A 112,528-nucleotide genomic window follows, 5' to 3' on the forward strand; every position below is an offset into this window, starting at 1 on the left:
CTCCATCGCGGGGTCCGTGCTGGCGGGGTATGCGTCGCTGGGGGTGCCGATGGAGAACCTGCTGGCGGCGTCCTTCATGGCGATTCCGGGCGGGTTGCTGTTTTCGCGCATCCTGTTTCCGGGGCCACGCCGGTCTGATGCGCAGATTGCAGGCGCAGATCACGGGCATCACAGCATGTTCGAGGCCATTGCCGATGGTGCGATGAATGGTGCCAAGATCGCTGTGGCGGTGGGGTCCGTGCTGATTGCGTTTGTGGGGCTGATTGCGCTGGCGAACGGGCTTCTTGGTGCGGTCGGGCTGTCGCTGTCCTGGATGCTGGGGATGGTGTTTGCGCCGTTTGCCTGGCTTCTGGGCGTACCCTGGAATGAATGCATCGTGGCCGGTGGACTGCTCGGGCAGAAGATCGCGTTCAATGAGTTCGTGGCCTATGTGAACCTGTCCCCATTGATCCACGCCCATGCGCTGTCCCAGCGGACAATCACGATCCTGTCTTTTGCGCTGTGCGGCTTTGCGAATATCTCGACGATCGGGATTTTGATCGGCGCATTCGGAAGTGCGGAGCCGCGCCGGCGGACCGATGTGGCCTCCCTTGCGGTCCGGGCTGTAGTAGCCGGAACGTTGTCCAATGCGATGAGTGCGGTGATTGCGGGGCTGTTCGTCTGATTTTTGGCGGATCACGAATCTCTGATCGCGGGATAGGCTGGTTTCGGGTAAGATGCGAATAATTATCATCTGATTTTTTAAAAGACTGTGAGCTCACCATGTGTCGTTCCGGATTTCTGACCCTTCTCCTGGCCTCTGTGATGGCCATTCCTGCGCTGGCCAGCGCTGCGGACAGTGTTTCGGGAGAACTGAAAGGGACGGATGGCACGTCTCATGGGATCGTGACGGTAACCGGGGCACCGAAGGGGGTTTTGTTGCGCCTTCAGGTGCAGGGGCTGACGCCCGGCTGGCATGGGATTCATTTCCATGAAAAGGGAAGCTGTACGGCCCCGAAATTTACCAGTGCAGGCGCGCACGTCCATACGGTGACGCCGGTTGTGCATGGTCTTCTGAAAGCGGATGCGAATGATGCCGGCGACCTTCCTAACCTGTATGTAGGAGCCGACGGGACAGCGACGGTGGAGCTTTATTCCACCTTGGTATCACTGAAAGGCGACCACGGTTTGCCCGCGCTGATGGACGCGGATGGAGCGTCTGTGGTGGTTCATGCCAAGCCGGATGACTATCAGACCCAGCCGATCGGTGGTTCGGGCGACCGGGTGGCCTGCGCTGTTCTGCACTGAGGCGTCGTCGTTATTCCCGGGTTGGGGGGCGGTCCAGCAAAAGGTGGCGCGCTTCCTCGATCGAGACACCCTCGTTGAGAAGTCGGGTCACGGTCTCGATGATCGGCACCCGCACGTTGTGTCTGCGGGCGAGGGCGAGCATGGCGGGGGCCGTCAGAACGCCTTCCGCCACAGTTGTGCGTGAGGCGAGAATGTCCGCGAGCGGGCGGCCTTCGCCGAGTTCCAGCCCCACACTGTAGTTGCGCGAGCCGCGTCCCGTGCAGGTCAGGATGAGGTCGCCCATGCCTGCGAGGCCCGCAAGCGTGCTGGCACGGCCGCCTGTAGCTTCGGCGAGGCGGCCGATTTCGGCAACGGCGCGGGTGATGAGAGCGGCGCGGGCGTTTTCGCCCAGGCCGGCACCGATCGTGATCCCTGCGCCGATGGCAATGACGTTCTTTGCAGCCCCTGCAAGCTGGACGCCCGCGGCGTCATCGCTGGCGTAGAGTCGGAACGTTGAGGTGTTGAGCAGGGCTGTGAGAGACTGCGCGAGCACGAGGTCCGCGCAGGCAAGCGTTGCGGCGGCGGGAAGTCCTTTGGCGATTTCAATGGCAAAATTCGGTCCGGAGAGGACGCCAGTCGGACGGTTCGGCATGGTTTCAGCCAGAACGTCGAGCGGCAGAAGGGACGTGGTCTGTTCCAGTCCCTTGCAGCAGGTCACGACTGGAACTGCGGGATCGAGGATGGTTTGAAGGCACGTGGAGACGTCGCGGGCGGTCTGGACGGGGGTGACGAGCAGGGCGACGTCAGCGCTACGGGGAAAGTCGCCGGTTATGGTGACGTTTTCGGGCAGGATGATGTCTGGCAGGCGCGGGAGAATGCGGGTTTCGGGCGCGACGGGATTGCGCATCCAGAGTGTCACGTCCGCGCCGGTCGCTGCGGTGGCGCAGGCCAGCGCTGTGCCCCAGGCTCCGGCGCCGATGACGGCGATATGCGGACGTGTGGTCATGATTATTCTTCCGCCAGTCGTTCGATGTTGATCTGGATGCCTTCGGCGTCAGGGGACCGCAGGCCGGTGGCGAGAGCTTGCAGGATATTGCTGGCCTCGTCCTCAAAACCGAACGGGGCGTTAACGACCAACAGGCCGCAGCCGTTCAGACGGGACGGATCAACGGGCGGCCGCAGCAGGAATTCGCAGGCGAGCATGTCCTGAATGCCTGCGTCCTGAAGCGCCGTGTAGAAGGTACGGACGGGGGTGCGGTGCTTGATCGGGTACCAGACAGCAACGATCCCGGCGCGGAAACGGTTGCGGATCAGGGCAATGGCATCGGCGCAGCGGGCGAAATCGTCCGTTTTTTCAAATGGCGGGTCGATGAGGACGAGGCCGCGCTTGAAGTCCTTGGGCGGCAGGAGCGCGCGGAGAGCTTCGTAGCCGTCACGGTGATGAACAGCAGCCTGCGGGTCGGCGTGAAAGAGGCGACGCAGGGGGCGGACGTCTTCGGGGTGCAGTTCGCAGGCGATGAGCTGGTCCTGCGGGCGGAGTTCGGCGCGGGCGAAAGCGGGGGAGCCGGGGTAGCGGTGTCGCTCCTGCACGTTGGGTCGCACGGCGTCGAGATAATCCGCAAGGGCGGCCGCAGGCGGGCTGTTGAGGAGTTGACCGATGCCTGCACGCCATTCGCCGGTTTTTTCGGCTTCTTCAGAGGACAGGTCGTAGCGACCGCATCCGGCATGAGTGTCGAGGACGACGAAACCTGCGGGTTTGCGCTTGAGCGCCTTGATGAGTGCGAGAAGCAAAGCGTGCTTCATGCAGTCGGCGAAGTTTCCGGCGTGGTAGATGTGGCGGTAGTTCAAGAGGCGTGTTCCGGGATGGCGGGAGTGCGTTCTGAGAGGGGCCAGCGGGGGCGGGCGGCGGTGTCGATTTCGTTAGGGGTCTCGCCCGCATGGAGGCGTTCGAGGGCAGCCCAGGCCACCATCACCGCATTATCCGTGCACAGGCGCAACGGGGGCGCGAAGAAGGGGATGCCATGGGCGACCGCGACCTTTTCGAGGGCGTGACGCAGGGTTTTGTTGGCGGCGACACCGCCTGCGACGACGAGGGCAGTGGCGTTCGGGCTGCGGGTCAGGGCATGTTCGGCGCGGTCGGCCATGACGTCTGCGACGGCGCGCTGAAAGGAGGCAGCGACGTCTGCTGCGAACTGACGCGGAAGGGCGTCGCGGCTGCCGGTCGGATCCTGTGTGTCGATCAGGCGGCTGACGGCCGTTTTGAGGCCCGAGAACGAGAAATCGCAGCCTTCACGGCCCTTGAGGGGGCGGGGGAGCGCATACGCGTCGTCACGGCCTTCCGTGGCGAGTTTTTCCAGCGCGGGGCCGCCGGGCCAGCCGAGACCGAGCATTTTGGCGACCTTGTCGAAGGCTTCCCCCGCCGCGTCGTCGATTGTGCCGCCGAGGCGGACATAGCGGCCGGTTTCCTCGAGCAAAACGCACTGGCAGTGACCGCCCGAGACCAGCATCGTCAGGTAGGGAAAGTGAAGCCCGGCTCCGAGGCTGGGGAGCCGGGGCGTGAGAATATGGGCTTCGATATGGTTTATGGCCATGAAAGGACGGTTCAACGCCATGGCCAGTCCTTTGGCGTAAGAACTGCCAACAATCAGGCCGCCGATCAGGCCGGGGCCGGTTGTCCCGGCGAAAACGTCGATGTCGGCCAGCGTCAGGGAGGCTTTTTTCAGGACTTCCGCCACGAGTGTCGGTAGCGCATCCAGATGCGCGCGGGCCGCGATTTCCGGAACGACGCCGCCGAGAATGGCATGGTCGGTCTGGGACAGCACGCCTTCAGCCAGGATCGTGCCGTCATAAGCGAGGATGGCGCAGGCCGTGTCGTCGCAGGAGGTTTCGATTGCGAGAAGGGGGCGCACGGATGTGGAGGGACGTATGGCGGAGGCTGGCATGGCTCTTATTGCTGGCATGGCTCTTATTATGGCCGAGTCTGTCATATCATGACAGTCCCGTGTGAATGGGCTAAAGCTGCCGTTCATGAATGCTCCCGTCCTGCCTTCCGATGCGCTCCAGCGAGTTGCCGCGGAAGCCGTCCGCCGATCCCATGCCGCTGCGCCGCCGACTGGCCGCAAGCTTCCTCTTCGTGTCGGGTCGCGGGCGTCTCCGCTGGCGCTGGTCCAGACGCGCAATTTCCTGACGCGTCTGACGCGGTTCTGTCCGGTCCTGCGCGACATGGGCGCATTTCAGGAATACCAGATCAGCACCGAGGGCGACCGTAATCAGGCGCAGCGTCTTGCGGAAATCGGCGGTAAGGGTCTCTTTGCCAAGGAAATCCACGAGGCGCTGGTGGCCGGGCGGATTGATTTCGCGGTGCATAGCCTCAAGGATCTGGAAACCAATCTGCCGCCGGGTCTCGTGCTGGCGTGTACGCTCAAGCGCGAGGATGCGCGCGATGCGCTGATCCTGCGGGACCGGACCGTAACCATTGATCCGGAGCGCCCCTATGACTGTCTGCCTGAAGGGGCGCTGATCGGATGTGCGTCCGTGCGGCGTCAGGCGCAGATGCTGCATGTGCGACCGGATCTGCGGTTTGGTCTGCTGCGCGGGAACGTGCAGACGCGTCTGGACAAGTTGCGGGCCGGAGCGTGCGACGCGACGCTGCTGGCGCTGGCCGGGCTGCGCCGTCTGGGCATGGAGGACCGTGTGGATGTGGTTTTCGAGCCGCATCAGATGCTGCCGGCTTCGGGGCAGGGCATTGTGGGCGTAACGGTTCGTGAGAGTGATCTGGAACTGCGCGAACTGCTGTCTGCGATCGAAGATCCGGAAGCACGGGCAGTTTCGACGGCTGAGCGCGCACTTCTGGCGGAGCTTGACGGCTCCTGCCGGACGCCGATCGGAGGCTATGCCCGGATCGAGAAGGGCGTGCTGAAGCTGACGGGCATGATTGCGAGCGAGGACGGGACGTTCCTGTTGCAGCGTGACATCGAAGGGGCACCGCTTGAAGCTGCCCGTTTGGGCACGGAGCTTGCGGATGAGCTGCGTCGCGATACGCCTGCTAATATTTTTGAAGACATGAGGCGTCCCTGACGCTTCGTCCTCCTGAGCCGCGACGCCCTGAAACGGGGCGCGTGGTTCTGGTGACCCGGCCGGAGCCCGGACTGTCCGCCGCCATGGAGCAGGTCCGGGCGCTGGGCTGGCAGGCGATGGCGTGTCCGATGCTGGACATTACGCCATTTGCGCCGGTTGCCCCTGAAAAATTCTGGGCCGTACTGGTGACCAGTGCGAATGCGTTGCCTGCGCTGCGGGACTGGCCGAGAGACCGGCTTGTGGTTGCAGTGGGTGCGCAGACGGCTGCGCGGGCCCGTCAGGCCGGGTTCGTGAATGTCGAGGCGGCTGAAGGAGACGCGCGGGCGCTGGCCGTATTCTGTCGGGCGCGCGGCATTACAGGCGTAGATGTGCTTCTGGCCAGTGGCGAAGGCTATGGCGTGGAGCTGGCGCGGGATCTGGGCGTGCAACGCGTCGAAGTCTACGCGGCCTGCAAGCGCGAGGCTCTGGCTACAGAAGCAGCTCAGGCGCTACAGGGCGGGCGAGTCGAGGCTGTTCTGCTGTATTCGGGGAAGACGGCAGAAGCGTTTCGGGAAGCGCTTGGAGCCGAAGACGTGACGGCGCTGTCGGCCGTGCGGGCGCTCTGTCTGTCAGAGGCCATTGCCGCGCGCCTGAACCACGGGGAATGGCGCGCGGTAACGTGGCCCGATCCGCTGGAGCAGCTCGGGCCGGCAGTGTGATCAGGCTTCGCCGGCGGGTTCCGGGAACTGCTGGGCGCGCTTGGCCTGCCACAGGGCGACGAAGTCGATCGGCTGGAGCACGACGGGCGGGAAGCCACCGTCACGCGTGACATCGCTGACGATGGCGCGGACATACGGGAAGATCAGGCGCGGGACTTCGACCAGCAGGATCGGCTCGACCAGTTCCTGCGGCGGGTTGGTCAGCGTCACGACAGCGGCATACGTCAGTTCGGCGATGAACACCGTGCGACCGGCCTGTCCACCTTCCTGTGCGGGTGGCTCGGCGGCTTCGGCGCGGACGGCCAGAGCGACTTCATAGACAGCCTGGTCTTCTTCCAGACGATTGGCCTGGACGTCGATGTTCACGGAAATCTGCGGGGCAGAGCGCAGCGTTGCAAAAATGGACGCGCCAGCCGGAACTTCGAAGGAAAGGTCCTTCGTGTACTGCAGGTTGATGGCGAGCGGCATTGCCGGCACGTTTTCCTGACCCATCACGGTATTGTCGGCGGTGTTCTCTGACATGCGGTCTCCGGTTCCGCAGGGGCAAACCCCATTGCGGACATCGAGTAAAACGATTGCGATCCCTCGGCGGTAGCATGATGTCTGCTGAACGCCAAGATACGCTTCCGGAGGACGGATGGTTGAGATCGGAGGAATTGCACCCTATCTGTAGGGCAACGGATCTTTAACCGGACACTGTGAACTCCGGACTTTGAGAAACAGGGCTTCATGTCTTCTGATGACATTCACCTCCCCGCAGGCCTCATGGCGCATGCGGGTCATTATTTCCCCTGGGACCTCGTGGTCCTGTTCGTGCTCGCCGTCGTGCTGGGCGTGAGGCTGTACCGTGTGCTCGGCCGTCGCGTCGGAATGCAGGGCGTGCGACAGGAACGTCCGGGCGGTGGCCGTTTCGGGTTTGGCCCGCAGAAGGGCGGGGCTCCTGATACGGCACGTCCGGGTGCGCCGCCGCCACTGCCGGGGCAGACTTCGGCCACAGGGGGCAACGGTGTGTTCGCTCCTGCCGCCGCGCCGGAAGTCGAGTATGAAATTCCTGCGCCCGTGACCCGCGTCGGGGGTGTTCTGGCCGATATTGCGGGGGCATTTCCCGGTTTTTCGCCTTCAGGTTTCCTGAAAGATGCGGAAGATACGTTCCGGCAGGTGGTTCCGGCCTTTGCAGCCGGTGATCGGTCTGCGCTGGAAAAACTGCTGACGCCAGCCGCTCTGGACGGTTTTTCGGCGGCCATCGATGCGCGGACGCAGGCTGGGGAAACGCAGCGGAGCGATCTCCGTGGCGTTGAGAGCCTGTCCATTCTGGATGCGATGCTGGTGTCTGCGGAAGATGGCGTGCGGACGGGCCGAATCGAAGTCCGGGTCGTGTCGCGTCAGGTAAATATCCTGACCGATCGTCAGGGAGAGCCTGTGGTCGGGACCGAAGCCGTTACCGAATTCCATGATCTGTGGCTGTTCGAGCGCGTGGTCGGCCAGTCCGATACGCGGTGGCGCCTTGCGGCATCCTGCCCCGCCTGATCGTTTTTCGAGTTCTTTTCTGTTCGAGTTTTCTGCCTGTCCGATGAAAAAACTGCTGACCCTGATGACGCTCGGCGTGCTGTGTGGCTGTACGCAGCCGGAGGCGCCATCATCATTTTCGCTTTCTCCCGTGGGATATGATTCGCTTGCCGGATGGGGGCAGGAGGATTTTGCATCGCTGATGCCGCTGCTTCGGGAGGAGTGCCACCGGCTGACGCAGTTGCCGCCCGAAACGCTGCTCGGTGGAAGTGATGCCATCACTTATGGCCGTCATCCCGCTGACTGGGGCAATGCCTGTACGGCGCTGGCTACGGCAACGGATGCAAAGACGTATCTGGAGACGTGGTTCCAGCCATACGAGACCGGCACTCAGGCCTTCTATACCGGTTATTTCGAGCCGCAGATTTCTGCCTCCCTGACACGCGGTGGTGAGTATCAGACGCCGGTCTATGGCCGTCCGCATGATCTCGTCCGGGCGAAGGCGACCAATGGCCAGATGGTCAGCGGTCGGTGGGTGAACGGACAGTTTGAGCCCTATTACGATCGTGCTGCGATTGATGGCGGCGCGCTGGAAGGGCAGGGGCTCGAGATCGCCTGGCTGAAAAATCCGATAGATCTGTCGTTTTTGCAGATCCAGGGCTCGGGGCGGCTGATTCTGCCGGATGGCGGGCAGGTGCGTGTGAGCTATGACGGACGCAACGGACAGGCCTATGTGCCGCTGGGGCGTGTGCTTGTACAGCAGGGCGAACTGCCTGCGGATGGTGTCAGCATGGACAGCATCCGAAACTGGCTGGAGACACATCCGGACCAGATGATGTCCGTGCTTGAGCGTAATCCGAATTATGTTTTTTTCCGTCGCGACGACGGCAATCTGGCGCAGGGGCCGAAGGGGGCGTTCGGAATGCCGCTGACGGCCGGGCGCTCGGTGGCGGTTGACCGGTCTCTGGTGCCGTTTGCGATGCCGCTCTGGGTTGAGACGAAGCTGCCTTATGGCGCGGGGCAGCCCGCGACCTGGGATCATCTGGTGTTCGCACAGGATATCGGAACGGATATCAAGGGTGCAGGACGTGCCGATCTGTTCACCGGGTGGGGCGCGAGTGCACAGTCCATCGCCGGGAACCTGCATGCGCATGGCCGAATGGTGCTGTTTCTGCCGCGACCGCCTGCGGAATCTGCCGCGCAATGATCCGCAGTCGCCGGGAAAAACTCGGTGTTCACACGCTGATCCGGGGGGACTGTACGACGGTCCTCAAACGGATGCCGTCGCAGAGCGTGGATGTAGTGGTAACGTCGCCGCCCTATAATCTGGGGGTGTCATACCGGACGTATCAGGACCGCCTGCCCGAAGATGCGTATCTGGACTGGCTGGAGGATGTCTGCACCAGTCTGTGTCGGGTGATGAAGGATGACGGGTCGTTTTTCCTGAACATTGCGGGATCGTCGTCCCAACCCTGGCTGCCGTTCGAGCTGATGACGCGGCTGCGCAAGCTGTTCGTGCTTCAGAACCACATCACCTGGATCAAGTCGATTTCGGTTGGCGAGATTACGTACGGGCATTTCAAACCGCTGAATTCGGCGCGCTTCGTCAACCGCAATCATGAGCATGTGTTCCATCTGACCAAGACGGGAAACGTGCCGGTGCAGCGGCTGGATGCAGGTGTGCCGTTTACGGACAAGAGCAACATCGTCCGGCGTCAGCACATTACGGACCGGCGGTGTCGCGGCGATACGTGGTTCATTCCTTACGAGACCGTGCGCAGCCGCAAGGAGAAGTTCAGCCACCCGGGCACATTCCCGGTGGCGTTGCCCGAAGCCTGCATCCGGCTGCACGGGCTGCGGCCGGGCGGCGTGCTGCTGGACCCGTTCATGGGGTCGGGAACGACGCTGGTGGCGGCGGAGCGGATGGGCTGTGTGGGGATCGGGATTGATACCGACACGTCTTATGTGAACGTCGCGCGCAAGCGGGTGCGGGCTGCGATTGATCATGAGGACGAAGATTAATCGACAACACCTGTTTTTCTGACAGGTTCAATCACTTTGACTTTGCGTGTCACTTTTCGACATTATCACGGCACCGTGATCATGAGGAGAAAAGTGGTGCGTTCCAGCACGATTACAAAGGGAATTGCCGGTCTGGTGGCGCTGGGCGTTGTCGCCTGGGGCGGGACTGTCACATATCTCGAGCATTTCGATCATGCTGGAGCACCGCAGCTTCCTGCGAGCAGCCCGACGCGACAGGACCCGACGGCCATGGCGGCGTTCGCGGCTCTGCGCGAAGTGCGATGCGATTACTGCCACACGCAGAATGCGAACCTGCCGTTCTATTTCAGCCTGCCGCTGGCCAACCAGATCATGAAGCGCGATCTGGTGCAGGGGCAGCGTCATTTTGAATATGCACCGGTTCTGGCCGCGTTGCAGGACGGCAAGCCGCCTTCGGTCGAGCAGCTTTCGCGTATCGAGGAAGTCATCACGCAGAACCGCATGCCGCCGGCTGCCTATCTGCTGATGCACCCGCATGCGCATCTGAACGAGAAACAGCGTGTGGACATCCTGAAATGGGTGCGTGAGCAGCGTGAGCGTTATTATGCGACGCCGGGTGTGGCGGCGCAGTTCCGTGGCGAGCCGATCCAGCCAATTCCCGAGAGTGTGGGCGTGGACTGGAAAAAGGCCGAACTCGGCCGGGCGCTGTTCTTCGACAAGGGATTGTCGGGCGACGGAGCGCTCAACTGCGCAAGCTGTCATGGTCTGAACAAGGGGGGCGTAGACAACCTGACGACTGCGACGGGTATTGGTGGACAGAAGGGGCCGATCAATGTTCCGACCGTCTATAATTCCGTGTTCAGCATGGCGCAGTTCTGGAACGGCCGCGCGAAGGATCTGGCGGAACAGGCGGCTGGTCCGGTTATGAACCCGCTCGAAATGGGCTCGCATGACTGGGCGACGGTGGCCGAGCATGTTCGGAGCACGCCGGGCTATGCCGGGCAGTTCGAGGCGGCTTTTGGCTCCGACCAGATCGACAAAGACACGATCACGGGCGCGATTGCAGAATATGAAAAGACGCTGATCACGCCGGACAGCCGCTTCGACCTGTATCTGAAGGGCGATCAGAAGGCGATTACGGCGCAGGAAAAGCGCGGTTACGAGCGCTTCAAGGAAATCGGCTGCTCAGGCTGCCATAGCGGTATTGCCGTGGGTGGGGACGCTTACGAAATTCTTGGTCTGGAAGGACCGTATTTCGAGAACCGTCACACGAAGCTGACGGCTGCGGACGAAGGACGTCTGGCTGTGACGCATGCGGAAGGCGATCGGGCGCGGTTCAAGGTTCCGAACCTGCGCAATGTCGAACTGACAGGTCCGTGGCTGCATGATGGCTCGGCCACCACGCTGGAGCAGGTTGTGCGTGAGATGGCCCGTTACGAGACGCCGGATACGGATATTGCCGATCAGGATGTCGCGGATATCGTGGCGTTCCTCAAGACCCTGACAGGCAAGTACGAAGGCATTCCGTTGAAGGATGTGCCAGCCGACCAGCCCTTACAGGCTCCGGCACCAGCTTCGAACTGAAGCTCTCGGAAAGTTCAGAAATGAAAACGGCCCCGGATCATCCGGGGCCGTTTTTTTGAGCGGTATTTGGGAGGCCTTATTGCGGAACGGGGTTGCACTGCGGCGGGACAGGCTGACCGGTCATGACTTCGGTGGTGAAGATTGCGGAGTCTGCCAGAGAGCCGTTGACCGTCTCACTGTGGTTCAGACCCTTGTAAAGATGCGCCTGAACGAGCGATCCTGCGGCGCAGGCAGCTTTAACCAGCCCGAGCTGGAGTGCAGGCGGGACGTCACGGTCTTCTGTGCCCGTCCCGGTGAAGAGAGGCTGGGCCAGTTTGAGGGTCGGGAATTCCATGCCCTTCAGTGCCGGGCTGATGGCCTTGAGAAAGGTCGGCTGGAGCGTGTTGTGCAGTGTCAGGCCAGCGGCCTGCGTCTGCTGCGACAGGGAGGTCAGGCATTCATGCGCGGCTTTGCGGTAGAGAGGCAGCGCTTTGGGGGTGAAAGCCTCTTCGGGGCGGAAGTGTGGGTCGTGTCCTGACAGTCCGGTGGCAAGGTAGAGGACGTAATCGACGAGCGGGCTGTAGCCTGCGTCGGGATGGGCGGCATTTTTGAGCAGATCCCCAAGGAGTTCGGGGGTGACGTAAGGGGCTCCCGTGGCCACGGTGCCGCGAATGTCTAGTTCGGGAGCATAGGTGGGGGCATAGGCCGCGGTGGCCACGGCGGCGCCTCCGCCCTGTGACTGACCGACGATCATGATCTTGTTTTGCAGGCCCTGCACGTTGGTCAGTGCAGCGCGGACACTGTCGAGGACGCTGTAGGCTTCGACGCGGGTGTCCAGATAGGCATGGGTGCCGGGACCACCCAGGCCCTGATAATCCGTGGCGACGATGGCGAAACCGCGCTTCATCCATGTTGTGAGATAGGTGCTATTGCGATCGCTATAGGGATTAAGGGACGGTGCGCAGCTGTCGTCCACGCCAACAGTGCCGTGTGCCCAGGCGACGATCGGCCAACCGTCCTTGGGAGCAGGGCCGGGGGGAAGGATGATTTCGGCGGTGACGGGAACGAGGCCCTTGCCGGTAATGCCGTTCGTTGAGAGATAGGTGATGCGCAGGGCGCGTCCGGCGTCCGGAAGGCCGAGGGCTGCAGCGAGCGGCGCCGAAGCGGTGATTGTTCCGGGCTTCTGGACGCCTGAGGGTGCTGCGGCATGGGCTGCACTGGCGAGAGTGCCGATGCAGAGTGCCGTGCTGGCGAGAAGAGGGGCGAATTTACGTAAAAGAGGCAGGGGCATGAAAAATCCTAGGTCGGTCCTGGGCCGGTCTGGCGTTGCAGCCGAGACTGACGGCATGGTCCTTAACGTCAAGTGAATTTAAAATGGCGCGTTCTGGCACGAATGCGTCTGAAATGCTTCGGACAGGCTAATCATCCTGTGCAAGGCGGCGGTCGGCAGCCTTGTCGATCTGTTCACGCTCTTCCGCTGTGAGCAGGCCGCGTTCGTATTCCTGTGTGGCGCGGGCCTTGGCGTTACTGGCACGGGCACGGGTGTCGATGGGGTAGGCCCGTTTTTCAGGCAGGGCGAAGGCGCTGTCAGGAAGGCTGCCGCGCTCTTGCGGTGTCAGATGGCTCATGGGCCTGTTCTTTCCATAAATGGAACCTTGCCTGTGAACGCATCAGCGGGGGTAAAGTCCCGAAAGAACATTGTTCAATGGTGGTGGAAGCCGTTACATGCTCGGGGCCTGAATTGCCTGATGGACATGGGCGGCCGGACAGGAAGTGAGGGCAGTGTGGCGAAGCGGGATCTGAGGGAGGAAGAGGCGACGCTGTGGCGGATGGTTGTCCGTGATATCAGGCCGTTGCGCTCTCCGCGTTCTCCGCGTCGCGTGGGTCTTGTGACGAAAGTCGAACCTCCTGCACCCGCTGCGGAGCTGCCGCGCTCCCTGCCTGTGGTGACGGGGCGCTCTTTCGTGCCGGTGCAATCCGCGAAGCCGAAGTCCCGTCCTGCGGAGTTGTCGGTCGGCGTACGGGCGCCGGGGCTGGATGATACGAGCTGGAAGCGTCTGTCACGCGGGCAGATGAAGGTTGATGCGCGGCTCGATCTGCATGGATACGTCGTGCAGGAGGCGTTTGAGCGGCTGTATGATTTCATGCAGCGCGCACGGGTGCGGAACTGGCGCTGTGTGGAGGTTGTGACGGGGCTCGGAAGCGGGGAGACGAGCGGCCTGATCCGCCGTGAACTTCCGTTGTGGCTCCAGCGTGGGGATCTGCGGTCCATGGTTCTGGCCGTCGTGCACCCCCATGCGGCCAATCATGGGTCGGTTCGCATCCTGCTGAAAACGCGCCGCCGCTGAGACTGTCAGAGGTGACGGGTTTCCTGTCCTTCGCGCCAGCGCGGCGTATTGACGGCGAGCCAGCGGCGCAGGGCCAGCGTGGCTCCCAGATCGGGGACGGCGCGTGAGAGGAACGGAGCGGCGTTGTCGCCAGTGACCAGCTTGAAATGATGCGTTTCGGCCCAGCGTCTGACGCCGGCATCCGCAGTGGCAGCCGTACAGGCATGGTTCCACTGTGTGACGATTTCCGGAGGCGTCAGCATGGGCAATGCGATGGCCATGGCAGTGTCGGCTGCTGCGGAGACGGCCTGCCAGGCGTGATAGAACGGGCCTTCGGGGGGGCGGTGACGGGCCTGCTGATAGGCTTCCATGAAAATGGGGATAGTCGTCGAATGCGTGTCGGTCAGGTCGCCGGTGGAATAGATCGCGCTCGTCCCTTCGGGCAGGTTGGCGAGCACATCATCCAGCGGTCGGTCGAGCGTGTATGGAGAAATCTGCACAGCATCGACGGTGCCTTCGTGCAGGGCGGTCAGGGCCTTTGACGAATCGACATAGCCGGGCACGGGAATGGGGCGCAGGCCCAGAAGAGAAAGGCCCATCAGCGCGTTGAGTTCCGGGCCCCCGATGCGGGAGACGGCGAGGCGGACAGGATGGTCGTGGAAGAACCCCGTCAGGCGGCTGCGCAGGGTTTTGTGCAGTTCGGCGCGGGCGATGACGACGGTCGTGGTGGATGCCACGAGGACCGGAGTCCAGCGTCCGAAGTCGTAGTGAACACGGGAATCGCCCGTCAGGGAGGCCAGAAGGGTAGCGCCCGGAAACGCCAGGGCAGTGTTGCCGTCGGGCGCACTGTTGGCGTCGAACAGGTTTGCGGCGCGAACGCCATCCTGCCCGATATCGGGGGTCAGTTCGAGAGGCGTCGCCAGATCCAGCGCGTGGGAGATGGCACCACTTGCAAGTTCTGCGAACTGACCGGGGATGGAGGCGAGCGTGCCGCCCAGAAGGAGCTGAACATCCGTCAGAGTCCCGGCGCGGGCCGGAAGGGTCAGGAAGGGAGCGGCTCCACCAAGGGCCGCCAGCCCCTTCAGCGCTGCACGTCGGGTCAGTCTCACGGCCAGCGCACTTCCGGCGGCATGCTCATGAGAATGGACTCGGTATTGCCGCCCGTCTTGAGGCCGAACAGTGTGCCGCGGTCGTGAAGAAGGTTGAACTCCACATAGCGGCCGCGCCGGATGAGCTGGGCGTCACGGTCGGCTTCGGTCCAGGGAGTGAACATGCGGCGGCGTACGACAGCGGGGTACGCGTCGTGAAACGCCATGCCGACGTCCTTCGTGAAGGCGAAGTCGAGAGTTTCATCGCCAGTGAAGAACTGGTCGTAGAAGATTCCGCCCAGACCGCGTGGTTCGTTGCGGTGGTGCAGGTGGAAGTAGCGGTCACACCACTCTTTGAAGCGGGGATAGTGCTCCGGATCGTGGCGGTTGCAAGCGTCTTCGAAGGATTTGTGAAAATAATCCGCGTCAGACCGGGCTTCCGCACTGTCGGGGAACATGGGCGTGATGTCGCCACCACCGCCGAACCAGCCCTTCGTCGTGATGATCATGCGCGTGTTGAAATGCGCGGCGCTCACATGCGGGTTGCAGGGATGGGCGACGAGGGAGACGCCGGTTGCGAAAAAACGCGGGTCTTCATCGGCGCCAGGAATGTTCTTGCGGAACTCGGGGGAGAATTCGCCCCAGACGGTTGAAACGTTGACGCCGACTTTCTCGAACACGCGACCACGCATGACGGACATGACGCCGCCGCCGCCTTCGGGGCGGTTCCAGACGGTGCGTTCAAAGCGGCCGGGGGCGGTGCGGTCGCGCAGGACCTGCGAACCGCCTTCGGCTGCTTCGTCTTCGAGTTTTTCGTATGACGCGCAGATGCGGTCACGGAGGGTTTCGAACCAGGCTTTGGCGTCCTGCTTGAGGGCGTCGTGAGGTACGTCTGGACGAACGGTTTCGGCGAAACCGGGGCTGATCTGGTCCATTTTTTCTTCCCCCGTCTATACAGGACAAAACTTCGTTACGCGCAGTGTCCTAGCAAATCGCGCCGTCGCCGAACAGTTGGCTGTTGCATGACGGACGCTCATTGGTGGCGGCCATCCGTGGCGGGACGATGGCGCAAAGACATTTTCATTTCGTAAAAACGTCGGGTTTTTATGAAAATGTTTCTCCGGAGGCAGGAGGGGACGTGCGTTGCGGGCAAGGCTTGCGCGCGGGGCGTTCTCGTGGTCCAGAACGGGCAGAGCGGATTAACCAACAGTCAGGAACAGACATGTCTTCGGAACAGGAAATCCAGCCCGTCATCGGTGTGATCGGTGGTTCGGGGCTGTATGATATCGACGGACTCGAAAACAAGGAATGGCGCCGGGTTGAAACGCCCTGGGGCGAGCCGTCCGACGAACTGCTGTTCGGGACGTTCGAGGGCGTGCAGTGCGTATTCCTGCCGCGTCACGGGCGGGGTCATCCCATTCCGCCGTCACGCCTGAATTTCCGCGCCAATATCGATGCGCTCAAGCGCGCTGGCGTGACGGATATTCTGTCACTTTCGGCCGTGGGTTCGCTCAAGGAAGAGCTGCCGCCGGGGCATTTCGTGCTGGTGGACCAGTTCATTGACCGCAGCTTCGCACGTGAGAAGAGCTTCTTCGACACGGGCTGCGTGGCGCATGTCGGCATGGCGGACCCGGTTTCGGCGCGAGTGCTGGATGTGGTGCAGGGCGAAGCAGCTACGCTTGGTATTCCGTTTACACGGGGCGGGACGTATCTGGTGATGGAGGGGCCGCAGTTCTCCACGCGTGCCGAGAGCGAGCTGTACCGGTCCTGGGGCTGTTCGGTTGTGGGCATGACGAACATGCCGGAAGCCAAGCTCGCACGCGAAGCGGAGATGAATTACGCAACCGTTGCGATGGTCACGGATTTCGACTGCTGGCACACCGAGCATGACAGCGTGACGGTTGAGGCTGTCGTGAAGGTCATGACGGGGAATGCAGAGAATGCACGCCGTCTTGTGAAGGCGGTCATTCCGGTGCTGGGCAAGAAGCGCGCTGCAGATCTGACGGCCGAGCGGGCGCTGGATCATGCGATCATCACGGCCCCGGCCGCACGCGATCCGAAGCTGGTGGCCAAGCTCGATGCCGTGGCCGGGCGTGTTCTGAAGCAGGGCTGAGGCTCTGCTGAACGCCGCGCCAGCATGAAGCGGGCGCGGCGGATGTCATGGATCAGTCGAAATTATGGTTCGGGTCTGCGTTCAGGTCGATGCCTGCACGGGCATCGTCGATTTCAACGCCGTCCAGTTCTACCGGCGGCAGATCCTTGACCGGAGTGCCCTGCGGCACGCCTTTGATGGCGATCAGGTCGGCGGCTTTTTCGAGATAGCCTTCGGGGCCGCAGGCCGGTTTGCCATCGGCTTCCCACAGAAGGCGCGCTTCGTGACGGATCGCGGCATCGTGCTTGGGGTCGTCTTTGAGCGGGTTGGTGCTCATCTTGAAACTCCTGTCTGATCCGGTGCGGTATTCGCCGGGCCTGTCGTCATTATAGACCCCTTCCACGGTTTTGCGACAGTCTGTGTCATCGTGTCGGGGGTGCGCTTCAGGCGAGATGTGTTTTCAGAAATTCGACGCTGCGGGACCAGGCGAGATCACGGGCTTCGCGGTTGAAGCTTGGCCGTTCGGGGCAGCCGAAACCGTGACCGGCGTCGTCGTAGACATATTCCTCGATCTCGGGACGGGCGTCGCGGATCTTCTGGATTTCGGTATGGGGGATGGAGGAATCCTCGCCGCCGAAATGCAGTTCGACCGGACAGTGCGGTGCGGTTTCGACATGATTGCCGATGCTGCCGCCATACCAGCTTACAGCGGCGTTCACGTCATGGGTTTGGGTCGCCGTCAGCCAGGCGAGCAGGCCACCCCAGCAGAAGCCGATGATGCCGACTTTTTCGTGCCCTGCGTCGTGCAGGGCTTTCGCGCAGGTGGCGATGTCGGCGAGCGTCTTTTCGGACGGGATCTGGCTGCGGAGTTCAAGACCTTCCGTCACGCCGGCCTGTGAGTAAGGCAGAACGACGTTGGGTTTTGCCCGATCGAAAACCGCCGGAGCGATGACGTGGAAACCCTCGGTCGCGAAGTCGTTGCAGACATTGCGGATATGGTCGGTGAGGCCGAAAATCTCCTGTAAGACAATAAGGGCGAGCGGCGACTCCGCCGAGCCGGATTCCCAGGCACCGAAGCTGTGGCCGTCCGTAGCCGTCAGCTTGACCATCTGGCCTGTCACGGGGGTTTTCTTGTCCGTTGGGCTGTGTTTCATGTCTGTATATCCAGTCCTGTCATGCCCGAAAGGCCATGAGCCATGAGCGACGTCATCAATCTCCGCCGGGAACGCAAACGCCGCAAGGGTGCCGAGGATGCAAAGGCCGCGGATGCGAACCGCCGTCTGCATGGGCGGACCAAGGGACAGAAAATGTCGGAAAACATGGAAAAACAACGGCTGAAAAGCCTGCTTGACGGACGGAAACTTTCTTCCGAGCCAGCCGGAGATGGCAGCGGGAAACCTTGACGGAAACGGGTTGGGCGCCTATATCTTTGGCACTCTCCATGTGAGAGTGCCAAATGCACTGCAGTCATTGAGTGCAGCAACCCGGTCATGCTGCTTTTTACAAGGGTGTGACCAATAATGGAGCGATCCATGACGAAGTTTCGTCCCCTTCACGACCGCGTGGTGGTCCGTCGCCTGACGGGCGAAGAGAAGACCGCCGGCGGCATCATCATTCCTGACACCGCCAAGGACAAGCCGACCGAAGGCGAAGTCGTTTCCGTCGGCCCGGGTGCCCGCAACGAGCAGGGCCAGATCGTGGCTCTGGACGTCAAGGCTGGTGATAAGGTGCTGTTCGGCAAGTGGTCCGGCACCGAGGTCAAGATCGACGGCGAAGAGCTGCTGATCATGAAAGAGAGCGACATCATGGGTGTGATCGGCTGATCAGCCGTCCCCGTTTCCTCTCGTAAAAACCTCATTCAGGAGTAAGAATTATGGCTGCCAAGGACGTAAAGTTCGGCGCTGATGCCCGCGAGCGTATGCTGCGCGGCGTTGATATCCTCGCAAATGCCGTCAAGGTGACGCTCGGCCCGAAGGGTCGTAACGTTGTTCTCGACAAGAGCTTTGGCGCACCGCGCATCACCAAGGACGGTGTGTCGGTTGCCAAGGAAATCGAACTGGCTGACAAGTTCGAGAACATGGGCGCCCAGATGGTCCGTGAAGTCGCGTCCAAGACGAACGACATCGCAGGCGACGGCACCACGACCGCAACCGTGCTGGCCCAGTCCATCATCCGTGAGGGCGCCAAGGCTGTTGCCGCTGGCATGAACCCGATGGATCTCAAGCGCGGCATCGACAAGGCTGTTGGCGTTGTTGTTGAAGAGCTGAAGAACAACACGAAGAAGATCACGTCTCCGGAAGAGATCGCCCAGGTCGGAACGATTTCCGCCAACGGTGAGACCGAAATCGGCGAAATGATTGCTTCTGCCATGCAGAAGGTTGGCTCCGAAGGCGTCATCACGGTTGAAGAAGCCAAGGGTCTGCACACAGAGCTCGACGTTGTCGAGGGCATGCAGTTCGACCGTGGCTACATCTCCCCGTACTTCGTGACGAACCCGGAAAAGATGACGGCTGATCTCGACAGCCCGTACATCCTGATCCACGAAAAGAAGCTCTCTTCGCTTCAGCCGATGCTGCCGCTTCTCGAGAGCGTTGTGCAGTCCGGCCGTCCGCTGGTGATCATCGCCGAAGACGTCGATGGTGAAGCCCTTGCCACGCTGGTCGTGAACAAGCTGCGTGGTGGCCTGAAGATCGCTGCCGTCAAGGCTCCGGGCTTCGGTGACCGTCGCAAGGCCATGCTGGAAGACATCGCCATCCTGACGGGCGGCCAGGTAATTTCCGAAGACATCGGAATCAAGCTGGAATCCGTCACGCTCGAAATGCTGGGTCGCGCCAAGAAGATCCACATCGAGAAGGAAAACACCACGATCGTCGAGGGTGCTGGCAACAGCGACGACATCAAGGGCCGTTGCAACCAGATCCGTGCGCAGGTCGAGGAAACGACGTCTGACTACGATCGCGAAAAGCTCCAGGAGCGTCTGGCAAAGCTGGCTGGTGGCGTTGCTGTCATCCGCGTCGGTGGCAGCACCGAGGTCGAGGTGAAGGAGCGCAAGGATCGCGTTGACGATGCCCTGCACGCAACCCGTGCTGCCGTTGAAGAAGGCATCGTTCCGGGTGGTGGCACGGCTCTGGCCCGCGCATCGTCCGCTCTGAAGGGTCTGACCTTCGACAACGATGACCAGCGCGTCGGTGGCGAGATCGTTCGCAAGGCTCTGCAGTCTCCGCTGCGCCAGATCGCTTTCAACGCCGGTGAAGACGGCGCTGTCATCGCTGGCAAGGTGCTCGAGAACGACAGCTATGTCTTTGGTTTCGATGCCCAGAAGGGTGAGTACAAGGACCTGGTTGCAGCCGGCATCATCGACCCGACGAAGGTTGTGCGTACGGCCCTGCAGGATGCCGCTTCGGTTGGTGGTCTGCTGATCACGACGGAAGCCATGGTTGCTGAACGCCCTGAGAAGAAGGCTCCGGCCGGCGCTCCGGGTGGCATGGGCGGCATGGGCGACATGGACTTCTGATCGAAGTCCGGTCCGTCTCCTGTCTCTTCCACGGAAGAGGCGGGAGTGTCCTGACATGTTGCAAAAAAGCCTCTGGCCTGCGGGTCAGGGGCTTTTTAAATAACTATTTAGTTGCTGAATCCAAACGAAAAACCCGGGCTGGGTATAACTGTTGCATTTATCACACGTGTTGCATTCAAGTGCCCTCTGAAAGCATGGCAGGTATGTATTTTTCGTGACAGTAACGCTCCGAGATCTTTAGAGAGGGGACAACATTCTTTTGAAGGATCTTGTTCTTTGATGAGCACATCTCGTCGCCACCTGTTGCTGTGTGCATCAATTCTCGGAGTTGGGACCCTGTCCGGGACGGCTTTCGCCGCTTCCACGACACAGCCGGAGCACCGTTCCCACAAGGCTGTGCATCACAAGGCCACCACTTCGACGGCTGCGGCCAAGACTGCAAAGCCTGCTGTTGCCGCTCCGGTTGCTGCCTCGTCCGTCGCCGTGCCGGTTGCCACGACGGCCCCGGCTTTCTCCAGCCGTCGTCGCGCTGAAGTTCTTGAAGCGCAGGGTGTCTCGGGTGGCAGCGAGCGTATGGTTGTTACGGGATCGGCTCTGGCCTCTTCCAACAACCAGAACGCCAACCCTGTCCAGATCGTGACTGCAAAGCAGATCCAGCAGACTGGTGCGACGACGCTTAGCGACTTCTTCGCGCGTATTCCGTCCATCGGTGGAACGGGTACGAACAACTCTGAAACCAACGGTACGGGCGGCGCCTCCTGCACCGATATCCGTAACCTTGGTTCGAACCGCGTACTTGTCCTGATCGACGGCAAGCGTGCGACGCTGAACGGTCAGACGAACTGTATCGATCTGAACGCCCTGCCGGTCCAGCAGATCGCCAGTGTCGAAATCCTGAAAGATGGTGGTTCCGAGCTTTACGGCGCCGATGCCGTCTCGGGCGTCATCAACATCAAGATGCGTCATGACTTGTCGGACGGTAACATCACCATCCGCGGTGGCATCACTGGTCATGGTGATAACGACACGGGTATGATCTCGGCCTATAAGGGCTGGAACTTCGATCATGACAAGGGTAACCTGACGCTGTTCGGTCAGTATATGACGCAGGGTGGCGTCATGCAGCGTAATCGCGGTTGGGCCAACCCCGTGCAGCTGACGGATAATCCGGTAGGTTCAGGTGGTGAAACCTTCGGGTCCGGCTACTCCAATTATACGCATGTCCAGAGCAGCACAACGAACCTGAATGCTGCTGTGGCACCGGATGGCAAGACAGTGAGCACTTGGGGTGCGAGCAATCGTTACCCGTATGGTGAGCACCAGAGCCTGATCAACCAGCTCCAGAACTCCAGCCTTTCGGGTGATTTCCACTACCAGTTCAACCGTCATGCCAATCTATATTCCAATGTGATGTATTCACATCGGACCAGCTCCAGCTACATGGCAGCCGAGCCGTTTGACGGTTCTGTTCCTCCCAGCACGTTGCCGTCCGTGCTCACGGTGCCGGCGAATGATCCAAACAATCCGTTTGGTCAGGATGTCGATATCACGAAGCGTCTGACGGAGCTCGGTGACCGCCGTGACGAGAACGCCACCGATACGGTTACCGCCAAGGTGGGCGTGAACGGTGCGATCGCTTATGGCTGGGATTACGACGTGTCGTATACCTACGGTTCCAATATGTCGACGGACCATCTGGAGAATGTTGGGTCGTACACGAACCTGCTGAACGCCTATGGTCTGCAGCAGGTTGATCCGTCCAACTCGGCCAGTGCCCTGGTCTATAATCCGTCGGTCTGCCCGTCCTTCGGGTGCAGCAATCCGTTCGGAACGATGGGCAAGCAGGCAGCTTCCTACGTTAACTACAACACGAATACTCATTCGCATTACCAGCTTCGTGACTGGAACCTGCGCATCAACAACAACCATGTAACGACGATGCCCTGGAAGGGCGGCGGCGATCTGGGAATGGCGTTTGGTTTCGAACATCGTGGCGAACAGCTGACCAACACGCCTGACGAGCTGATCAGCAGCGGGCAGAGCCTGACCAACACGGTTCTTCCGACCAGCGGCGGCTTTGACGTGACGGAAGGTTATGCGGAAGCCAAGGCAACACTGCTGAAGAACGTTTTCCTTGCCAAGGATCTGACGATCGACGCGCAGGGTCGTGCGTCGGGCTACAGCACGACGTCTGATACGGCGAAGAACTGGAAGGCGTCCATCAACTGGGCTCCGACGCAGGACATCCGTTTCCGTGGTACGATCGGCACGTCCTATCGCCAGCCGAACGTCTATGAGCTGTATGGCGGTCAGTCGCTTAGCTACAACCTTGCCAACGATCCCTGTGACTCGGCTCAGGTTGGAACTTATGGAGCGGCTTCGGCAACGGTTGCAGCAACCTGCGCCAAGCAGGGGATCAACACCTCCACGTTCCATCAGTCTGGTACAGGTCAGGTTCCGACGCTGGGTGGTGGTAATGCGCATCTGGCACCTGAGATCGGGCGGACCTACACGTTCGGTACGATCATCACGCCGCGCTGGATCCCGAATCTCTCCATTTCCGGTGAGTTCTGGCACTACTCGGTCAACCACACGATCAGCGCGCTTCCGACGCAGTACATTCTGGACGGTTGCTACACGGGGACCAACTCCTCGCTTTGCAATACTGTGAACCGCCTGGCAAATGGTCAGATCAACACGGTTTCTGCGACGAACCAGAACACTGGCGCGCTGCATGAGAGCGGCGTCGATTTCGACTTCGACTATCATATCCGTGTTGCGCGTCACGACATCCTGTCAGTATCCAACAACTTCCAGTACCTGCTGAACTACACGCAGCAGCTGGTTCCGGGTGGGGCATTCACAAACTACACCGGCGCCCTGCTGTATGCTGGTGGTCCGAACAATGCCAATGCGTCCTATGGCATTCCGCGCGTTCGTGATTATGCGACGTTCGGCTGGACCCATGGTGCATTTACGGCGACTTACATGATGCAGTTCATCGGTGGGATGCGTTGGAACGACCAGTCCGAGTTCCTGACCTCCGCCACAGCGGGTCGTTACAAGACGCCGATGATGATCGAACAGGATCTGACGCTCGCATACCGCTGGAAGAAGTGGAACTTCGAGAGCGGCATCAACAATATCACCAACAAGAAGCCCCCTTTCGTAGCCAGCGGTGTGGATAACAGCGCCGGTGCGACCTATGGCAGCTTCTATCAGGGACGTTATTTCTTCCTGCAGGCAGGCATGAACTTCTGATCCTGTCAGTCTAAGTGACGCCCAGGACCTCTGGTCCTAAAAGGCCCCCGGTCATTGCGACCGGGGGCTTTTTTTATGTGAACTTTTCGAAAGCGGAATTTCCTGATTGACGCGGCATGAAACCTGTCGAAGTGTAACAGGGATGTCGAAGAGGGGCTCATGACCGGGACGATCGATGACCTTGCGGCACTGATCCGGGAAGCGGAAGGCGGCCGGGAGCGGTTTTTGGAGAAGTTCGCCGCGTTTTGTGAGCAGGCCTTTCCACGGCAGGCAACCGTGACGCGCAGGGCACGAGGATGGCTGAAGCGAACGGTCGAGATCGAGGATCTTTCCCTCAGGTTTGAAACGCGGGTTTTCGTGCTCCGGCGAGACGGGGCCGGGGTCGTGGCCGAAATTGCCCACGAGGTGCGGGGCGTGATCATCAGCCGCAAGGCGGTTCCGGTCCGGGACTGGATTACGCAGTTGCGTCAGAAAATCCATGAGGCCGGGCTGGCCGTTTCCGGCGAAGGGCATGCGGCTGCGGAGTTGACGGATTTCCGGCCATGATGCGCCTGTTTCCGTGGTCTTCCAGTTCAAAGAAAGAGACTGAGGCACGGGCGTTTCACGAACTTGATGGCCGGGTGCGCCCTCTGGTGCGTCTGGGATCGGTGCGGCAGGCACTTCTGACGCCGTCCATGGCCATTGCGCCGCTGGGGAATGTTCATGCCGAAACCTGGTGGAAGTCCGGGATGGGCTGGCAGGGCGTGCATGAAGCCGGGTGGCGGACGGCGGCGGACAGGATTCGCGAACAGGCGCGGGCGCTTGGTGCGGATGCGGTTCTAAACCTGCGGTACCGGCTTGAGCATCATGGCGGCGCGCTGGGGTTCATGCTGCATGGCGAGGCCGTACGGGTGCCACAGCTTGAACGCCTGGGTGTGCTGCTCTGTATGCCGTGGAATGCGGCGACGCTGGATGTGGCGCTCTCGGCGGGGATCGTGCCGGTGAGCTATGGCGTCGGGACGTGGGAAGAGGTCCGGTATACGGGGCTTCTGGAAGGTTTTTTCGATGCGATGAGCATTGGGGAGAGCACGCTTCTGACGCAGGCGAAGCGGGACGCGCGGGATGCGGCGACACAGAGCCTGCGGAACGATCCGATGTGTCAGAACTGGGATGGCGCACTGGGGCATGATGAGACGGTTGGACTGGTTGTTCGGTCGGAGAGGGGTGTTGTGCGGTCGATCCAGATCCGGGCGGCTGTGAGTATCCTCGGGTATCGGCGGATTGGTGGGCACGGTGCGGTTTCGCCCGCCATGGTCTGCGGGCTGGAGGATATTGTGCGGACCGGCATGCAGCACCGCCCCCTGTTCGCTGGAGTCTCCAACCGGATTGAAGTTGAGGACGAGGCGGGGGAAGGGCGCGTTGAAGCGGCCGTTCTCGGGCTTGAGGTCGGCGGTGAAGTCGTCAGCGAAGTAGCCGAGGGGCTTGGTGGCCTGTTTGACGGATTAAATGATCTTTTCTGAGGCGCTTTTTTAGCGGTCTCGTGTTCTTTTGGATTTTGCAGCGGGATTCCCATGGGCATCTTTGATCAGGTTCCGGGTTTTGACAGTCTTCCTCCGGGTTGGGGTGGGAGCGGTGCTTCAGAACCCGTGCAGGGTGGTGCGATGCCGCCTGTGAGGGCTGCTGGCGGGCGGGTTGCGACGTCGGATTTCAGCGTGCGCGAACTGCTGGTTGTTGAGCAGGCCGGGTTCCGGGCGCTGGGATTGTGTCTGGGGAACAGCATCTGGAAGGTGCAGGCCAATACGCAGTTCCGCAACACGTCCTATGAACTGACGGATCTGACGGGGGCGATGTATGGCGCGCGTGAGAAAGCGGTCGAAATCATGCGCGAAGAGGCCGAGCAGCTTGGCGCGGACGGGATCGTGGGAACGCGGCTGGAGATTTCGCAGCTTGCGGATAGCGGGATGCTGGAGTTCCGGGCGTTCGGAACAGCCATCGTGCATGCCGAGGGACATCCGGGATATCGGCGTCCGGACGGACGACCGTTCACGTCTGATCTGTCAGGGCAGGATTTTGCGTTGGCGCTGCGGTCCGGGCGGCGGCCGCTGGATCTGGTTCTGGGCTGTTGCGTGCAGCATATTCCGCGCCGGAGCCTGATGACGACGCTCAAGCAGGCTATGCAGTGCGTGGAGCTCGATCTGTTTACGCAGGCCTATTACACGGCTCGCGAGCACGCGATGGAGCGGATGTCGGCCCATGCAGCGGAAGTCGGGGCCAATGAGATCATCGGGACGACGTTGCGTGAGGAATCGCATGTCTGGGGCGACCATATCGTGGAGTTTCTGGCCATCGGAACGGCCATGTATGACACTGGAAAGCCGGACCCGAATTTCCGTATCGACCCCACCTTCACCCTGACGCTGGATGACTGACATGAGTGCTGACGAGACCAGACCTCTGGATCTGAGCAACCTCTATGCCGACGAGCCTGCGCCCGCTCCTGTGAAGGTTGAGGCTCCGGCTACCACTGGGGCTGTGCCTGCGGTGCTGGAGCCGATGCCAGCTTTTCCGCGGCTGGTGGAGATCAGCCGTCTGCCGGCGGATATGGTTGAAGAGGCGCATCGACGAGCCAGGACGATTGATTTTGCGGATCTGAATACGCTTCTGTCGCATGGCATGGGTGCGCTGGGGGAGCTTGCGAAGGTTTCAGACCGGATGCTTGCGGGGCGGACGCTGGGTGAAAGCGATGCGGTCGGAGAAATTGCGGCAGGCGTTCTGGATGGTGTGAAAATCCTGCGGATCGGCGATCTGCAGAAGCTGGCACGGGGCGAAGGTGGGGCTCCGGGTGGGTTTCTGGCGAAAATGGGTGGACTGCTGGGTGGCGCAAAAGATGCGCTCGGCGGGTTTGCCGAGAACCGCAAGAAGTTCAATGCTCTGATGGATCAGCAGGAAGCCAAGGCGCGGGTCACGATTGCGGATCTCAAACGGAACATCACGTCGTTCGAGGATATGTATCAGGCGCTCCGGCATGGCGTGCGGGAGCTGAATATCGACATCGCGGCCGGCCAGCTTGCGCTGGAAGAAGGCGAGCGGAAAGTCGAGGCATTGCGGCAGCACGCAATGGAAACGCAGGACCCTGTGGATGCTGCCGAGGTCATGGAACTGCGCGGGCGTCTGGCGAATTTTTCAGGGCATCTGAGCGAGCAGCGTGAAGGGCTGATGCGGGCTGCCCTGACCATTCCGATGATCAAGAGCACGCGTGAGGCCGCGGAAGCACGGATCATGGCGCTGCATTCGGCGCTGACGAAGACCATTCCCAATCTGAAGGCAGCCTGTGCGGTGGCGGTGGGGCAGGTGGATAACCGTAATGCCGCCACGGCGCGCGATGCACTGAACGAGGCGGATCGCAAAATCCTTGGGCTTGTGGCGGATGGCGCGCTGGATGCGGCGCGGACGACGGCCTCCAGTCGGGGTGTAGGCCCGCGGCAGATGGAGGCGCTGGCGCAGGCGGCGGATAAGGTGACGCAGGCTCTGGGCGAAATGGCGCAGAACGACAGACTCGCGGCCGAGCGGGCGCAGGAGCAGGAAAAGGAACTGCACCAGCTTCGGGACCGCTTGGCAACCAGCATGCGCAGCCTGGCGCAGCATTCCGTGCAGCCCCTGGGTCAGCCCTGAAGGAGGGGCGGTTCGTTTTCCTGCTCCTCGGGGTGCAGGAAGCGGGTGATGTCTTCCAGAGCATCGGCCAGGGACATGCGGCGGACGTCCACGCCGTCGGGAAAAGCCGAGAGGAGACGTGAGGGCATCCGGCGGTCCAGCATCACGAACACGCCGCGATCATTCCCCTGCCGGATCAGGCGGCCAAATGCCTGTCGCAGGCGCATCCGGGTGATGCGGTCGTCGTAATCGCCCGGGCGACCTTCAGAGAGCAGACGGCGGCGTTCACGGTGCAGGATGTCGGGTCGGGGCCAGGGCGTCTTTTCGAACACGACCATGCGCAGCGCTTCGCCGGGGACATCCACGCCGTCGCGCATGGCGTCTGTTCCCAGCAGGCAGCTATGGGTTTCGGTGCGGAAGACATCTACGAGGGTGGCGTTGTCCATCGCATCGACATGCTGGGCGTAGAGCGGAAAGCCCTGCGTTTCCAGCGGTTCGTGAATGCGGCGATGGACTTCACGCAGGCGGCGGATGGCCGTGAAGAGGCCGAGCGCACCGCCGCCTGCGGTTTCGAACAGGGCGCGGAAGGCATGGGCGAGTGACGGGATTTCGACCGAAACATCCGTGATGACATAGGCGCGCGTCTGCGTGGCGTAGTCGAACGGACTCATGACCGAGGCACGGATAGGCGGCTTGAGGAAATGCGTGGCGCCCAGATGCAGTTCGGCCGCGTGCCAGCTTGCTTCGTTCTGTGCATCTCCATGGCCGGTCTGGTCGCGCAGGGTGGCGGACGTCATGAGCAGGCCGTGGGCGGGTGTCTGGATCGTTGAGACGAAGGGAATGGTCGGGTCCAGCCAGTGCCGGTACAGGCCGATGTCATGATCGCCCTGTGTCGCGCGGGTGCGAGGAAGGCGTTCGGTGCGGATGAAGTCCACGAAGGTGGGGGTGGCGTCCGGTTCGGGGGGCGTCTGAAGCGCGTCCAGCATGCCGATCCAGCCGGACAGGCGGCTGATGGCGCGGCGGTGCAGAGTGCGGATCATGGCCTCGATGCGCTGGCGGGTCGGGGCGTCCATTTCCGCGTCGTCCTCGGCCTGTGCGGCGAGGCGGTCGGTCAGCAGTTTCAGCGGATCACGCAGGCGCGTCAGGGCGCGGCTGAGGGTTTCGGAGGCTGCGGCGACCTCATTATTGACGGGATGCAGATCGCATTCCGCCGAAATATAGCCGTCTCGGCTATCCTTGGTCTGGCGTGCACGGAGCTGGTGGTCCAGCGCACGGAGAAAGGCTTCGGACGGATTTTCCGGCGCGGGTTCCTCGGGGATCAGCAGGGCAGGTGCGCTGGGCGGCGGAATAAAATCCGGATCTTCTTCAGGCGGCGCTTCGGGGCGCAGGCGCGTGCTCCAGCCAGGAGCGGGCAGGCTTCTTGCGGCCTGAAGCGCTGCGTGAAGCGGGGTGTCGATCATGGGGAGGCGTTCGACCAGATCATCGAGCCGCCGTTGCAGGCCACGGGCGCGGGAGCGGCTGCCCTCGGCACCGAGCAGCCAGCGCCGGAGTTCGGCGGCTTCGAGGCCCGAGAGGGCCGTGGCGAAGGCGCTGTCTGCTGCGTCGGGGATGTGGTGACCTTCATCGAAGACGTAGCGCGTGGGCGTCGTGTCCTCGTCAGGCAGGCCGGGCGGGGCGAGTGCGGCCCAGGCGGCCTGTGAAAGGACGAGGGCGTGGTTGGCGACGACCAGATCGGCCTGACGGGCGCGGCGGATTCCGTGTTCAACGAAGCAGGTCTGATAATGCGGGCAGGCGGCGTGGATGCATTCGCCGCGTCGATCGGCGATGCCAAAAAGCGTGCCATGCCCGAAGAGTTCGCCGAACCAGCCGGGAAGGTCTCCGCCCATGAGATCCCCGTCGCGGCTCGCTTCGGCCCAGCGGGCGAGCAGGGCCATCGGAAGGAGCGCGGCGTAACCGTCAGGGCCACGGGAACTGGCGACGTTGAGCAGGTCTTCCATGTTCAGCAGGCACAGATAGTTTTCCCGGCCTTTGCGGACGACGACTTTCTCCCGAAGAATCTTTTCACCCGGATAGAGACGGCGGAGTTCCTGTTCGATCTGGCGCTGGAGATGGCGGGTATAGGTGCTGATCCAGACGGCGCCGTCATTCTGTTCGGCCCAGAGGCTGGCGGGCGCGATATAGCCGAGTGTCTTGCCCGTGCCGGTTCCGGCTTCGGCGAGGACGACATTGGGGGAGCCGATGCTTTCGCGCGGCTCGAAAGCGGCCGTGGCGACAGAGGCGAAATCGGCCTGACCGGGGCGGATTTCGGCGTTTTCTCCAAGGATCTCACGCAGGCGCTGGCGGGCGGCGTTGGGTGAGACGGGCTGGCTTCCGGGCGCGGGACGCGGGGCGGTTTCTTCCCAGCGCGGCAGGCGCTTCCAGATGCGGATGGCTTCGTAAGGGTGGGCGCCCGTGGTGTCCCGCGGTGTTCCGAGAATGTCCGTGACCTCGCCGCTCCAGGCCCATCCGGCGCGGGTGAGAGGGACCATCAGGGCGCGCAGACGGGTGCCTTCGGGCGTTTCGGACTTGTGGCGCAGTTCGTCGAGCAGGGTTTCGCACAGGATGGGGAGGAGGTCCGCGCCGATGGTTTCGGGCGGTTCAATTCCGAGAGCAAGGGCCAGTCCGCGCGGGGTAGGGGCGACGGTCGTGGCAGGGCGGACGAACAGGAACAGGTCCAGCAGGTCGAACCACGGTACGGGCTGGGACAGCGGGGAGAGGTCCAGCGCGCGAAGTGCAGCGGGGCCGTGAACAAGAAGAGGCGGGGGAAGCTGTGTGAGGCGCTCGCGCGTTTCTTCTGCCGTCAGGTCCAGCAACTCGCCATCCGGCGTCAGAAGGGACGACAGGCCACGACGGGCGATGAGGGCCGGAGCGTCGAATGGCGACAGGAAGGTGGGGGCGCGGGGCATTGGGGCTAGTGTAGCGGGTAGGGAAAAATCCGGCGAGGATGTTTTGCGGGTTTTGCGAACGGAACGTGAAAGCTGGCTGTCTGCAAGGGGTTAGAAAGCGCGGAAAAGTCATTGAAATATTTCGTAATACAATGGACGCCTCTGAGTGAAACCGCAATGTGTCGTATTGCTTGACCGGGAAGAGGTGTCTCCCTACCTTTTCCTGTAATCATGCAGAAATCCAAGACACCTATCGCCCCGTCCCTCTCTCCTGACGCGCCGCTTCCGAAAGCATGGCCGTTCGAAGAGGCGCGAAAAATCACCGCGCGCCTGGATGCGCGCGCGTCTGACGCTGCCGGAGAGGCTTCAGAACAGGCTCCGGCCCTTCTGGAAACGGGCTATGGCCCGTCGGGCCTGCCGCATATCGGCACGTTCGGCGAAGTGGCCCGTACGACCTGGGTCCGTCAGGCCTATGAGGCACTGACAGGCCGTCCGACGCGTCTGCTGGCATTTTCTGACGACATGGATGCTCTGCGCAAGGTGCCGACCAATGTGCCGCAGCAGGAGCTTCTGACGAAGCATATTGGCCTGCCGCTGACACGGGTTCCCGATCCGTTTGGCGAATATGACAGCTTTGCCGCGCATAATAACGCGCGTCTTCGCCAGTTCCTCGACAGTTTCGGTTTTGAATACGAGTTCGCGTCCGCCACGCAGTATTACACCAACGGCACGTTCGATGCGGCCCTGCGCCGGATGCTTGAAGTCCATGACGAAGTCGTGGCGACCATTATTCCGACGCTTGGTCCGGAGCGCCGCGCGACCTATTCGCCGGTTCTGCCGATCCATCCCGAAACCGGTCAGGTCATGCAGGTGCCGATCATCAAGGTTGATCCGGATGCCGGCACGGTTGTCTGGAAAGACGAGACCGGCAAGACGTTCGAGACGTCCGTTCTGGGCGGTCATGCCAAGATGCAGTGGAAGGCCGACTGGGCCATGCGCTGGTATGCTCTGGGCGTGGATTATGAAATGTCCGGCAAGGATCTGATCGACAGTGTGAAGCTGTCCTCGAAGATCTGCCGTATTTTGGGCAAGGAACCGCCTGCGGGTCTGACCTATGAGCTGTTCCTCGATGCGCAGGGACAGAAGATCAGCAAGTCCAAGGGCAATGGCCTGTCGGTTGAGGAATGGCTGCGTTACGGCACGCCGGAAAGTCTGGGGCAGTACATGTTCCAACAGCCGACGCGGGCCAAGCGCCTGTTCTTCGATGTCATTCCGCGCGCGACGGATGATTACCTGACGCTCGTGCAGAAAGCCGAGACGCAGGAAGGGCCGGATCTGCTGGCCAATCCTGTCTGGTTCATTCACGGCGGGACGATCCGTCCGCAGGACACCAGCCCGGTCTCGTATACGGCGCTGCTGAACCTTGCGAACGTGGCCAATGCCGACAAGCCCGAGACGCTGTGGAAGTTCCTGCGCCGCTATGATCCGACGCTGTCGCCCGAGACGCATCCGTATGTGGATCGGCTGGTGCGCTGTGCGCTGACGTATTTCCAGGAGCAGGTTTACCCGAACAAGACCTATCGCGCGCCGACCGAGACCGAGCGCAAGGGGCTCGTGGATCTTGCGGACGAACTGGCAAAGCTCGCGCCGGAAACGCCGCCGGGCGACGTGCAGGATGTCGTGTTTGAAGTCGGAAAGCGCTATTTCGAGAAGTCCGAGCTGCGGTCGTGGTTCGGGTGCCTGTATGAGGTTCTGCTCGGGCAGACCGAAGGGCCGCGTTTCGGGATTTTCGCCTCCCTGTTCGGGCTGCCGGAAACGGTGGGCCTGATTAGGGAAGCTCTCGTGCGGCCTGTTGAAGAGCCTGTACAGGGCTGAGCCGTGGGCGCGCCCAAAGATAAAAGACCGGGGGACAAGAGGCTGGAACTCCGGTCGCCGGACGCTCAGCCCCCGTCCGTGAAAGACGCGGTATGCGCAGCGGTAGAGACAGATCCCGTAGACTGCGGGTGTGAGGACGCCAGCCTGTCGAAACGACGCTGGCAGGTTCTCCTGTCGCGCGCGCCGGCTCTTGTGGGGCTGGTTCTGCTGATGGCGGCTGTGGTCGTCATCTGGCGGGAACTGCGACATCTTTCGCTGCATGACATCACCACGAGCCTGAGCGCCATTCCGGATTCCGCGCTGCTGGCCGGTGGGGCCGCGACGGTTCTGTCGTATTTCATTCTATCCTTCTATGACCGGCTGGCGTGTCTGCATGTCCGGGCGGACGTGTCGTATCAGCGCTCCGCGTTTGCGGCGTTCTGTTCTTATGTGCTGTCCCACAATCTGGGTTGTGCAGCGATTTCAGGGGCGGCGGTGCGCTTCCGGCTCTACCGGAGCTGGGGTGTGGCGCCGGGTGCAATCGCGCAGATCATTGCTTTCTGCTCCGCGACCTATCTGCTCGGCACGATGGCGTTAATTGGGGGAATCCTGATTATCGAGCCACACGCGGTGCCAGTTCTGATGCATCTGCCGACGTTTCTGCTGAGATTTGTCGGGCTCGGGCTGTGGGGCGTACTTCTGGCCTATGTGCTGGTGTCACGCGTTCGGCGGCATGTCCGTGTCTGGAAATACGAGATCGAGCTTCCGGGACCAGGGATTGCAATTGCTCAGATCGCGGTCAGTGCAGCGGACATGGCGGCAACGGCGCTCATTGCGTATTGCGTGCTGCCGCCTCTGCCGCCGGAAGCTCATTTTGGGTTCGGGACCTTTCTGGCGATCTATCTTGCGTCTTACACGGCCGGCCTGATGGCGAGCGTTCCGGGGGGACTGGGCGTTTTTGATGGGGCCATGTTGCTGGCGTTGCAGGCTTATCTGCCAACGTCGCAGATCATGGGCGCGATCCTCGTGTTCCGGCTTTTCTATTACATCATCCCCCTTCTGATTGCGGGGTTGATGTTCGCGGGGCATGAACTGTTCCTGCGGGGAGAGCAGGCTCTGGTCTCGGCCGGACAGACGCCGCGCAGGGTCAGGCCCAGTCAGGTCATTCGGGAATCGGAAGCGGATTTTTCGGTGGCGGTGGCGACAAGCGTGCAGGCTGTCGTCGGACTCCTGCTGCTGCTGTATGCGCTGGTGGCGGACCTGCCGCCTCTGCAGACGTCCTTCTGGGCAGCGGTGTCACAGATTGCAGATCTTCTGCTGACGGTGGTTGGCGTTGGGCTTGCGGCGCTCTCCTGGGGGCTGTCACAGCGTGTGGCATTGGCCTGGAAATTTTCCCTCGGGATGCTGGGGGCGGCGGTTCTGCTGCTGATCCTGCGTCATGCACCGTGGGAAGGACCGGTTGTCATAGCGCTCGTGATGCTGCTGCTGTTGCCGTTCCGGAACTGCTATTATCGCCGGGCACATCTTCTGACTGCCCCGCTGACGCCAGCTACGCTAGCGCCACTCTCGCTGTGGGGACTGGGGCTCATGGGGGTGGGCTGGGTTGCGGTGCAGCGGCATCTGGGGCCGATCTGGTGGCGCTCCATGATCTATGATGCCCATACGGCTGTCGGGCGCTGGTTTCTGGGTTTTTCGGCCTTGTGCGGATTCTACGTTCTGTGGCGCGGAATGCGCCGGACGCGGATCCGCTTCGAAGCCTGGACGGCCGAAAACGCCTGCCGCTACCATAGCCTGGCCCATGCGCTCCCTCAACTGGGCGCACGCCGTCCGACGGGGTTGCTGTTGGATGAAGCTGGGCGTGCGGCCATCCCGTTCCTGCGGACGGGGCAGTTCATTATCGGGTTGGGCGATCCCGCGGGCTCCGAACGGAACTGTGTGGCTGCCATCTGGCGACTGCGGGATCTGGCGTTGCAGGAAGGCTGCAAGCTCGCTTTCATACAGGTTGGCCAGTCTTTGATGGCCGTTTATAACGATCTGGGACTGACGGTCTGTCCAGACAGGACAGCCGGGACGGTATGCTGTTTTTCCGAGGATTATCGGATGCTGCGGGCTTTTCTGAAGGGTGAGGAACGGCTGGCACGCAAGCGCCAGCCTCAGGCTGTATCGGGGCTGACAGGCTCATGAGCATGGCGCCCGGGCTGGGAAATACGCTCAGCAGCTGGCTGATTGCCTTTCCGGCGCTGTTCTCGATCATCAATCCGCTTGGAGCCTCGCTGATTTTCGCGCAGGCCACGGAAGGGCGTGAGCGCCGCGAAGTCGTTGAACTCGCGCGTCAGGTGGCGCTGAATTCTCTGGGCATCATGCTGGTGTCCATCTGGTTCGGAAGCTGGATTCTCGGGTTTTTCGGCATTTCGATCAATGCCCTGCGAATCACCGGCGGCCTTGTGGTGGCGTCCCGTGCCTGGGTGATGCTGTTGCAGCCCGAAACGTCCGAAGCCCGCAAGGAGAAACAGGCGCTTCAGGGCGGCCGGACCGTAACGACGCCGGATCTGCGGGAGCGGGCGTTTTTTCCGCTGGCAATGCCGTTTACGGTGGGGCCGGGCAGCATTTCCGTCGCCATTGCCCTGAGTTCGTCAACGCCGCCCCATATGCCGACGGCGGACTATTATCTCGGTGTGTCCGCTGCGGCCACGACCATGGCTGTCGTGGTGGCCATCGTTTATGCCTATGCCGAACGTGTTGTGGCGATGCTGGGTGTGACGGGCGCGCGGATTGTCAGCCGTCTCGCTGCCCTGATCCTGCTCGCAATCGGGGTGCAGATCCTCGCATCCGGCGTCGAAGGTTTTCTGATCGAGGCGCTGAAGCAGGCGAAAGCGGCCTGAGGGTCAGCGCTCCGCAAGGACGGCATGGACTCGTTCTCGCAGGGCGGGGATGACCTCCTCCTGAAACCACGGCGCTTTCTTTTCCCACACGCCGGTTCGCCATGACGGATGGGGCAGGGGAAAATATTCGGGCAGATAATTCCTGAAATTCCTGACACGTTCCGTGACCGAACCACGTCCCAGAACATGGTTCTGGGAATAGCTGCCCACAAGAAGGGTCAGGCGAACATCAGGCAGGAGCGACAGAATACGCTGGCGCCACAGGGGAGCACATTCGGGGCGCGGCGGTTTGTCGCCGCCCTGAGGCAGGCGCCCGGGATAGCAGAGGCCCATTGGCAAAATCGCGACGTGCCGGGTGTCGTAAAAAATGTCTTCCGGGATATCGAGCCAGCTTCTGAGGCGATTTCCGGACGGGTCGAAAAACGATTTGCCGGCGATATGGGCCTTGGTGCCCGGTGCCTGACTTGCGATCAGGATTCTGGACGTTGCGGAGGCGTGGATCAGAGGGCGTGCGCCCAGAGGGAGGTGAGCCTCACAGACACGGCAGGCACGGACTTCCCCAAGAAGCGCGTCAAGGCGCTCCTCTGGGGAGGGAGCGGGTCGGGTCATTCTTCCTCGGGGATCAGGGGCATTTCCGGCTGCCAGGCATATTCAGCTCTCGGAATATAGACATGCTCTCCAAGGCTACGTAGGCTTTCAAAAAGCGTAACGTGCTCTACGGACATCGGTTTGCTGCGGAAGAGATTGTGTCGCTGCACCCACTGGATGGCGTCCGACCGCTGGCTGGATGAGAAATGCCCCAGCGTGACGGCTGGCTGGAAGCGCCGTTTCGCAGGAGGGCATCCGGCCCGGCGAAGGACGCTTTCGACCTGGGACTGGAGCGTCTCAAGTTGTGGAGTGCGTTCGACCCCGATCAAAAGGCTGTCGGCATTGAGCCCCTCGCGGATGTCAGCCTGCGCGAGCGACAGATCGAATGGCTTCCAGGCCAGGCGGGAGAGAGCCAGGTCAATCTCCTCCAATCGGTGCCTGTCCGTGATTTCTCCGATAAAGCGGAGGGTGATGTGATGGTTTTGTGCAGGAACCCATTGCACGCCAGGCATGGAACCGCGCATCAGCGCAAGCGTTTCCCGGATGTCGACAGGAAGGTCGAGTGCGACAAAAAGTCTCAAGAGGTGCGTTTCCCATGAAAAATAAGTAAGGGATGGCGGAGTATTCTTGACCCCTCCGGCAAAACTCCCACATTCAGGTGGAGTGTACGGACGGCCCTCCCTGGTTCGTCAAGCGCCCTTTTCAGAAGGGCATCTCATTGGAAAAGGTGTCATGGCTTTTAATTCCAACTTCAGCAGAGCCGGTGTGCAGGCCGGAGCCGGCAGCCTTGATGCCGGACTTCGCGCTTATATGTGCAGGGTCTTCAACTGGATGGCGCTTGGTCTGGTGATCACGGGAGTGGTCGCCTATGGCGTCGCACAGACTTCCCTTCGCGCCCTGTTTTTCCATCTGGCAGAAACGCCGAACGGCGCGCTTGTCCTGCGGCCGACCCTTCTGGGTGGCATCAGCATCTTTGCGCCGCTTGTTTTCGTGATGGTTCTGTCTTTTGGCGTCAACCGTCTGTCCCGTCCTGCCGTGCAGGGAATTTTCCTGCTGTTCAGTGCCGCAATGGGCGCCAGCATGGCCAGCATTCTGCTGAGCTATACGGGTGTTTCCGTAGCCCGGACGTTCTTTGTGACGGCCATTACATTCGCCGGAATGTCGCTGTGGGGATACACGACCGGCGCCAATCTCGCTCGACTCGGTTCGTTCCTGTTCATGGGGCTGATCGGTATCGTTCTGGCCTCGGTGGTGAACATTTTCCTGCACAGTTCGCCGCTGGCCATGCTGGTTTCAGTAATAGGTGTGGGTCTTTTCACCCTGCTTGCGGCCTATGATACGCAGCGGATCAAGATCACGTACCAGCAGTACATGGCCTATGCTGGTCCAGACGAAGTAGCGAAGCTGAGCGTTTATGATGCGCTGACGATGTATCTCAATTTCGTGAACCTGTTTCAGTTTCTTATCCAGTTCATGGGTGTTCGTTCAGGTAACAGTGACTGACAGTACTGTCCGGACGATACTGGGCATCGGGAAAGGGGCGGCAGTTGATGCCGCCCCTTTCTGCTTTTTGGACCAATAAAGTCTTGAATTATTTTCGCGAATTCTAAAGAGACTTACATTAAAAATCTGTAATTTTATGGATTAATGAAAGTCTTAATTAGATCAAATGTGGCGAAAAACAGCCATTTCAACCTGAGAGTCATGTGGAGGAAAGGCTCACGAAATCCGTGATAAGCCTTGTCTTTGAGGCGATTCAGGCAGAAAAAACCTGAGGAACCGGGACAGCCGTGTCCCATGCTGAATGAACTTCAGGATCGGATCTTTGATCCGGTTCCTGACGTCAGGATACGAACGAGAAAGGTAGCAGACTATGGCAGCGTTCGGCGGCACTGATGCGGACCTTATCGTGTCAAACCGTTTCCCGGCGACTACTGCAAGCCGGAACGGATGATGAAAGCAGGACCGATGAAAAAACTCTGGCGATATCTCCCAGCGTTGCCGGCGCTGATGCTATCGGGTTGTACGGTTGATCTGCTTCAGCCGCGCGGCCCGGTCGCAGAAATGAACCGCGATGTCATGGTGGCGGAATTCGTCATCATGATGCTCGTTGTGGTTCCCACCTGCGTCGCGACGCTTTATTTTGCGTGGAAGTATCGTGCTTCCAACAAAGAGGCCGAATACCTCCCGACCTGGGATCATTCGACCGCAATTGAATATGTCATCTGGGGTGTTCCCGCCATTCTGATCGCCTTCCTTGGCGCCATCAGCTGGTGGAGTACGCATGCCTATGACCCGTACCGCCCGCTTCAGACGGATGACAATGTCAAGCCGCTGAACGTTCAGGTGGTTTCTCTCGACTGGAAGTGGCTGTTCATCTATCCGGACCTGGGGATCGCAACGATCAACCAGCTGGATGTGCCGACGAACACGCCGCTCGACTTCCAGATTACGTCTGATTCCGTCATGACGTCGTTCTTCATCCCCCGTCTGGGCTCGATGATCTACGCCATGCCGGGTCAGCAGACGCAGCTGCATCTGATTGCAAGCGCACCGGGGGATTACCTTGGTGAAGCATCGCAGTTCAGCGGTCGCGGTTTCTCGGATATGAAGTTCCGTACTCTCGCCATGGACCCCGCTCAGTTCAACGACTGGGTCGAGAAAGTGAAGAGCGGAAGCGAAAATCTCGACGATACCACATACCCGAAATATGCTGCACCGCAGGAAGCTGCACCGGTACAGTATTTCGCGCATGTCCAGCCGGATCTCTTCGACGGCATCGTAGCCAAGTATAACAATGGCATGGTGGTGGACAAGACGACGGGCAAGGTCATGCACATGCAGTCCGTTCTCAACGCTGCACCGTCCGACACTGGCATGAAGGAATAACCGACAGATGCTCGGAAAACTCTCCTTTTCAGCCATACCGTTGGATGTGCCGATTCTTGTCGGTACATTCCTTGGTGTTGCTGTTATCGGTCTCGCCGTACTGGGTGCTGTCACCTATTATGGCAAATGGGGCTATCTCTGGCGTGAATGGCTGACGACTGTCGACCACAAGCGTCTTGCTGTGATGTACGTCATTCTGGCGATCGTCATGCTGTTCCGTGGTTTTGCGGACGCCATCATGATGCGGACCCAGCTTGCGCTGGCCTATAATGGTAACCCCGGTTATCTGCCGCCGCATCACTACGACCAGGTCTTCTCCGCTCACGGCACCATCATGATCTTCTTCATGGCGATGGCGTTCATGACGGGCCTGATGAACCTGGTGGTTCCCCTTCAGATCGGTGCACGTGACGTGGCGTTCCCGTTCCTGAACTCGCTCAGCTTCTATATGACGCTGGTCGGAGCCCTGCTGATCAACATCTCGCTGTTCATCGGTGAGTTTGCACAGTGCGGCTGGCTGGTTTACCCGCCTCTGTCCGAGATGCAGTTCAGCCCGGGTGTCGGCGTTGACTACTATATCTGGGCTGTTCAGATCTCCGGTGTCGGTACGTTGCTGACGGGCGTGAACTTCTTCACGACCATTGTCAAAATGCGTGCGCCTGGCATGGGCTGGATGCAGATGCCGGTGTTCACCTGGACTGCGTTCTGCACGACCGTGCTGATCATGGTGTCCTTCCCGGTTCTGACGGTAACGCTGGCTCTGCTCAGCCTTGACCGTTACCTCGGCATGCACTTCTTCACGAATGATGCCGGCGGCAACGTCATGCTCTACCTCAGCATGATCTGGACCTGGGGCCATCCGGAAGTTTACATCCTCGTCATTCCGGCGTTCGGTGTGTTCTCCGAGGTCACGGCAACGTTCTCCCAGAAGCCGCTCTTCGGCTACAAGACGATGGTGTACGCCACGTGCTCCATCATGGTGCTCTCCTTCGTCGTGTGGGTGCATCACTTCTTCACCATGGGTGCCGGTGCCAACGTCAATACCTTCTTCGGTATCATGACGATGATCATCGCCGTCCCGACGGGTGTGAAGATCTTCAACTGGCTGTTCACGATGTATAAGGGCCGCGTGGAATTCACGGCTCCGATGTACTGGACGCTGGGCTTCATGATCACCTTCTCCATCGGTGGTATGACCGGTGTCATGATGGCCATGCCGGCTGCTGACTGGATCCTGCACAACTCCCTGTTCCTGATCGCCCACTTCCACAACGTCATCATCGGCGGCGTGTATTTCGGTTACATCGCGGGCATGGGCTTCTGGTTCCCGAAGGCTTTCGGCTTCAAGCTGAACGAAGCCTGGGGCAAGCGCGCTTTCTGGTGCTGGTTCGTCGGCTTCTATCTGGCCTTCGTCCCGCTCTATATCCTCGGTCTCGAGGGCATGACGCGTCGTATGAACCACTACGACAATCCCGACTGGTATCCGTGGATGCTGGTTGCTGAAGCCGGTGCAATCGTTATCGCCTGCGGTATCGTCTGCCAGCTGACGCAGCTCTACGTGTCCATCCGTGACCGTAACCTGCCCGAGAACCTTGATCTGACGGGTGATCCGTGGAACGGCCGTACGCTGGAGTGGTCCATCTCTTCTCCGCCGCCGGCTTACAACTTCGCGGTCATTCCTGACATTCATGGTCTCGACACGTTCCACACCGAGAAGCAGCTGGGTCTGAAGGCTCACGGCAAGCCGCTGGCTCCGATCCACATGCCGAAGAACACATCTGCTGGTGTCTTCATCGGTCTGTTCAGCTTCATCCTCGGTTTCGCTTCGATCTGGTACATCTGGTGGCTTGCTGCCATCGGCCTGATCGGTATCGTTGCAACCATGATCCTGCGCAGCGCAAACCGCGACGTCGACTACTACGTCCCGGTGAGCGAAATCGAGCACAACGAGGAAGTCTATTCTCGTCGTATCGCTGCGGCGCAGGCAGCAGAGTAAGAGGGGGGCATAAGACTTATGGCTCACGAAGCAACAATGTCGCCTCTGGCACACGCCGACGATCACGGCGGGGAACATCATCACGAGACCCCCAACGTGTTCGGCTTCTGGCTCTACCTGATGACGGACTGCGTCCTGTTCGGGTCGATCTTCGCTGCCTTTGCGGTCCTCCGGAACCAGTATGCCGGTGGCCCGTCGGGCAAGGAACTGTTCGACCTGACGAACGTGGGGATCGAGACGGCTATCCTGCTGTTCTCGTCCATCACGTACGGCTTTGCCTCGCTGAACGCGCTGGCGAAGAACAAGACGATGGTTCTGGTCTGGCTTGCCGTCACGTTTGTGCTCGGCGCTTCCTTCGTCGGTCTGGAGGTGAACGAGTTCACCTCCATGATCGCAGAAGGCAATGGCCCTGACCGTTCTGCATTCCTCTCCGCGTTCTTCACGCTGGTGGGAACGCATGGTCTGCACGTCACCTGCGGCCTGATCTGGATGGTTGTCCTGATGGTGCAGATGATGGGTCCGCAGGATCTGTCCGAGCGTATGATGAACAAGTTGGCCTGCCTCAGCCTGTTCTGGCACTTCCTCGACATCGTCTGGATCTGTGTCTTCTCGTTCGTCTATCTCGCAGGAGTGATGTAATGGCTCAGGCACATACAGCCCACGATGGTAGCCACGGCTCCTATTCGGCTTATCTGATCGGCTTCGTTCTGGCCGTGATCCTGACGGTGGCATCTTTTGCCGCCGTCATGACCCACGCCCTGTCTCCAGGGATGGCGCTGGCCGCACTGACGGTTCTTGCCGTCGTGCAGATCGTCGTCCACCTGGTGTTCTTCCTTCACCTGAACACCAGCAGCGAGCAGAGCTGGAACCTGATGTGCTTCATCTTTGCTGCGGCATCGGTGATCGTCATCATCGGCGGCACGATCTTCATCATGCATGACACTGCGATCAACATGATGTCCCGCTAAGGTTTCTTTCGAAATCTTGTGGGAAGGGCTGGCGGGAGAAATCCTGCCAGCCCTTTTTTGTGCTTTGTGTCGCTCCGGGGGCGTGGCTTCCATCCGGGCAGCAGGCATAAAAAAACCCGGTCTCGTGAAAGACCGGGTGGGGTACGTCGGTTGTGTCGGAGGAAAATCAGCTCTGATGCGGTGCTTCGGACAGCATCGCAGCTTTGCCCGGCTTGTCTTTCCAATCTTCCGCATCTGGCATGGCGTCGATCTTGCGGGTCATGTTCGGCCATTGCGTCGAATATTTCGCATTGACTTCGATCCACGGTGCGGCGCGGTTGTCGCTGTCGGGGAAGATGGCTTCGGCCGGGCATTCCGGCTCACATACGCCGCAGTCGATGCATTCGTCCGGATTGATGACAAGGAAGTTCTCACCTGCGTAGAAGCAGTCTACGGGGCAGACTTCCACGCAATCCGTGAACTTGCAGCGAATGCAGTTTTCTGTGACCACATAGGTCATTGACGTCTCCGATCGTCTTGCTGGTCCGGCATCCGGCCGGTTTCATCCGAGCGGGATGATATGCGAAGGTTTGGCGTCAGACGCAAGCATCCTCAGCCGTCTTCTGTGATGACTTCATAAAGAAGTGCGGCTTCTTTTGCCGGACCGCGGCGTTCACCAAGATCCAAGACGCGCCACACGCGCACTTCTCCGCCAGAAACTGCGGGAAAAGTCAATATGTCCCCGATGTGAAGCCTGGCATGGGGCTTGCTGGTAGGCTGCCGGTTGATGCGGATGCGGCCTTTTCCGACGATGGCCGCGCAAAGCGGCCGTGTCTTGGCGATGCGGGCATAATAGAGCCACTGGTCCAGCCGCTGATAAGGCTCGCTCATGGACGGACTTTTTCCCTGAGGATGGCAAGGGCTGCGAAGGGGCTGTCAGTCCTCGGTGGGGAGGGGCGTCTGGGAGCAAAGCCATGTTGTGCGGATCTGGGGCGGCGTGAGGCGCGGGTCTTGCGGTCGTGGAGGATCATGAGAGGGCGCGGCGGACCGGAATGGCTTGGAGACGGGGTTTCTGCCGGTTGATGTGCGATTCCCAGACCTTTCAGGACGGCCGGCAGGGTGTCGGTCTTTACGCCAAGCCGCGAGGCCAGATCGGATGGCGCCGTATGGTCTCGGCGGAGTGCAAGCTGGTGCAGTTCCGCGATGCAGCGTTCTGCGATGTCGAGACGCAGGCCTGTATCCCCGGCGCGGATCCAGCCGAATTGACCCCTGATGTCAGCCCAGGGAAGAGAAACGCGACCGGGGGCTGTCGGACGGTGTGGAGTCTGCTGGTGCAGCGCATGTAGCAGTCCAAGAAGGTCCAGAGGGCGCGTCCGGAACAGGGCGGGGCAGAAGATCGAGAAGCGTCCGATCTCGACCCCGCCTTTACGCAGTTTCCCGCGTAGAGCGGGGGAAAGCGCATGGTCTTCAGGCAGGGTCTCGGTGATGCCGCCATCATCCATGAGGCGGTGGAGGATGGCACGCAGTCCGGGTTCGCGTTCAGCGAGGGCATGGGCGCGATAAAGAGCTTTGAGGTCTGTCTGGATGAGATGCATCACGAAAGCCAGCAGGCGGGTTTCGACGTGGCCTTTCTGGACAGTATCAGTGAACTCGGCGGGGAAAAGCTGGATGGCGGGACGGAGCAGGGAGGAACCTGCGCTAAGTAGGCCCAAAGGGGTTTCGTCCCAGAAAATATGTCCCGTCGTTGCGTCCAGTCTGAGGGCGGTGTCCGGTGCGTCCTGCAAGAGACGGATGCGGCGGGGGATTTCGTGGATGAGGGCTTTGCGTCCGGCCCGCAGGATCATCTGGCGCTCCGGGCCGGAAGCAACGTCCGTTTCCAGTGTGAAACCCCGGATGCGTCCGATGCTGTGGCCCTCCACCAGAACGTCGCCATCGGGTTTGACGGCGGATAGCAGCGTACGATCGCCGTCGCTGTCGAGGCGGCGCAGAAGCGTGGTGGCGCGGCGGTCCACGAAGCGGGCGGTAAGGCGCTCGTGCAGGGCGTCGGAAAGCTGGTCTTCGACCTCACGGGCGCGTTCCTGCCACATCGCGGAATGGCGGCTCCATTCGGTGCGGGCGGCGACATAGGAGCAGACCCGCACACCGGTCAGGCGGTGCATGAGGGTGTCGATATCGCCTTCGGTTTTGGCCAGCCCACGGATATGGCCTTCCATCCAGTTGGCGGGAATGGAGCCTTCCTTGACCAGATGGATATAGAGGCGCGCGCAGAGCCGGGTGTGGCTGTCATCGCCGAGCTTGCGGAAGTCGGGGATCTGACAGACGTCCCAGAGCAGGGTTGTGGCGCGCTTGCCTCGGGCGATCTCGCGGACATCCGGGTCAAGCATCAGAGATTCGAGTGTGGTGACGTCCGAGGCCACGCGGCCTGCGGTCAGGCCGCGCAGCGGTGGCGGCCGGGTCAGGCTTTTGAGCAGGTTGGCCGGGTTGGTGAAGTCGAGTTCGTGGTTGCGCCAGTAGAGGCGCTGGATCGGATCGAAGCGGTGCTGTTCGACAGCTTCGACGAGGGCGCTGGACATCGGCGGACAGTCGGCTGTGGTGCCGAAGGTGCCGTCTTTCATGCCGCGTCCGGCGCGCCCGGCGATCTGGGCAATTTCCTGCGGGAACAGCGGGCGCGGCACAGTGCCGTCGAATTTGCTGAGTTGCGCCAGGGCGACGTGATCGACGTCCATGTTCAGACCCATGCCGATGGCATCGGTTGCGACGAGATAGTCCACATCGCGGTTCTGATAGAGTTCGACCTGAGCGTTGCGGGTGCGGGGGCTAAGTTGGCCCATGATAACCGCACAGCCGCCACGGCGTCTGCGGATCACTTCAGCCAGCGCATAGACTTCGCTCATGGAGAAGGCGACGATGGCCGAACGTGGGGGCAGGCGGGAGAGTTTCGTGTGTCCGGTGCTGGCCAGACTCGAGAGGCGGGCGCGGATGTCGATTTCAATGCCGGGCACGAGCCTCTGAAGCAGCGGACGGATGGTCTCAGCGCCGAGGAACAGCGTCTCGACCGTGCCACGCGCGTGGAGCAGGCGGTCCGTGAAGACGTGTCCGCGATCGGGGTCGGAGGCGAGCTGGATTTCGTCAATGGCGATGAACTCGGCCTTGCGATCCAGCGGCATGGCCTCGACGGTGCAGGAAAACCAGCGCGCGCCGGGAGGCACGATTTTTTCCTCGCCCGTGATGAGGGCGACGTGACGCTCGCCCTTGATTTTGACGAGGCGTTCGTAGTTTTCCCGGGCCAGAAGGCGCAGGGGAAAGCCAATGATGCCGGACGCATGGGCCATCATGCGCGTTAAGGCATAATGGGTCTTGCCGGTATTGGTGGGGCCGAGGGCAGCACGGATGCTGGCTGGCATGGTATGGTCGCTGGACGAGGTTCCGTGGAATGCACCCTTCATGTCTGAATGGTCGGGTGCCTGCGGGGCAAAAGCAAGCATCTGAAGCCCTCCCGACGGATCTTTCTCGGGTGAGGCAGGTCTTTGAGGAAGAAAATCTCATGAATCCGCATTCCCAGCTTCCCTTTGTGACCTCTGCCGAAGCACCTTCGGCGCGTCTGGTTCATCTGGTGGCCTGCGAAGACCATGCAGCGGTCATGACTCTTCTCGGAGAGCATGCTGCGTTTCTGCAGGGGCAGGGATTTTCGGCGAAAGACGGTGCTTTCACGCTGCTGCCGGGTGAGGGCGGTGTCGGTGCTGCGCTTCTGTGTGTGGCGTCCGTGCGGTCGAACGATCCGGATGCTTTCGGTGTGCTGGGAACAGCACTGCCGGAAGGAGACTGGACGGTCGTGCTGCACGGATTGAAGGCCGGAGCGCTGGAGAGCGCGCTGCTCGGGTTCTGCATGGGGGCGTATCGGTTCGGTCTTGGTGAGGCAAAGCCACGCGCGACGCGGATGGTTGTTCCGGACGATGCGACGCGGCTTGTGGCGTTGTCGAAGGCCGTGTGGTTCGGACGCGATCTGATCAACATGCCAGCGAATCTTCTGGGGCCGCGCGAGCTTGCCGAGATGGCGGGCAAGGTGCTGGTGCATCGGGGAGCAAGTGTCAGCCTGGTCGAAGGAGACGATCTGCGCCGTGCGTATCCGTGTCTGGCAGAGGTGGGCGAAGGGTCCGAACGCAAGCCTGTTGTGGCCGTGGCACGGTGGAAAGCACGTGAGGGCGCGCCACGGATTTCCCTTATCGGCAAAGGCGTCTGTTTCGACACCGGGGGATACGATCTCAAGGGCGCGGCGGGCATGTTGCGGATGAAGAAGGACATGGGGGGCGCTGCGTTGATGCTGGCCGTGATGTGCGCGGCGATCGACGTGGGGCTGGATGTGGATCTGGAGCTGCGTCTGGGGTGTGTGGAGAACAGCGTGTCCGGTCATGCCATGCGGCCAGGAGATGTTCTGAAGACGCGCAGCGGCAAAACGGTCGAAATTGGCAACACGGATGCGGAGGGGCGGCTGGTGTTGTGTGATCTCATAACGGAAGCATCCGAAAACCGTCCGGATGTCATTCTGGATGCTGCAACCCTGACGGGTGCTGCGCGCGTAGCACTCGGTCCGGATGTGCCGGCATTGTTCAGTAATGACGATGAACTGGCCTCACTCATTCTCGAATCGGGAAAAACGACGGCCGATGTAATGTGGAGAATGCCGCTCTGGCATGGCTATGATGCATGGCTCGATAGTAAAATCGCCGACTTCGGAAACGTGACGTCAAAACCCATGGCCGGGGCGATCACAGCGGCACTTTATCTTCAGAAATTCGTGCCGGAGGGCCAGAAATGGGCACATATCGACACTTATGCGTGGAATGACGGCGGACGTCCGGGCCGTCCTGAAGGCGGAGAAGTGCTCGGTCTTCGGGCGATTCTGGAAACATTGTCACGAATTCATAATAATTCCTGAGCTTTCATGAAGCGTTTCACTCTGGGAACAGTGTGGCGATGCGGAGCGCGGCTGAAAGATTAGGGTGTCAAATGCGTTTCAATGAGGCATATGCCCCTTATCGTTTCGATGCAGAGTCATCGTCTACTGGAATGTTTTGGAACCCGTATGCTTGCGTATGCGTTTCGAATCACCATCTGAGTGCAACTGACGTCTCTCCCTGGAAGGAGAGACAGAGACAATTTCATGTTGGCCCCCGTGCCGCCCCTCCCTGTTATGGGATCGGACAACAGGGGTCGAACTGTTTAGGAGAGAGATCATGCCCCAGGCTACCAATGATCAGATGCTCAATCTTCTGTGCGACACCATCGTTTCCATGGTCCGCCGCGACGGTCCCGACCTGTCGGCACGCCAGCTTGCCGTGTTCCTGACCTGCTATCTGCGGGACGGCGCCCACACGGTTCGTGGTCTGGCCCTTGAGCTCAAGGTTTCCAAACCCGCCATCACCCGCGCACTCGACCGTCTGGGTGAGCTGGATCTGGCCCGCCGCAAGGTCGATCCGCTGGACCGTCGTTCGGTTCTCGTACAGCGCACGCTGAAGGGCTCCACCTTTCTGCGCGAAATGCGTGCCGTCATGACGGAAGCCTCCGGCACCCGTTCGACGCGCACGGAACGCGCTTCGGCTTCCGTCGAGCGCCTGAGCAGCCGCCGCGCCGGCTGAACGATCTGCTGATTACCAGCGATCCTGCACGCGGGTTCTGGCCCGCGTGCAGATATATCCTGTCCACAGGATCTGTGGCAGGGCGATCATCACGATGGTTATGATGATCTGACCTGTGGCGAATGCCGCAGCGCCCCAAAGGGCAAACCCCCAGTATAAAAGAGTAACGAGCGGCACGGGCAGTCCCGAGCGAATGGCCAACTGATAGAGATGGCCGCGATGGGCCTGTGCCAGTCTGTCTCCGTCGCGCGCGCGGCGCAGCAGCGTGAATGTCACGTCCCACAGCACGCCCGAAAGCAGAGCGATCACGAGGACACCCCCACCTGCGCGAAAGCCTGTCATGCCCCCCCAGGCAATGGCGAGACCGATAGGCTGGCTGCCGACATCGCCCATGAAGATCCGGGCCTTTGGAAAATTATAGGGCAGAAAACCCAGCAGGCAGATGGCGAGCAGCATGAACGCGGCGGGCATAATGCCGGCACCGGTCAGGAACAGGGCCGAGATGGCCATGACGCCGGAAGCGAGACCGTTGACTCCGTCAATGAAATTCAGGGCATTCGTAATGAAGACGGTGGCGAGCACGAAGGGCACCAGCGTCCATAACGGAGTATGCGTGCCGTAAATTGCTCCGAAGGCTGCGGCGATTGCGGCCAGAAACTGTGCTGCGAGTTTGTAGCGGGCGGGGAAGGGCCGCATGTCGTCGAGCCATGACACGGCGCCGAGCACGATCATGCCGATCAGTAATCCCGTAACGGCGGGAATGATGGACGCCGGGGCATGGGCTGCATGCAGGGCCGGGACCAGGCAGAGAACGAAGGCTCCGACAATGCCGATACCGCCGCCTTTGGGCGTGGGCCGCGTATGGGAGCTCCGTTCTACGGGGTGGTCCAGAACGCCTGCGCGGATCATGAGCAGGATCAGGATATTGCACAGGACGACCGCGGCGACGCAGGGGAGCGTAAGGCCGGTGTTAATGTTGTGGAAAGAAAAGGGCATCGAACGACTTTATGGGAGAGCGGCTTTTGGCGCTATAAGGGGCAGGTGATATCTGCTGATCCTACAGGCCCCGCCTCTCCGGCCTCAATGCCCCCCTCGGCGCCTTCTTTCAGGCCGCCTGCTGCATCGGCCTCGCATACGTCGATGCGGGCGCGGCGCATTGCGCTCAATGTGGCGCTGGACGGAGTCGTCTCTGCGGCGGCGGCGCCTGTTGCGCGCTGGCTGGCGGATCCGGCCGGGGGATGGCTGCATCCGCTGTGGTTTATTGCCGGTGGTGGGATCACCCTTCTGGTGGGCGGGTTGCCGTTCCGTGTTCCGCAGCAGTACTGGCGTTTCTCGGGTGTGGCGGACCTGTTCAACATTGCCTGTGCCTCGGTTCTGAGTGCGCTGCTGTTTGCGGGGCTGTTACACGTGGCGGGCTATCCGCTGCCGACGCCGACTTTCCCGATCATCCATGCGCTGGTCCTGCTGGTGTTTCTCGGCTCCGTCCGCATGATGTGGCGTCTGGCGGCGCGTCGTAAAAGCACGGCGCTGGCCAGTCAGCGCATCCTGCTGCTGGGCGCGGATCATGAAGCCGATCTGTTCATCAGGGCGATGGAGCGCGACAGCGAGAACAGTCGCAGTGTGGTGGGGATCCTGACCGGCGGTTCCCAACAGGCCGGGCGGCGTATCCATGACTGCCCCATTCTTGGAACAATCAGCGAAACGCCCGCCATTCTGGAGCGGCTGTTTGCTGCGGGAAAGCTGCCGGATGCATTGGTTCTGACCGCGAGCGAAATCAAGGGGCGTGAACTGGCGCGAATTCTTGAAGCGGCGCGGGTCTATGACATCGACGTTCAGCGCACGCCGTCTCTGACAGCCTTGCAGCCGGCGGACCGGGTAGAGCTTCGGCCCATCGCAATCGAGGATCTGCTGAACCGTCCGCCCGTTGCGCTCGATTCGCAGGGTATGGCGCGGCTGATCTGCGGGCGCATCATTGCCGTGACCGGGGCTGGCGGCAGCATTGGCTCCGAACTGGCACGGCAGATTGCATCGTTCCAGCCTGCTGTGCTTTTGCTGATCGAGAGCAGCGAATATGCGCTGTGGCAGATCAATCTGGATATTTCCGAGCGCTTTGGTGACGTGACACGCCATCAGATCGTGGCGGATGTGCGCGACCGGCGGCGCATGGCAGAGATTTTTGGAAAATACCGGCCACAGATCGTGTTTCATGCGGCGGCCCTCAAACATGTGCCTATCGTCGAGGACAATCCGATCGAGGGGATCCTGACGAATGTGATCGGCACGCGGATCGTTGCAGACGAGGCCGACCGGGCGGGCGCGCAGGCGATGGTCATGATTTCCACCGACAAGGCGGTCAATCCGTCCAGTCTGATGGGGGCCAGTAAACGCTGTGCGGAGGTCTACGGACAGGCGCTCGATATGCGGGCCCGGGCCGGGCAGGGCGGCATGCGATGCGTGACCGTACGGTTTGGCAATGTGCTGGGGTCTACAGGATCGGTTGTCCCGCTGTTCAGGCGGCAGCTTGAACATGGTGGGCCGCTGACGGTCACGCATCCGGACATGACGCGCTATTTCATGACAGTGCCGGAGGCCGTGGGGCTTGTGTTGCAGGCGGCCGTGCGTGGAACGCATGAGCGTGCGGAACATGACGCGACGGACCGGCGTCTCAAGCAGGGCGGGATTTTCGTGCTCGATATGGGCGATCCGGTGCGGATCATGGATCTGGCCTTCCAGATGATCCGGCTGGCGGGCTTGCGCCCCGAGACCGATATCGAGATCCGCTTCACGGGGCTGCGTCCAGGCGAAAAGCTGTTCGAGGAACTGTTCCACGGACGCGAGGCCCCGGTTCCGACCGACGCGCCCGGTCTGCGGATGGCCTCCCCGCGGACGGTCGATTTCAGAGTGGCGAGACTTGCGATGGACGAGCTGGAAATGGCCTGCCGCGCAAACGATCTGGGCGCGATCATGACGATCCTGTACAGGCTGGTTCCTGAATTTCTTCATAACCGTGACGGCGGACTGCCGGTCGCGGTCTCCCATCCCGATCCGGAGATGATAGCGCCATGACACGGCAGATTGCTTTTCTCGACCTCCCCGCCCAGCAGGCGCGCCTCGGTGGCAGCATCCAGAAGCGTGTGGATGCCGTCATGGCGCATTGCCGCTTCGTGCTTGGCCCGGAGGTTCAAGAACTGGAGCAGCGTCTGGCGGAATTCGGCGGAGCGAAACATGCGATTGGCGTGTCATCCGGGACCGATGCGCTGCTGATGGTGCTGATGGCCGAGGAAATCGGGCCGGGTGATGCGGTTTTCCTGCCGGCCTTCACCTATACGGCGACGGCGGAAGTCGTTCTGCTGTTGGGTGGGACGCCGGTTTTCGTGGATGTCGATCCGCAGACCTTCCAGACCAGTCTTGAATCGCTGAAAGCCCGGCTTGAGGCGGTCCGTCAGGCAGAAGATCTGGAGCCGCGTGTTGTGATCGGGGTGGACCTGTTCGGGCAACCTGCGCCGTGGGACGACCTGAAAGCCTGGACGGCGCAGGAGGGCCTGACGCTGGTGGCCGATTGTGCGCAATCTTTTGGCGCGACATATCATGGCCGTCGTCTGGGGCATGAGGCGAAGGCGACCACGCTGTCTTTCTTCCCGTCCAAGCCGCTGGGCGGTTATGGAGACGGTGGAGCGATCCTGACGGACGACGACGATCTGGCCGCGCTGTATCATTCCCTTCGCACGCATGGCGAAGGCCGGACGCGCTATGAAGTCGAGCGGATCGGGATCAATGGGCGGCTGGATACGCTTCAGGCGGCCGTGCTTCTGGCAAAGCTTGATGTGTTTGACGGAGAGCTGAAGCGCCGGGACGCGATTGCGAAGGCCTACGATGCCGGAATGCCTGCAGGGATTGTATCGCCCGTGCGGGTGCCGGATAGCGAGAGTGCCTGGGCGATCTATACGATTCTGCTGCCGGATGCGGCAAAGCGGGATTCGCTCCAGGCGTTTCTGAAGAACGCAGGCGTTCCGACCGCCATTTATTATCCGAAGCCGCTACATCATCAGCCGGCCTATGCACCGCATCATGACGGAGCCGTGCTGCCGGTGGCCGAAGGGCTTGGCGAGCGGGTGCTGGCGCTTCCCATCCATCCCGAACTGACGGACGATGACGTCCATCACATCATTGCAGCCCTCAATAGCTGGGCAGGAGAACAGGCGTGAGACGCGAGCAGAAACTTCTTCTGGTTTTCGGGGCGCTGGTCCTCATTCCCGTGGGCATTGTCTGGTTCGTGACATGGCCCTTGCTGCATGCCTGGAAATTTCCACAGGTAACTGCGGGCCAGATGAGCGCGCCCATCAGCCGTAATCTGACGGCCGACGAGGTTCAGAAGGTCAATCTGTGGCTCCAGTCACATGAGACGGCATGGGGCCCGTCAGGCGAGCGTCCCCCTGCGCCGGGACAGGTCATTCTTGAAATGGCCACGGCGCAGGGGCAGCCGGTGATTGTTTCCATCTGGAAGCAGAAGAAGCAGGACGACATCGTCGGTGTTCAGCTCGAGAAAAACGGTCCGTACCGGATGAATGCCTTCCCTGATGCGCAGCTTATGGCGTTACAGCCTGATGGCGCGCGGCCGCAATAATGAATGCCTGAACGTCCGGGCTGAAAGGCAGCTTTCGCTCGGACGTTTCCCAGTTGCCCCGCTCCAGATACATCCGGTTTGCCTTGCCCCAGAGTTCCGGGCCCGTCGTATCCTGAAGCGGTTTCTGGAGAGTCTTCCAGTTTGCCAGCAGGTCCGCCGCTTCGTCGCTGGCCGGAGAGACGTTCCGGCGTAGGGCGTCTTCGCACTGAGCGATGAGCGCCTCCCACTGTTCAGCATATTCCGTACGATCCGCCGGGGGAAAATGGCTGTTGGCCATGGTCTCCCAGCGCTGCTGTTCATCAGACGTGAAATACTGGTTCAACACGTCTTTCATGGAGGTGGATGTCATATGATCCTGTCCTTTGCTGATGAGAGCGCAGAAAGACTTCAGATCCAGAACAGTTTCCCCTGAAATCGTAGCGCAGGCGGCCTTCATCTGGCCGATAACGGCGTCGAGTTCGGTACGCCGGGCTTCGAGAACGCGGAGCTGTGCCTGTAGCAGTCTTTCTGCATCGAGCGGTCCACGCGAAAGGGACGCAATTTCCCTCAGTGTGTAACCGGCCCGTTTCAGGAGCAGGATGTGCGTCAGGGTCCCGATATCGGTTGCCTTATAGGCGCGACGACCATTTTCCGTGCGCTGCGGGCGAAGCAGTCCGGCTGCCTCGAAGTGCCGCAAAGCGCGGGGGGTGACGCCAGTCGCCGCCGCGAGTTCACCAATTGTCAGGGTTCGTACGTTCATCATCATGCTCCTGACGTCACATCAAGGATGATGACGTTACGTCAGGAGCAAGCAGAAATTCACTTCTGCTGTTTTTCTTCTTCTTCCGTGACTTCGCCGACGTCACGGCGGGTCTGGTTTTCGTCCTCCAGCGGGGCCGTGGCCTTGTCGCCCATTGCCAGAAGAGCAGCGGTGATGGGGGAGGCGAGGATCAGGCCGGGGGCACCAAGGATGGAGCCAAAGACAGTCTGCGAAAGGATGGCCATGGCGGGCGGCATGTGAACGGCACGGCCCTGAATCAGCGGGGCGAGAACGTTGCCTTCCAGGAACTGGATTACGCAGTACAGAATGACGACAAACAGGGCTTCATGCGTGCCAAGAGACAGACCCAGCAGGATGGCGGGCACGGCGCCGAGAATCGCACCGATATAGGGAATGAAGTTGCACAGCCCGGCCACGACGCCCAGCGCCAGTGCGAGCGGTACGCCGATCAGCGACAGGCCGATGCCAGAGAATATGCCGACCACAAGCATGTCCAGCGCCTGTCCCGCGGTCCAGGCCCAGAGGGTGGCACCGGCGGTCAGCATCAGTTCACGCGCGGCGGGACGGTGCTGAGTGGGGACGAGGCGGAGCATCCCGTCGATATAGACGGCGGGGCTGAGGGCGAAATACAGACCGGCGATCAGGATGACCAGAAGCGTTCCGATGATGCCGAAGACGCTGCTGAGCAGTCCCGTGACTGACCCTGCAAGCCCGGACCCCAGCGAGCCAAGGCCGCCTGTGCCGGATGCGTTGCCGCCCAAGGACGATGGCAGATGGTCGAGAACCATCTGACCGACCGTCGAGCCGGACAGATGGGCATGGAGTTCGCCGGACTGGGTGATGAGAGCCTGTTTGAGGCGGATGAACTGGTCGCTGATGGACGGCCCGCTGCTCCAGCCAAGGCCGACCAGCGCGACAAGGATCGCAACGGTCACGAGGGCGACCGCGCCCTGATAGGGAATGACGGGAACGTGACGCCGGAGCATTCGGGCAAGTCCGTGCAGGACGATCGCCACGAGGGCGGACGCAAAGATCACGGCCAGAACATCGCCGATCAGCCAGATGGCGAGCAGCATCAGGGTCAGGGCCAGCGTGATCCGCATCAGCCCCGCAATTCTGGACAGCTCCCGCGCGCGGGGTTCCGTTTCGCTGCGTTCTGCCGGATCGGAAAAAGAGATGCGCATGGGGGTGTCAGTCCTGGGGTCAGTCGTTGGCAACTGGCTTATGGGGAGAGGGAAGGAGGGTCAATGGCTCCTTCCGATCATGTACTGTGTGGGAGACCCGTAAACGCTCAGGCGGTTGCGTCTTCCAGTTCGGCCTGTGCTTCAAGCCAGCTTTCCTCAACGGTTTCGAGTGTGGCGTTGAGCGCAGCCAGATGGACGTTCAGGGACGTTAGTTCCGCAGCGTCGCCGGACTGGTAGAGAGCTGGATCGGCCAGTCGGGCCTCGATCTTTTTCTTTTCGCCGGAGAGCTGGGTCATTTTCGCTTCGGCATCGCGGATTTTCCGCCGCAGTGGGGCGAGGGCGCGGGTCTGTTCCTTGCGGTCGATGCGTTTCTGGGCAGAGGGTGTGTTGCCATCCGCAGAGGCTGTGGTGGTTTTACTGCGTTCGGCCATCTCGGCGCGGGCCTTGCGGGCGCGTTCGAGAAGCCAGGCACGGTATTCGGCCATGTCGCCGTCAAAAGGAGAGATCGTACCATCTTCGACCAGCCAAAAACGGTCGGCGACGGATTCCACGAGATGGCTGTCATGGCTGATAAGGACGACAGCGCCTTCGAAAGCAGAGAGCGCGCGGATCAGGGCGTCACGGGCGTCGAGATCGAGATGGTTGGTCGGCTCATCGAGGATCAGCAGATGCGGGGCCTCGCGGGTGGAAAGGGCGAGCAGCAGACGGGCCTTTTCGCCGCCCGAAAGTTCTCCGACCTTTGTTTCTGCACGGTTTTCATCAAGGCCGAACCGGGCAAGTTGCGCGCGGACGGCGGCAGGAAGCGCGTCCGGCATGGCACGGCTCATATGGTCGATAGGCGTGTCGGTCAGGACAAGTTCGTCGCTCTGGTGCTGGGCGAAATAGCCGATTTTCAGTTTGGGCGAATGGCTGTAGGTGCCGGACATCGGCTCCAGCCGACCGGCCAGCAGCTTGGCGAAGGTGGATTTGCCGCGGCCGTTCTGGCCGAGCAGGGCAATGCGGTCTTCCATGTCCAGACGCTGGTTCAACCCTTTGAGCACGACGCGCCCGTCATATCCGAGGCTGACATTGTTCAGGCTCAGCATTGGCGGCGGCAAAGGCTGCGGTTCAGGAAAAGAAAAGTGGGTGGGGGTGTCTTCCACGACGCTGTCGATCTGCGGCAGACGCTCGAGGGCCTTCAGACGGGCTTGTGCCTGTTTGGCTTTGGTGGCCTTGGCGCGGAAACGGTCCACGAAGGATTGCATATGTGCGCGCTGGGCGGCGATGCGTTCGGCCGCGCGGTTCTGCTGAAGCGCCTGTTCCGTGCGGATGCGGACGAAATTGTCGTAACCACCGGGGGTGACGCTGATTTTCTGGTGATCGAGATGGGCGATGGCATCCACGGTGTTGTCGAGCAGGGAGCGGTCATGGCTGACGATGACCGCCGCACCGGAGAACTTCGCGAGCCAGGATTCCAGCCAGAGCGTGGCTTCAATATCGAGATGGTTGGTCGGTTCGTCGAGCAGCAGGAGGTCGGGGTTCAGGAAGAGCGCCGTAGCCAGCGAAACGCGCATCCGCCAGCCGCCCGAAAAGTCCGAAACTGCCCGATTCTGCGCATCCTGATCGAAGCCAAGGCCGGACAGGATGGCCCCGGCGCGGGCGGGTGCGGTGTAGGCATCGATGGCAATGAGGCGTTCGTGGACGTCCGCGATGCGAACCGGATCAGTCGCAGTTTCGGCTTCCGCGAGCAGCCGCGTGCGTTCGAGGTCCCCTTCGAGAACCGTATCGAGAATGGACGTGCTGCCTGAGGGTGTTTCCTGTTTCACACGGCCCATCGTGGCGCGTGCGGCGAGAGTGATTGTGCCGCCATCAGGCGCGAAATCACCGGCGATCGCCGCCAGAAGGGTGGATTTTCCGGCGCCGTTCCTGCCGATCAGGCCGATCTTGCGCCCCGGGTCCACACTGAGGGACGCATTGTCCAGCAGGGAGCGGCCCGCGATGCGGAGGGTCAGGTCGGTGATGGTGAGCAGGCTCACGGGCGCCTCGATCAGTCGGAAGAAAAGAAACAGGTCGGTTAAAATACTGCGACAGACCTATCAGGAACGATGAATTTGCTCTAGTGGAACGGCGGTATTGACCCGCTGGTCCAGCGAGGACCGGTCCTAACAGGAGAAGAAAGATGGCTCTTGAGCGCACGCTTTCCATCATCAAGCCCGACGCCACCAAGCGTAACCTGACCGGCAAGATCAATGCCGTGTTCGAAGACGCTGGCCTGCGTATCGTTGCCCAGAAGCGCATCCACCTGACCGAGAAGCAGGCTGGTGCTTTCTATGCGGTCCACAAGGAGCGTCCGTTCTACGGCAGCCTCGTGTCCTCCATGATTGCCGAGCCGGTTGTCGTGCAGGTTCTTCAGGGTGAAGGCGCCGTCGCCAAGAACCGTGAAGTCATGGGCGCTACCAACCCGGCCGACGCTGCTGAAGGCACCGTTCGCAAGCTGTTCGCCGAGAGCATCGAAGCTAACTCCGTGCACGGCTCCGACAGCCTCGAGAACGCGAAGAACGAGATCTCCTTCTTCTTCGCCGAGACGGAAATCCTGCCGTAATTTTCACGGCAGGCTCATCCTGTTTCATGAAAAAGGCGCGGACTTCGGTCCGCGCCTTTTTTTATTCCCGTTTTGGATCACTCTTCTTGAGTTTCTGTTGTGGATTTAAGGCGCACATTGTCTTTTAGAATGCGGACCTGAATACGATCAGCAGAAAGAGGTCCGTCTTGGGGGAGGCTTAAGTGAAATCCAAAGCAGCCCGATCCAATTCCCGCATTCAAAAGGTCTGAACGGAAAATATTGGCTATTTTGACATCAACGATATGGTCATCGACGATAAGAGAAACGATCTGAGGAAGGTTGCTGTGTCGTCTCCAGCACCATCCGGAAACCGATGTATCAGATATGGCATCGATCCAACCTTCATAGAGCGGGAAGGCGTCTTTTTGGGGGCGAGTTGGTAAAGCGTATTGAAGTTTGCGACACAACATATCTGTATCAACGTCGTCTTTAAGATCGGGCCCTAAAAAATCCAAAAATGCCATTATGAGAGACTGGGGGTCTGTTTGAATAAGACTCTCTTCCAAAACCAGCGTTTCAATATTGCTGGAGAGGGCAGTTCTCAGAGTGTTCATGCCTCGTTCGGCCTGATTTGAAAGCAGATGGCGTCCTGCTGTAGCCATGATTTCACGGTTGCCAGTAATCGATTCCAGAGGCTCTCGCAGGACCACCAAATGGCGAATTCCTGTAATTGGCAGGTTTGAAATCAGGCTCAACTCTTCTGCCGAGAAACCCATTACAGCGAGATAGCGGGTCTTTTCGGTTCGAATGATTGAAAAGAGTCGCAGTCTTTCCCAAAGCCCAGCATGCAACGCGCTGCGGATTGTATAATTTTCTCCCACTTCTGCGTCGGCAGAAATGGTTTCAAAGCCCATCGCATTGAAAAAATAAATCATCCTGTCAGTTGTGTCGTCAGAAAGATTCGACACTGCAAGAAAAACGGTACTTTCAGTAGGATATTGTGGTGCGTTCAAATGTAATGCACCCGGTATAAGAATTCTGTCTTCAGGAGGTGAAATATTCTCAGGCACCTCCCCTGTCAGAAAGTAAGCGGGGCAACCAATGTGTTTGAAATTTTCAATGAAGGTTGGAATGTAGATTGCATTCTTTTTATTAAAAATATTTAGATATTCTTTTTCTGACATGCGCAGATATTTGACAAGATGCCATCCAATGCCTTGGTCAGCCTCAAATTTCTCGAGAGCTTTAGGGTTATTGACGTCGACCCATGGGCGTAATTTATCGCGCGAATGTGCAAGGATGGTTGCAAAAGGTTTTGCGTGGCAATGGATATAGACAATATCGCTGGGTGTTACGCTAATAGAAGACGATGTCAGATGAGATCCATGGTCGAGGGGAACAATTAAATTATTATTGAAGAAGACCTTACTATAGGTATGTTCTTGAAAATAATTCGGATGACCAACGATATTAAGATAATTTCGAGTTACATGATAAGTTGTTTGCGATGGTGTAACTGATTTCAGATAATTTTTTATTTTTGAAAATTCGCAGGATATTTTGCCGTCGTCTGTGCGAAGAGCAAGGAATTCGTCGCAATCGAGCGGGAAAAAGAAATCATAACGTTTGGTTTCGTTTAGCCGCATGGCGCACTCGGTCAGGATCTTTCCTTTGTCTGGATAATCCTCAGACCTTGAAAACTGCCGGTCGACATGGACCCCTTGATCTTCATATTCTCTTAGAAGGCGTTTGACTTGTGGATTGTCAGACCCGTTATCGAAGATAAAAAGGTTTTCGTAGCCGAACAGTGTGCCATGATACTGGATCCAAGGTTCAAGAAGTTCCGCTTCGTTGCGTTGCATAAGAATGCAGGCACATTGCAAGGTTTTGTCGTTCATAAATCAATCGCAATCCAATAGTGTGAGCAGTCGTATCAAGTCGTATCGTGAACGTATAAATAATCTGCTTTAATATTGATTAAAAACGTATTTTTCAAAATGCCAACGAGGAATTTTTCTCGATGGTAATATAAAAAATTAAGTAAAAATATTACAGATCATTTCCAGCACGTCCGGGTAAAGAATGTGTTCCTGTTCCAGAACGCGGGCAGCGAGCGTTTCGGGGGTATCGGTTTCGAGGACGGGTACGCTGGCCTGACCAAGAATGGGGCCTTCGTCCACGCCGGATGTTACCAGATGGACTGTGCAGCCATGTTCTTTTGCGCCAGCCTTGATGGCGGCTTCATGGGTGTGCAGGCCGGGGAATGCGGGCAGGAGGCTCGGATGGATGTTAAGCATCCTGTCTTCCCACGCATTGACCAGCCAGGGTGTCAGGACGCGCATATAGCCTGCGAGGACGACCAGCATGGCGCCGGAGGCTTGAAGTGCTGCGTCGACTTCGCGTTCGTGGGCTTCGCGGTCCTTGCCGAAAGGCTTGTGATCGATGACGAGGGTTTTCAGTCCCGCCTCTTCGGCGACTTCAAGGCCGGGCGCATCGGGGCGGTTGCTGAGAACCAGCACGATTTCGGCGGGGTAGTCCGGCCGGGCGCAAGCCTCGATCAGGGCGCGCATGTTGCTGCCACGACCGCTGATGAGGACCGCGACGGGGACTTTTTCGGCCTTCTTGGCCGGGGTTTTGACAGGAGCTCGGGACTTGTTGCGGGAGTGCGGCTTCTTCATGCGAAGGAGACCGGCGTAGTCAGGGTGTAGGCGTCGTCGGAGCGGACGATCTGGCCCATGAGGAAGCCGGTTTCGCCGCGTGCATCCAGTTCGGCCATGACCTTCTCGGGCTCGGAGGTGACGAGCACCATGCCGATACCGCAGTTGAAGACGCGGAGCATTTCGTCGGCGGCCACGTTGCCGGTTTTGGCCAGCCAGCGGAATACGGACGGAACAACCCATGCGGAGCCGTCAATGCGGACGCCAAGGCCTTCAGGCAGGACGCGGGGAAGGTTGCCGGGTAGACCGCCCCCGGTGATGTGGGCGCAGCCGTTCAGCAGGCCCTTTGCGTGCAGGTCGAGAACCGTGCGGACGTAGAGTTTCGTGGGCGTCAGCAGGGCTTCGGCGAGGGTGTGCCCTTCGGCGAAGGGGGCGGGGGCGTTCCAGCCGAGGCCCGAACGGCGCACGACTTCGCGGACCAGCGAGAAGCCGTTGGAGTGAACGCCGGAAGAGGGCAGGCCGATCAGCGTATCCCCTTCGCCGATATTGGCGGGGAGCAGGCTGTTGCGTTCTGCGGCCCCCACGCTGAAGCCGGCGAGGTCGTAATGGCCGGGGGCGTACATGCCGGGCATTTCAGCCGTTTCGCCGCCGACCAGGGCGCAGCCGGATTCGGCGCAGCCCTTGGCGATGCCCTTGACGACCGTGGCGGCGGCTTCGACCGAGAGCTTTCCAGTCGCGAGATAGTCCAGGAAGAACAGCGGGGTGGCGCCCTGCACGACGAGGTCGTTCACGCACATGGCGACGAGATCGATCCCCACATCATCGTGCTTGCCCGCCTCGATGGCGACCATCAGCTTCGTGCCGACGCCATCGGTGCAGCTGACGAGGACGGGATCGGTGAAGCCTGCGGCCTTCAGATCGAACAGGGCGCCGAAACCGCCGAGACCGCCCATGGTGCCGGGACGGTTCGTAGCCTTGGCTGCTGGCTTGATCGCATCGACCAGCGCATCGCCTGCGGCAATGTCCACGCCGGCCTGTGCGTAGCTTGCGCCGCCAGTTGTGCTGTGGCTGCTCGTGCCCTGGCTCGATCCGGGGGCGATGTCAGGCTGATCGGTCATGGTCGAAGGTTCCCGCTGGTTGACGTGACGCCGTTCTAGAGCATCCTGCGCGCTGGCGGAACGCCTGTTTGACGGCGATACGGCATGAAAAAGGGGGCTGCGATGACGAAACGGGATGTGGGCGGGGCTTCCGGAAGGCCCGCGGCCACCCAGATGGCGTTCCCGCTGCGCCGGGTGACGGCGATGACATCAGATCGTTTCATCAATGGTCCTTCGAATGTGGCGGCACGGGCATGGCTTGCGCGCAGTCAGTGGCCGGATGGGCGTTTGTGGCTCTGGGGGCCTTCAGGAACAGGAAAGACGCATCTCCTGACGGCCTGGGCGCATGAACATGACGCTACGGTACTGGATGCCCGGCTGTTCTCCAGGTCCTCTGCGGGAGGACGGATCCGGGTGCAGGGAAATCTTGCGATCGACAATGCCGATTCGCCGGGAGACGAGGCGACCATGCTTCACCTGCTCAATGATGCGTTGTCCCAGGGAGACCGGGTTCTGATGGCGGGGCGGCTGCCGCCGTCGCGCAGTCATTTCATGCTGCCCGATCTGGCCAGCCGTCTGCGGGCGACCGCTACAACTGCGACGGGTGAGCCCGAGGACGATCTGCGGGCGACGCTGCTGCTGTCGCTGCTGGCGGACCGGCAGCTTGTCGTGTCGCAGTCGGTGACGGAGTGGCTGTGGCGCCATCTCCCGCGGACGGGAAACGCGCTGGTTTCGGCTGTGGAGCGGCTGGACGAGGCGGCGCTGGTGCGCAAGCAGCCCATTACGAGGGCGCTGGCGCTCGAGATGCTGCCGGATCTGCTGACGCCTGAGGAATAGGCGTCACGGGCGTGACACAAAAACTCCGTTTGACATGCCTATCCCGTGGCATGACCCTTCATGTGATTTGTAAATCCGTGTGTTCCGGAAGGCCCTATTGTGACGACTGAAGATTCCCGGCCCGTGCCGCGCCGCCGCTCCCCCCGCAAGCCCCGCAGTGCAGTGACCCCGGCCCAGAACCGCAGCCGTCGCCGACAGACCCCCGCTGTCCGGGCGGAAGATTACGCGCACATGTCGACATCGCCTGAACGCTTCCTGAACCGGGAACTGTCGTGGCTGGATTTCAACGAACGCGTCATTGACGAAGCTGAGAACGTCCGCAATCCGCTTCTGGAGCGGGTGCGGTTCCTGTCGATCAGCTCCAGCAATCTGGACGAGTTCTATTCCGTCCGTGTGGCCGGGCTTGTGGGACAGGTGCGTGAAGGCATGGTCGTGCGCAGCCCGGACGGGTTGACGCCTATCCAGCAGCTTGCGCAGGTGCGGCAGAAGGCGCGGCATCTCCTGGCAGAGCAGCAGCGCGTCTGGCATGTGCTGGAAGGGGAATTGAAGGACGCGGGGATCGTCATCCTGCCAACCGACTCGCTGGATGAGACGGATCTGGCGCAGTTGTCCACGCTGTTCGACGAGCGGGTCTTCCCGGTGCTGACGCCGATGGCGGTCGACCCGTCCCATCCGCTGCCCTTCATTCCGAATATGGGTCTGGCGCTGCATCTGCGTCTGAAGGATGCGGCCTCTTCGGCGCATGTGATGGATGGGCTGATCCTGCTTCCTGCGCAGGTTCCGCGTTTCCTGCGGCTCCCGGCTCGTCTGAAGGAAGGGCAGGAGACGCCGGACCAGATCCGCTTCGTGCTGCTTGAAGATCTCATCACACTGTTTGCCGGGCGTCTGTTTCCGGGTCTTGTGATCGGGGCGGCGGGTGTGCTGCGCGTAATCCGCGATACGGACGTGGAATTTGAAGACGAGGCCGAGGATCTGGTGCGGTCTTACGAAACAGCGTTGAAGCAGCGTCGGCGCGGCGTGTGCATCCACCTCGCACTCGATCGCAAGCTGCCGGACACGCTGGGTCGCGAGATGGGCGAAGAGCTTGGCGTGGGCGAAGAGGACGTGGTCGTTCTGCCGTGTTTCGTCGGCGTGACGGACCTCAAGCAGCTGATCGTGGATGACCGTCCGGATCTGGTATTCCCGCCTTATACGCCGCGCTTTCCCGAACGGGTTCTGGACTATGACGGCGACTGTTTCGCAGCGATTCGGGCGAAGGACATGCTGGTCCATCATCCGTTCGAGAGCTTCGACGTGGTGGTGCAGTTCCTGCGTCAGGCGGCGCTGGACCCGAACGTGTTGGCGATCAAGCAGACACTGTATCGGACGTCCCGTGACAGCCCGATCGTGCATGCGCTGATCGAAGCGGCGGAGGCTGGAAAATCAGTCACGGCCATGGTCGAACTGCGGGCGCGGTTTGACGAGGAAGCCAATATCCGCCTGTCCCGCGCGCTTGAAGCGGCGGGCGTGCAGGTCGTGTTCGGCTTCGCGCATCTCAAGACCCATGCCAAGCTGAGCCTTGTGGTCCGTCGCGAGAACGGCTCGCTCCGGTCCTATGCGCATTTCGGGACGGGCAATTACCATCCGATTACGGCGCGGATCTATACGGACCTGTCGTTCTTCACCTGTGACCCGAAGCTGGCCTCGGATTCGGCGCGTCTGTTCAACTATATGACGGGCTATGCGATCCCGGCGAAAATGGATGCGCTGGCCTTCTCGCCCATCACCATCCGCTCCACGCTGCAACAGCTCATCCAGGACGAGATCGACCACGTCAAGGAAGGGCGTCCGGGGCGGATCTGGCTGAAGATGAACAGCCTGGTGGATGCCGAACTGATCGACAAGCTTTATGAAGCCTCGCAGGCCGGGGTGAAGATCATCGGGATCATCCGCGGGATCTGCTGTCTGCGGCCGGGTGTGCCGGGGCTTTCGGACAATATCGAAATCAAGTCGATTGTCGGGCGTTTTCTGGAGCATGCGCGGGTTTTCGCATTCGGAAACGGCCACCGGATGCCATCCGCCAAGGCAAAAGTTTTCATTTCTTCGGCAGACTGGATGGTGCGGAACATGGACTGGAGGGTAGAAGCCATGGTGCCCATCACGAACCCGACGGTCCATGCGCAGATTCTTGGTCAGATCATGACGATGAACATCAAGGACAACCTTCAGAGCTGGACGCTCACGAGGGACGGCTACTGGCATCGGGTTTCGCCGGGCGCACATCCGTTCTCCGCCCACGAATACTTCATGAACAATCCGTCCCTGTCCGGCCGAGGCTCGGCCGCGCGGGAGAAGGTCCTTCCGGAGGCACACCGCCCCCGTGAGCGGCCCGACAGGATTCTGGAAGACTGACCTTCATGTCCTCATCTGCACAGCGTTCCGCCATTGTCGATCTTGGGTCCAACTCGGTCCGGCTGGTCGTTTTCGAGGGGGTGACGCGCAACCCCCTTCCGATCTTCAACGAGAAGGTCACGCTCAAGCTGGGGCGTGGACTGGATACGACGGGGCGCCTCAACGAAGAAGGTGTGACGCTGGCGATGGACGTGCTGGGACGGTTCCATACCGTCGCCCGCGCGATGGGGGCGGAGCCGTTTCAGGTTCTCGCAACTGCTGCCGTCCGGGATGCGACCAACGGGCCCGATTTCGTTGACGCCATCCGCGCGCGGATGCCGGGCGTGCCGATCCGGGTTCTGGAAGGAACGGAAGAAGCCGATTACGCGGCTCGTGGCGTTCTGTGCGGTCTGCCGGAAGCAAACGGGCTGGTTGCGGATATTGGCGGGGGGTCGCTGGAACTTATCCATGTCGCGGACGGCCAGTATTTCGAGGCCGTGACGACCAAGCTGGGTGTGATCCGTCTGCATGACCGTGCCAAAGGCAGCATTGAGCGGGCAGCAGAAATCGCGAATGAACTTCTGGCGGAGGTGAACTGGCTGCCAGGCATGACGGGGCGGCCGCTTTATCTGGTTGGGGGGGCATTCCGTGCGCTGGCGCGGCTTCAGATCGCGCGGACGCAGTACCCGCTGAACCTCGTACATCTGTTTACCCTCTCGGAAGGGGAGGCGCGGGAAATGGCGGACTGGGTCATCACGTCCCCGCGCCGGACCCTTGAGAAAATGCCGGGTGCGCCCCGCAAGCGTCTGGCGGATGCGCCGTTTGCGGCGGTCGTGCTGCGCTGCCTGATGGAGCGTGTCCGGCCGTCCAAGGTTGTCTTCAGCGTCGATGGGCTGCGTGAAGGCTGGTACATGCGCCATGTGGCGTCGTCGGTTGCGGATCTCGATCCGATGACGGATCTGGCGACGGAGATGGCCAATCGTCTGGCCCGCAGCGCCTCGCTCGCGGAAGCGCTAGTGAGCTGGACGGCGCCGCTGTTCCGCGACGAGACGCGGACCCAGAAGCGTCTGCGCGAACTGGCGTGCATGCTCTCCGATATCGGCTCTTACGATCATCCGGAATATCGGGTCGAACAGACCTATCGACGTGTAATGTATGGTCACGGCGTGGGTTTCGATCACAGTGCACGGGCCTTTATCGGGCTGACGCTCGCCGTGCGGTATGAAGTCTCGATGGACTCACCCCTTATTGAACCCTCCCGGCAGCTTCTGTCGCGTTCGGAGATCGAACGGGCGGTGAGGCTGGGCCTTGCGCTTCGGCTGGCCTATACACTCTGCGCGGGGACGAAAGTCCTTCTGGATGAGTGCAGGCTTCTCGTGGAAGACGGAACACTCGTGCTGGTTCTGGGCGCACGTAGCGTCCGGGCGGCGGGCAGTGCGGTCCGTCGTCGCTTCGAGAGGCTGGCGGCTGCAATGCAGCTTGAATGTCAGGTTAGGGAAGAATGATTTTGCGGGATTACGGAACGGCGGCCAGGTTTGGTCTTGTTGCGGCGGCAGTGGTTTTCGGACTGTCGGGCTGCGGAAAATCCCATGACCGGGGCGCGCTTTGGAAAGTCGTCCACGGGCGCTGCGCCGTGGATGCGGATCACAAACCCTGCACGGTTTATGACGAGAAGGACGGCTATGCCCTTCTCAAGGATCAGACCGGGCGCGGCCAGTATCTGGTGATCCCGACGCAGAAGGTTCCCGGCGTTGAGGATCCCGTTCTGCTGAAGCCGGAAACGCCGAATTATTTCGCGGAGGCCTGGGGGCAGCGTGCCCATGTGGCGCAGTCCTACGGGTTCGAGATCCCTGACTCGCATCTGTCGATGGCCATCAATTCGCGTCCGGGGCGCACGCAGGACCAGTTGCACATCCATCTGGACTGTCTGACGTCCTATGCCCGTGCCGAGCTCGACAAGAACATGATTACCGAGGCCTGGTCTCCGGTTTCGCTATACGGGCATCCCTACCGTGCGCGGATCGTGACATCGCTGGATCCGTCACCGTTCCGGGTGATTGCCGCTGATGACATGTCCATCCACACGCTCGTCATCACGCCGGCAAAGCATGGCGGGTTCATCCTGCTCGATGACATGGCGCATGTCCTTGATCATGGATCGGGCGAAGAGCTTCAGGATCATGAATGTCATCTCGATGATCCGCACCACAAGGCCATGATCATGGATGGCATGGACATGGGCCAGCACCCCAACGGCATGATGTAAAACAGCTTTGGGTTGTTCCGGGATTCCGGGTGTGGCAGGGTTCGATCAATCTCGAACAATTGACATTCCCGGAGACCGGTCTTGAAACTGGCAGCGAAATCGTCCCCAAACTGGCCACTGCTTTCGCTCGCTGTTGGCGCCTTCGCCATCGGCACAACAGAATTTACACCGATGGGCCTGCTGCCCGTCATCGCGCATGGTCTCCAGGTCAGTGTGCCCAAGGCCGGTGGGCTGGTGACGGCCTATGCGGTGGGCGTGATGCTCGGCGCGCCGGTCATTACGCTCCTGATGGCGCGTTTCCGGCGCAAACTGGCCCTGATCCTGCTGATGGGCCTGTATGTGGCCGGAAATCTGCTCTCCGCGGTCTCCGGCAGTTATGAACTGCTTTTTGCCTCACGTGTTCTGACCAGTCTGGCCCATGGGGCGTTTTTCGGCCTTGGGGCCGTGGAGGCGTCTCTGTCTGTCGCGCCGTCCCGCCGGGCGAGTGCGGTGGCGTCCATGTTCATGGGGCTCACGATCGCGAACATCATCGGCGTTCCGGCGATGACATGGCTCGGGTTGAATTTCGGCTGGCATAGTGCGTTTGGGGTGACGGCCATGCTGGGACTAGTGACCATGCTGGCCGTGCAGTTCGCCCTGCCGCAGCGTGAGATTGGTCCGGCGCCGGAGGTCGGGCGTGAACTGCGGGTTCTCGTGAAGGGCAATGTGCTTCTGGCCCTTCTGACGACGGCGATCGGCGCGGGGGCAATGTTCGTGCTCTACACCTATATCGCGCCGATTCTTGAACACATTACCCATGCCACCCCGACCATCATTACTCTGGCGCTGATGCTGACCGGGGTGGGGTTCTCCATCGGGAACGCCATAGGCGGCCGGAGTGCAGACCGCTCTCTGGATGGGAGTCTGCTGATCTTTTTCCCCATCCTCGGCGTGATCATGCTGGTCTTTCCTTGGATGGCGCAGAGCGTACCTGGCGCTCTGTTTGCGTCACTGCTCTGGGGCGCCGCGACCTTTGCGCTCATGCCTGCGCTTCAGATGCGGGTCATGCAGGCCGCGCATGATGCGCCTGCGCTGGCGTCGTCCATGAATATCGGGGCGTTCAACCTTGGCAATGCGATCGGTGCGGCTCTGGGAGGGATCGCGCTGTCCATGGGGTTAGGCTATGGCGGTGTGTCCGTCATTGGTACGGCTCTGGCGCTGGTCGGGGTCGGGCTTGTTCTTCTGTCACGAAAGGTGGCTCCTCCATGATCCGTTCCCTCCTGCTCGCCACCAGCCTGTTTGTTGCGCCCCTCTCGGCGCTGGCCGCACAGCCTGCGAATGTTGGCGATGCCATTATGGCCGCCAGCGCCTATCACGACAGCGGCGATTACCAGCGCGACTTCGACGCCGTGGTTTCCCAGGCGCGCCAGTGGATCAACGAGACGGCGCCCAAGACGCGCCTCCCCGCGATCGTTCTGGATATCGACGAGACGACGCTGTCCAACTGGGACGAGATCCGCGCCGATGATTTCGGATATATTCCGGCTGGCCCGTGCGACGCCCTGCCCAAAGGGCCGTGTGGGGCCATCGCATGGGAAAAGAGTGGCCGCGCGCCGGCCTTTGCGTCCATGCGGGCGCTGATTGAAGATGCACAGGCGCATCATGTTGCGGTGTTTTTCGTGACGGGGCGTCATGAGGACGAGCGGGATGCAACCGAACAGAACCTGCATCTGGCGGGAATCCGGCACTGGGACGGTCTGTATCTGCGGCCGATGACGTCCCACGGATATGCTGCGCTGTACAAGGCGCCGACCCGTGAGAGAATCGAGCGCAAGGGCTATACGATCATTGCAAGCCTCGGGGATCAGCCGTCCGATCTGAGCGGTGGTTTTGCGAAAAAGACTTTCCTGCTGCCGAATCCGTTCTATCGTATTCCGTAACACTATGTAATTTCGGAAACGGAAGACGGTATGCGCCCTCATTCAGTTCTTGCACTCCTTCTTGCCGGAATCTGGAGCGGGGCGGCTTATGCGGCTCCCACGCCTGTTGAAAAAGCGCGTCTGTTGTGGTCGGGCCCGGAAGGGCGTATCGACGCGCGGGCCTGTCAGGTCCCGGCGGGAAAACCGCAGTCGTTCTGTATCGTCTGGACCAGCAAGGCCGCTCCTGTTTCTGAAAACATTGAAGGGGCTCCCGGATCCATCGCGACTCTCTGGCGGCGGACGGCGCTGGCACCGGAGCCGGAATCCATCCCGGATCTACTGTTTTATGTGAACTGGGACGGATCCGGACTGTGCGGTGAATATGTCGCGTTACGGTTTGCGCAACTTCCGCATTTCCAGAAGCTAAGTGACTGCCGGCAACCTGAATATCCACCACAGGGTGCGCCTGCGACCGGGCAGTTCGGTTTCTGGCTGTCGATTCCTATGATGACGCCGTTTGGAGCTTCGAATTCCGAGAGCGTATCCACGCCGGTTCCCGTGATCTGGCACAATGGAACATTCGCGCTGGATGAGGCCCGACTGAAGCAGGATGCCTTGTCCATGGTTTCTCAAGCGTTCCAGGGGGCATCCATCGGGAATGAAACCGGAGCATTCCTGTGGGAGGTCCGGCATCATTTTCCCGGGCAGGGTCTGCCCACCACGACACAGATCATGCTGGATCTGATCTTCAAAGGGCATGCCGACCAGGCGCAGGAACTAGTGCATAACAGTACCAATCCGCATTTCGATGCATCCCTCTACTGGAGTGATCTGTGCGCAATTCTGGTGGCAGATCCCAACTGGAAGATTTTAATGCACGGGGTTTTGCCCGGTGCTGCACAGGTTGAGGCGGCGGCACAGACAGGAAAAAAGCTGCGTGACACATCGGCCTATGTTCACGACCTGTAAAAGCGGGATCTGAAAAAGCCCGGTGCCATGACGGCGCCGGGCTTTTTTGTCTCAGAACGATTTGAGAAGCCGTTCCAGATAGTCCAGTTCACTTTGTGGTCGCGTGCGGTCGGAGGCGCGGCGGCGGAGTTCGCGCTCGATGTCGCGGGCGCGGTCCCGGGCGCTTTTGTCCGGGATATGAGCGTCGGAATCCTTGCCTTTGTCGCCTTCACCCAGTTTGCGGCCCAGCGGATCCTGATCCTTCTGGTCCTCGTCGTCGCCGTCTTCATCGCCCGCCTGCGGCTGGTCGCCGTCATCGCCCTGCTGGCCCTTTGCGCCGTGCTGGGGTTTTCCGGAACCGCCTGCGCCACCGGAGGGAATGAAGCTCAGGCTGCCGCCCCCCTGTCCACCCTTGCCGGAACCGCCGGATTTCTGGTTCTGGCGCATCTGCTTTCCGGCTTCGGACAGGTCGGCCAGAACTTTCTGTTCGGCTGTCTGGGCGTCGGCGTCTTTGCGGTCCGCGAGGGCTTCGCGGGCGCTTTGCATATCCGTTTTCGCCTTGTCGAAGGCTGTGGCGGGCTTGCCGGTCAGGTCCTTGACGCGATGGCTCAGGATATCGTTCACGCGCTGTAGCGCACGTTGCAGGGCGTGATCCGAACGGCGTCCGTCGGACTGGGCCGCGACCGTGGCCGGATCGACCGGAGCGGGCGGTTTGTCGGCAGGCTGGTCCATGCCGGCAGGTGGCTGCATGCCAAGCTGGCGGAGCAGGTCTGCCGTCGACATCTGACTGACATCGGGGGGATTGCCGTCATCGGGCGGTGCTGCGGCCTTACGGGCGGCGGAAAGGCGGGACTGCGTGTGGTCGAGCAGCATGGTCTCGCGATGGACGAGATCATGCAGGGCGGCGCGCTGCGCCTGCGCCTCGGCCTGCGCCTTCATCTGGGCGGCAAGGGCCTTGAGGTCCTCGGGGCGCGCCTGACGCATGCGCTCGGCCATGTCTTCCATCTGCTGGAGACGCCGAAGGGCTTCGTCGCCATGCCCCTGATTGGCTTCGGACTGAAGGCGTCGCATTTCGTCGGAGAACGGATCGGCCGAGCTGGTGCCGGATTGTGGCATCATGATCCCGCTCTGGGCGGCTCGCGAGAACAGGAGTTGCATCCGGCGGTTCAGGGCATCTTTGAGGGCCTGTGTGCGGCGCTGGAGTTCTTCCTGTTCAGGAAGGGTATGACCCTTTTCTCCCAGATCGCGCATGTGGTCGAGCTGCTGCTGTACACCCTGTTGTGCGGCGCGGACTTCGGCTGCGGCATCTGCGATTTCGGGGCCGTCACGGCGCAGATCGTCCAGATAGAGCGCAAGCGCCCAAAGGTCGCCCGGGACGTGATCAGCAGAGCCTTGCGGGGCATCTTTGCGAAGAGAGGCGATTTCCAGCCCCAGCGCTGCGAGGATCGCGCGTTCGTCGGTTGTCTGTGTCAGGAGCGCGAGTTCGTCCGAAGCTTTTGAGGCGCGTTCCTGCCCAAGCATGAGGCGGCGGCGCAAAGCCACGAGGGCGCGGGCCAGCGGGTCTGTGAATTTGCGGGCTCCGATCTGGAATTTGACGGGATCGCTGCGGCTTTCGCGACCCGAAACGCTTTTGGCATGTAAACGGCCTTCGACGTCCATTCCCGCAAAAGGATCGGAGGAGAGATCCGGCGTGGCGATCCCTTTTGCGTCTTTGGGATGACCGTCGAGGGGGATCGGAACGCGCAGGATCCGGCCGCGGGAGAGACCGGGCAGATGGATTTCGGCTTCCAGAGATTCGACACCGTAGGTCTGATGGATGAGCCAGGGCAGGCCAGTGCGCCAGTCGTCTTTCTGGGGGCCGGGTTTGCCGTCCCATGTGACGGTCGGGGGTAGGTCGGGTTCCACGGTCACACGCCATGCGCCGAGAGTACGGCCGCGAACGACGATGCGGACAGTTCCAGATTGTTGAAGCGTGCCGTGGCTGTTCCAGCTTCCCGCATCCAGCCGGCTCTGTGCGGGAGAGGCGATGCCGGACAGCGCGGGTTTGCCGTGAGCGCCGGTGATGGTGGCGTTCAGGATCGAACCCTGCGGCACATCAAGCGTGGTGCGGCCTGTTGAAGACAGGAAAATAGGCGCGCCAGGCGCATAAGACGGTCGGTCGATCCAGGCCTGAAGGGTCGGCAGCGGAACACTGTCATCGTCCACGCCGGGGACCAGCCCGGCGTACAGACGCGACGGCGTGTGTGTGCTCGCCAGCAGCGCGGCACCGATCAGGGCCAGAGGGACGGCGATAAGGCCGATACGGTCCTGCAGGCTGGTCTCGGGATGCGGAAGACCGACGCGGAGTGTTCCGAGCGAGGCTGTAACGCGCTCCACATGGCGCGCCCAGATGGCGGACTGTTCGCCGTTTCCGGCAAAAGCCGGGCGGTCGGTCAGGCTGAGCAGTGGCTGGCGGGCGAGACGGGAATCGTGCTCGATCCTGCGGTCTGCTGCCGGGATGCCCACGGGGGCAACACGGCGCAGGCCGGTGACGGTCAGCCAGAGAGCCGCGCCGAGCACACCGATTTCGAGCAGCGCATGCAACCAGTCAGGCAGGGACTGTGGGATGCGTGCGAGGCAGGCCAGACCGTAGAATGCGACCAGAAGCAGCGGCCAGCGCAGGGGCTCCCAGGCACGTTCCCACCACAGGACACGCTGGGCCCTGCGACGCAGGGTTTTGAGATGGAGGGCCGGGTTTGGCTCAGCCATGGTCATTCCTGGCTGCTGTCAGCCATTCGGGGACGGTTTCAGCAGCGATCAGATCCGCAACACTCTGGCGCTGGCGGATGATGTCCCATTTCCCATTGTCGATCAGGACCTGCGCCGCGAAGGGGCGGGAATTATAGGTAGAACTCATGACCGCGCCGTAAGCTCCGGTATCGAGCAGGGCGATCAGATCGCCGCGCTTCGTGTCCGCCGGGAGCGCACGGTCGCGGGCGAAGATGTCGCTGCTTTCGCAGACCGGCCCGACGATGTCCCAGAGCTTTGTTGGGCTGGTCAGCCCATTCGGGGCGACGGGCATGATGCCGTGCCAGGATTCGTACAAGGACGGCCGTGCGAGATCGTTCATGGCGGCATCGAGCACGACGAAGTCGGGGTTGCCAGCTTTGGTTTCAATGACGCGGGTTAGCAGGAGACCTGTCGGTGCAGAAAGCCAGCGGCCAGGTTCAATACTGAGGCGGACGTCAAGATCCCCCAGCGTCTCGGCAATAACGCCCGCGAGCATGTCGGGCGAGGGGGCGATTTCGTCACGATAGCGGATACCAAGGCCACCGCCACAGTCCACGGCTTCGACGGTGTGACCGGCAGCGCGGATTTCGCGGACCATGTCGGCAAGCCGCATATAGCCTTCCCGGAAAGGGCCAGCGGTGAGCATCTGGCTGCCCAGATGAACAGCGAGGCCAACGAGCCGGACATTCTTCAGGCGGGCCGCTTCACCATATAACGCCACGGCGCGGCGGTGTTCGATGCCGAACTTGTCTCCGGCGCGGCCCGTGGAAATCTTGTCATGGGTGTCGGCATCCACGTCCGGGTTGACGCGCAGGGCAGCACGCGCGACGCGACCACAGGCGCGGGCGATGTCGTCGAGGCGATACAGTTCCTCGACGCTCTCGACATTGACCTGCGCGATGTCGTGTTCAACGGCGGCCCGCAGTTCCGCATCGGATTTTCCAACGCCGGAGAACACGATGCTTGCGGGCTGGAGTCCGGCATGGAGCGCACGCTGCATTTCTCCGCCGCTGACGATGTCCACGCCGTAGCCGCACTGTCGCAGGATGGTCAGAGTCGCCTGATGGTCCTGTGATTTCATGGCAAAATGCAGGCTGACCGGCAGGTTCCGTGCCGCGAATGCAGCCCGCAGGGCCTTTGCTCGACGTCGCAGCGTTTCTGCCCCCGTGATCCAGCACGGCGTGCCGACGGCCGCCGCAATGACGTGCAGGGGCACGCCTTCGAACAGGAGGCCGTCCCGTGCGTCCGTCGTCAGGGAAGGGCGGGTGTCCAGCATGTCGCGGAAGGACGGGTCGGTGGCGGGATCGGAGGGAAGCGGTGCACTCATGATGGTGATACCGTATCGCTCTTGGAAGCATGTTCCAAGCTGAACCCGCAGGGGATAGTATCGCCGGCATGATACAGGAACTGATCCGAGAGGCCCTTGAGGCCCGTTCGCGTGCCTATGCACCCTATTCGCGCTTTCAGGTCGGCGCGGCCCTGCGCTGTGAGGGTGTTGTGCACTCCGGCTGTAATGTCGAGAACGCCGCCTATCCGCTGGGAACATGTGCGGAAGCCGGTGCAATTGCCTCCATGGTCAGGGCTGGGGGCCGGCGTATTGAGGAAATCGTGGTCGTGGGCGGCGATGCGCCGTGTACGCCGTGTGGCGGGTGCCGTCAGAAACTGCGGGAGTTCGGTCTGCCAGATCTGCGGGTGCATATGATATCTCCGAAAGGAGACGTGCTTCTGACCCGGACGCTGGCCGAACTGCTGCCTGATGCGTTTGGCCCGGATCATCTGGGATGAAAGGCGCCGCCGCGCTGCTGATGTTCTGGCTGTACGGCACAGGCGCACTGGCGGCTCCGGCCGTGGCCCTGCCGGGACTCGGATCGGACAGCCATCGCAGCGTGGTGGATGTGAATACGGCGCCCTGGAAGATTCTGGGGCGCGTCCAGACGTCACTGGGGGGCCGATGCACGGGATTCGCTGTGGCGCCGACCGTGATGGTCACGGCGGCGCATTGTTTGTGGCTGTCTGCAACGCGGCATTATATCCCGCCTGCAGATGTTCACGTGCTGATGGGGTATCTGCTTGGGCAATACCGGCTTCATGCCCATGTGACACATTTTGTTATTGCGCCCGGTTATGACCCAGAAAATGAGGGCGGTACGGCGTCCGACGATCGTGCCACGCTGGTGCTGGACCGGAAGGTGATCGCGCCTGCCGACCTTGTTCCTTACGGCGTAGCACAGACGGGGGCGGCTGCGATGCTGGTCGGATATCCTCAGGATCGGCCGGAAGTTCCGTACGGGGATATAGCCTGTCAGATCAACGGGTTGGCAGTGAATGGACTGATTCATCACGACTGTGCGGCAACACGCGGAGACAGCGGCGGCCCCCTGCTGGCGCGTCAGCCTGACGGGGAGTGGGGGATTGTGGGAATTGATGTTCTGGCGACGCCGGAACGGGGTGGATTTGCTGCGCCTTTACCGCACTGATGTCTGGCGCAGTTCAAGGGTTGCGAGACGTGGGTGCATGTCAGAAAAAATTCACTGATGCAAACATGGGCCCCATTGCTGCGTTGACCAGAAGACGACACCATAAAGGTGTTAAAGGTTTTTTAATCCCGGAAAGTGATTGCCATGTATGTCATGTCCATGAAGGGAGCATCATCCAGCGTCGTTCCGCAGGGAAACGTGCAGGGGGAAAGTAAAAAAATCGGCAGGAAGCATGTTCTTGTTGTCGAAGATCAGGCGCTGCTGCGATTCCTTGCTGCGGACATGCTGGAAGAGGCAGGTTACGAGACATCGCTTGCGGCGGATGCTGACGAGGCACTGGCTGTTCTCGAGCGGCGCCCGGACATCTGCACAATTTTTTCCGACGTTAATATGCCCGGTGACATGGATGGCGTGGATCTTGCGCGCGTGATTCGCGAGCAGCACCCCGATATTGGCCTTGTTCTGACATCAGGAACCCGGATTCAGGAACTCGGAGAGCTGCCGGGCGGCACGATGTTTCTGGCCAAGCCCTATGAATGGGACGAGGTCTATCGCTGCCTTGAGCGTGTGCGCCACTGAAACATCAATGAATTGTCACGGGGAAAAGCAATGTGGTGCACCCGAAAGGACTTGAACCTCTAACCCCCAGATTCGTAGTCTGGTGCTCTATCCAGTTGAGCTACGGGTGCGGACACATTGTATAAAGTCTTCATCAGGAGAAGACTGGTGCACCCGAAAGGACTTGAACCTCTAACCCCCAGATTCGTAGTCTGGTGCTCTATCCAGTTGAGCTACGGGTGCGCTGTGAGGCGGGGTTTTACAGAGGCTTAGCTGACCTGACAACCCCGCTTTCGAAAAAATTTCAGTTTCGCGTCATGGTGATATGGGCGCGGCACGACGGTGAGCCGAAAATGCCGCCGATCGCCTGCCCGACAGGGTAGCCGTTGAACACGACGGCTGTGGGATGGTGGTCCAGATCCGTCATGGCGAGTTCTGCATGATAATGCTGGCTGCCGGGCGTGTAGGTGCCGTGAAGAACCTGCGAGCCATCCGCCGGTGTGAACAGGATCTCCCTGCCTCTTATGCGAAGGGTCGAAGAACGCCCGGTCGGACAGGTGCCCTGATCCGTGACGAGGGCACCAACCCATGAGCCCGTCGGATCCTTGCCCGGGTCGGGCGTACCCGCGCAGGCGGCGAGCAGGGCCGTGACGGAGATGGCAAAAAGTGCTGGCAGGCGCATGTTGTTCCTGTTCGATGTTGCAGAATGGATGACGCAGACGACACAACACCTTATAGGAGAGCCTCAAAAGGCACCATGAAACCGGAACGCGAGGCCATGACATTGACCCAGCAGGACGCCAGCACCGTCGAAAAGCTCGACGAAACTCTTCACGAAGACCGTATCCTCATTCTGGATTTCGGCAGTCAGGTAACGCAGCTTATTGCACGCCGTGTCCGCGAGAGCGGTGTGTACTGCGAAATCTGGCCATACACGGCGACCGAGGAAAAGATCCGCGCTTTCAATCCGCGCGGCATTATCCTGTCTGGCAGCCCGGCCAGCGTCCATGACGAGAATGCGCCTCCGATTCCGGATGTTGTTTTTGCGCTCAACCGCCCTGTGCTGGGGATCTGCTACGGCCAGCAGGCGATGTGCCAGAAGCTGGGCGGCAAGGTTGAGAATCACGAGCACCGCGAATTCGGTCGCGCCTATATCGACATTGCTGAGGACTGCTCGCTGTTCCGGGGTGTCTGGGCACGCGGCAAGCGTGAGCAGGTCTGGATGAGTCACGGCGACCGCGTGACGCAGCTTCCGCCGGGCTTCCGTGCCGTCGCCCATTCCGAAGGCGCGCCGTTCGCGATCATCGCGGATGAGGGACGTCGTCTGTACGGAGTGCAGTTTCATCCGGAAGTCGTGCATACGCCGCATGGTGCAGCCCTGATCCGCAACTTCACGCATAATGTTGCGGGTTGCAGTGGCAACTGGACGATGGCCGGTTTCCGCGATCTGGAAATTGCACGCATCCGCAAGCAGGTTGGCTCTGGCCGGGTGATCTGTGGTCTGTCGGGTGGTGTGGACAGCTCTGTTGCGGCCAAGTTGATCCATGATGCGATTGGCGATCAGCTCACCTGCATTTTCGTCGATCCGGGCATCATGCGCACGGGCGAAGCGGACGAGGTCGTCAAGACGTTCCGGGGCCGCTTCAATATCCGTCTTGTGCATCGTGATGCGTCAGAGCTGTTCCTCCGCGAACTGGCTGGTGTGACGGACCCGGAAACCAAGCGCAAGACGATTGGCCGTCTGTTCATCGAGGTCTTCGAGGAAGAAGCTGCGAAGCTGGGTGGTGCGCAGTTCCTGGCACAGGGCACGCTGTATCCGGATGTGATCGAGAGCGTGAGCTTCTCGGGTGGTCCGTCCGTGACCATCAAGTCCCATCACAATGTGGGCGGTCTGCCGGACCGCATGAACATGGAACTGGTCGAACCGCTGCGGGAGCTGTTCAAGGATGAGGTTCGCATGCTGGGCCGCGAGCTCGGGATTCCCGAGAGCATCGTGGGACGGCATCCGTTCCCGGGGCCGGGACTGGCGATCCGTATTCCGGGTGATGTGACGAAAGAAAAGCTCGACCTGCTGCGCAAGGTGGATGTGATCTACCTTGAGGAAATCCGTCGTGCCGGGCTTTACGATGCGATCTGGCAGGCTTTTGCGGTTCTGCTGCCAGTTCGAACAGTCGGTGTCATGGGGGATGGCCGGACCTACGATCAGGCCTGTGCCCTGCGTGCCGTGACCAGCACGGATGGCATGACGGCGGAAGTCTATCCGTTCGACTTCGCATTCCTGAACCGTGTTGCAGGTCGTATTGTCAACGAAGTGCGCGGCATCAACCGCGTGACCTACGACATCACGTCCAAGCCGCCCGGTACGATCGAGTGGGAATGATCTCACGTTCGGTCGCGGTTGACGCCATCCGGATCTGACCTACTGAAAACCCCGCAGTGATGCGGGGTTTTTTTTGTGGTGCTTGCCGGGCGTTGCGGCGCAGTCGGGCTTGTGGACTTGCCCGTCTTTGCGGGGAGTGACAGGGTGGTGACATCTGAAAACAGGAGACTTGCGATGTCGATCCGGTTCATTTCCTTTTCCGCCCCTCTGCTTCTTGCCGCTCTGGTCGTGATGCCGCTGGGGATGGCTCCGCAGGCTATGGCGGCTGATACGGCTGAAAAGCCCTGCGAAACTGATCTGTGCCGGAGTGTGCGTCAGTCCTGGGCTGCGGTCCGTCATGACACGTCTGATGCCGCGCAGTGGACGAAGAAACAGAGCGTCAAGGGCTGGGACGCTACCAAGGATGGCGTTTCCGATGCGGCGCGCTGGACTGGCAAGGAAAGCAAAAAAGGCTGGAAGGCCACGAAGAACGGTACCAAGGACGCGGTGCACGACACCGGTGTCTGGACGAAGAAGGCCGTCCACGATCTTGATCCGGGACAACCCGCCAAGGCTCCTGAGGCGAAAAGCCCTTCAGCGGGCGAGTAAGGATGCTTGCCTGACAGGCTGCATCTGTCGTTTGTCTTATGAAAAAGGCCTGTCCCTCACGGGGCAGGTCTTTTCTGTTTTTGTAGGATGAAAGGCTTATTCCGCGTGGTGACGGTGGCCGGTCAGTTCCGTGGTGAGCTGGGCGCGGGCTTCTCCGTCCGGGAATTTTTCCGTGTGGAGATTGATATAACTCCGCCCGGCCTGAACGTCCGTGACCTGATCGGGCGTAAGCTGGAGCGTGCCAGTCATGCGGGTGGTGTAGGGGCCGTTGATCGGGGCTAGAACACCGGCATCCTCGTCCGCTGCCGCCGGGCCATGAAGATGGGCAGCCGTGACGGGGCCGGACAGACCATTGTCCTCGAAGCGATAAGTCAGGGTGTTCTTCGTGGTGTCCAGCATGGCGGATGCCGAACCCTTGATCGGAGCCGTGGCACCGTGTTCGCCCTTGAACGGGCCGAAAAGATGCAGGGTTTCGGCGGAAGCCGGAAGAGCAGTGACGGAAAGGCCGAGGGCCAGCGTCGTCAGCAGAAGTCCTGTGCGCATGGAAGTCCATCCTTGCAGAAGCTGGCCAGAAATTGACCAGAACTTGGACTGACTGAACGTCTGCTCAGGTTTCGAGTTCGGTATTCCAGTACAGATAATCGCGCCAGCTTTCGTGAAGATAATGAGGCGGGAAGGTCCGGCCATTTTCCTGAAGGCGGCGGCTGCTGGGCTGGACCGGCTTGCGGTGTGGGTGCATGCCGAGCTCGCTTGGCAGTTTTGAGCCCTTGAGCAGGTTGCAGGGGCTGCACGCGGTGACAACATTCTCCCATGTCGTGCGCCCACCGCGGGCACGGGGGATGACGTGATCGAAGGTCAACTCATGCGTGGGCAATCGGTCATGGCAGTACTGACACGAAAAATTGTCCCGCAGGAAGACGTTGAAGCGCGTAAAGGCGGGTTTGCGGGCGGTGGGGATGTAGTCCTTCAGGGCGATAACGCTGGGCAGGCGCATGCTTTGGCTGGGGGAATGGACGACGGCATCTTCATATTCGGAAAGGACCGAGACGCGGTCGAGGAAGACGGCTTTGACGGCTTCCTGCCAGGACCAGAGCGAGAGCGGGAAATAGGACAGCGGACGGAAATCCGCGTTCAGGACAAGAGCCGGAAAATGCTGACCGCTGACGGACACCACACGCATCCTTTCTGCAAGGACGACACATGCGGGATTAGCGCCGAATGAAAACGGGACAAACAGCGGGAAAACACGTGTCGTCGGCTTCTTTGAGGAAACTATTCCAGTAAACTGCGCGGACCGCAAGCAAACGCTGGTGACACATTCATGACGCCTCCCGCTACGACACGATTTGCGCCGAGTCCTACGGGGTTTCTGCATCTGGGACATGTGGTGTCAGGGCTCTATTCGCGGATCATGGCGGGTGAGGGCGGAAGGTTCCTGATCCGTATCGAGGATATTGATACGACGCGCTGTACGCCGGAGCTGACAGCGGCGCTGCGGGAGGATCTGGAGTGGCTTGGACTGTCGTCAGATGAGCCGGTGCGGCGTCAGTCCAGACATTTGCCTGAATATCAGGTCGTTTTGAAGACTCTGCGGGAGCGGCGGCTGCTCTATCCGTGTTTCTGTACGCGACGGGAGATTGCCGAGGCCGCGACGCAGACCGCGCCGGATGGAAGCCTCGTTTATCCGGGGACGTGTCGGCATGGCCCAGTTCATGCGGGTCGGGAGCCGGTCTGGCGCCTCGATATGGCGCGCGCGCTGGACGTGTTGCAGGGCGTGCCGGGTTGGCATGAGATCGGGCACGGCCGCGTTGCCGGGAAGGCCAATGCGTTCGGCGATATCGTTCTGGCGCGGCGGGATACGGGTGTGTCTTATCATCTGTGCGTGACGCATGACGATGCGCTTGAGGGCGTGACGACCGTCACGCGGGGGCGGGATCTGTATGAGGCGACGTCAGTTCAGCGGGTGTTGCAGGACCTGATGGGGTGGCCGGAACCGACTTATGCGCATCACGCGCTCATTCTCGATTCAGAGGGACACAAACTGTCCAAACGGGATGGCGCGGAAGGAGTGCGGGTTCTGCAGCAGGCAGGCTGGAGGGCCCGGCAGGTGCGGGAGCATCCGCTGGTGCGGCAGGCTCTGGAGGCGAGCCTGCCGACAGGCGCTTATTCCGGCGGGTAAGTGCCCGGATAGGTGATGTCCTGCGCGGGGCCGGGGGCGTGTGGGGCGCCTTTCTTGCCGCAGGCAGTCAGGCCGAGGGCCATGACCGCCATGCTGACGAGCAGCAGGGTTTTCATGCGGTTTCTCCGAGTTTTGCAAGCCAGGCTTTGGCCTGATGCGTCACATTGGCCGGTGCCGTGCCGCCTTCGCTGGTGCGCGACGCCAGAGACGCCTCGACGGTCAGGACATCAAAAACGCCCTTGTTGATCTGCGGTTCGACGGACTGCATCTCGCCGAGCGACAGGTCCGCCAGATCGCAGCCTTTCTGTTCCGCCATACCGACCAGACGGCCGGTGACGTGATGGGCGGTGCGGAAAGGAACGCGCAGTTCGCGGACCAGCCAGTCGGCAAGGTCAGTGGCGGTGGAGTAGCCCATGCCCGCGACCTCGCGCATCCGGGGGGCATTGGCTTTCAGGTCCCGGATCATGCCGTCCATGGCAGCCAGCGAAAGTGTCATGGCCTCGGTGGCGTCGAAGACGGGTTCCTTGTCTTCCTGCGTGTCCTTGGCATAGGCGAGCGGCAGGCCCTTCATGACCGTCAGCAGGCCCACGAAATCGCCCATGATGCGGCCGATTTTGGCGCGCACCAGTTCGGCGGCGTCCGGGTTGCGCTTCTGCGGCATGATGGACGAGCCGGTCGTGAACGCATCGGACAGCGTGACGAAACCGAAGGGGGCAGAAGCCCACATCACGATTTCTTCTGCGAGACGGGACAGATGCATGGCCTGAAGCGACAGGGCGGAGAGGAATTCGAGCGCGAAATCACGGTCCGAGACGGCATCGAGCGAATTGGCGGTCGGGCGGTCGAAATCCAGTGCCGCAGCCGTCATGCGGCGGTCGATCGGGAAGGACGTACCGGCAAGGGCGGCCGAACCGAGCGGACATTCGTTCAGACGGGCGCGGGCATCGCGCAGGCGACCGCGGTCCCGCGACAGCATCTCGACATAGGCCAGAAGATGGTGGCCGAACGTGACCGGCTGGGCGACCTGAAGATGGGTAAAGCCCGGCATCGGCGTTGCGGCATGCTCCAGCGCACGGGTGGCGAGGGAGCGCATCAGGGCGGCGGTCTGGTCCTGAAGGCCGTCGATGGCGTCACGCACCCAGAGGCGGAAATCGGTGGCGACCTGATCGTTGCGCGAGCGTGCCGTGTGCAGACGTTTGCCAGCCTCGCCGATGCGCTCGGACAGGCGGGCCTCGATGTTCATGTGAATGTCTTCGAGGGCGGGGGAGAACTCGAAGCGGCCTTCGCCGATTTCCTGCGCGATGTCGCCAAGGCCCTGACGGATTTCGGCCAGTTCGGTCTCGGTCAGCAGGCCGACTTTCTGAAGCATGGCGGCATGGGCGAGGGAGCCGCGGATGTCCTGTCGCCACAGGATTTTGTCAAATCCGATGGAAGCGTTGATCTCACCCATGATGGCGGCCGGTCCTGAGGCAAAGCGGCCACCCCATTGCGGATTGGCGGCTGTGCCTTCAAAGGACATGGCGGCATCTGATTGTGTGTCGACAGGAGCGTTTTTCATGATAACCGTAAACAGATGATTCGGAAGCAGATCGACCGGCGAACCCTTCTTGGAGGAGCGGCCAGCCTAGCTGCGGCAGCCTCCCTCTGCAATTGCGGGCTGGGGAATTCCGCCAAGGCGGCGGACGGGACGCAGCCTGTGCTCCCCTCGCTTACGCCCGGCGCGCCTCGGCTGGAGCCCGTAAATTTCCAGCTCAAGGGGCCCGATGGTACGACGCTGGCGCTTTCCTCGCTGAGGGGACGCCCCTTCATTCTGCATCTGTGGGCGACGTGGTGTCCGCCGTGCAGGCTGGAACTTCCGGCGCTGAATGCGTTCCTTGAGAAAACGGGATCCAGCATTCCTGTCATTCCGGTCGCCGTGGCGAGTCCGCTGCCGAAGGTGATGATCTTTCTGGCGCAGGGTAATCTGCCGCATATCGCGCCCTGGACGCTGGGGCAGCACGAGTTTTCCCAATGGTTCACATCCGGCGAGCCGAGCCTTCCCATGACCTGCGTGATTGATGCGCAGGGACGGCTGCGCGCCAGCGTTGAAGGGGACATGGCGTGGGGCGCGCCGGACAGTCAGGCGTCCTTTGAAAAGATCCTCTCGGGCCTTCAGCCATCCAAACCCGCGTGAAGGCAGGGCTGGTCAGCCGGCGGAACGTTGTTGCTGGCACGGCTGGCCTTGCCATTCTTGTTGGTGTGGGGGCCGCGAAGCTGGCGGGGACGGTCGTGCGTCGCGGCATGCCGGTTGGTCGGCTGATGCCGGGGCAGGCGATGTCGGAGCCCGTTGCTCTTGGACTGTCGGGCCCTGAAGGTTCGCAGTCCGCACTTGCCTCGCGACGGGGAGTGCCTTTCCTGCTCCATGTCTGGGCGACGTGGTGTCCGCCCTGCCGCCATGAACTTCCGGCTCTGGCGGCGTTCACTCGGGCATGGGGGCCGGATTGTCCTGTTGTTCCGGTTGCGGTTTCAAGCGGATCACCAGACGACGTCCATGCGTTCCTGAGCCGTAATGGTATCGTGGGCTTGCCCGCATGGACGGTGGACGGGATCGCTTTGAAGGCCTGGTATGGGGCCGCGGAGCTTGCCATCCCCGTAACATTCCTGATTGATGGTAAAGGGCGCATTCGCGCGACGGCGGCGGGTCCGCTGGACTGGGGGGCTTCCGGTGCCGCGGATGCGCTTCGCCGGGTGCTTGCCGCCACGATCGTCTGAGCCGCGATGGGACAGACCTGTTTGTAATGAAAGAACGGATTTCCAACATGACTTTTCCCCTGACACGCCGTCATCTCCTGGGCGGAGCCGGTGCCCTTCTGGTTTCGGGACGGGCCATCGCTGCAACCGCTGCAAAGGAAGAGGCCGGAAAGGGGCTGGCTTTCGAGCCGAACTCTTTCGGTAAGCTGGCCGCGCCGAAAGTGTTGCCGCCACTGAGCGTGAAGAACGAGCAGGATCAGGACGTGCCTCTGTCGCACTGGTACGGCAAACCGTTCATCCTGCATTTCTGGGCGACATGGTGCCCGCCCTGCATCCGTGAACTGCCTTCGGTGAACGCGACGGCCAAGGCGCTGGGCGCCGAAGGGCCGCAGATCGTCGCCGTGGCTGTGCGTGGCAGCACGATTCCCAAGGTCAGGGCATTTTATGACAGCCACGGGATCGACGCCCTGCCGCTTCTGGTCGATCCGCTGTCAGCCGTGATGATGGAGACGGCGGATCAAACCGCGCTGATCCAGTCGGTCCGGCAGGTGCGTCCCGATGATCTGAAGAGCCTGAAACCGGATGTCATGTCCCTGCATGGCGTACCCCGGTCGCTGATCCTGAATGCGAAAGGCGAGGTTGTGGCGGAATCCATCGGGAACATGGACTGGTCTGCGGACGCCGTGAGGCATACTGTGCAGGCTCTGGCTGGATAGTAAGAGTAAAGTCCTGATGTCTGCTCCCCTTCTTGGTGCCAATGACCCGGTGCCCTTCCTTCTTTTCCCGGAAAAGATGCCGTCCCCGTTCGTGCTCGTGAGCGATCACGCAGGGCGGGCGGTTCCGGATGCGCTGGGGGATATGGGGGTACGGACCGAGGACTGGGAGCGGCACATCGCCTGGGACATCGGCATTGTCGGCGTGGGGCGCGTGCTGCACGAAATGCTGGGCGCGGCGTTGATCGAGCAGGTCTATTCGAGGCTCGTGATTGACTGTAACCGCGCGCCCGGCCATCCGACGTCGATGCCGCTCGTAAGTGACGGCACGGCGGTTCCCGTCAACCAGGCGGCGCAGGAGGCGTGCCGGGCGAAGCGGGAGCGGGAGATCCTGCATCCGTATCATGACACGATCGCGGAAGTCCTGACCGAGCGCGGCCCGCGTCCGACAGCGCTGATCGCGCTGCACAGTTTTACACCGCAGATGAACGGGAAAGATCGCCCCTGGCAGATCGGCATTCTGCACAATTCGGACAGCCGCATGGCGTCGATCGCGCTGGACCTGCTGCGAGAAGACAGTGCGCTCTGCGTGGGCGATAATGAGCCTTACGTCCTGACTGATACGTCCGACTACACGGTGCCGCGCCATGCGGAGGCGGGCGGTCTGCCTTATCTTGAAATCGAAATCCGGCAGGATCTGATCGCGGAAAAGACCGGACAGCGGGAGTGGGCCGAGCGTCTGGCAGTCCTTCTGCCGAAAGTCTGGGAAAGGCTGGCGGCATGATTGACGGGCATACGAAACTCGCGGGCGTCATGGGCTGGCCTGTCGAACATTCGCGCTCTCCGCTGATGCATAATCATTGGTGCCGGGTGAACGGGGTGAATGGGGCGTATGTGCCATTGCCGACGCGGCCGGAAGGCTTCGATCAGGCGTTGCGCGGACTGGCAGCGGCGGGTTTTCAGGGCGTGAATGTCACGATTCCGCACAAGGAAGCCGCGATGCGCGCCTGTGACGAACTCACTCCGACCGCCAAACGGGCCGGAGCGGTGAATACGATCTGTTTTGTGGCGGGACGCATCATCGGCGACTGTACGGACGGGACGGGATTTTGCGACAATCTGAGCGCGCATGACGTGACGATTGCAGGCCGTGCCCTGATCCTCGGCGCAGGCGGTGCGGCGCGGGCCGTGGCGGCAGCGCTGCTAGACCGGGGATGCGAAGTCGTAATTGCGAACCGGACGCTTGAGCGGGCCGAGGCTCTGGTCGAAGCGCTTGGTGGCGGTGAGGCCGTGGCCTGGTACGACTGGCCGTCTCTGCTGTCGGGCTGTTCGCTTCTGGTGAACGCCACGTCCATGGGGATGGGCGGGAAACCCGGAATGGATTGGAATTCTGCCCTTCGGGAGGCTGCACCTGGACTATGTGTGACCGATATCGTCTACACGCCGCGCGAGACGCCGCTTCTGTTGGCCGCTCAGGCGCGCGGACTGCGGACGGTGGATGGTCTGGGGATGCTCGTTCATCAGGCTCGGGCGGGTTTTCGGGCGTGGTTCGGTGTTGATCCTGAGGCAGACCGGACGACGTTCGACCTTCTGGCGGCGAGCCTGCGCTAGAGCGTGCGGATTATTGGCCTGACGGGCGGGATGGCGGCCGGGAAAAGTACAGTTGCGACACTGTTCCGCAGGGCCGGGGTGCCGGTTTTTGATGCGGATGCGTGTGTCCGGGTGCTTCAGGGCGAAGAGGGGAAGGCGCTCCCTCTGATTGAAAAAACATTTCCGGGCACGGTGGCTGACGGACATCTGGATCGGGTGGCGCTGCGGGAGGTCGTCAGGGCGCGCCCTGACGCGCTTAAGCGTCTCGAAGCCATCATGCATCCGCTGGTGCGGACTGAGCGGGAGCGTTTTCTGAAGCAGTGCCGGGCGCGGAAAGAGCGGTTCTGCGTGCTGGATATTCCGCTGCTCATGGAAATCGGGGAAGATCGGCGCTGCGATCTGGTCGTGGTTGCGCAAGCCCCCATGAATACACGGCTTGCGCGTATCCGACAGCGCGGGCGCAGTGGTGGCCGCATGAGCGTGGTGGATGCGAAAGGACTGCTGGCCCGTCAGATGAATGACCATGAACGCAGACGCCGGGCCGACATCGTGATACGAACCGGCCTGTCACGTGGACAGGCCGCCCGGCAGGTCCATGCCCTGCTGCACCGGCTTCGTGAGGCGTCATGAAACGATCCATCCTGTTCGATACGGAAACCACGGGATTTGACCCGGATATGGGCGACCGCATCATTGAGATCGCGGCTCTCGAACTGATCGACGACCTGCCGACGGGGGAGGCCTATCATGTGCTGATCCATCCCGAGCGTGATATCCCGCCCGAAGCGACCAAGGTGCATGGGTTCCGGATCGAGGATCTGGAGGGAAAGCCGAAATTTTCCGAGGTTGCGGACGGTTTTCTGGAGTTCATTGGAGACAGCCCGATGATCGCCCACAATGCCCGCTTCGATTTCAAGTTCGTCAATGCCGAACTGAAGGCCTGTGGGCGCGAGCCGCTCGATTATGCCAGCAGGGCCATCGATACGGTGGAAATGGCGCGGAAGAAATATCCGGGCCTTCCGGCGAGCCTTGATGCGCTGTGCCGCCGTTTCGGCATCGACCTGTCCCAGCGCGGCACCCATAACGCGCTACTGGACTGCAAGCTTCTGGCGGAAGTGTATGTCGAGCTGATGGGGGGGCGGCAGCGCGGGCTGGGTCTGGCAGGTCCGTCCCGCAGTCGCAGCATGACGGACGGGATCAACGCGCTGGCCAGCCGGCCTCTACGGAAAATGGTCCCGCCGACCGCGGAAGAGCTTCAGGTCCATGAGGCGTTCGTGAGTACCATCAAGGACGCGGTGTGGCATCGCGAATGATGCGGATCCTGTTCATTACGTCCAACCGTCTGGGCGATGCGGTGATTTCCACGGGCGTGCTGGATGCGTTGCAGAAGCGTTATCCGGCGGCGATGTTCACGGTGGTCTGTGGCCCTGTGGCGGCGGGGCTTTTTGAAGCGGACCCGCGATGCGAGCGCATCATTACCATGGAAAAGCGCCGCCATGACCGGCACTGGATTGATCTGTGGCGGGACTGTTTTAGGACGCGATGGTTCATGGTTGTGGATCTGCGGGGGTCGCTGATCGGGCTGACACTGCGGGCACGGCGTCGGATCATCGTGCGGGGTGGCCGTCGGCCCGGCCGACGGATCGAGCAGCTTGGGGAAGCACTCGGCTATCGCCGCACGCCCATGCCGCGTGTCTGGACGTCCAGGGCGCAACGGGCGAATGCGGCTGTGGCATTGCCCGAAGGGCGCTGGCTGGCGCTGGGGCCGACGGCGAACTGGGATGGCAAGATCTGGCCACCCGAGCGGTTCGTGGCGCTGGCGCAGGCCCTACGGTCGGAAAACCTGCGCCCCGTCGTGTTTTATGGGCCCGGTGAGGATGAGCGGGCGCGGGCGGAGCCGGTGTTGAAGGGGCTTCCCGATGCGCTGGATCTGGGCGGCAATCATACACTGGGTGATGTGGCGGCGCTTTTTCAGCGTTGCGCGCTGTTTGTGGGCAATGATTCCGGCCTGATGCATCTGGCTGCGGCCGTGGGCACGCCGACGCTGGGACTGTTCGGGCCGTCACGGGCATCGGAATACGCGCCGGCCGGTCGTCTGGCACGGTTCGTGGAAGCGCCGGGGCCGGAAGGCCATGCGCCCATGACGGGGCTGGATGTGGCGCAGGTTCTGAAGACCGCGACGGACATCCTGAATGAAAAAAACGTGTTTGCTCCGAACCTTGGAGCAGACTGACTTGATGCCCTGTCGGTCATGGCCGATAGAAGAAGGATGATTTCTGCATCGTCCAACGAAGACCGGGGTCGTGTGGCCCATGTGATGGCGGGGGCCCCAAGAGGGGGCGCAGAGCTGTTCTTCGAACGCCTGACAATGGCCCAGATGCGGGACGGTCGCGCCGTTCAGGCCCTGATCCGTCAGGATGAAGGACGGTGTGGACGGCTGGAGGAAGCCGGGGTTGATACCCGGACATTCCGGTTTGGCGGTCTGCTGGATCTGCGGACCCGACCGGGGCTGCGGCGCAGTCTGAATGCATTCCGGCCAGATATCGTGGTGGCGTGGATGAGCCGGGCGGCGCGTCTGGTGCCCTCGGGACCGTGGCAGATGGCCGGGCGTCTGGGCGGATATTACGACCTGTCGAACTATCGCCGCTGCGATCATCTGATTGGCAATACGCGGGGGCTGGCGGACTGGATGAAAACACAGGGCTGGGCTGCCGATCGCGTGCATCATCTGCCGAATTTCGCGACGGATTTTTCGGACGTGGCGCCGCAACGGCCCGGTTTTCTGCCGCAGGGTGTGCCGTTTGTACTCGCTCTGGGCCGTCTGCATGAAAACAAGGCCTTTGATGTGCTGATCCGGGCGATGACGCATCTGCCGGGTGTGCATCTCGTGATCGCGGGTGAGGGGCCGGAGCGTGGCGCACTTGAGGCGCTGGCGAAAGCAGCGGGTGTTGCGGAGCGTGTGCATCTTCCCGGCTGGATCGGGCAGAGTGGCCCGTGGCTGCGGGCCTGTGATGTTCTGGTCTGCCCGTCCCGCATCGAGCCACTGGGCAATGTTGTGATCGAGGCGCTCTCCGCCGGAGTGCCGGTCGTGGCAAGCCGTATTCAGGGCCCGCAGGAAATTCTTGAAGGCACGCAGGACGGACTCTTGGCAACCGTTGAAGACGAAAAGGACCTTGCCGTGCAGATCGGCAGTGTTCTGGAAAGCTCCGTACTAGCCCAGAAACTTGCCGCGAACGGTCGGACGCGGTTCGAGCGGGAGTTCTCGCAGAACGTGGTCATGGCGCGATGGTCCGCATTTCTGGACGGGGTGCGCGCCTGATGTGTGGCATCGCAGGCCTGTCCTGTCTGCCGGGACATCGTCCAGACCAGGCGGCTCTGGCGCGCATGTCGCAGGCAATTTTCCATCGTGGACCGGATGGAGAAGGGCGGCTGGATCTGGCGGGAGCCGCCCTGCGGCACCGGCGCCTGTCCATCGTCGATATCGCAGGGGGCGCGCAGCCGTTCCGGCTTGGCGCGGCGGCCCTGATCGCGAATGGCGAAATCTATAACGACCCGGCCATCCGCAGGCGTTTTCCCGCAACCTGCTTTCAGACACACAGCGACTGTGAGCCGCCATTGCATCTGTGGTTGCAGGATGGTGCGGGCTATACGCATGAATTGCGGGGTATGTACGCCATTGCGATCGTGGAGAATGAGCAGGGGCGTCATGAAATGGTGCTCGCGCGTGATCCGTTCGGGATCAAGCCGCTCTATATCGCGGCTTACGAAGGGGGCATCGCCTTCGCGTCCGAAGCGCAGGCGTTGCTTGCGGGCGGCTTTGGGAGACGAAGCGTTCGCGAAGGCGCGCGTGACGAACTGATGCAGCTTCAGTTCACAACCGGGCAGGACACCATTTTCGAAGGTATCCGGCGCCTCCTGCCGGGTGAGACGCTCAGGATCGTGGACGGACGAATCGTGGAGTCGCGCCGTCGACACGTTCTGCACGAGGCACGCGATACGGTCCCGGCCGGTCTGACGGATATGGACGCGCTGGCGCGGCTGGACACGGCGCTTCTCGACAGCGTGGCGGCGCATCTGCGGGCAGACGTACCGCTTGGACTGTTCCTGTCGGGCGGGATCGACAGTTCGGTCATTCTGGCGGCGGCTCATCGGCTGGGACTGCCGCATCCCAAAACATGGACTGCACGTTTCGATGCCGGCGCGGCGGATGAATCCGCTGAGGCCGCCGCGTTGGCTGCCTCCGTCGGGGCGGAGCATCATGTCCTGACCGTCACCGAAGACATGGTCTGGCGCGATCTGCCAGCCATCGTGGCGTGTATGGACGATCCGGCTGCGGATTACGCCATCATCCCGACATGGTTTCTTGCACGCGAAGCGAGAAAGGATGTCACCGTCATTCTCAGCGGTGAAGGCGGGGACGAGCTTTTCGCGGGCTATGGTCGCTATCGGCGGGTCATGAAACCCTGGTGGAAGGGTGGTCGTGCGCCGTATCGCTCAGGGACGTTCGGCAGACGTTTCCCACAGCGAGGACGGCAGTGGCGGCACGGGATCGCCATGACGGAACTCGCTCTGGGACTATCCGGGCTCGAAGCGGCGCAGGCGCTGGATATCGCGGAATGGCTGCCCAACGATCTGCTGCTCAAGCTGGATCGCTGTCTGATGGCCCATTCCCTGGAAGGACGCACCCCGCTGCTGGACCCGGTTGTGGCCAAAGCGGTCTGGTCGCTGCCTGGGACCTTCAAGGTGCGTGACGGTTATGGGAAATGGCTTTTGCGTCGCTGGCTTCAGGATGCTCTGTCTCAGGCCCGGCCTTTTGCACCCAAGCAGGGATTTACGGTGCCTGTGGGGCCCTGGATCGAGAAACAGGCGCAGCGTCTTGGGCCGCTGGTCGCCCGTCAGCCCTGCATCCGCGCCATGATGCCGGAGCAGGACGTGGAGCGTCTTTTTGCCCGCGCCAGCCAGCGCGGTGTCGCACGGCAGGCCTGGAATTTGGTGTTTTATGCGCTGTGGCATCGCCATCATATCGAGGGTGTTCCCGTGGACGGGAATACGTTCGAAACTCTCTCGCGCGCTTCATGAGTAGCTTACTGATTTGCAAGGACGGAACATGCATTACGATCTGATAATCCGAGGCGGAATCTGCGTTTTTCCCTGGGGCGAAGCGGAAGCGGATATCGGTGTACGCAACGGCAAGGTGGCGTCGCTGTCCGTTGCAGCGGCGGATGAGGCAGACCGGGTGATTGATGCGCGGGGCCTGCATGTGCTGCCTGGGCTGATCGACGCGCATGTTCATCTCCGCGATCCGGGCAAGCCAGAAGTTGAAACACTGGAAACCGGGACACGGGCTGCGGCGCTGGGCGGCATTGCAACGGTTTTCGACATGCCCAACACGTCTCCGAGCGTGACGGACGTGACGATGATTGACTGGAAGCGCGATCATATCCGCAAGACGGCGCACGTGGATGTCGGGATGTATGTTGGCGCGACGCGTGAGAACACGCCGGATCTGGCGCTGCTGGAGCAGCAGCCGGGCGTGTGTGCGGTGAAGGTTTTCGCAGGATCGTCCACCGGCAATCTCATGATCGAAGATGATGCGGGACTGGAAGCGGTCATGCGCTCTGGCCATCGCCGCGTGGCCTATCATTCGGAGGACGAATACCGCCTTCAGGCGCGCAAGCCGATGTTCCATGAAGGTCAGCCTTACGAAACGCACAGCGTATGGCGGGATGTGGAATGTGCGTTCCTCGGCACCCGCCGCATCATGGCGCTGGCCCGCAAGACCAACCGTCCGGCGCATATCCTGCATGTCTCGACAGGGGAAGAGCTGGAATATCTGGCGGATTATCGCGATATTTCCACAGTTGAGGTTCTGGTGAACCATCTCACGCAGGTCGCGCCGGAATGTTATGAGAAGCTTGGTGGTCTGGCTGTCATGAACCCGCCGCTGCGGGATCGGTCGCACTGGGAAGCAAGCTGGAAGGCCGTTCAGGACGGGCGGGTGGACGTGGTCTCCTCCGACCATGCGCCGCATCCGCTTGAGGCCAAGCAGCTTCCCTGGCCAAACTGCCCGGCTGGCCTGACGGGGACGCAGACGATCGTGCCGGTCATGCTCGATCACGTGAACGCCGGGCGCCTGTCGCTGGCGCGTCTGGTGGATCTGATGGCCGCTGGGCCCGCGCGTGTTTACGGGTTGCAGACCAAGGGGCGGATGGCCGTTGGATTCGATGCCGATTTTACCCTCGTGGACATGAAGGCAGAGCGTGAAATCACCAATGACTGGATCGTCACGCCTGCGGGCTGGACGCCGTTCGATGGCACGCGTGTCACGGGGTGGCCGATGGCGACGATCGTCCGTGGAACGGTCGTGATGCAGGACAATGAGGTTTCGGGTACGCCGACGGGACAGCCTGCCAAATTTGCGCCTTGATCTGGGCGTAGGGCGCGCAACGCTTCAATCAGGAAAGGGAGCTGTATGAGACGTTGCGTTGCCGCCAGCCGTAAGGCGGTGCTGTTTGGACTGGTTTTTGCAGGGATCGTCGGTGCCGGAACGGCGCGTGCGGCTGAGGCGGCATGGACCGCTCCGAAATGCGGTGCCGAGCCTCAGGCCCCTGCCGTCAAGGCCGGGACGGTCGCGCAGTACAATGAGAGCGTTGATCGTGTGACGGCTTATGAAAAGGCTGCCCGCGTTTATAACGCCTGCGTTGCGGCTCAGGCCAATCGCGAGGAAACGGCCATCAGCCAGGACGCCAGTGCGCGGATCGCGCATGTCCATGCCGGAAGTGCGGCCGTTCAGTCTCATATCGCAGCGTCATTCCAGACGCTCTCCACCACCCTGGCGACAGCGGGACGCAAGCTCGGTCACCACTGACCCCCGTATGGGGCCGTCTGCGAATCTTACTGCCCCATGCGTTCCTGATTCTGGAGTGGCGTCAGGGTCGTTGGGCCTTCATAGGTCTGGCGGGCAACATTGGGCATGAGGTCGGGGCGCGCCCAGCAGGTCGTGCCCTCAAAACTTGTCGTGCAATAGGGCTGCGGCGGTGGCGGCCCGACGGGGCGCGCGCAGAAGCTCTCGTCGTCATACAGATACGCCGTGTTGCAGTCCTTTCCGGTGATGGCGGACGCGATGCGGTCCGGCGCGCAGCCGTCAAGGACGCAGAACACCAATGGAAACAGCAGGAGCGGGACGGGCTTTTTCATGGCCGTCAGGATGCTTCGGGGGGCGTTAAGGAAGTCTGAATGTCGGTCGGATTTTCTGACGTGAAGCGGTTTTTCACCAGAGTGCCCTGCGCGAATATCTGTCCGTGTGTGTGAAGCGTTTGCCGCGACGGTTCGGCACCTGTATGGTCATGCAAACAGTTTGAAGACCGATCCAGCAGGGGACCAGGTGGCAGACGATTTCATCACGCAGATTGACGAAGAAATGCAGGCGCAGCGGTTGCGGGCCATGGCACGGCGGATTGGCGCTGTGGCCGGCGTCGTCGTTCTCGTCGGCGCCATTGGGGGCGGTGTGTGGGGCTGGAACAGCCACGCACGCCATGTCGCGCAGAAGGCGGCCTCGGCGCGCTATTTCACCGCCATGACAGCCCTGTCCGATCCAAAGCGGGATTCCGCGGCTCTCGATAAGGCCACCGCGACCTTGAAAGATCTGGCAGATCATGGCCCTGCGGGTGTGCGCTCCTATGCTGCGCTGCGTCTGGCCGACCTTCAGGTTCAGGCACATCAGAACGCTGCCGCTCTTCAATCCTGGAAGAGTGTTGCGGATGATTCCGCGGCCGAACCGTCTCTGCGGGACATGGCGCGTTACATGGGCCTGAATGCCCAGACGGCGTCTCCCGCTGATCCGAAGGCGATCCGTTCAGGCTATGAAGCTCTGGCACAGGGCGGCGGGGCGTGGGCACCTCTCGCCCAGGAAGGTCTTGTGGCTCTGGATCTGCGATCCGGTGCAACGGCTGACCAGCAGAAGGAAGCCCGGCGTATCCTGACGCAGATCGTCAGCAGTGCAAACGCGACCGAAGGGGTGCGTGCGCGTGCGCAGGCCCTGCTCGAGACATTTGGAGACGCCGGTTGATGCGCCGTCCTGTTCTTTCCCGCTCCTCTTTTTCCCGCGCTTCGCTGTCCATGAACCGCCGGAGCCTGCTACGGACGGCCTGTTCGGGAAGTGCGCTCGCAGTCCTCGGCGGGTGCAGCCTGTTTGAAGACGACAAGAAGCCGCCATTGGCCGGACACCGTGTGGATGTGCTGTCCACGGGTGCGGGACTGACGGTTGATCGTGAGGACCATACGCCGATCAATCTCGGTCCGGTGCAGCCGGTCCGGGAATGGTTGCAGGAGGGCGGTCGTCCGTCCCATGTTTCGGTGAATGCGTCCTGGAATGGCCCGGATCTTGCCTGGAGCCAGACGATCGGTGCGCCCACCGATCCGTCCAGTTTCCTGTCCATGATTGCCATCATGCCAACCAACCGGGGCGCCATCCAGTCTCCCCCGGTAATTGGAAATGGTCATCTCTACACGACGGATGCACAGGGCGTGGTTAAGGCCTGGACATGGCCGGAACGCCGCCTTGTCTGGACCCGCCAGCCGGCATCTTCCGCCAGCCGTTCAACCAATATTGGCGGTGGCCTCGCCCTTGACGGGGATACGCTCTACATCGTGGACGGCGTGGCTCAGGCCCTTGCGGTCGAGGCGCTGACGGGTAAGGTAAAATGGCGGGTGAGTACGGGAACACCGGGTCGTTCCGCCCCCACGATCGCGGAAGGCCTGATGGTTTTCGGAACCATTGACGAGCGTCTGATCGCGCTGAATGCCAATACGGGTCATCAGGTCTGGGCATATCAGGCAACGGCGTCCGACACGGTCATTTTCGGCCAGTCCGCTCCGGCTTTTGTGGACGGCGTCATTCTCGCGGGCTTTGGCAGTGGCGATCTGGTCGCACTGCGTGCGGCTTCGGGCGAGATGGTCTGGAGCGACAGTCTGGGTGGCACCAACGGCATGGGCGCCATGCTGGACTTCTCCTGCATTCGTGGCGCGCCGGTCATCAAGGACGGCACGGCCTATGCCGTGTCCATGTCCCGCGTGCTGGTGGCGATCGACATGCGCTCGGGCCGTCGCCTGTGGGAACGTGAAGTCAGTGGGCAGAGTCCTCTGGCGATCTGTGGCGACTGGATGTATGTGCTGTCCACGGATCAGCAGATCGCCTGTCTGGATCGTCTGTCCGGGCATGTCCGCTGGATCACGCAGCTTCGTCGTTTTATCCGCGAAGACGTGGAAAAGGACGCCATCGCCTGGGTGGGACCGCTTCTGGTGAATGGCAAGCTGGTCTGCTTCTCCACCTTTCCGAAAGAAGGCATGGCGGTCGTGAACGCCGTGACCGGGAAACTTGAACTGACCCGCAAGACCGTTGCCCCGTGTCAGGTTCAGCCGATCGTCTGTGACGGTCATGTGCTGAGCCTGTCTCAGGATGCCGTTCTGCGGGCCTATGGCTGAACGAATGACCTCTGAGAACCTGCCCGTTGTTGTTATCGCCGGGCGCCCGAATGTCGGGAAATCCACTCTGTTCAACCGGCTTGTCGGTCGCCGTCAGGCGATTGTCTCCGACATGCCGGGCGTTACGCGCGATCGCAAGGAGGGTGAAGCCCTGCTGCGTGGCCGGCGTGTCCGGCTGATTGATACAGCCGGCCTTGAAGAAGCGGCCCCTGATACGCTGTACGGGCGAATGCGCGCCTCGTCCGAATCTGCTGTTGCGATGGCGGATCTGGTACTGTTTTGCATTGATGCGCGCTCTGGCATCACGCCTGCGGATGCGCATTTTGCAAGCTGGCTGCGGCGGCAGAACCGTCCTGTCCTGCTGATTGCCAACAAGGCGGAAGGGCAGGCCGGGACGAATGCGGCCCTTGAAGCCTATTCTCTTGGTCTTGGCACGCCGCTGGCACTGTCAGCCGAGCATGGCGAAGGTATTGCCGATCTCATGGGTGAGATTGCCGAGCGTCTGCCCCCGGCTGAAAAGCAGCGTCGTCGGGAAGCTCCGAAAAGCGAAGGCGAGGAGGGGGATGACGAGGACGAACGTCCGGCGGGTCCGCTGCGTCTTGCCATTATCGGGCGGCCGAATGCGGGCAAATCCACGCTTCTGAACTGTTTGCTTGGTGAAGAGCGGATGATTACCGGCCCTGAGGCCGGACTGACGCGCGATTCCATTGCTGTCACACTCCAGGATGAGCATGGCGAGATCCGGCTTGTTGATACAGCCGGGATGCGCAAGCGCGCCCGCGTCGAGCAGCATCTCGAGCGGATGTCCGTTTCGGCCTCCATCGAAGCCCTGAAAATGGCAGAAGTGGTCGTGCTGGTGATTGATGCGACGCTTGGCGTGCATGAGCAGGATCTCCAGATCGGCCGTCTGATCGAGCGCGAGGGGCGGGCCTGCGTCATCGCGCTGAACAAGTGGGATGCCGTCGAGGACCGGAATGCGACGAAAAAGGCGATTCTGGACCGTCTGGAAATTTCTCTGGCGCAGGTCCGGGGAATTCCGGTCGTGACGTTCTCCGCACTCACGGGGGCGGGCGTGCATCGTCTTCTTCCGGCGGTTCGGGAAGTTTACGAGATCTGGAACTCGCGTGTCTCAACGGGTGAACTGAACCGCTGGTTCGAGGATGCTCTGGAGCGTCATCAGCCGCCTCTGGTGGATGGTCGTCGTCTCAAGCTGCGTTACATGACGCAGGTAAAGGCACGGCCGCCGACATTCCTTCTGTTTGGTACGCGGGCGGAACAGCTTCCCGATTCCTACAAGCGTTATCTCGTTAACGGCCTGCGTGAAACGTTCCATATGCCGGGTGTTCCGGTGCGTGTGCAGTTGCGCGGAACGAAAAATCCTTACGCGGAAAAGTGATTTTCTGTTGGTTTCGATATAGACCACACCCCTGATTGATCATTAATACAGGACCGTCTGTTTCCGGTTTCGGAACGTTCGGTTCTGCTCCCCTTGCCGGTATGAGGGGATATGTTTGGGGTGACTGAGGGTATGGTTGGGATTGCTGCGTCTTCCAGCGAAGGTTTGTCCACAGGACCGACCCGCAGCACCGCACGGGCGACAACCCTTGGTATTCTGGCCGCTCTGGCGGGTCTGATGTTCGGCCTTGATACCGGCGTCGTCGCAGGGGCACTTCCATTCATCGCCACCGATTTTCATGCGGGCGACGTCCTGCAGGGGTGGATCGTATCCTCGATGATGGCAGGGGCGGCCGTAGGCTCGCTGTTTGCAGGCCGGATTTCAGTTCGGTTCGGCCGAACGGGCGCGATGCTCGGAGCTGCGATCCTCTTCCTGATCGGAACCCTGCTCTGTGCTCTGGCTCCGGGCGTTGCGATCATGATCGTAGGCCGGGTTTTTCTGGGGCTTGCGGTCGGTGTGGCAGCGTTTGCAGCCCCGCTCTATATTTCCGAAATCACCGTTGAGTCCGTTCGCGGCGCCATGATCTCGTTTTACCAGCTCATGGTCTCCCTCGGAATTTTCCTCGCCTTCGTTTCGGACAGCCTGTTGGCGTCCGGTGGGCACTGGCGCTGGATGCTGGGCATCATGGCCGTGCCTGCCAGCATTTTCCTGGGGATCGTGCTGATTCTCCCGCACAGCCCGCGCTGGCTGATGATGCGGGGAGAAAAAGAGCATGCGCGGCGGGTGCTGCAGAGCCTGCGATCCGATGAGGAAGTGGCGGAAGCGGAACTGATCGACATTCAGTCACGTCTTCAGAAAAGCAGCGATGCCGGTGTGGGGCTCTTCAAAAGCAATCCGAATTTCCGGCGGACGGTCTTTTTGGGCATGTTGCTTCAGATCATGCAGCAGCTTTCGGGGATCAACGCGCTTCTGTATTATGCGCCCCGCGTGTTTCAGGCAGCGCATTTCGGAACAAATGCCGCCATCTGGGCCACAACCCTCGTCGGGCTGACGAACATGGCGCTGACCGGGGTTGCCATTGCCTGTGTGGACCGTTGGGGCAGACGGCCGCTGCTGATTCTGAGCTGTGCGATCGCGGCTTTCTCTTTGGCCGGAGTCGGGACGCTGCTTGCCATCGGAGCGAACAGTTTTGCCTCCCAGCTTCTACTCTGCGGGTTTGTCCTTCTGTTTGTCGCCGGATTTGCGATTGGTGAAGGGCCGCTGGTCTGGACGCTTTGCTCTGAAGTGCAGCCAACGCGGGGCCGGGATTTTGGAATTGGTTGCTCGACCGTGACGAACTGGGCTGCAAACTGGGCCATCTCCAACATGTTCCCGCTGGGTATGGCGATGATGGGGGCATCGGTCACCTTTCTGATGTTTGCCCTCTTCAATGGTCTTTTCATCGTTGTGACCGTATTGTTCGTCCCCGAAACGAAAGGCGTCTCGCTCGAAAAGCTGGAGGCCAACCTTTTTGCAGGCATGCGCCTGCGTGATCTGGGACGCTGAGACCATGACGGCTACGACGGAAGACGGCCCGCAAGAAGAATACGACTCCAAACGCCATGCCGGGCTCTACGGAGCGCAAAGGGTCAAGGCGATGTCGGCGGTTCTTCTGGCACTTCTCCTGTCAGTGCTGGACTACGCGATTGCCAATGTGGCCCTGCCGCTGATCGCGGTCGATCTTCATGCGTCATCGTCGCGGGCCATTTGGGTCGTAAATGCCTATCAGCTTGCAAACCTGTCCTGTCTGTTGCCGCTGGCGTCTCTTGGCGCCCGCGTGGGATTCGGACGACTAAGTCAGTTCGGGATTTTCCTGTTCCTGATTGCTTCCGTGGCCTGCGCTCTCTCGCAAAACCTTCTGGAGCTGACTCTGGCACGCGCCCTGCAGGGCGTAGGCGGAGCCTGCATTATGAGCGTGAACATCGCGCTCGTCCGCTTCATTTACCCACATAAGGAACTGGGCCGCGGCATTGCGCTGAACGGCTTGTTCGTGGGGCTGGGCGTGGCGCTTGGACCGTCTTTGGGGTCACTGATTCTGTCCGTGGCAAGCTGGCCCTGGATTTTCTGGGTCAATCTGCCACTGGCTCTGGCGGCTCTGGCGCTGGCCCATGCGGCCCTCCCCGAGACGCCGCGCAGTGATATCCCAACCGATGTGGTCGGTTCGCTTCTGACGGTGGCGTCCTTTGCCCTGACCGGCGTGGGGCTTGATGGGTTGATGCACGCCGATTTCCTGTCCGGGGCGGCGGTCACGGTTGCGGGTGTGCTGTGCTGGGCGATGCTGCTGCATTATCAGCGCGAGAGGCTTGAGCCGATCGTGCCAGTCGATCTTCTGGCGCGGCGTCCGTTTCTGCTGGCCTGTATGGTTGGATTTCTGGGTTTCGTGGCATCCAATCTCTACATTGTGGCGATGCCGTTCACACTGGCTTCGGCCTTTCACCGCGGGCCGGGGACGATTGGCCTTCTGATCGCACCCTGGGCTGTGGGTGTGGCGACCATGTCGTTTGTGGTCAGTCGTCTGGCCGACCGTTTTCCGGCGTCGGTTCTCTCGTCGAGCGGACTGTTCATTACGGCGAGCGGATTCTGCCTGCTCTGGTTCCTGCCGACGGATGCGAGCAACTGGGACATCGCATGGCGGACGCTTTTTGCCGGATGTGGCTTTGGACTGTTTCAGCCGCCCAATAACCGCGCCATCATGGTTACGGCGCCTCCCGGACGGGAGGGCGGGGCGAGTGGCATGCTGTCTGTTGCGCGGCTCGCAGGACAGACGACGGGCGCGCTTTTCGTGGCGGCGCTGTTCACGATCTTTCCCCATCCGGCCTTCATCTGCCTTGGGGCTGCCATGACCGTGGCGCTGACGGGATCAATCCTCAGCCTTGGGCGGAAATATCTCGCAGCCTGAAGAGTGTGGTGGCGCGCTGCTCCACGCTTTCCAGTTCCTGCGTGACGGACACGGATCGCCGGACCAGAACTTCGAGCGGCATTGATGGCGCATAATGCCGACCCGGATCGCAGAGCCAGACTTCGCAGGTTTTCGAACATTCCAGAAGCCACGGAATGATCCGTGAGGCCATGGCTTCGTTGTAACAGACGTCTCCGATGACCAGCAGGTCACAGTCCGGGACCGTGCCGATCAGATCGCCCGGAAGTGGCGTGACGGTCGCGTGGTTCAGGCCCGCGTTGAGGGACGTTGCTTCAAGCGCCATGAAGTCAATGTCGTTGGCCTGAACGGATGCCGCGCCGGACAGGGCCGCGGCGATGGCGGCCAGTCCGCATCCGCAGGCCACATCCAGAACCCGGCGTCCCTGTACAAGCTCCGGGTTGTCGAGGATGAAGCGGGCGATGAGCTGGCTTCCCGGCCATGCGAAGGCCCAGAAAGGCGGTTCTATGCCGACCTGTTTAAGATAGGCCTCGCTGGCCTGCCAGATGGGGGTGATTTCCGTCGCCAGATGCAGGGAAATTTCGGGAACCAGCGGCGCCTGTTCAACGAGGGTATTGTCGCAAATGAATCTGTCAGGATCGACGAGGGTCGTGATCATCCGAAAAATCTTGCGGCGACGAACCCTGCAGCCAGAACGAACCCGATGGGCACGTTGCGGCGGAACTCTCTGAGACACGCCGGAGCGTCATACGGATTCAGCACCCGGACCTGCTGGAGCAGCATGGCCGTTGCGATGGCGAGGAACGGCCAGAAGCTCCAGTGCAGATGCGCATGGATGCCGACGAGCGCCAGAGCCAGAATCATGAGGCTGTAGCAGGTGCCGATGAAGGAGCGGGCGTTCTTCTCCATCAGGCGCGAGGTGGAGCGCACGCCAATGCGGGCGTCGTCGTCCATGTCCTGAAAGCCATAGATCGTATCGAATCCGAGCTGCCACAGGATAACGGCGCCATAGAGCAGAAGCCCGTTGCCATCGAGCGTCCCGGCCGCTGCGGCATATCCCATGGGAGCGCCGAATCCGAAGGTGAACCCCATGACGAGCTGCGGCCACCAGGTGACGCGCTTGGCCGCCGGATAGAGCGCGACGAGCAGGAGCGCGAGCGGGGCAAGCGCCCAGCAGACAGGCGGCAGGCAGACCAGAACGCCAAGCCCCATCAGGAGCAGCACTGCCAGAAGCAGCAGGCCCTGTTTCAGGGACAGCGCGCCGCTGGCAAGGGGGCGGCCTGCGGTCCGGGCGACTTTTGCGTCGATGTCGCGGTCCCAGATGTCGTTCACGACGCAGCCGGCCGAGCGCATGACAAGAGAGCCGAACGCAAACAGCACGGTGTCGATCAGGCGCGTCTGGAGAGAGGCGCCGGGAGCAAGGAACAGGCCCCACACGCCCGGCAGGAACAGAAGCCATGTCCCAACCGGGCGGTCGAGACGGGCAAGCAGCGCATAGGAGCGCCACGGCTCGGGGAGGCGGGCGATGCGGCCGGTCAGATGGATATCGGTATGGGCGCGGGTCTGGCTCATGGGAAGATGTGATGCTGTGTGGACGTGCTTCCGTCAATGGCCGAGGCGCGCTATCGGAAAAGGATGAGCCGATCCGATCCCCGTCTTTATGTGCCTGCGTCTGAAACAGCTTTCGTGGAAGGCCAGACCGTGTCGCTTCCACCGGGGCAGGCGCATTATCTGGGCAACGTCATGCGTCAGGGCGTGGGAAGTCCCGTGCGTGTGTTCAACGAGCGCGACGGGGAGTGGAGTGCCGAGATTGCGGCTCTGAAGAAAGACCGTGGAAGCATCCTGCTGCAACACCGCGAGCGGGACCCCATGCCGACGCATGGCGTGGAACTGCTGTTTGCGCCGCTCAAGCGGGATGCGACAGAGCTCGTGATCCGCATGGGCACGGAACTCGGAGTGACGCGTTTTCGACCCGTCGTGACGGAGCGCACCAATACGCACCGGCTCAATCTGGAGCGGCTGGGGGTGATTGCGACGGAAGCGGCCGAACAGTGTGAACGACTGGATGTTCCTGAAATTTTGCAGCCTGAGACGCTGCGTGTCGTGCTGGCGGAGTGGCCTGAAGATCGCCCGCTGTTTGCCGCGCTGGAGCGCCGTCCCGGCGAGGAGGCGGGCTTGCGGGCCGCTGCTCTGCTGATCGGGCCGGAGGGCGGATTTTCTGATGCCGAAGTGGAGATGCTCCGGCGGCATAGCGCCGTTCATGCGCTCAGTCTGGGGCCGCTCGTGCTGCGGGCGGAAACGGCCGTGTGCGCGGGGCTGGCCCGTCTTGCGGCGGAAGCCGAGGGCGCTGCCTGAGGGTGACAGAACCGTCGGACATGCTACAGTTCAATCATTATCGAACAACGAATTCAGACCGAGGCCAAACGTCATGTCCAATCCCGGCACGTCCAATACTGCGTCGATCGAAAGCCGGGCGCAGCTCGTCGAGGCGATCTCACGGGGTTGCAAGCCGAAATCTGAATGGAAGATCGGGACCGAGCACGAAAAATTCGGCTTCATTCTTCCTCACGATGCTGACGGACGCGATCCTCTGTCGCCGCCGCCTTACGCGCCGCGTGGAATCGGGGCATTGCTGGAGAAGCTTCAGGGGCCGGATTGGTCGCCGATCATGGACGGCGAAAACCTGATCGGATTGAAAGGGCAGAACGCACAGGCTGGTCGGGCAATTTCGCTTGAACCGGCCGGACAGTTCGAGCTTTCGGGTGCGCCGGTTGTGTCGCTTCAGGAAACGGAAGCGGAGATGCAGGAGCATTATGATCAGGTCCGTGGTCCGGCTGCAGAACTGGGGCTGGGCTTCCTGCCGTTCGGCTTTCAGCCGCTCTGGTCGCGCGACGCAATGCCGTGGATGCCCAAGAGCCGCTATGCGATCATGCGCAACTACATGCCGAAAGTCGGCACGCTTGGCCTCGATATGATGACGCGGACCTGCACGGTTCAGGTCAATCTCGATTTCAGCGACGAAGCCGATATGGCGCGTAAAATGCGCGTATCGCTCGCGCTTCAGCCGCTGGCCACCGCGCTGTTTGCGAACTCCCCGTTCGTTGAGGGCAAGGCCAACGGGCTTCTGTCCAACCGTGCGCGGATCTGGACCGATACGGACAACCAGCGTTCGGGGCAGCCTTCGGTGTTCTTCGAGGACGGGTTCGGCTTTGAGCAGTATGCGGACTGGGCGCTGGACGTGCCGATGTATTTCGTCTCGCGCGACGGAAAGAACCTCGACGTGGCAGGCTGCTCGTTCCGTCGCTGGCTGGCTGGCGACATTCAGGAGCCGTTGAAGGGCCTGACACCGACGGTTGGCGATTTTGAAGACCATCTGACAACGGTTTTCCCCGACGTGCGCCTCAAGCAGTTCCTTGAAATGCGCGGTGCGGACGCGGGAAAGCTTGAGATGATGGTGGCGCAGTCAGCCCTGTGGGTCGGCCTGCTATACGATCCGGCAACGCTGGAAGCCGCGGAAAAGCTGGTGCGCGAACAGCCTTGGAGCGCTTATCAGCAGCTTCGGGCCGACGTGCCGCGTCTGGGGCTGGATGCTGCATTCCCGGGTGGGTTGAAGCCGTTGGCCAAGCGTGTGGTCCAGCTTGCGGAGCAGGGGCTGCGGGCCCGCGTGCGGAATGAGGCCAGCTATCTCGATCCGCTGCATCTGATTGCCGATGGTGGCCCGAATCAGGCGCAGCATTGGCTGGATCTGTATAATGGTGCCTGGGGGCAGAGCGTGAAGCCGCTCTTTACCGAAGCCGCCATCTGATTTTTATGAGACAGGACCTGCTGCCTACGTGACGAAACTTTCCGAGCTGACCGAACGCGAAATCCTTGCACTGGCGATCGCCAGCGAAGAAGAGGATGGTCATATTTACGCGGATTTCGGCCAGATGCTGGCGGAAGACTATCCCGACAGCGCCGCTATTTTCCAGGATATGGCGGAAGAGGAAAACCATCACCGCCGCGCACTGATCGACCTGTTCGTCCGACGTTTTGGCAATCACATTCCGCTGGTCCGGCGGCAGGATGTGCAGGGCTTTCCGTCCCGCAAATCGGCCTGGCAGATGCAGAATCACGGAATTGAGGCGATCCGGGCGCAGGCTGCCGACATGGAGCGACAGGCGGCAAGGTTTTATCGTCAGGCCGCCGGACAGACCAATGATGCCGAAATCCGCAAGCTGCTGGGCGATCTGGCGACGGAAGAAGACCGGCATCAGCGCGAAGCGCGACGCCTTGAAGACGCGCATCTGAATGACAATTCCCGGGATCGCGAAGACGAACACAGCCGCCGCGATTTCGTGTTGCGGATCGTCCAGCCGGGTCTGGTCGGGCTTATGGACGGCTCCGTCTCGACGCTGGCGCCCGTTTTTGCAGCAGCGTTTGCAACGCACAGCCCCCATGCGGCTTTTCTGGTCGGGCTTGCAGCGTCTCTCGGGGCCGGGATTTCCATGGGACTGGCGGAAGGGCTGGCCGATGACGGCAAGCTGTCAGGACGGGGCGCGCCACTTCTGCGCGGGCTGATCTGTGGTGCCATGACGTTTGGCGGTGGCATCGGCCATACGCTGCCGTTTCTGGTGCCGGATTTCCGTCTGGCCTTTGGCGTTTCGATTATTGCCGTGGCGATTGAGCTTCTGCTGATTTCCTGGGTGCGCTGGCGGTATCAGGACACACCGTTTGGCTCGGCCATGGTTCAGGTTTTCCTGGGTGGCGCTCTTGTTTTTGCAACCGGCGTACTGATTGGCAGTTCCTGAGACATGATGAACCGTTCCTTTTTCCGCGCGGCTGTTCTGGCTGCGCTGCTCCCTTCAGCCCTGCCTTGCATGGCATTTGCACAGACGGCTCCTGTGCAGCTTCGTCCTGCGGATCAGGGCTGGGTGTCCCGCATCGAGGATATGCTCGGAAAGGTGACGACGCTTCAGGCGCGCTTCCGTCAGACGGCGGCGGATGGCAGCGTGACGGCGGGAACGGCGACGCTGGATCGGCCCGGTCGGATGCGCTTCGATTATGACAAGCCAAGCCCGCTTTTGCTGGTTGCCAATGACGGGCGCGTGGTGTTTCAGGACCGGAGCGTCGATCAGGTCACGACCCTTCCGCTGGACCGTACCCCGCTGGGGCTGCTGCTGCGGCCTGAGTTCAAGCTTTCAGGCGACGTGACGGTGACGGGATTCGAGCATCGGGACGGGCAGATTCGGATTCAGCTTGTCCGGACGCAGAATGCCGGTGAAGGCAGTCTGACGCTCGTATTTTCCGATGCTCCTCTGGCACTGGAAGGCTGGAGCGTTGTAGACGCGCAGGGACGTACGACCACGATTGCCCTGTCCGATGTGCATCTCGGTGGGACCGTGCCGCAATCGCTGTTCGTACTGCCTAAAGCGGACTGAGCTTTTCAGTGTTTCAGTTCGCGTGAAAGCTCCAGCGCGCGGGCATAGACCGTGCGTTTGGGCAGCTTGACGATGCCCGCGACCAGAGCCGCCGCGTCCTTGACGGAATGGGTGGTAAGAGCCTCGCGCAGATGCGTGTCCAGGTCGGCGGCGCCGCTGTCGTCTTCGGCTGATGGGCCGATCAGGAGCGTAATTTCGCCGCGCGGTGCCGTTATGCGAAAATGTTCCAGAACCTCCGCAAGAGTGCCGCGCACCATTTCCTCGAACCGTTTGGTGAGTTCGCGTCCGACCGCAGCTTCGCGCTCGGGGCCGAACACGTCGATCAGATCCTCGAGGCTTTCGACCAGGCGGTGCGGCGCTTCGTACCAGATCAGCGTTGAGTGCAAACCGGCCTGCTCGGCGGCGCGTAGGGCGGAAAATCCGGTTTTGCGGGCTTCGCTACGGGGAGCCGGAAAGCCCAGAAACATGAAGGGCAAAGGCGGCAGACCCGAGAGCGTCAGGGCCGTGATGACGGCGTTCGGGCCGGGAATGGCGGTGACGTGTATTCCGGCCGCGATGGCGGCGCGGACCAGCCGATAGCCGGGATCAGACACCAGAGGCGTGCCGGCGTCCGAGACGACGGCGTAGCGCGCGCCCTGCTGAAGCTTTTCGATCAGGAACGGAGTGCGGTCCTGTTCGTTATGATCGTGCAGCGTTCGGGTCTGTGTGGCAATATTGCGCGAAATAAGGAGTTTTGCCGTCACGCGCGTGTCCTCGCAGAGGATTGCATCCACTGTGCCGAGGACTTCGATCGCGCGTTCGCTGATATCGGCCAGGTTGCCGATTGGCGTTGCAACCAATATCAGACATCCACCTTCGGCCTGGCCCTGTGCTGGCAGGGGGGCGGCCGGTAACGTTTCAGCCGCATCGCTCAAGGGAGTTTCAGCGGAACATGACTTTTCGGACATCTGCATCCTCGGTGACAAACTCAGGGACGTATTGTCGCCCCTTGAGCCGTCTGCGCAAGGGTGTAAGCACCGGCCTTGCCGCGGGAACCTTCCTGACCCTTGCTGCCTGCTCGGGTGGCGGGTCATCTTCCGTGCCGGGTGTGGGCGGTATTCCGGGTGTTTCTGCGGGGCCTGGCGCCCATGATGTCGGGCTGATCCTGCCGCTGACGGGCCGCAATGCGTCCTATGGCACGCGGATGCGCGACGCGGCGAAACTGGCTCTGGCCGCCAAGGGATCGCCCGCGCTGGACGTGCATGACACCAATGGCCCCGGTGGGACGGAGCAGGCCGTACGCGATGCCCTTGCACGAGGTGACGCCATTCTGCTGGGGCCATTGACCGCCACCGAGACTGCCACCGCAGCACCACTTGCGGTCAATGCGGGCAAGCCAGAGCTTGCGTTCACCAGCGACTCGACACAGGCCCGTCCGGGCGTGTGGGTCATGGGCCTGACGCCGGAGCAGCAAGTGCGTCGGATGGTGGATGCAGCTCGCGCAACGGGTCGCAAGACTTTCGCGGCTTTCCTGCCGGATAATGCTTTCGGACATGCCATGGGTGACGGGCTTGCGCGGGCCTGCCGGGATGCCGGGCTGAAGGATCCGCAGATCGTGTTCCATACGATGGATGCACAGAATATCGAGGATGGGCTGAAGTCGCTCTCCGCCATTGACGCCCGTCAGCCTGCTGCGCCTGTGGTTGCGGAGGCACCGTCCGGTCCTTCCGCGATTGATCCGACGGGTGAGACGGCTCCGGACTCTGCTGCTTCCTCCGGCACAGCAGCGGCTGGATCAACGCCTGCGGCACAGCCTGCTCCGATTGCGCCGCCGCCGTTCGATGCTCTGGTGCTGGCCGATACGGGGCTCGAACTGGGTCGCATCATTACGGCGCTTCAGGCTGACCATATCGATTCGTCGCAGGTCCAGATCATGGGGCCCGCGCTTTGGAAGGCGTTTGACGGCAAGCTCGGGGCGCTGCATGGCGCCTGGTATGCAGCGCCCGACGCGCATGACCGGCTGGGATATGTCGCGCAGTATCGGGCTCTCTATAAACAGGCTCCGTCACCCGTCAGCGATTTCGCTTATGACGCGGCGGCTCTGGCTGGCAGCCTGATCCGTCAGGGCGGCGTTACGGTCGACGCCCTGACGCGCCCGGATGGTTATATGGGGGTGGACGGACTGTTCCGCCTGCGTCCGGACGGACACGTGACGCGGGCACTGGCGATCTACCAGATCCAGCGTGGCGGTGGTGCACGAATTGTGGTTCCGGCTTCCCGGGACGTGGCGATCCGTCCGAGCTGAGGTTCTTTATTTTCAAAAGAAAAAGCGCGCCGGCTCTTTTGAGCGGCGCGCTTTTTTTGTGTCTGGTCGAGAAAACCCGGGCGCAGGTTCAGGCGGCGCAGGTCTCGGCCAGCGGCAGGACCGGGCGGATGACGTGCAGGGCAAGTTCGAAGCTGGCATAACTGCCCAGTTCATGACCGCGGATCTGGTCGATCAGCACCCAGCGCATGCCCTGCGGCCGCAGCATGTAAGCAGGATCGGGATTTTCACGGACCCAGACCAGAACATGATCAACAGGTGCACTTCCGTCCACATTGATGGCGTCGTGAGAGGCATCCGCAATTTCGGCATCGAAAACGCCCATCCGCTGTCCTGCTTCAAGCCAGCGCAGCAGATATTCGCGGTGACGCGGCAGCAGGCCCTGTCGCAGGGGCACGATATTGCTCGCGCTGCGGCTGTGAGAAAGGTCGTGAAGGTGAGCCACCTGCGCCATCAGGGAGTCCTCATCAAAAAGCCGGGCAGGGCACCCGGGTCGTGGTGATGAGTTCAGGCTAGGGTTCAAAAGGGACGTTTCACAATCTTTAATAACGTCTGAAGAAGGTTTTGCGACACAAACCATCCCCACTGTGGCAAATCTGCCATGCTCTAAATGCATAGCTCAACAGGGTGTTGTCATATTCCGGTACAGCGCCTTGTCCCAGCGCCGGTGCAACCAAAGCCAGGCCCCCGGAATTTTGCGGATCCAGGACTCGAGACGGTCGTTGAAAAGCTGCGTCAGGGCGAGGACGTCTTTTGCGCGATCATCCGTCTTTTCAGGCGAAAAAGGTGCATCCACCACCAGCACGAGTCTGGCAGGTCCGTCACGGCGCACATGGCCTGTGACAATCAGGGCGTCATGCCTCAGTGCGAAGACTGCGGCGGCGGACGCTGTCATGGCGGGACGCCCGAAGAGGCGGGCTTCAATCCCGTCATTCATTTTCTGGTCGCCTAGAACACCCAGATGCCCGCCTCTGGACAGGTATTTCAGGGCCGAACGTGCGCCTTTAGCCCCTTTAGGAAACATTGGTACGTCCTGCCCCATGGCCTCCTGACGCAGGCTATGGATCAGGCTGTCGACGCCGGGGTTGCTGGCAGCCCGGTAGAAAGATGCGAACGGCATGCCGTATCGGGCGACAACCGGCGGCATGAGTTCCCAGTTGCCGATATGCCCTGAAAAGAAAATGACCGGCCGCCCCGATGCCTTCGCGGTTTCAAGATGCTCCGCGCCTTCAACGCTCCATCCCGCACCGGAAGGCGTGTTGTGGGGCAGGCGGGCGATATGGGGGAATTCGCCAACCGTTCGGCCCAGATTTTCCCAGCAGTCCCGCACGATACGTCGCCGGGCCGGGGCGTCGAGTTCGGGCATGGCAAGTTGTAGGTTCCGGTCCGCTATTTTCGAGACGGGCAGCGGTGGCCCGATCGTGCGGGCGACAATGCCTCCAAGGTTCGAGGCCGCAGCTGCGGGAAGGGCGCGGATGAGCGCCAGAAGGCTGCGGACCAGCAGGGTTTCCGCACGGTACAAAAAAGACGTCATGGAGCGCTGAACAGTAGATCGAGAAGGCGTTCGGGGGCTTTCGGATCGGTCCAGAGCAACTCAACCCCGATGACTTTAACCTGCGTGCGGAATGGGAAGGGCAGTTTCACGGCATCCTTGGCGGTTGTGACCAGTGTGGTGCCCGATTCCCGGCTGAGGGCTTCAAGGCGCTGAAAATCGCGGGCCGTATAGACATGATGATCGGGGAACGGAAGTGAGCGGATGGGCGTGACGCCAGCGTCCCGCAGCATGTCGAAAAATTTTTCCGGGCGTCCGATCCCAGCGAAAGCCACGATCCGCCGTCCCTGAAGGGTGCGGATTTCGGGGCCCGGGACCAGTCTGGCCTGCGCGGTCAGAAGATGGCGTGGGAAAGTCGGGAGCAGGTTGTGCCTGTCGTCTCCGATGACAACGATGGCCTGGGCGCGGAACAGAGCGTCTGAAAGAGGTTCGCGGAGCGGACCTGCGGGAAGAACGCATCCGTTGCCGAAGCCCGTGATGCCGTCCACGACCAGAATGGAGACGTTCTTATGCAGCGTTGCGTTCTGCAAACCGTCATCCATGACAAGGCAGTCCGCCCCCTGACCAATGGCAAGACGGGCGGTCTCGGCCCGGTTTGCGCCAATCCAGGTCGGCGCGGACTGTGCGAGGAGGAGGGGTTCGTCGCCCACTTCACGGGCGGTGCTGCGTCCGGGGTTGACGTCGATGGGGCCGCGTTCGCGTCCGCCGTGACCCCGGCTCAGGATGTGGGGGTGATGGCCACGGTCCCTGAGGCGCTGCACGAGGTCGAGGGCGAGCGGGGTTTTGCCTGTCCCTCCGGTGGTGATGTTGCCGCAGCACAGGACCGGAACAGGAGCATGAAATGTGGGCCGTCTGAGGCGGCGGCGGGTAAGGGTCGTGGCGATGAAAGAAAACGGCCTGAGGAGGCGGGCGGCAAGACTGCGCGTGGGATGGAGCCAGAAACGGGGCGGGCGACCTCTCATCGTTCAACCGTTCTGAGGATGCGGTCTCGCAGAACGCTCACGACCGAGCGCTGCAATCCCGTAGTCCTGACGGGTGGGAGAGGGGATTCGAGCCATCGTGTCAGACACTCCACATCGTTCACGGTGTGGATGGTATCAGAAACCGTGGCCATTGCCTCCCGCCAGTTCTCCATTTTCGGGCCTGTTGCCGTTGGAACCCCCAGACGCAATGGTTCGAACGGATTGTGGCCTCCGCCTTTTCCGGTCAGGGAATTACCCAGAAAACAACGGTTCGCCAGTCTGTAGAACAGGCCAAGTTCGCCGAGCGTGTCGGCTAGCCAGACAGGAGTCTGTGGTGTTGGGTCCTCTCCTGCGGAGCGGCGCGGGAGGCTGAAGCGTTCTGCCAGTTCCGCGCCACGGGCGGGATGGCGCGGGACAAGGATGGTCAGCAGGTCGGGCTGGGATTTCCGGGCGCTTTCTGCGGCCTGAAGGACGAGTTCCTCTTCTCCGGGATGAGTGGATGCCGCAACAAAGATCGGGCGTTCTGTCAGCAGGGACTTGAGACGGTCATATTCCGCCTCGTCATAGGGAAGCGCGGGCGCATCCTGTTTGAGATCGCCGTCCTCGTAAACCGGAGAGGCTCCAAGCGTACGGAAACGGGCTGCATCTTCAGGCCCCCGGGCAGCCACCCAGGAGAGGTGTGACATCATGCGTCGTGCGGGGCCGTGCAGCCGGTTCCAGCGTCGTGAAGAGCGGTCCGACAAACGTCCGTTGACGAGCATGACGGGAATGTCCCGCTCCGAACAGGCTGCGATGATGCCCGGCCAGAGTTCGCTTTCAACGAAAATGGCGCCCTCGGGCTGCCAGAGGTTGAGGAAGCGCCTCAGCCAGCGGGGAACGTCATGGGGAATGAAGCGATGGAGAATCCGTTGTCCGGAGAGCGGGTGCCGCGCGACGATTTCGCTGCCCGTGACTGTGGCGGTTGTGAAAAGAAGTGTCAGCTCCGGTCTGGCGTCCAGCAGGGCTTCGGCCAGCGGCAGGGCACAGAGGGTTTCGCCAACACTGGCGGCATGGAGCCAGAGAATCCGGCCTGCGGGGCGGTGTGCTCTCCCGAGCCCCATACGCTCGCGCAGGCGGTCAGGGAGTTCCCGCCCCTTGTGCAGCCGGACTCGAAGCATGACGGTCAGGGCCGGAGCAAGCAGGGTTCCGGCCATGCGCCACAGACGGTCGCTCACGCTGGACTGACGGTGTCGCACGCTGCTTTCAGCGCGGCTGGAGAGAGTGTTCAGAGCGGTCTGGAGGGTCGGGGCGTCGGGCTGGAACAGCGGCTCGCCCATGATGAGCGCGCCGCGCCCGAAGGGAAGCGGGAAGGCCAGACCGTCCCATGAGGGCAGACGCAGACTGGTGCAGGCCATGCCGAGGGGCACTACAGCACATCCGGCAAGGCGCGACAGGACGATGGCCCCGGGCTGGACCTGTTCGGCTGGTCCACGCGGGCCGTCAGGGGTGATGCCAACAATTGATCCGTTCCGGATCTCTTTCAGAGCCGTTCGAAGAGCCGCTGCTCCGCCCTTGTCCTTTCCCTTTTTGCTAGAGGAACCATGAATGCCAATGATGCCCCAGGAGCGGACGATCTTTGCGATCAGCACACCATCCGGATTGCGGGAGACCAGAAAGCGGAGTGCCAGCCGTGGCTGCAATGGGCGGGCCCAGAACCAGAGCGCCGGGCTGAGCGCTAGGGACCGGTGCCAGAAGGCGACCACAACCCCGTTTTCGGGCGTGAGCAGTGTTTCGACCGCACGGGGAGAGCCGCTGACCTGCCAGCGCGTGGAGCGCAGGCAGATCCCAAGCCACAGGCGGAGCAGGCGTGGAGACAGGGTCATGTCGCGTCGGGTAGCACGCGACGTTACAGGGGGCAAAGACAGGGCATTTCGACAGGCAGAGCCATCAGGTTGCCGGATGATTCATCTCAAGAGACGTGAAGGTCACACGTGCTGAATCGCTGTGGCAGGGCATGTGCCAGCCGGTCTGTCCCGCGACGGCTTCGAACCACATGGCGGGGGCGGTTGCGGCCGCGGGCATGGCAAACACATTGCGGGTTCCATTCACGACGACAAGCAGTGCTCCGTCGGGACGGGAAGAGAGGCCGTAGCTGATGCTGCGATCGGGATAGATGGTTCCAGCAACGACGCGATGTGTTTCGGTTCCATTATGAATGACAGCAATGACCTGCGAACGCTTGCCATCCGCGACCAGCTGCACGACCGGCCCATGCGCGCTCTGGATCCGGCCGATAATGACGCGCTGATTACTGGGCCATGTGTCGATGTGCAGAGTGGCGGTCATGGCCGCCGGCGTCTGCTGGAAATACCATGCCCTGCCTTCGCGCAGAACAGTCGCGGGGGCCGTCTGGCCGCGAATGGACGGCTGAAGCGCATCCGTTCGCAGGGTCATGGCGCCGGTCGCGGGGTTGCGCTCATAGAACGGGCTGCGATAGCCGGCAGCAAGCGTGCTGCCGGGAACGAGGCGTAATTTGAGGCGCGCCTGCGGTTCCTGAAGGGTGAAGCTACCCGCCTGCGGTAGGGCCTGCGTGTCCATGGCCGATGCGGGAGCCAGCGCGGTGCCTGCCAGCGTGAGGGTCAGGCAGGTGGCGCAGAGGAGGCGGGGCAGGGACATGGGACGGTTCCTTCAGGTCAGCAGGTAAAAAGCGGCAACAGGCGTGTTCAGCGGCTCATGAGAACCGTGATCTGGGCGTGCTCCAGAATGTGACGGGTAACGCCGCCCAGAATCATCTGGCGCAGACGCGAATGGGAGTAGGCGCCCATACCGAGCATGTCGGCATTGAACTCCGTGGCAGCCTGAAGCAGGCCCACGCCGATGTCCCGGTTCACGGCTTCGAACTCGCGGGATGTGGCGGAAATACCGTGCATCCGCAGATAGGTCACGACCTCGTCCGCACCCGGACCGCGACGCTGATAGTCCTGACAGGTCAGGACCTGCACGGCTTCGGCCTTGTGGGCCCAGGGCAGGATGCAACGCAGGGCCAGCGAGGCTTCGGGCGTTCCGTTCCAGGCGATGGCGATCCGCCTGCCGACCGTCTTCGGCGGGGTCGGCGGTGCGATCAGCAGAGGACGTCCGCTGTCGAACAGGATGGCATGGAGCGTTTCGGAGGCGCGCGGGTCGCCGTCCTTGGCAAGATTCGGAACCAGCGTCATGTCGGCCAGACGGGAGCGCCATGTCAGGGAGTCGTGCTCCGTTCCGTTGAGGACGTCGAGGCTTGCGCTGACGCCTTCTCCGGCCGAGGAGCCGATTTTCGAAGGCTCGATGCGACGGATGCCATGCTCGTGGACAAAAGCGTCGAAAGCCCTGCGGATCTTGATGGCCCGGTGCTGCGCTTCGGTTATGGCGGTATCGATCATTTCATTGACCATGCCCGCCGAGATGCCTTCACCGGCCAGCGTTGCGACTTCGGACGGATCCGAACCGACCACGACAGCGGAAAGATGAGCGTCGAACCGGCGCGCGAAATCCAGCGCGACCGACATGACGGCGTCCAGCTCATAGGTGCCGTTCAGGGGGAGAAGGATGTTCTTGATATCGATAAGCATGGGTGAAGGCTCCCCGGCCGTAATTTTGTGACGTCGTTATGATGTATTTACGGATAAAGTCGTGTGACGTTCCATTGGTTTCCATCACGCGTCCACACGGCACGATCATGCAGGCGATAGGGACGGTCCTGCCAGAATTCGATGGCCTGGGGCAGAACGCGGAAACCCGACCAGTTGTCAGGACGGGGGATCGGGCCGTCTCCGTATTTTTCGTCTGCGGCCTTCAGGCGTTCCTCGAACGTGCTGCGTTCGTCGAGCGGGTGCGACTGGTCGGAGGCAATGGCGCCGAGGCGCGACATGCGGGAACGGCTTGCGAAATAGGCATCGGCTTCGGCGGCCGTAACGGCTTCGACCGGGCCTTCGATCCGGACCTGACGGCGGATGGATTTCCAGTGAAACAGCAGGGCCGCGTGCGGGTTGGCGCGCAGTTCGCCGCCCTTGCGGCTGTCCAGATTGGTATAGAAAACAAAGCCCCTGTCATCCACGCCCTTGAGTAACAGCATCCGCACGGACGGGTGCCCGTCAGGCGTGGATGTGGCCACGGCCATGGCGTTGGGGTCGTTCGGTTCGGCGGCTTCCGCATCCGACATCCAGGCAGCGAACAGGGCGAAGGGATCAGCCTTCAGATCAATCAGGGGGAGGTCGGACATCGGAAGCTCCTTGGAGACGGGATCGGCGTGGCAGACCCGGTGAGACCGGGCCGTCCTGTCCTGTGATCATAACGCGGCCGACCCGTTTCAGCTATCGGGCCACTCCGGGCGCAGCCATCTGTCAGGAGTTTTTACGCGTCTTTCTCATCCTGCGCCTTGATCTGGAGCAGCCGAAGGTCGGTCCAACGGGCGAAGTGGAGAAGGGTTGCAGCAGATGCATCCCTGTTGTCGGGAAAATCCGTAGCTGCGGCATCCGGATGCCGTATTCTGATGGGATTAAGAGGATGCCCACTTCCGAAAAACGTTCAGGAAGCGTCATCGCGCCGGAGTGATGCCTTAATGTCCTGTCAGAA

The 112,528-nt window shown here is 61.4% G+C and carries 108 protein-coding genes and 2 tRNA genes (1 of these 110 cut by a window edge); 67 read left to right on the forward strand and 43 right to left on the reverse strand.

The genetic code is table 11. The annotated features are described in order from the left end of the window. Both A0U94_RS03535 and sodC read left to right on the forward strand, forming a co-directional pair. Positions 1-664, forward strand: partial view of a NupC/NupG family nucleoside CNT transporter gene (locus A0U94_RS03535; RefSeq protein ID WP_077802461.1) — the 3' portion only. It extends 542 nt beyond the left edge of the window; 664 of the gene's 1,206 nt are visible here — the last part of the coding sequence; its start codon lies off the left edge, out of view; its stop codon occupies positions 662-664. A 98-nt stretch (positions 665-762) separates the two neighbouring features. Further along, positions 763-1,287 carry a superoxide dismutase[Cu-Zn] gene (gene sodC / locus A0U94_RS03540; protein ID WP_077802462.1) on the forward strand — a complete coding sequence of 175 codons (525 nt, stop codon included), beginning with the start codon at positions 763-765 and terminating at the stop codon, positions 1,285-1,287. Positions 1,288-1,297: 10 nt separating this feature from the next. Here the strand turns inward: sodC and A0U94_RS03545 are convergent, their stop codons facing one another. From A0U94_RS03545 to tsaD, 3 genes are read right to left on the reverse strand one after another with little or no spacing between them, the layout of a single operon-like run. Further along, entirely contained in the window at positions 1,298-2,272 is a 975-nt protein-coding gene (locus A0U94_RS03545) for an NAD(P)H-dependent glycerol-3-phosphate dehydrogenase (RefSeq protein ID WP_208611670.1), read from the reverse strand. Between the two features lie 2 nt (positions 2,273-2,274). Further along, entirely contained in the window at positions 2,275-3,114 is an 840-nt protein-coding gene (locus A0U94_RS03550; RefSeq protein WP_062033343.1) for a 23S rRNA (adenine(2030)-N(6))-methyltransferase RlmJ, read from the reverse strand. Continuing rightward, on the reverse strand, positions 3,111-4,208 hold the full coding sequence (gene tsaD / locus A0U94_RS03555) for a tRNA (adenosine(37)-N6)-threonylcarbamoyltransferase complex transferase subunit TsaD (protein WP_077802464.1): 1,098 nt from the start codon (positions 4,206-4,208) through the stop codon (positions 3,111-3,113). Before tsaD ends, A0U94_RS03550 begins: the two co-directional genes overlap by 4 nt. Before the next feature lie 85 nt (positions 4,209-4,293). Here tsaD and hemC point away from each other — a divergent pair, with 85 nt between their 5' ends. Together hemC and A0U94_RS03565 are read left to right on the forward strand one after the other, a co-directional pair. After that, entirely contained in the window at positions 4,294-5,343 is a 1,050-nt protein-coding gene (gene hemC / locus A0U94_RS03560) for a hydroxymethylbilane synthase (protein WP_077803816.1), read from the forward strand. A gap of 41 nt (positions 5,344-5,384) precedes the next feature. Further along, complete coding sequence (locus A0U94_RS03565) at positions 5,385-6,041, forward strand: uroporphyrinogen-III synthase (RefSeq protein ID WP_244178058.1); 657 nt, start codon at positions 5,385-5,387, stop codon at positions 6,039-6,041. Here A0U94_RS03565 and secB read toward each other — a convergent pair whose 3' ends face one another. Then, positions 6,042-6,563, reverse strand: coding sequence for a protein-export chaperone SecB (secB, locus tag A0U94_RS03570; RefSeq protein WP_062033330.1), 522 nt, complete (start codon positions 6,561-6,563; stop codon positions 6,042-6,044). It lies immediately after the preceding gene. A 207-nt stretch (positions 6,564-6,770) separates the two neighbouring features. Here secB and A0U94_RS03575 point away from each other — a divergent pair, with 207 nt between their 5' ends. The 4 genes from A0U94_RS03575 to A0U94_RS03590 all read left to right on the forward strand — a co-directional run bounded on the left by A0U94_RS03575 (position 6,771) and on the right by A0U94_RS03590 (position 11,132). Then, on the forward strand, positions 6,771-7,568 hold the full coding sequence (locus A0U94_RS03575) for a Tim44/TimA family putative adaptor protein (RefSeq protein ID WP_077802465.1): 798 nt from the start codon (positions 6,771-6,773) through the stop codon (positions 7,566-7,568). A gap of 43 nt (positions 7,569-7,611) precedes the next feature. Then, entirely contained in the window at positions 7,612-8,754 is a 1,143-nt protein-coding gene (mltA, locus tag A0U94_RS03580; RefSeq protein WP_077803818.1) for a murein transglycosylase A, read from the forward strand. After that, the gene (locus A0U94_RS03585) at positions 8,751-9,569 is read left to right on the forward strand and encodes a DNA-methyltransferase (protein ID WP_077802466.1); all 819 of its coding nucleotides are present in this window, start codon (positions 8,751-8,753) and stop codon (positions 9,567-9,569) included. Before mltA ends, A0U94_RS03585 begins: the two co-directional genes overlap by 4 nt. Before the next feature lie 81 nt (positions 9,570-9,650). Continuing rightward, entirely contained in the window at positions 9,651-11,132 is a 1,482-nt protein-coding gene (locus A0U94_RS03590; RefSeq protein WP_249208263.1) for a cytochrome-c peroxidase, read from the forward strand. 76 nt (positions 11,133-11,208) lie between these two features. On the opposite strand, the gene A0U94_RS03595 is transcribed toward A0U94_RS03590, so the two are convergent. Both A0U94_RS03595 and A0U94_RS03600 read right to left on the reverse strand, forming a co-directional pair. Beyond that, the gene (locus A0U94_RS03595; protein WP_077802467.1) at positions 11,209-12,402 is read right to left on the reverse strand and encodes a lipase family protein; all 1,194 of its coding nucleotides are present in this window, start codon (positions 12,400-12,402) and stop codon (positions 11,209-11,211) included. A 127-nt stretch (positions 12,403-12,529) separates the two neighbouring features. Beyond that, positions 12,530-12,739, reverse strand: coding sequence for a hypothetical protein (locus A0U94_RS03600; RefSeq protein ID WP_077802468.1), 210 nt, complete (start codon positions 12,737-12,739; stop codon positions 12,530-12,532). A 156-nt stretch (positions 12,740-12,895) separates the two neighbouring features. On the opposite strand from A0U94_RS03600, the gene A0U94_RS03605 reads away from it, so the two are divergent. Next, positions 12,896-13,459: a Smr/MutS family protein gene (locus tag A0U94_RS03605; RefSeq protein ID WP_244178059.1), complete on the forward strand. Its 564-nt coding sequence runs from the start codon at positions 12,896-12,898 to the stop codon at positions 13,457-13,459. A gap of 5 nt (positions 13,460-13,464) precedes the next feature. Here the strand turns inward: A0U94_RS03605 and A0U94_RS03610 are convergent, their stop codons facing one another. Both A0U94_RS03610 and hemF read right to left on the reverse strand, forming a co-directional pair. Beyond that, positions 13,465-14,547 (reverse strand): type 2 periplasmic-binding domain-containing protein, encoded by a 1,083-nt coding sequence (locus tag A0U94_RS03610; protein ID WP_062033313.1) that lies wholly within the window; start codon positions 14,545-14,547, stop codon positions 13,465-13,467. Then, entirely contained in the window at positions 14,544-15,461 is a 918-nt protein-coding gene (gene hemF / locus A0U94_RS03615) for an oxygen-dependent coproporphyrinogen oxidase (protein ID WP_062033310.1), read from the reverse strand. Before hemF ends, A0U94_RS03610 begins: the two co-directional genes overlap by 4 nt. A 287-nt stretch (positions 15,462-15,748) precedes the next feature. Between hemF and A0U94_RS03620 the strand changes: the two genes are divergently transcribed. Further along, a complete protein-coding gene (locus A0U94_RS03620) occupies positions 15,749-16,639 on the forward strand; it encodes an S-methyl-5'-thioadenosine phosphorylase (protein WP_077802469.1) in 891 nt (296 codons plus the stop codon). A gap of 52 nt (positions 16,640-16,691) precedes the next feature. On the opposite strand, the gene A0U94_RS03625 is transcribed toward A0U94_RS03620, so the two are convergent. Together A0U94_RS03625 and A0U94_RS03630 are read right to left on the reverse strand one after the other, a co-directional pair. Further along, positions 16,692-16,955: a hypothetical protein gene (locus tag A0U94_RS03625; protein ID WP_077802470.1), complete on the reverse strand. Its 264-nt coding sequence runs from the start codon at positions 16,953-16,955 to the stop codon at positions 16,692-16,694. A gap of 106 nt (positions 16,956-17,061) precedes the next feature. Next, positions 17,062-17,772, reverse strand: a complete 711-nt coding sequence (locus tag A0U94_RS03630; protein ID WP_244178060.1) for a dienelactone hydrolase family protein — start codon at positions 17,770-17,772, stop codon at positions 17,062-17,064. 42 nt (positions 17,773-17,814) lie between these two features. Here A0U94_RS03630 and A0U94_RS03635 point away from each other — a divergent pair, with 42 nt between their 5' ends. From A0U94_RS03635 to A0U94_RS03670, 8 genes are all read left to right on the forward strand, one after another. Then, positions 17,815-18,021: a DUF4169 family protein gene (locus tag A0U94_RS03635; protein ID WP_077803821.1), complete on the forward strand. Its 207-nt coding sequence runs from the start codon at positions 17,815-17,817 to the stop codon at positions 18,019-18,021. 129 nt (positions 18,022-18,150) lie between these two features. Further along, positions 18,151-18,441, forward strand: coding sequence for a co-chaperone GroES (groES, locus tag A0U94_RS03640; RefSeq protein ID WP_062027127.1), 291 nt, complete (start codon positions 18,151-18,153; stop codon positions 18,439-18,441). A 50-nt stretch (positions 18,442-18,491) separates the two neighbouring features. Beyond that, the gene (gene groL / locus A0U94_RS03645) at positions 18,492-20,132 is read left to right on the forward strand and encodes a chaperonin GroEL (RefSeq protein ID WP_077802471.1); all 1,641 of its coding nucleotides are present in this window, start codon (positions 18,492-18,494) and stop codon (positions 20,130-20,132) included. A gap of 279 nt (positions 20,133-20,411) precedes the next feature. Then, positions 20,412-23,393: a TonB-dependent receptor domain-containing protein gene (locus tag A0U94_RS03650; RefSeq protein WP_208611671.1), complete on the forward strand. Its 2,982-nt coding sequence runs from the start codon at positions 20,412-20,414 to the stop codon at positions 23,391-23,393. 159 nt (positions 23,394-23,552) lie between these two features. Next, the gene (locus tag A0U94_RS03655; protein WP_062030798.1) at positions 23,553-23,939 is read left to right on the forward strand and encodes a hypothetical protein; all 387 of its coding nucleotides are present in this window, start codon (positions 23,553-23,555) and stop codon (positions 23,937-23,939) included. Continuing rightward, a complete protein-coding gene (locus A0U94_RS03660; RefSeq protein WP_077802473.1) occupies positions 23,936-24,892 on the forward strand; it encodes a hypothetical protein in 957 nt (318 codons plus the stop codon). The genes A0U94_RS03655 and A0U94_RS03660 overlap by 4 nt, the downstream gene beginning before the upstream one ends. Positions 24,893-24,943: 51 nt before the next feature. Beyond that, on the forward strand, positions 24,944-25,801 hold the full coding sequence (locus tag A0U94_RS03665; RefSeq protein ID WP_077802474.1) for a heavy metal-binding domain-containing protein: 858 nt from the start codon (positions 24,944-24,946) through the stop codon (positions 25,799-25,801). A 1-nt stretch (position 25,802) separates the two neighbouring features. Further along, on the forward strand, positions 25,803-27,044 hold the full coding sequence (locus A0U94_RS03670) for a toxic anion resistance protein (protein ID WP_167369345.1): 1,242 nt from the start codon (positions 25,803-25,805) through the stop codon (positions 27,042-27,044). Here the strand turns inward: A0U94_RS03670 and A0U94_RS03675 are convergent. Further along, complete coding sequence (locus A0U94_RS03675) at positions 27,035-29,968, reverse strand: ATP-dependent DNA helicase (protein WP_077802476.1); 2,934 nt, start codon at positions 29,966-29,968, stop codon at positions 27,035-27,037. The genes A0U94_RS03670 and A0U94_RS03675 overlap by 10 nt on opposite strands. A 210-nt stretch (positions 29,969-30,178) precedes the next feature. On the opposite strand from A0U94_RS03675, the gene A0U94_RS03680 reads away from it, so the two are divergent. The 3 genes from A0U94_RS03680 to A0U94_RS03690 all read left to right on the forward strand — a co-directional run bounded on the left by A0U94_RS03680 (position 30,179) and on the right by A0U94_RS03690 (position 34,683). Further along, the gene (locus tag A0U94_RS03680) at positions 30,179-31,822 is read left to right on the forward strand and encodes a lysine--tRNA ligase (protein ID WP_077802477.1); all 1,644 of its coding nucleotides are present in this window, start codon (positions 30,179-30,181) and stop codon (positions 31,820-31,822) included. A gap of 144 nt (positions 31,823-31,966) precedes the next feature. Then, a complete protein-coding gene (locus A0U94_RS03685; RefSeq protein ID WP_408735620.1) occupies positions 31,967-33,985 on the forward strand; it encodes a lysylphosphatidylglycerol synthase domain-containing protein in 2,019 nt (672 codons plus the stop codon). Further along, the gene (locus A0U94_RS03690; RefSeq protein ID WP_077802479.1) at positions 33,982-34,683 is read left to right on the forward strand and encodes a MarC family protein; all 702 of its coding nucleotides are present in this window, start codon (positions 33,982-33,984) and stop codon (positions 34,681-34,683) included. Before A0U94_RS03685 ends, A0U94_RS03690 begins: the two co-directional genes overlap by 4 nt. 3 nt (positions 34,684-34,686) lie before the next feature. Here A0U94_RS03690 and A0U94_RS03695 read toward each other — a convergent pair whose 3' ends face one another. Continuing rightward, the gene (locus A0U94_RS03695) at positions 34,687-35,292 is read right to left on the reverse strand and encodes a uracil-DNA glycosylase family protein (protein ID WP_062110477.1); all 606 of its coding nucleotides are present in this window, start codon (positions 35,290-35,292) and stop codon (positions 34,687-34,689) included. Beyond that, a complete protein-coding gene (gene thpR / locus A0U94_RS03700; protein ID WP_077802480.1) occupies positions 35,289-35,852 on the reverse strand; it encodes an RNA 2',3'-cyclic phosphodiesterase in 564 nt (187 codons plus the stop codon). The genes A0U94_RS03695 and thpR overlap by 4 nt, the downstream gene beginning before the upstream one ends. 151 nt (positions 35,853-36,003) lie before the next feature. Here thpR and A0U94_RS03705 point away from each other — a divergent pair, with 151 nt between their 5' ends. The 5 genes from A0U94_RS03705 to cyoD all read left to right on the forward strand — a co-directional run bounded on the left by A0U94_RS03705 (position 36,004) and on the right by cyoD (position 41,124). After that, on the forward strand, positions 36,004-36,774 hold the full coding sequence (locus A0U94_RS03705; protein ID WP_062030818.1) for a Bax inhibitor-1/YccA family protein: 771 nt from the start codon (positions 36,004-36,006) through the stop codon (positions 36,772-36,774). Between the two features lie 447 nt (positions 36,775-37,221). Further along, positions 37,222-38,160: a ubiquinol oxidase subunit II gene (gene cyoA, locus A0U94_RS03710; protein ID WP_062030820.1), complete on the forward strand. Its 939-nt coding sequence runs from the start codon at positions 37,222-37,224 to the stop codon at positions 38,158-38,160. A 7-nt stretch (positions 38,161-38,167) separates the two neighbouring features. Further along, complete coding sequence (gene cyoB / locus A0U94_RS03715; RefSeq protein WP_062030822.1) at positions 38,168-40,156, forward strand: cytochrome o ubiquinol oxidase subunit I; 1,989 nt, start codon at positions 38,168-38,170, stop codon at positions 40,154-40,156. Between the two features lie 18 nt (positions 40,157-40,174). After that, a complete protein-coding gene (gene cyoC / locus A0U94_RS03720; protein WP_062030824.1) occupies positions 40,175-40,795 on the forward strand; it encodes a cytochrome o ubiquinol oxidase subunit III in 621 nt (206 codons plus the stop codon). Continuing rightward, positions 40,795-41,124, forward strand: a complete 330-nt coding sequence (gene cyoD / locus A0U94_RS03725; RefSeq protein ID WP_062030826.1) for a cytochrome o ubiquinol oxidase subunit IV — start codon at positions 40,795-40,797, stop codon at positions 41,122-41,124. The genes cyoC and cyoD overlap by 1 nt, the downstream gene beginning before the upstream one ends. A gap of 166 nt (positions 41,125-41,290) precedes the next feature. On the opposite strand, the gene fdxA is transcribed toward cyoD, so the two are convergent. From fdxA to A0U94_RS03740, 3 genes are all read right to left on the reverse strand, one after another. Continuing rightward, positions 41,291-41,623, reverse strand: coding sequence for a ferredoxin FdxA (gene fdxA, locus A0U94_RS03730; RefSeq protein WP_062030828.1), 333 nt, complete (start codon positions 41,621-41,623; stop codon positions 41,291-41,293). Positions 41,624-41,715: 92 nt separating this feature from the next. Then, positions 41,716-41,994, reverse strand: a complete 279-nt coding sequence (locus A0U94_RS03735; RefSeq protein WP_062030830.1) for an RNA-binding S4 domain-containing protein — start codon at positions 41,992-41,994, stop codon at positions 41,716-41,718. Further along, a complete protein-coding gene (locus tag A0U94_RS03740) occupies positions 41,991-44,588 on the reverse strand; it encodes a helicase-related protein (RefSeq protein ID WP_149026656.1) in 2,598 nt (865 codons plus the stop codon). The genes A0U94_RS03735 and A0U94_RS03740 overlap by 4 nt, the downstream gene beginning before the upstream one ends. A 59-nt stretch (positions 44,589-44,647) precedes the next feature. On the opposite strand from A0U94_RS03740, the gene A0U94_RS03745 reads away from it, so the two are divergent. After that, a complete protein-coding gene (locus A0U94_RS03745; protein ID WP_077803823.1) occupies positions 44,648-46,039 on the forward strand; it encodes a M17 family metallopeptidase in 1,392 nt (463 codons plus the stop codon). Positions 46,040-46,337: 298 nt separating this feature from the next. Beyond that, the gene (locus A0U94_RS03750; protein WP_062030832.1) at positions 46,338-46,739 is read left to right on the forward strand and encodes a MarR family transcriptional regulator; all 402 of its coding nucleotides are present in this window, start codon (positions 46,338-46,340) and stop codon (positions 46,737-46,739) included. Between the two features lie 12 nt (positions 46,740-46,751). On the opposite strand, the gene A0U94_RS03755 is transcribed toward A0U94_RS03750, so the two are convergent. Beyond that, complete coding sequence (locus A0U94_RS03755; RefSeq protein WP_077802481.1) at positions 46,752-47,735, reverse strand: glycosyltransferase family 4 protein; 984 nt, start codon at positions 47,733-47,735, stop codon at positions 46,752-46,754. Positions 47,736-47,879: 144 nt separating this feature from the next. Between A0U94_RS03755 and A0U94_RS03760 the strand changes: the two genes are divergently transcribed. The 3 genes from A0U94_RS03760 to A0U94_RS03770 are packed head-to-tail and all read left to right on the forward strand — an operon-like array spanning position 47,880 to position 51,363. Continuing rightward, on the forward strand, positions 47,880-49,805 hold the full coding sequence (locus tag A0U94_RS03760; RefSeq protein WP_244178061.1) for a polysaccharide biosynthesis protein: 1,926 nt from the start codon (positions 47,880-47,882) through the stop codon (positions 49,803-49,805). Further along, positions 49,802-50,944 (forward strand): DegT/DnrJ/EryC1/StrS family aminotransferase, encoded by a 1,143-nt coding sequence (locus A0U94_RS03765; RefSeq protein WP_077802483.1) that lies wholly within the window; start codon positions 49,802-49,804, stop codon positions 50,942-50,944. Before A0U94_RS03760 ends, A0U94_RS03765 begins: the two co-directional genes overlap by 4 nt. Next, the gene (locus A0U94_RS03770; RefSeq protein ID WP_062030840.1) at positions 50,941-51,363 is read left to right on the forward strand and encodes a hypothetical protein; all 423 of its coding nucleotides are present in this window, start codon (positions 50,941-50,943) and stop codon (positions 51,361-51,363) included. The genes A0U94_RS03765 and A0U94_RS03770 overlap by 4 nt, the downstream gene beginning before the upstream one ends. On the opposite strand, the gene A0U94_RS03775 is transcribed toward A0U94_RS03770, so the two are convergent. From A0U94_RS03775 to A0U94_RS03785, 3 genes are all read right to left on the reverse strand, one after another. Beyond that, the gene (locus tag A0U94_RS03775) at positions 51,326-52,108 is read right to left on the reverse strand and encodes a MerR family transcriptional regulator (RefSeq protein ID WP_077802484.1); all 783 of its coding nucleotides are present in this window, start codon (positions 52,106-52,108) and stop codon (positions 51,326-51,328) included. The two genes, A0U94_RS03770 and A0U94_RS03775, sit on opposite strands and share 38 nt — an antisense overlap. A gap of 53 nt (positions 52,109-52,161) precedes the next feature. After that, entirely contained in the window at positions 52,162-53,307 is a 1,146-nt protein-coding gene (locus A0U94_RS03780; protein ID WP_077802485.1) for an AI-2E family transporter, read from the reverse strand. A gap of 107 nt (positions 53,308-53,414) precedes the next feature. After that, complete coding sequence (locus tag A0U94_RS03785) at positions 53,415-55,322, reverse strand: ABC-F family ATP-binding cassette domain-containing protein (RefSeq protein ID WP_077802486.1); 1,908 nt, start codon at positions 55,320-55,322, stop codon at positions 53,415-53,417. A gap of 143 nt (positions 55,323-55,465) precedes the next feature. Between A0U94_RS03785 and ndk the strand changes: the two genes are divergently transcribed. Then, positions 55,466-55,888 (forward strand): nucleoside-diphosphate kinase, encoded by a 423-nt coding sequence (gene ndk / locus A0U94_RS03790; protein ID WP_062030848.1) that lies wholly within the window; start codon positions 55,466-55,468, stop codon positions 55,886-55,888. Between the two features lie 77 nt (positions 55,889-55,965). Here the strand turns inward: ndk and A0U94_RS03795 are convergent, their stop codons facing one another. The 3 genes from A0U94_RS03795 to purM all read right to left on the reverse strand — a co-directional run bounded on the left by A0U94_RS03795 (position 55,966) and on the right by purM (position 59,624). After that, positions 55,966-57,747 (reverse strand): glycosyltransferase family 2 protein, encoded by a 1,782-nt coding sequence (locus tag A0U94_RS03795; protein WP_077802487.1) that lies wholly within the window; start codon positions 57,745-57,747, stop codon positions 55,966-55,968. Positions 57,748-57,885: 138 nt separating this feature from the next. After that, the gene (gene purN / locus A0U94_RS03800) at positions 57,886-58,527 is read right to left on the reverse strand and encodes a phosphoribosylglycinamide formyltransferase (RefSeq protein ID WP_077802488.1); all 642 of its coding nucleotides are present in this window, start codon (positions 58,525-58,527) and stop codon (positions 57,886-57,888) included. Next, entirely contained in the window at positions 58,524-59,624 is a 1,101-nt protein-coding gene (purM, locus tag A0U94_RS03805) for a phosphoribosylformylglycinamidine cyclo-ligase (RefSeq protein WP_077802489.1), read from the reverse strand. Before purM ends, purN begins: the two co-directional genes overlap by 4 nt. 102 nt (positions 59,625-59,726) lie before the next feature. On the opposite strand from purM, the gene A0U94_RS03810 reads away from it, so the two are divergent. The 7 genes from A0U94_RS03810 to A0U94_RS03840 all read left to right on the forward strand — a co-directional run bounded on the left by A0U94_RS03810 (position 59,727) and on the right by A0U94_RS03840 (position 67,943). Next, positions 59,727-60,440, forward strand: a complete 714-nt coding sequence (locus A0U94_RS03810) for a DnaA/Hda family protein (RefSeq protein ID WP_077803825.1) — start codon at positions 59,727-59,729, stop codon at positions 60,438-60,440. 99 nt (positions 60,441-60,539) lie between these two features. Beyond that, complete coding sequence (locus A0U94_RS03815) at positions 60,540-62,831, forward strand: RNA degradosome polyphosphate kinase (RefSeq protein WP_077802490.1); 2,292 nt, start codon at positions 60,540-60,542, stop codon at positions 62,829-62,831. Positions 62,832-62,836: 5 nt separating this feature from the next. After that, entirely contained in the window at positions 62,837-64,315 is a 1,479-nt protein-coding gene (locus A0U94_RS03820) for a Ppx/GppA family phosphatase (RefSeq protein ID WP_077802491.1), read from the forward strand. Continuing rightward, positions 64,312-65,076 (forward strand): CDP-diacylglycerol diphosphatase, encoded by a 765-nt coding sequence (locus A0U94_RS03825; RefSeq protein ID WP_077802492.1) that lies wholly within the window; start codon positions 64,312-64,314, stop codon positions 65,074-65,076. The genes A0U94_RS03820 and A0U94_RS03825 overlap by 4 nt, the downstream gene beginning before the upstream one ends. 81 nt (positions 65,077-65,157) lie before the next feature. Continuing rightward, positions 65,158-66,324: an MFS transporter gene (locus A0U94_RS03830; protein WP_208611672.1), complete on the forward strand. Its 1,167-nt coding sequence runs from the start codon at positions 65,158-65,160 to the stop codon at positions 66,322-66,324. After that, the gene (locus A0U94_RS03835) at positions 66,321-66,995 is read left to right on the forward strand and encodes an HAD family acid phosphatase (protein WP_077802493.1); all 675 of its coding nucleotides are present in this window, start codon (positions 66,321-66,323) and stop codon (positions 66,993-66,995) included. Before A0U94_RS03830 ends, A0U94_RS03835 begins: the two co-directional genes overlap by 4 nt. A gap of 30 nt (positions 66,996-67,025) precedes the next feature. Then, complete coding sequence (locus A0U94_RS03840) at positions 67,026-67,943, forward strand: hypothetical protein (RefSeq protein ID WP_077802494.1); 918 nt, start codon at positions 67,026-67,028, stop codon at positions 67,941-67,943. Between the two features lie 51 nt (positions 67,944-67,994). Here A0U94_RS03840 and A0U94_RS03845 read toward each other — a convergent pair whose 3' ends face one another. Together A0U94_RS03845 and lysA are read right to left on the reverse strand one after the other, a co-directional pair. Then, positions 67,995-70,670 carry a DUF4175 domain-containing protein gene (locus A0U94_RS03845; RefSeq protein ID WP_077802495.1) on the reverse strand — a complete coding sequence of 892 codons (2,676 nt, stop codon included), beginning with the start codon at positions 70,668-70,670 and terminating at the stop codon, positions 67,995-67,997. Next, complete coding sequence (lysA, locus tag A0U94_RS03850) at positions 70,663-72,018, reverse strand: diaminopimelate decarboxylase (protein WP_077802496.1); 1,356 nt, start codon at positions 72,016-72,018, stop codon at positions 70,663-70,665. The genes A0U94_RS03845 and lysA overlap by 8 nt, the downstream gene beginning before the upstream one ends. Positions 72,019-72,086: 68 nt before the next feature. Between lysA and A0U94_RS03855 the strand changes: the two genes are divergently transcribed. From A0U94_RS03855 to A0U94_RS03865, 3 genes are all read left to right on the forward strand, one after another. After that, on the forward strand, positions 72,087-72,476 hold the full coding sequence (locus A0U94_RS03855; protein ID WP_062030936.1) for a cytidine deaminase: 390 nt from the start codon (positions 72,087-72,089) through the stop codon (positions 72,474-72,476). After that, a complete protein-coding gene (locus tag A0U94_RS03860; RefSeq protein ID WP_077802497.1) occupies positions 72,473-73,168 on the forward strand; it encodes a trypsin-like serine peptidase in 696 nt (231 codons plus the stop codon). Before A0U94_RS03855 ends, A0U94_RS03860 begins: the two co-directional genes overlap by 4 nt. A 144-nt stretch (positions 73,169-73,312) precedes the next feature. Next, positions 73,313-73,747, forward strand: a complete 435-nt coding sequence (locus tag A0U94_RS03865) for a response regulator (protein WP_077802498.1) — start codon at positions 73,313-73,315, stop codon at positions 73,745-73,747. Between the two features lie 33 nt (positions 73,748-73,780). On the opposite strand, the gene A0U94_RS03870 is transcribed toward A0U94_RS03865, so the two are convergent. The 3 genes from A0U94_RS03870 to A0U94_RS03880 form a co-directional block, all read right to left on the reverse strand. Further along, a tRNA-Arg gene (locus A0U94_RS03870) sits at positions 73,781-73,857 on the reverse strand. Between the two features lie 35 nt (positions 73,858-73,892). Then, positions 73,893-73,969, reverse strand: a tRNA-Arg gene (locus tag A0U94_RS03875). 61 nt (positions 73,970-74,030) lie between these two features. Continuing rightward, positions 74,031-74,408 (reverse strand): hypothetical protein, encoded by a 378-nt coding sequence (locus A0U94_RS03880; RefSeq protein WP_077802499.1) that lies wholly within the window; start codon positions 74,406-74,408, stop codon positions 74,031-74,033. A 96-nt stretch (positions 74,409-74,504) separates the two neighbouring features. Between A0U94_RS03880 and guaA the strand changes: the two genes are divergently transcribed. Beyond that, complete coding sequence (guaA, locus tag A0U94_RS03885) at positions 74,505-76,106, forward strand: glutamine-hydrolyzing GMP synthase (protein WP_208611673.1); 1,602 nt, start codon at positions 74,505-74,507, stop codon at positions 76,104-76,106. A gap of 174 nt (positions 76,107-76,280) precedes the next feature. After that, positions 76,281-76,694 (forward strand): hypothetical protein, encoded by a 414-nt coding sequence (locus A0U94_RS03890; RefSeq protein WP_077802500.1) that lies wholly within the window; start codon positions 76,281-76,283, stop codon positions 76,692-76,694. A 96-nt stretch (positions 76,695-76,790) separates the two neighbouring features. Here A0U94_RS03890 and A0U94_RS03895 read toward each other — a convergent pair whose 3' ends face one another. Beyond that, a complete protein-coding gene (locus A0U94_RS03895) occupies positions 76,791-77,237 on the reverse strand; it encodes a CHRD domain-containing protein (protein WP_077802501.1) in 447 nt (148 codons plus the stop codon). Positions 77,238-77,301: 64 nt separating this feature from the next. Continuing rightward, positions 77,302-77,874 carry an HNH endonuclease gene (locus A0U94_RS03900; RefSeq protein ID WP_062030874.1) on the reverse strand — a complete coding sequence of 191 codons (573 nt, stop codon included), beginning with the start codon at positions 77,872-77,874 and terminating at the stop codon, positions 77,302-77,304. Positions 77,875-78,015: 141 nt separating this feature from the next. On the opposite strand from A0U94_RS03900, the gene gluQRS reads away from it, so the two are divergent. Continuing rightward, positions 78,016-78,873, forward strand: coding sequence for a tRNA glutamyl-Q(34) synthetase GluQRS (gene gluQRS / locus A0U94_RS03905; protein ID WP_077802502.1), 858 nt, complete (start codon positions 78,016-78,018; stop codon positions 78,871-78,873). Here gluQRS and A0U94_RS16230 read toward each other — a convergent pair. Together A0U94_RS16230 and argH are read right to left on the reverse strand one after the other, a co-directional pair. Then, positions 78,858-78,989, reverse strand: a complete 132-nt coding sequence (locus tag A0U94_RS16230; RefSeq protein ID WP_255376051.1) for a hypothetical protein — start codon at positions 78,987-78,989, stop codon at positions 78,858-78,860. The genes gluQRS and A0U94_RS16230 overlap by 16 nt on opposite strands. Continuing rightward, a complete protein-coding gene (gene argH / locus A0U94_RS03910; RefSeq protein WP_077802503.1) occupies positions 78,986-80,431 on the reverse strand; it encodes an argininosuccinate lyase in 1,446 nt (481 codons plus the stop codon). The genes A0U94_RS16230 and argH overlap by 4 nt, the downstream gene beginning before the upstream one ends. Positions 80,432-80,446: 15 nt before the next feature. On the opposite strand from argH, the gene A0U94_RS03915 reads away from it, so the two are divergent. The 12 genes from A0U94_RS03915 to A0U94_RS03970 are packed head-to-tail and all read left to right on the forward strand — an operon-like array spanning position 80,447 to position 90,774. Beyond that, positions 80,447-81,046: a TlpA disulfide reductase family protein gene (locus A0U94_RS03915; protein WP_077802504.1), complete on the forward strand. Its 600-nt coding sequence runs from the start codon at positions 80,447-80,449 to the stop codon at positions 81,044-81,046. Next, a complete protein-coding gene (locus A0U94_RS03920; RefSeq protein WP_077802505.1) occupies positions 81,043-81,624 on the forward strand; it encodes a TlpA family protein disulfide reductase in 582 nt (193 codons plus the stop codon). The genes A0U94_RS03915 and A0U94_RS03920 overlap by 4 nt, the downstream gene beginning before the upstream one ends. A gap of 47 nt (positions 81,625-81,671) precedes the next feature. After that, complete coding sequence (locus tag A0U94_RS03925; RefSeq protein WP_062030940.1) at positions 81,672-82,319, forward strand: TlpA disulfide reductase family protein; 648 nt, start codon at positions 81,672-81,674, stop codon at positions 82,317-82,319. 16 nt (positions 82,320-82,335) lie between these two features. Continuing rightward, positions 82,336-83,100: an N-formylglutamate amidohydrolase gene (locus A0U94_RS03930; RefSeq protein WP_077802506.1), complete on the forward strand. Its 765-nt coding sequence runs from the start codon at positions 82,336-82,338 to the stop codon at positions 83,098-83,100. After that, positions 83,097-83,927: a shikimate dehydrogenase gene (locus tag A0U94_RS03935; protein WP_077802507.1), complete on the forward strand. Its 831-nt coding sequence runs from the start codon at positions 83,097-83,099 to the stop codon at positions 83,925-83,927. The genes A0U94_RS03930 and A0U94_RS03935 overlap by 4 nt, the downstream gene beginning before the upstream one ends. Before the next feature lie 3 nt (positions 83,928-83,930). Next, entirely contained in the window at positions 83,931-84,536 is a 606-nt protein-coding gene (gene coaE, locus A0U94_RS03940; protein WP_077802508.1) for a dephospho-CoA kinase, read from the forward strand. Next, positions 84,533-85,219, forward strand: a complete 687-nt coding sequence (dnaQ, locus tag A0U94_RS03945) for a DNA polymerase III subunit epsilon (protein WP_077802509.1) — start codon at positions 84,533-84,535, stop codon at positions 85,217-85,219. The genes coaE and dnaQ overlap by 4 nt, the downstream gene beginning before the upstream one ends. Continuing rightward, a complete protein-coding gene (locus A0U94_RS03950; RefSeq protein WP_077803828.1) occupies positions 85,219-86,139 on the forward strand; it encodes a glycosyltransferase family 9 protein in 921 nt (306 codons plus the stop codon). Before dnaQ ends, A0U94_RS03950 begins: the two co-directional genes overlap by 1 nt. A 36-nt stretch (positions 86,140-86,175) precedes the next feature. Continuing rightward, positions 86,176-87,225: a glycosyltransferase gene (locus A0U94_RS03955; RefSeq protein WP_244178062.1), complete on the forward strand. Its 1,050-nt coding sequence runs from the start codon at positions 86,176-86,178 to the stop codon at positions 87,223-87,225. Beyond that, positions 87,225-88,985, forward strand: a complete 1,761-nt coding sequence (gene asnB / locus A0U94_RS03960) for an asparagine synthase (glutamine-hydrolyzing) (RefSeq protein ID WP_077803829.1) — start codon at positions 87,225-87,227, stop codon at positions 88,983-88,985. Before A0U94_RS03955 ends, asnB begins: the two co-directional genes overlap by 1 nt. Positions 88,986-89,013: 28 nt before the next feature. Next, the gene (locus A0U94_RS03965; RefSeq protein ID WP_077802511.1) at positions 89,014-90,333 is read left to right on the forward strand and encodes a dihydroorotase; all 1,320 of its coding nucleotides are present in this window, start codon (positions 89,014-89,016) and stop codon (positions 90,331-90,333) included. A gap of 45 nt (positions 90,334-90,378) precedes the next feature. Beyond that, on the forward strand, positions 90,379-90,774 hold the full coding sequence (locus A0U94_RS03970) for a hypothetical protein (RefSeq protein ID WP_062030897.1): 396 nt from the start codon (positions 90,379-90,381) through the stop codon (positions 90,772-90,774). 26 nt (positions 90,775-90,800) lie between these two features. Here the strand turns inward: A0U94_RS03970 and A0U94_RS03975 are convergent, their stop codons facing one another. Beyond that, positions 90,801-91,103, reverse strand: a complete 303-nt coding sequence (locus A0U94_RS03975; protein WP_077802512.1) for a hypothetical protein — start codon at positions 91,101-91,103, stop codon at positions 90,801-90,803. A 187-nt stretch (positions 91,104-91,290) separates the two neighbouring features. On the opposite strand from A0U94_RS03975, the gene A0U94_RS03980 reads away from it, so the two are divergent. The 5 genes from A0U94_RS03980 to A0U94_RS04000 all read left to right on the forward strand — a co-directional run bounded on the left by A0U94_RS03980 (position 91,291) and on the right by A0U94_RS04000 (position 97,723). Next, complete coding sequence (locus A0U94_RS03980) at positions 91,291-91,974, forward strand: tetratricopeptide repeat protein (protein WP_233142634.1); 684 nt, start codon at positions 91,291-91,293, stop codon at positions 91,972-91,974. Beyond that, a complete protein-coding gene (locus tag A0U94_RS03985; protein ID WP_077802513.1) occupies positions 91,974-93,389 on the forward strand; it encodes a PQQ-binding-like beta-propeller repeat protein in 1,416 nt (471 codons plus the stop codon). Before A0U94_RS03980 ends, A0U94_RS03985 begins: the two co-directional genes overlap by 1 nt. A 4-nt stretch (positions 93,390-93,393) precedes the next feature. Continuing rightward, positions 93,394-94,785, forward strand: a complete 1,392-nt coding sequence (gene der / locus A0U94_RS03990) for a ribosome biogenesis GTPase Der (protein WP_077803831.1) — start codon at positions 93,394-93,396, stop codon at positions 94,783-94,785. 132 nt (positions 94,786-94,917) lie between these two features. Further along, entirely contained in the window at positions 94,918-96,330 is a 1,413-nt protein-coding gene (locus tag A0U94_RS03995; RefSeq protein WP_077802514.1) for a sugar porter family MFS transporter, read from the forward strand. Between the two features lie 4 nt (positions 96,331-96,334). Next, positions 96,335-97,723, forward strand: a complete 1,389-nt coding sequence (locus tag A0U94_RS04000; RefSeq protein WP_077803832.1) for an MFS transporter — start codon at positions 96,335-96,337, stop codon at positions 97,721-97,723. On the opposite strand, the gene A0U94_RS04005 is transcribed toward A0U94_RS04000, so the two are convergent. Together A0U94_RS04005 and ubiA are read right to left on the reverse strand one after the other, a co-directional pair. Continuing rightward, entirely contained in the window at positions 97,692-98,360 is a 669-nt protein-coding gene (locus tag A0U94_RS04005; RefSeq protein ID WP_077802515.1) for a class I SAM-dependent methyltransferase, read from the reverse strand. The two genes, A0U94_RS04000 and A0U94_RS04005, sit on opposite strands and share 32 nt — an antisense overlap. Continuing rightward, positions 98,357-99,274, reverse strand: a complete 918-nt coding sequence (gene ubiA, locus A0U94_RS04010) for a 4-hydroxybenzoate octaprenyltransferase (RefSeq protein ID WP_077802516.1) — start codon at positions 99,272-99,274, stop codon at positions 98,357-98,359. Before ubiA ends, A0U94_RS04005 begins: the two co-directional genes overlap by 4 nt. A gap of 36 nt (positions 99,275-99,310) precedes the next feature. Here ubiA and A0U94_RS04015 point away from each other — a divergent pair, with 36 nt between their 5' ends. From A0U94_RS04015 to A0U94_RS04030, 4 genes are all read left to right on the forward strand, one after another. Next, complete coding sequence (locus tag A0U94_RS04015) at positions 99,311-100,057, forward strand: 16S rRNA (uracil(1498)-N(3))-methyltransferase (RefSeq protein WP_077802517.1); 747 nt, start codon at positions 99,311-99,313, stop codon at positions 100,055-100,057. A 73-nt stretch (positions 100,058-100,130) separates the two neighbouring features. Then, entirely contained in the window at positions 100,131-101,507 is a 1,377-nt protein-coding gene (locus A0U94_RS04020) for a glutamate--cysteine ligase (RefSeq protein ID WP_077802518.1), read from the forward strand. Positions 101,508-101,535: 28 nt separating this feature from the next. After that, a complete protein-coding gene (mbfA, locus tag A0U94_RS04025; RefSeq protein WP_077802519.1) occupies positions 101,536-102,492 on the forward strand; it encodes an iron exporter MbfA in 957 nt (318 codons plus the stop codon). A 3-nt stretch (positions 102,493-102,495) separates the two neighbouring features. Beyond that, positions 102,496-103,122, forward strand: a complete 627-nt coding sequence (locus A0U94_RS04030) for a LolA family protein (protein ID WP_077802520.1) — start codon at positions 102,496-102,498, stop codon at positions 103,120-103,122. A gap of 5 nt (positions 103,123-103,127) precedes the next feature. Here the strand turns inward: A0U94_RS04030 and rsmI are convergent, their stop codons facing one another. Further along, entirely contained in the window at positions 103,128-103,961 is an 834-nt protein-coding gene (rsmI, locus tag A0U94_RS04035; protein ID WP_062110789.1) for a 16S rRNA (cytidine(1402)-2'-O)-methyltransferase, read from the reverse strand. 149 nt (positions 103,962-104,110) lie between these two features. On the opposite strand from rsmI, the gene A0U94_RS04040 reads away from it, so the two are divergent. Beyond that, complete coding sequence (locus A0U94_RS04040) at positions 104,111-105,406, forward strand: penicillin-binding protein activator (protein ID WP_077802521.1); 1,296 nt, start codon at positions 104,111-104,113, stop codon at positions 105,404-105,406. Between the two features lie 88 nt (positions 105,407-105,494). On the opposite strand, the gene A0U94_RS04045 is transcribed toward A0U94_RS04040, so the two are convergent. The 7 genes from A0U94_RS04045 to pdxH all read right to left on the reverse strand — a co-directional run bounded on the left by A0U94_RS04045 (position 105,495) and on the right by pdxH (position 112,175). Further along, positions 105,495-105,878, reverse strand: coding sequence for a hypothetical protein (locus A0U94_RS04045; protein ID WP_062030307.1), 384 nt, complete (start codon positions 105,876-105,878; stop codon positions 105,495-105,497). A gap of 165 nt (positions 105,879-106,043) precedes the next feature. Beyond that, positions 106,044-106,958 carry a lysophospholipid acyltransferase family protein gene (locus A0U94_RS04050; protein WP_077802522.1) on the reverse strand — a complete coding sequence of 305 codons (915 nt, stop codon included), beginning with the start codon at positions 106,956-106,958 and terminating at the stop codon, positions 106,044-106,046. Further along, on the reverse strand, positions 106,955-107,938 hold the full coding sequence (gene lpxK / locus A0U94_RS04055; protein ID WP_077802523.1) for a tetraacyldisaccharide 4'-kinase: 984 nt from the start codon (positions 107,936-107,938) through the stop codon (positions 106,955-106,957). Before lpxK ends, A0U94_RS04050 begins: the two co-directional genes overlap by 4 nt. Next, the gene (locus A0U94_RS04060) at positions 107,935-109,800 is read right to left on the reverse strand and encodes a glycosyltransferase N-terminal domain-containing protein (protein ID WP_077802524.1); all 1,866 of its coding nucleotides are present in this window, start codon (positions 109,798-109,800) and stop codon (positions 107,935-107,937) included. Before A0U94_RS04060 ends, lpxK begins: the two co-directional genes overlap by 4 nt. Positions 109,801-109,864: 64 nt before the next feature. After that, positions 109,865-110,593 carry a polysaccharide lyase family 7 protein gene (locus tag A0U94_RS04065; protein WP_077802525.1) on the reverse strand — a complete coding sequence of 243 codons (729 nt, stop codon included), beginning with the start codon at positions 110,591-110,593 and terminating at the stop codon, positions 109,865-109,867. A gap of 47 nt (positions 110,594-110,640) precedes the next feature. After that, positions 110,641-111,525 carry a universal stress protein gene (locus tag A0U94_RS04070; protein WP_062030297.1) on the reverse strand — a complete coding sequence of 295 codons (885 nt, stop codon included), beginning with the start codon at positions 111,523-111,525 and terminating at the stop codon, positions 110,641-110,643. Positions 111,526-111,572: 47 nt separating this feature from the next. Continuing rightward, positions 111,573-112,175: a pyridoxamine 5'-phosphate oxidase gene (gene pdxH, locus A0U94_RS04075; protein WP_077802526.1), complete on the reverse strand. Its 603-nt coding sequence runs from the start codon at positions 112,173-112,175 to the stop codon at positions 111,573-111,575. Positions 112,176-112,528: the final 353 nt, after the last annotated feature.

This window comes from Gluconobacter albidus (assembly GCF_002005485.1).
Lineage (GTDB): Bacteria > Pseudomonadota > Alphaproteobacteria > Acetobacterales > Acetobacteraceae > Gluconobacter > Gluconobacter albidus.

Coding starts and splice junctions, on each gene's coding strand:
- A0U94_RS03970 (WP_062030897.1), top strand. CDS start 90,379: ATGAGACGTTGCGTTGCCGCCAGCCGTAAGGCGGTGCTGTTTGGACTG.
- cyoA (WP_062030820.1), top strand. CDS start 37,222: ATGATGAAAGCAGGACCGATGAAAAAACTCTGGCGATATCTCCCAGCG.
- A0U94_RS03975 (WP_077802512.1), bottom strand. CDS start 91,103: ATGAAAAAGCCCGTCCCGCTCCTGCTGTTTCCATTGGTGTTCTGCGTC.
- A0U94_RS04020 (WP_077802518.1), top strand. CDS start 100,131: ATGTCCAATCCCGGCACGTCCAATACTGCGTCGATCGAAAGCCGGGCG.
- gluQRS (WP_077802502.1), top strand. CDS start 78,016: ATGACGCCTCCCGCTACGACACGATTTGCGCCGAGTCCTACGGGGTTT.
- purN (WP_077802488.1), bottom strand. CDS start 58,527: ATGAAGAAGCCGCACTCCCGCAACAAGTCCCGAGCTCCTGTCAAAACC.
- A0U94_RS03775 (WP_077802484.1), bottom strand. CDS start 52,108: ATGATGATGAACGTACGAACCCTGACAATTGGTGAACTCGCGGCGGCG.
- A0U94_RS03660 (WP_077802473.1), top strand. CDS start 23,936: ATGATGCGCCTGTTTCCGTGGTCTTCCAGTTCAAAGAAAGAGACTGAG.
- A0U94_RS03930 (WP_077802506.1), top strand. CDS start 82,336: ATGTCTGCTCCCCTTCTTGGTGCCAATGACCCGGTGCCCTTCCTTCTT.
- argH (WP_077802503.1), bottom strand. CDS start 80,431: ATGAAAAACGCTCCTGTCGACACACAATCAGATGCCGCCATGTCCTTT.
- A0U94_RS03880 (WP_077802499.1), bottom strand. CDS start 74,408: ATGCGCCTGCCAGCACTTTTTGCCATCTCCGTCACGGCCCTGCTCGCC.
- A0U94_RS03780 (WP_077802485.1), bottom strand. CDS start 53,307: ATGCGCATCTCTTTTTCCGATCCGGCAGAACGCAGCGAAACGGAACCC.
- fdxA (WP_062030828.1), bottom strand. CDS start 41,623: ATGACCTATGTGGTCACAGAAAACTGCATTCGCTGCAAGTTCACGGAT.
- A0U94_RS04050 (WP_077802522.1), bottom strand. CDS start 106,958: ATGACGTCTTTTTTGTACCGTGCGGAAACCCTGCTGGTCCGCAGCCTT.
- A0U94_RS03855 (WP_062030936.1), top strand. CDS start 72,087: ATGATACAGGAACTGATCCGAGAGGCCCTTGAGGCCCGTTCGCGTGCC.
- cyoD (WP_062030826.1), top strand. CDS start 40,795: ATGGCTCAGGCACATACAGCCCACGATGGTAGCCACGGCTCCTATTCG.
- A0U94_RS16230 (WP_255376051.1), bottom strand. CDS start 78,989: ATGAAAACCCTGCTGCTCGTCAGCATGGCGGTCATGGCCCTCGGCCTG.
- ndk (WP_062030848.1), top strand. CDS start 55,466: ATGGCTCTTGAGCGCACGCTTTCCATCATCAAGCCCGACGCCACCAAG.
- secB (WP_062033330.1), bottom strand. CDS start 6,563: ATGTCAGAGAACACCGCCGACAATACCGTGATGGGTCAGGAAAACGTG.
- A0U94_RS03810 (WP_077803825.1), top strand. CDS start 59,727: ATGACGAAACGGGATGTGGGCGGGGCTTCCGGAAGGCCCGCGGCCACC.
- A0U94_RS04070 (WP_062030297.1), bottom strand. CDS start 111,525: ATGCTTATCGATATCAAGAACATCCTTCTCCCCCTGAACGGCACCTAT.
- A0U94_RS03690 (WP_077802479.1), top strand. CDS start 33,982: ATGAGCATGGCGCCCGGGCTGGGAAATACGCTCAGCAGCTGGCTGATT.
- A0U94_RS03635 (WP_077803821.1), top strand. CDS start 17,815: ATGAGCGACGTCATCAATCTCCGCCGGGAACGCAAACGCCGCAAGGGT.
- A0U94_RS03735 (WP_062030830.1), bottom strand. CDS start 41,994: ATGAGCGAGCCTTATCAGCGGCTGGACCAGTGGCTCTATTATGCCCGC.
- cyoB (WP_062030822.1), top strand. CDS start 38,168: ATGCTCGGAAAACTCTCCTTTTCAGCCATACCGTTGGATGTGCCGATT.
- A0U94_RS03835 (WP_077802493.1), top strand. CDS start 66,321: ATGATCCGTTCCCTCCTGCTCGCCACCAGCCTGTTTGTTGCGCCCCTC.
- A0U94_RS03575 (WP_077802465.1), top strand. CDS start 6,771: ATGTCTTCTGATGACATTCACCTCCCCGCAGGCCTCATGGCGCATGCG.
- A0U94_RS03915 (WP_077802504.1), top strand. CDS start 80,447: ATGATTCGGAAGCAGATCGACCGGCGAACCCTTCTTGGAGGAGCGGCC.
- A0U94_RS03955 (WP_244178062.1), top strand. CDS start 86,176: ATGATTTCTGCATCGTCCAACGAAGACCGGGGTCGTGTGGCCCATGTG.
- A0U94_RS03890 (WP_077802500.1), top strand. CDS start 76,281: ATGTCGATCCGGTTCATTTCCTTTTCCGCCCCTCTGCTTCTTGCCGCT.
- A0U94_RS03840 (WP_077802494.1), top strand. CDS start 67,026: ATGCGCCCTCATTCAGTTCTTGCACTCCTTCTTGCCGGAATCTGGAGC.
- cyoC (WP_062030824.1), top strand. CDS start 40,175: ATGGCTCACGAAGCAACAATGTCGCCTCTGGCACACGCCGACGATCAC.
- pdxH (WP_077802526.1), bottom strand. CDS start 112,175: ATGTCCGACCTCCCCCTGATTGATCTGAAGGCTGATCCCTTCGCCCTG.
- A0U94_RS03795 (WP_077802487.1), bottom strand. CDS start 57,747: ATGAACGACAAAACCTTGCAATGTGCCTGCATTCTTATGCAACGCAAC.
- hemF (WP_062033310.1), bottom strand. CDS start 15,461: ATGGACCAGATCAGCCCCGGTTTCGCCGAAACCGTTCGTCCAGACGTA.
- A0U94_RS03655 (WP_062030798.1), top strand. CDS start 23,553: ATGACCGGGACGATCGATGACCTTGCGGCACTGATCCGGGAAGCGGAA.
- groL (WP_077802471.1), top strand. CDS start 18,492: ATGGCTGCCAAGGACGTAAAGTTCGGCGCTGATGCCCGCGAGCGTATG.
- A0U94_RS03625 (WP_077802470.1), bottom strand. CDS start 16,955: ATGAGCACCAACCCGCTCAAAGACGACCCCAAGCACGATGCCGCGATC.
- A0U94_RS03765 (WP_077802483.1), top strand. CDS start 49,802: ATGACACGGCAGATTGCTTTTCTCGACCTCCCCGCCCAGCAGGCGCGC.
- A0U94_RS03665 (WP_077802474.1), top strand. CDS start 24,944: ATGGGCATCTTTGATCAGGTTCCGGGTTTTGACAGTCTTCCTCCGGGT.
- A0U94_RS03750 (WP_062030832.1), top strand. CDS start 46,338: ATGCCCCAGGCTACCAATGATCAGATGCTCAATCTTCTGTGCGACACC.
- A0U94_RS03950 (WP_077803828.1), top strand. CDS start 85,219: ATGCGGATCCTGTTCATTACGTCCAACCGTCTGGGCGATGCGGTGATT.
- A0U94_RS03865 (WP_077802498.1), top strand. CDS start 73,313: ATGTATGTCATGTCCATGAAGGGAGCATCATCCAGCGTCGTTCCGCAG.
- A0U94_RS03670 (WP_167369345.1), top strand. CDS start 25,803: ATGAGTGCTGACGAGACCAGACCTCTGGATCTGAGCAACCTCTATGCC.
- A0U94_RS03680 (WP_077802477.1), top strand. CDS start 30,179: ATGCAGAAATCCAAGACACCTATCGCCCCGTCCCTCTCTCCTGACGCG.
- dnaQ (WP_077802509.1), top strand. CDS start 84,533: ATGAAACGATCCATCCTGTTCGATACGGAAACCACGGGATTTGACCCG.
- lpxK (WP_077802523.1), bottom strand. CDS start 107,938: ATGAGAGGTCGCCCGCCCCGTTTCTGGCTCCATCCCACGCGCAGTCTT.
- A0U94_RS03760 (WP_244178061.1), top strand. CDS start 47,880: ATGCGGGCGCGGCGCATTGCGCTCAATGTGGCGCTGGACGGAGTCGTC.
- guaA (WP_208611673.1), top strand. CDS start 74,505: ATGACATTGACCCAGCAGGACGCCAGCACCGTCGAAAAGCTCGACGAA.
- groES (WP_062027127.1), top strand. CDS start 18,151: ATGACGAAGTTTCGTCCCCTTCACGACCGCGTGGTGGTCCGTCGCCTG.
- A0U94_RS04000 (WP_077803832.1), top strand. CDS start 96,335: ATGACGGCTACGACGGAAGACGGCCCGCAAGAAGAATACGACTCCAAA.
- ubiA (WP_077802516.1), bottom strand. CDS start 99,274: ATGAGCCAGACCCGCGCCCATACCGATATCCATCTGACCGGCCGCATC.
- A0U94_RS03695 (WP_062110477.1), bottom strand. CDS start 35,292: ATGACCCGACCCGCTCCCTCCCCAGAGGAGCGCCTTGACGCGCTTCTT.
- A0U94_RS03620 (WP_077802469.1), top strand. CDS start 15,749: ATGTCTTCGGAACAGGAAATCCAGCCCGTCATCGGTGTGATCGGTGGT.
- A0U94_RS03895 (WP_077802501.1), bottom strand. CDS start 77,237: ATGCGCACAGGACTTCTGCTGACGACGCTGGCCCTCGGCCTTTCCGTC.
- A0U94_RS03630 (WP_244178060.1), bottom strand. CDS start 17,772: ATGAAACACAGCCCAACGGACAAGAAAACCCCCGTGACAGGCCAGATG.
- A0U94_RS03650 (WP_208611671.1), top strand. CDS start 20,412: ATGAGCACATCTCGTCGCCACCTGTTGCTGTGTGCATCAATTCTCGGA.
- A0U94_RS03900 (WP_062030874.1), bottom strand. CDS start 77,874: ATGCGTGTGGTGTCCGTCAGCGGTCAGCATTTTCCGGCTCTTGTCCTG.
- A0U94_RS03820 (WP_077802491.1), top strand. CDS start 62,837: ATGTCCTCATCTGCACAGCGTTCCGCCATTGTCGATCTTGGGTCCAAC.
- A0U94_RS03755 (WP_077802481.1), bottom strand. CDS start 47,735: ATGCCCTTTTCTTTCCACAACATTAACACCGGCCTTACGCTCCCCTGC.
- A0U94_RS03745 (WP_077803823.1), top strand. CDS start 44,648: ATGAATCCGCATTCCCAGCTTCCCTTTGTGACCTCTGCCGAAGCACCT.
- mltA (WP_077803818.1), top strand. CDS start 7,612: ATGAAAAAACTGCTGACCCTGATGACGCTCGGCGTGCTGTGTGGCTGT.
- A0U94_RS04030 (WP_077802520.1), top strand. CDS start 102,496: ATGATGAACCGTTCCTTTTTCCGCGCGGCTGTTCTGGCTGCGCTGCTC.
- A0U94_RS03985 (WP_077802513.1), top strand. CDS start 91,974: ATGCGCCGTCCTGTTCTTTCCCGCTCCTCTTTTTCCCGCGCTTCGCTG.
- A0U94_RS03825 (WP_077802492.1), top strand. CDS start 64,312: ATGATTTTGCGGGATTACGGAACGGCGGCCAGGTTTGGTCTTGTTGCG.
- tsaD (WP_077802464.1), bottom strand. CDS start 4,208: ATGCCAGCCTCCGCCATACGTCCCTCCACATCCGTGCGCCCCCTTCTC.
- sodC (WP_077802462.1), top strand. CDS start 763: ATGTGTCGTTCCGGATTTCTGACCCTTCTCCTGGCCTCTGTGATGGCC.
- A0U94_RS03740 (WP_149026656.1), bottom strand. CDS start 44,588: ATGCTTGCTTTTGCCCCGCAGGCACCCGACCATTCAGACATGAAGGGT.
- A0U94_RS04005 (WP_077802515.1), bottom strand. CDS start 98,360: ATGATCACGACCCTCGTCGATCCTGACAGATTCATTTGCGACAATACC.
- A0U94_RS03965 (WP_077802511.1), top strand. CDS start 89,014: ATGCATTACGATCTGATAATCCGAGGCGGAATCTGCGTTTTTCCCTGG.
- hemC (WP_077803816.1), top strand. CDS start 4,294: ATGAATGCTCCCGTCCTGCCTTCCGATGCGCTCCAGCGAGTTGCCGCG.
- asnB (WP_077803829.1), top strand. CDS start 87,225: ATGTGTGGCATCGCAGGCCTGTCCTGTCTGCCGGGACATCGTCCAGAC.
- der (WP_077803831.1), top strand. CDS start 93,394: ATGACCTCTGAGAACCTGCCCGTTGTTGTTATCGCCGGGCGCCCGAAT.
- A0U94_RS03705 (WP_062030818.1), top strand. CDS start 36,004: ATGGCTTTTAATTCCAACTTCAGCAGAGCCGGTGTGCAGGCCGGAGCC.
- A0U94_RS03925 (WP_062030940.1), top strand. CDS start 81,672: ATGACTTTTCCCCTGACACGCCGTCATCTCCTGGGCGGAGCCGGTGCC.
- A0U94_RS03860 (WP_077802497.1), top strand. CDS start 72,473: ATGAAAGGCGCCGCCGCGCTGCTGATGTTCTGGCTGTACGGCACAGGC.
- A0U94_RS03590 (WP_249208263.1), top strand. CDS start 9,651: ATGAGGAGAAAAGTGGTGCGTTCCAGCACGATTACAAAGGGAATTGCC.
- A0U94_RS03545 (WP_208611670.1), bottom strand. CDS start 2,272: ATGACCACACGTCCGCATATCGCCGTCATCGGCGCCGGAGCCTGGGGC.
- A0U94_RS03675 (WP_077802476.1), bottom strand. CDS start 29,968: ATGCCCCGCGCCCCCACCTTCCTGTCGCCATTCGACGCTCCGGCCCTC.
- A0U94_RS03585 (WP_077802466.1), top strand. CDS start 8,751: ATGATCCGCAGTCGCCGGGAAAAACTCGGTGTTCACACGCTGATCCGG.
- A0U94_RS04045 (WP_062030307.1), bottom strand. CDS start 105,878: ATGGCGCAGGTGGCTCACCTTCACGACCTTTCTCACAGCCGCAGCGCG.
- A0U94_RS03845 (WP_077802495.1), bottom strand. CDS start 70,670: ATGGCTGAGCCAAACCCGGCCCTCCATCTCAAAACCCTGCGTCGCAGG.
- A0U94_RS03995 (WP_077802514.1), top strand. CDS start 94,918: ATGGTTGGGATTGCTGCGTCTTCCAGCGAAGGTTTGTCCACAGGACCG.
- A0U94_RS04015 (WP_077802517.1), top strand. CDS start 99,311: ATGGCCGAGGCGCGCTATCGGAAAAGGATGAGCCGATCCGATCCCCGT.
- A0U94_RS04060 (WP_077802524.1), bottom strand. CDS start 109,800: ATGACCCTGTCTCCACGCCTGCTCCGCCTGTGGCTTGGGATCTGCCTG.
- A0U94_RS04065 (WP_077802525.1), bottom strand. CDS start 110,593: ATGTCCCTGCCCCGCCTCCTCTGCGCCACCTGCCTGACCCTCACGCTG.
- A0U94_RS03600 (WP_077802468.1), bottom strand. CDS start 12,739: ATGAGCCATCTGACACCGCAAGAGCGCGGCAGCCTTCCTGACAGCGCC.
- purM (WP_077802489.1), bottom strand. CDS start 59,624: ATGACCGATCAGCCTGACATCGCCCCCGGATCGAGCCAGGGCACGAGC.
- lysA (WP_077802496.1), bottom strand. CDS start 72,018: ATGAGTGCACCGCTTCCCTCCGATCCCGCCACCGACCCGTCCTTCCGC.
- A0U94_RS03935 (WP_077802507.1), top strand. CDS start 83,097: ATGATTGACGGGCATACGAAACTCGCGGGCGTCATGGGCTGGCCTGTC.
- A0U94_RS03595 (WP_077802467.1), bottom strand. CDS start 12,402: ATGCCCCTGCCTCTTTTACGTAAATTCGCCCCTCTTCTCGCCAGCACG.